Source organism: Inhella proteolytica, from assembly GCF_016093275.1.
Taxonomy (GTDB): Bacteria; Pseudomonadota; Gammaproteobacteria; order Burkholderiales; family Burkholderiaceae_C; genus Inhella; species Inhella proteolytica.
Genome location: NZ_JAEDAK010000007.1, coordinates 108,884 through 224,226 on the forward strand (window position 1 = coordinate 108,884; position 115,343 = coordinate 224,226).

General features: G+C 69.0%; 93 protein-coding genes and 2 tRNA genes (1 of these 95 cut by a window edge). 66 read left to right on the plus strand and 29 right to left on the minus strand.

Annotated features, from left to right (window positions below; all coding sequences use genetic code 11):
- Positions 1-207 precede the first annotated feature (207 nt).
- Both I7X39_RS11800 and I7X39_RS11805 read right to left on the minus strand, forming a co-directional pair.
- A complete protein-coding gene (locus tag I7X39_RS11800; protein ID WP_198111358.1) occupies positions 208-978 on the minus strand; it encodes an oxygen-binding di-iron domain-containing protein in 771 nt (256 codons plus the stop codon).
- 81 nt (positions 979-1,059) lie between these two features.
- Positions 1,060-2,598: a methyl-accepting chemotaxis protein gene (locus tag I7X39_RS11805; RefSeq protein WP_198111359.1), complete on the minus strand. Its 1,539-nt coding sequence runs from the start codon at positions 2,596-2,598 to the stop codon at positions 1,060-1,062.
- A gap of 145 nt (positions 2,599-2,743) precedes the next feature.
- On the opposite strand from I7X39_RS11805, the gene I7X39_RS11810 reads away from it, so the two are divergent.
- Positions 2,744-4,876 carry a prolyl oligopeptidase family serine peptidase gene (locus I7X39_RS11810; RefSeq protein WP_198111360.1) on the plus strand — a complete coding sequence of 711 codons (2,133 nt, stop codon included), beginning with the start codon at positions 2,744-2,746 and terminating at the stop codon, positions 4,874-4,876.
- Positions 4,876-5,544 (plus strand): CatA-like O-acetyltransferase, encoded by a 669-nt coding sequence (locus I7X39_RS11815; RefSeq protein ID WP_198111361.1) that lies wholly within the window; start codon positions 4,876-4,878, stop codon positions 5,542-5,544. The genes I7X39_RS11810 and I7X39_RS11815 overlap by 1 nt, the downstream gene beginning before the upstream one ends.
- Here the strand turns inward: I7X39_RS11815 and fabG are convergent, their stop codons facing one another.
- A complete protein-coding gene (fabG, locus tag I7X39_RS11820; protein WP_198111362.1) occupies positions 5,545-6,288 on the minus strand; it encodes a 3-oxoacyl-ACP reductase FabG in 744 nt (247 codons plus the stop codon). It abuts the gene before it with no gap.
- Positions 6,285-6,869, minus strand: coding sequence for a YqiA/YcfP family alpha/beta fold hydrolase (locus tag I7X39_RS11825; RefSeq protein ID WP_198111363.1), 585 nt, complete (start codon positions 6,867-6,869; stop codon positions 6,285-6,287). Before I7X39_RS11825 ends, fabG begins: the two co-directional genes overlap by 4 nt.
- Positions 6,870-7,040: 171 nt before the next feature.
- Here I7X39_RS11825 and I7X39_RS11830 point away from each other — a divergent pair, with 171 nt between their 5' ends.
- The gene (locus tag I7X39_RS11830; protein WP_198111364.1) at positions 7,041-9,719 is read left to right on the plus strand and encodes a zinc-dependent metalloprotease; all 2,679 of its coding nucleotides are present in this window, start codon (positions 7,041-7,043) and stop codon (positions 9,717-9,719) included.
- A gap of 93 nt (positions 9,720-9,812) precedes the next feature.
- Here I7X39_RS11830 and mpl read toward each other — a convergent pair whose 3' ends face one another.
- Genes mpl through thiD form a run of 3 tightly spaced genes read right to left on the minus strand, consistent with a single transcriptional unit; the run spans position 9,813 to position 13,477 of the window.
- Positions 9,813-11,174: a UDP-N-acetylmuramate:L-alanyl-gamma-D-glutamyl-meso-diaminopimelate ligase gene (gene mpl / locus I7X39_RS11835; protein WP_198111365.1), complete on the minus strand. Its 1,362-nt coding sequence runs from the start codon at positions 11,172-11,174 to the stop codon at positions 9,813-9,815.
- A 44-nt stretch (positions 11,175-11,218) separates the two neighbouring features.
- Positions 11,219-12,505 carry a glutamate-1-semialdehyde 2,1-aminomutase gene (hemL, locus tag I7X39_RS11840; protein WP_198111366.1) on the minus strand — a complete coding sequence of 429 codons (1,287 nt, stop codon included), beginning with the start codon at positions 12,503-12,505 and terminating at the stop codon, positions 11,219-11,221.
- A 51-nt stretch (positions 12,506-12,556) separates the two neighbouring features.
- Positions 12,557-13,477 (minus strand): bifunctional hydroxymethylpyrimidine kinase/phosphomethylpyrimidine kinase, encoded by a 921-nt coding sequence (gene thiD, locus I7X39_RS11845; protein WP_198111367.1) that lies wholly within the window; start codon positions 13,475-13,477, stop codon positions 12,557-12,559.
- Between the two features lie 216 nt (positions 13,478-13,693).
- On the opposite strand from thiD, the gene I7X39_RS11850 reads away from it, so the two are divergent.
- The 14 genes from I7X39_RS11850 to I7X39_RS11915 all read left to right on the plus strand — a co-directional run bounded on the left by I7X39_RS11850 (position 13,694) and on the right by I7X39_RS11915 (position 35,897).
- Positions 13,694-13,846: a rubredoxin gene (locus I7X39_RS11850; protein ID WP_198111467.1), complete on the plus strand. Its 153-nt coding sequence runs from the start codon at positions 13,694-13,696 to the stop codon at positions 13,844-13,846.
- 35 nt (positions 13,847-13,881) lie between these two features.
- Complete coding sequence (locus I7X39_RS11855) at positions 13,882-14,265, plus strand: response regulator (RefSeq protein WP_198111368.1); 384 nt, start codon at positions 13,882-13,884, stop codon at positions 14,263-14,265.
- An 11-nt stretch (positions 14,266-14,276) separates the two neighbouring features.
- On the plus strand, positions 14,277-14,642 hold the full coding sequence (locus I7X39_RS11860; protein ID WP_232351904.1) for a response regulator: 366 nt from the start codon (positions 14,277-14,279) through the stop codon (positions 14,640-14,642).
- A 55-nt stretch (positions 14,643-14,697) separates the two neighbouring features.
- Complete coding sequence (locus I7X39_RS11865; protein ID WP_198111369.1) at positions 14,698-15,213, plus strand: chemotaxis protein CheW; 516 nt, start codon at positions 14,698-14,700, stop codon at positions 15,211-15,213.
- Between the two features lie 53 nt (positions 15,214-15,266).
- Positions 15,267-17,537, plus strand: coding sequence for a methyl-accepting chemotaxis protein (locus I7X39_RS11870; RefSeq protein ID WP_375140780.1), 2,271 nt, complete (start codon positions 15,267-15,269; stop codon positions 17,535-17,537).
- Positions 17,538-17,549: 12 nt separating this feature from the next.
- Positions 17,550-24,230 carry a FimL-related protein gene (locus I7X39_RS11875; protein ID WP_198111370.1) on the plus strand — a complete coding sequence of 2,227 codons (6,681 nt, stop codon included), beginning with the start codon at positions 17,550-17,552 and terminating at the stop codon, positions 24,228-24,230.
- A 44-nt stretch (positions 24,231-24,274) separates the two neighbouring features.
- On the plus strand, positions 24,275-25,309 hold the full coding sequence (locus I7X39_RS11880; RefSeq protein WP_198111371.1) for a GGDEF domain-containing protein: 1,035 nt from the start codon (positions 24,275-24,277) through the stop codon (positions 25,307-25,309).
- A gap of 132 nt (positions 25,310-25,441) precedes the next feature.
- Entirely contained in the window at positions 25,442-26,170 is a 729-nt protein-coding gene (locus I7X39_RS11885) for a TetR/AcrR family transcriptional regulator (protein ID WP_198111372.1), read from the plus strand.
- Complete coding sequence (locus I7X39_RS11890; RefSeq protein ID WP_198111373.1) at positions 26,167-27,552, plus strand: efflux transporter outer membrane subunit; 1,386 nt, start codon at positions 26,167-26,169, stop codon at positions 27,550-27,552. Before I7X39_RS11885 ends, I7X39_RS11890 begins: the two co-directional genes overlap by 4 nt.
- 9 nt (positions 27,553-27,561) lie before the next feature.
- A complete protein-coding gene (locus tag I7X39_RS11895) occupies positions 27,562-28,644 on the plus strand; it encodes an efflux RND transporter periplasmic adaptor subunit (protein ID WP_198111374.1) in 1,083 nt (360 codons plus the stop codon).
- Positions 28,645-31,734 carry an efflux RND transporter permease subunit gene (locus I7X39_RS11900; protein WP_198111375.1) on the plus strand — a complete coding sequence of 1,030 codons (3,090 nt, stop codon included), beginning with the start codon at positions 28,645-28,647 and terminating at the stop codon, positions 31,732-31,734.
- A gap of 1 nt (position 31,735) precedes the next feature.
- Entirely contained in the window at positions 31,736-32,701 is a 966-nt protein-coding gene (locus tag I7X39_RS11905) for an alpha/beta hydrolase family protein (protein WP_198111376.1), read from the plus strand.
- Positions 32,702-32,710: 9 nt separating this feature from the next.
- Complete coding sequence (locus I7X39_RS11910) at positions 32,711-33,193, plus strand: GNAT family N-acetyltransferase (protein WP_198111377.1); 483 nt, start codon at positions 32,711-32,713, stop codon at positions 33,191-33,193.
- A gap of 28 nt (positions 33,194-33,221) precedes the next feature.
- Positions 33,222-35,897, plus strand: a complete 2,676-nt coding sequence (locus I7X39_RS11915; protein WP_198111378.1) for a winged helix-turn-helix domain-containing protein — start codon at positions 33,222-33,224, stop codon at positions 35,895-35,897.
- Here I7X39_RS11915 and I7X39_RS11920 read toward each other — a convergent pair whose 3' ends face one another.
- A complete protein-coding gene (locus I7X39_RS11920) occupies positions 35,898-37,865 on the minus strand; it encodes a transporter-like protein (RefSeq protein WP_198111379.1) in 1,968 nt (655 codons plus the stop codon).
- Between the two features lie 167 nt (positions 37,866-38,032).
- Between I7X39_RS11920 and I7X39_RS11925 the strand changes: the two genes are divergently transcribed.
- Together I7X39_RS11925 and I7X39_RS11930 are read left to right on the plus strand one after the other, a co-directional pair.
- Entirely contained in the window at positions 38,033-40,687 is a 2,655-nt protein-coding gene (locus I7X39_RS11925; RefSeq protein WP_198111380.1) for a phosphocholine-specific phospholipase C, read from the plus strand.
- Complete coding sequence (locus I7X39_RS11930; protein WP_198111381.1) at positions 40,672-41,301, plus strand: PEP-CTERM sorting domain-containing protein; 630 nt, start codon at positions 40,672-40,674, stop codon at positions 41,299-41,301. The genes I7X39_RS11925 and I7X39_RS11930 overlap by 16 nt, the downstream gene beginning before the upstream one ends.
- 230 nt (positions 41,302-41,531) lie before the next feature.
- On the opposite strand, the gene I7X39_RS11935 is transcribed toward I7X39_RS11930, so the two are convergent.
- The 7 genes from I7X39_RS11935 to I7X39_RS11965 all read right to left on the minus strand — a co-directional run bounded on the left by I7X39_RS11935 (position 41,532) and on the right by I7X39_RS11965 (position 50,400).
- On the minus strand, positions 41,532-42,095 hold the full coding sequence (locus tag I7X39_RS11935; protein ID WP_198111382.1) for a hypothetical protein: 564 nt from the start codon (positions 42,093-42,095) through the stop codon (positions 41,532-41,534).
- A 154-nt stretch (positions 42,096-42,249) separates the two neighbouring features.
- A complete protein-coding gene (locus tag I7X39_RS11940; protein WP_198111383.1) occupies positions 42,250-43,032 on the minus strand; it encodes an OmpA family protein in 783 nt (260 codons plus the stop codon).
- Between the two features lie 4 nt (positions 43,033-43,036).
- Complete coding sequence (gene tagF, locus I7X39_RS11945; RefSeq protein WP_198111384.1) at positions 43,037-44,032, minus strand: type VI secretion system-associated protein TagF; 996 nt, start codon at positions 44,030-44,032, stop codon at positions 43,037-43,039.
- Complete coding sequence (gene tssM, locus I7X39_RS11950) at positions 44,029-47,856, minus strand: type VI secretion system membrane subunit TssM (protein ID WP_198111385.1); 3,828 nt, start codon at positions 47,854-47,856, stop codon at positions 44,029-44,031. The genes tagF and tssM overlap by 4 nt, the downstream gene beginning before the upstream one ends.
- 16 nt (positions 47,857-47,872) lie before the next feature.
- A complete protein-coding gene (locus I7X39_RS11955) occupies positions 47,873-49,279 on the minus strand; it encodes a hypothetical protein (protein WP_198111386.1) in 1,407 nt (468 codons plus the stop codon).
- Complete coding sequence (locus I7X39_RS11960) at positions 49,279-49,545, minus strand: PAAR domain-containing protein (RefSeq protein WP_198111387.1); 267 nt, start codon at positions 49,543-49,545, stop codon at positions 49,279-49,281. Before I7X39_RS11960 ends, I7X39_RS11955 begins: the two co-directional genes overlap by 1 nt.
- A gap of 12 nt (positions 49,546-49,557) precedes the next feature.
- Entirely contained in the window at positions 49,558-50,400 is an 843-nt protein-coding gene (locus tag I7X39_RS11965) for a M15 family metallopeptidase (RefSeq protein ID WP_375140781.1), read from the minus strand.
- Between the two features lie 684 nt (positions 50,401-51,084).
- Between I7X39_RS11965 and I7X39_RS11970 the strand changes: the two genes are divergently transcribed.
- Entirely contained in the window at positions 51,085-51,504 is a 420-nt protein-coding gene (locus tag I7X39_RS11970; protein ID WP_198111389.1) for a hypothetical protein, read from the plus strand.
- A 392-nt stretch (positions 51,505-51,896) separates the two neighbouring features.
- On the opposite strand, the gene I7X39_RS11975 is transcribed toward I7X39_RS11970, so the two are convergent.
- On the minus strand, positions 51,897-52,682 hold the full coding sequence (locus I7X39_RS11975; protein WP_198111390.1) for a PP2C family protein-serine/threonine phosphatase: 786 nt from the start codon (positions 52,680-52,682) through the stop codon (positions 51,897-51,899).
- A gap of 85 nt (positions 52,683-52,767) precedes the next feature.
- On the minus strand, positions 52,768-53,559 hold the full coding sequence (locus I7X39_RS11980) for an outer membrane protein assembly factor BamD (RefSeq protein ID WP_198111391.1): 792 nt from the start codon (positions 53,557-53,559) through the stop codon (positions 52,768-52,770).
- 149 nt (positions 53,560-53,708) lie between these two features.
- Here I7X39_RS11980 and I7X39_RS11985 point away from each other — a divergent pair, with 149 nt between their 5' ends.
- From I7X39_RS11985 to I7X39_RS12080, 20 genes are all read left to right on the plus strand, one after another.
- Positions 53,709-54,683: an RluA family pseudouridine synthase gene (locus tag I7X39_RS11985; RefSeq protein ID WP_232351905.1), complete on the plus strand. Its 975-nt coding sequence runs from the start codon at positions 53,709-53,711 to the stop codon at positions 54,681-54,683.
- 178 nt (positions 54,684-54,861) lie between these two features.
- Positions 54,862-55,611: an SMC-Scp complex subunit ScpB gene (scpB, locus tag I7X39_RS11990; protein WP_232351906.1), complete on the plus strand. Its 750-nt coding sequence runs from the start codon at positions 54,862-54,864 to the stop codon at positions 55,609-55,611.
- A complete protein-coding gene (gene rluB / locus I7X39_RS11995) occupies positions 55,608-57,377 on the plus strand; it encodes a 23S rRNA pseudouridine(2605) synthase RluB (protein WP_198111392.1) in 1,770 nt (589 codons plus the stop codon). Before scpB ends, rluB begins: the two co-directional genes overlap by 4 nt.
- 112 nt (positions 57,378-57,489) lie before the next feature.
- Positions 57,490-57,915, plus strand: a complete 426-nt coding sequence (ndk, locus tag I7X39_RS12000; RefSeq protein WP_198111393.1) for a nucleoside-diphosphate kinase — start codon at positions 57,490-57,492, stop codon at positions 57,913-57,915.
- A gap of 5 nt (positions 57,916-57,920) precedes the next feature.
- On the plus strand, positions 57,921-59,045 hold the full coding sequence (rlmN, locus tag I7X39_RS12005) for a dual-specificity RNA methyltransferase RlmN (protein WP_198111394.1): 1,125 nt from the start codon (positions 57,921-57,923) through the stop codon (positions 59,043-59,045).
- Between the two features lie 35 nt (positions 59,046-59,080).
- The gene (gene pilW, locus I7X39_RS12010; RefSeq protein WP_198111395.1) at positions 59,081-59,848 is read left to right on the plus strand and encodes a type IV pilus biogenesis/stability protein PilW; all 768 of its coding nucleotides are present in this window, start codon (positions 59,081-59,083) and stop codon (positions 59,846-59,848) included.
- A complete protein-coding gene (locus I7X39_RS12015; RefSeq protein WP_198111396.1) occupies positions 59,845-60,777 on the plus strand; it encodes a helix-turn-helix domain-containing protein in 933 nt (310 codons plus the stop codon). The genes pilW and I7X39_RS12015 overlap by 4 nt, the downstream gene beginning before the upstream one ends.
- 5 nt (positions 60,778-60,782) lie before the next feature.
- On the plus strand, positions 60,783-62,057 hold the full coding sequence (gene ispG / locus I7X39_RS12020) for a flavodoxin-dependent (E)-4-hydroxy-3-methylbut-2-enyl-diphosphate synthase (protein ID WP_198111397.1): 1,275 nt from the start codon (positions 60,783-60,785) through the stop codon (positions 62,055-62,057).
- On the plus strand, positions 62,054-63,352 hold the full coding sequence (gene hisS / locus I7X39_RS12025) for a histidine--tRNA ligase (RefSeq protein WP_198111398.1): 1,299 nt from the start codon (positions 62,054-62,056) through the stop codon (positions 63,350-63,352). Before ispG ends, hisS begins: the two co-directional genes overlap by 4 nt.
- Positions 63,353-63,391: 39 nt before the next feature.
- Positions 63,392-64,057, plus strand: coding sequence for a YfgM family protein (locus I7X39_RS12030; RefSeq protein WP_198111399.1), 666 nt, complete (start codon positions 63,392-63,394; stop codon positions 64,055-64,057).
- A complete protein-coding gene (gene bamB / locus I7X39_RS12035) occupies positions 64,054-65,178 on the plus strand; it encodes an outer membrane protein assembly factor BamB (protein WP_198111400.1) in 1,125 nt (374 codons plus the stop codon). The genes I7X39_RS12030 and bamB overlap by 4 nt, the downstream gene beginning before the upstream one ends.
- A 7-nt stretch (positions 65,179-65,185) precedes the next feature.
- Complete coding sequence (gene der, locus I7X39_RS12040; protein ID WP_198111401.1) at positions 65,186-66,520, plus strand: ribosome biogenesis GTPase Der; 1,335 nt, start codon at positions 65,186-65,188, stop codon at positions 66,518-66,520.
- Between the two features lie 77 nt (positions 66,521-66,597).
- A complete protein-coding gene (hfq, locus tag I7X39_RS12045; protein WP_198111402.1) occupies positions 66,598-66,834 on the plus strand; it encodes an RNA chaperone Hfq in 237 nt (78 codons plus the stop codon).
- A gap of 43 nt (positions 66,835-66,877) precedes the next feature.
- Positions 66,878-68,080, plus strand: coding sequence for a GTPase HflX (gene hflX, locus I7X39_RS12050; RefSeq protein WP_232351907.1), 1,203 nt, complete (start codon positions 66,878-66,880; stop codon positions 68,078-68,080).
- An 18-nt stretch (positions 68,081-68,098) separates the two neighbouring features.
- On the plus strand, positions 68,099-69,331 hold the full coding sequence (hflK, locus tag I7X39_RS12055; protein ID WP_198111403.1) for an FtsH protease activity modulator HflK: 1,233 nt from the start codon (positions 68,099-68,101) through the stop codon (positions 69,329-69,331).
- A gap of 18 nt (positions 69,332-69,349) precedes the next feature.
- Positions 69,350-70,243, plus strand: coding sequence for a protease modulator HflC (gene hflC, locus I7X39_RS12060; protein WP_198111404.1), 894 nt, complete (start codon positions 69,350-69,352; stop codon positions 70,241-70,243).
- A 4-nt stretch (positions 70,244-70,247) separates the two neighbouring features.
- Positions 70,248-70,433: a DUF2065 domain-containing protein gene (locus I7X39_RS12065; protein WP_198111405.1), complete on the plus strand. Its 186-nt coding sequence runs from the start codon at positions 70,248-70,250 to the stop codon at positions 70,431-70,433.
- 55 nt (positions 70,434-70,488) lie between these two features.
- Entirely contained in the window at positions 70,489-71,646 is a 1,158-nt protein-coding gene (locus tag I7X39_RS12070) for an ATP phosphoribosyltransferase regulatory subunit (protein ID WP_198111406.1), read from the plus strand.
- Positions 71,647-71,703: 57 nt separating this feature from the next.
- A complete protein-coding gene (locus I7X39_RS12075; protein ID WP_198111407.1) occupies positions 71,704-73,041 on the plus strand; it encodes an adenylosuccinate synthase in 1,338 nt (445 codons plus the stop codon).
- Positions 73,042-73,099: 58 nt separating this feature from the next.
- The gene (locus I7X39_RS12080; RefSeq protein ID WP_198111408.1) at positions 73,100-73,621 is read left to right on the plus strand and encodes a phosphoribosyltransferase; all 522 of its coding nucleotides are present in this window, start codon (positions 73,100-73,102) and stop codon (positions 73,619-73,621) included.
- A 113-nt stretch (positions 73,622-73,734) separates the two neighbouring features.
- Here the strand turns inward: I7X39_RS12080 and I7X39_RS12085 are convergent.
- A tRNA-Leu gene (locus I7X39_RS12085) sits at positions 73,735-73,819 on the minus strand.
- A gap of 200 nt (positions 73,820-74,019) precedes the next feature.
- Positions 74,020-74,104, minus strand: a tRNA-Leu gene (locus tag I7X39_RS12090).
- A 52-nt stretch (positions 74,105-74,156) separates the two neighbouring features.
- Between I7X39_RS12090 and rnr the strand changes: the two genes are divergently transcribed.
- Complete coding sequence (gene rnr / locus I7X39_RS12095; RefSeq protein WP_198111409.1) at positions 74,157-76,340, plus strand: ribonuclease R; 2,184 nt, start codon at positions 74,157-74,159, stop codon at positions 76,338-76,340.
- A 3-nt stretch (positions 76,341-76,343) separates the two neighbouring features.
- On the opposite strand, the gene I7X39_RS12100 is transcribed toward rnr, so the two are convergent.
- On the minus strand, positions 76,344-77,834 hold the full coding sequence (locus tag I7X39_RS12100) for an NAD(P)H-hydrate dehydratase (protein ID WP_198111410.1): 1,491 nt from the start codon (positions 77,832-77,834) through the stop codon (positions 76,344-76,346).
- A 164-nt stretch (positions 77,835-77,998) separates the two neighbouring features.
- Between I7X39_RS12100 and rpsB the strand changes: the two genes are divergently transcribed.
- The 15 genes from rpsB to I7X39_RS12175 all read left to right on the plus strand — a co-directional run bounded on the left by rpsB (position 77,999) and on the right by I7X39_RS12175 (position 91,616).
- Positions 77,999-78,742, plus strand: coding sequence for a 30S ribosomal protein S2 (gene rpsB, locus I7X39_RS12105; RefSeq protein ID WP_198111411.1), 744 nt, complete (start codon positions 77,999-78,001; stop codon positions 78,740-78,742).
- Positions 78,743-78,812: 70 nt separating this feature from the next.
- Positions 78,813-79,709, plus strand: a complete 897-nt coding sequence (tsf, locus tag I7X39_RS12110) for a translation elongation factor Ts (RefSeq protein ID WP_198111412.1) — start codon at positions 78,813-78,815, stop codon at positions 79,707-79,709.
- 75 nt (positions 79,710-79,784) lie between these two features.
- The gene (pyrH, locus tag I7X39_RS12115; RefSeq protein ID WP_198111413.1) at positions 79,785-80,495 is read left to right on the plus strand and encodes a UMP kinase; all 711 of its coding nucleotides are present in this window, start codon (positions 79,785-79,787) and stop codon (positions 80,493-80,495) included.
- A gap of 18 nt (positions 80,496-80,513) precedes the next feature.
- Positions 80,514-81,074, plus strand: a complete 561-nt coding sequence (gene frr, locus I7X39_RS12120) for a ribosome recycling factor (protein ID WP_198111414.1) — start codon at positions 80,514-80,516, stop codon at positions 81,072-81,074.
- Complete coding sequence (gene uppS / locus I7X39_RS12125) at positions 81,074-81,799, plus strand: polyprenyl diphosphate synthase (RefSeq protein ID WP_232351908.1); 726 nt, start codon at positions 81,074-81,076, stop codon at positions 81,797-81,799. Before frr ends, uppS begins: the two co-directional genes overlap by 1 nt.
- Complete coding sequence (locus tag I7X39_RS12130) at positions 81,793-82,626, plus strand: phosphatidate cytidylyltransferase (protein WP_198111415.1); 834 nt, start codon at positions 81,793-81,795, stop codon at positions 82,624-82,626. Before uppS ends, I7X39_RS12130 begins: the two co-directional genes overlap by 7 nt.
- A 7-nt stretch (positions 82,627-82,633) precedes the next feature.
- On the plus strand, positions 82,634-83,818 hold the full coding sequence (locus I7X39_RS12135) for a 1-deoxy-D-xylulose-5-phosphate reductoisomerase (protein WP_198111416.1): 1,185 nt from the start codon (positions 82,634-82,636) through the stop codon (positions 83,816-83,818).
- A gap of 146 nt (positions 83,819-83,964) precedes the next feature.
- Positions 83,965-86,277, plus strand: a complete 2,313-nt coding sequence (gene bamA, locus I7X39_RS12140; protein ID WP_198111417.1) for an outer membrane protein assembly factor BamA — start codon at positions 83,965-83,967, stop codon at positions 86,275-86,277.
- 8 nt (positions 86,278-86,285) lie between these two features.
- On the plus strand, positions 86,286-86,786 hold the full coding sequence (locus tag I7X39_RS12145; protein ID WP_374432770.1) for an OmpH/Skp family outer membrane protein: 501 nt from the start codon (positions 86,286-86,288) through the stop codon (positions 86,784-86,786).
- A 2-nt stretch (positions 86,787-86,788) separates the two neighbouring features.
- On the plus strand, positions 86,789-87,829 hold the full coding sequence (gene lpxD / locus I7X39_RS12150) for a UDP-3-O-(3-hydroxymyristoyl)glucosamine N-acyltransferase (protein ID WP_198111419.1): 1,041 nt from the start codon (positions 86,789-86,791) through the stop codon (positions 87,827-87,829).
- 1 nt (position 87,830) lies between these two features.
- Positions 87,831-88,268: a 3-hydroxyacyl-ACP dehydratase FabZ gene (gene fabZ / locus I7X39_RS12155; RefSeq protein ID WP_198111420.1), complete on the plus strand. Its 438-nt coding sequence runs from the start codon at positions 87,831-87,833 to the stop codon at positions 88,266-88,268.
- A gap of 25 nt (positions 88,269-88,293) precedes the next feature.
- Positions 88,294-89,076, plus strand: coding sequence for an acyl-ACP--UDP-N-acetylglucosamine O-acyltransferase (lpxA, locus tag I7X39_RS12160; RefSeq protein ID WP_198111421.1), 783 nt, complete (start codon positions 88,294-88,296; stop codon positions 89,074-89,076).
- Positions 89,076-90,215: a lipid-A-disaccharide synthase gene (gene lpxB / locus I7X39_RS12165; protein ID WP_198111422.1), complete on the plus strand. Its 1,140-nt coding sequence runs from the start codon at positions 89,076-89,078 to the stop codon at positions 90,213-90,215. The genes lpxA and lpxB overlap by 1 nt, the downstream gene beginning before the upstream one ends.
- 52 nt (positions 90,216-90,267) lie before the next feature.
- Complete coding sequence (gene rnhB, locus I7X39_RS12170; protein WP_198111474.1) at positions 90,268-90,831, plus strand: ribonuclease HII; 564 nt, start codon at positions 90,268-90,270, stop codon at positions 90,829-90,831.
- The gene (locus I7X39_RS12175; RefSeq protein WP_198111423.1) at positions 90,828-91,616 is read left to right on the plus strand and encodes a TrmH family RNA methyltransferase; all 789 of its coding nucleotides are present in this window, start codon (positions 90,828-90,830) and stop codon (positions 91,614-91,616) included. Before rnhB ends, I7X39_RS12175 begins: the two co-directional genes overlap by 4 nt.
- On the opposite strand, the gene I7X39_RS12180 is transcribed toward I7X39_RS12175, so the two are convergent.
- Positions 91,601-94,294: an ATP-binding protein gene (locus tag I7X39_RS12180; protein ID WP_198111424.1), complete on the minus strand. Its 2,694-nt coding sequence runs from the start codon at positions 94,292-94,294 to the stop codon at positions 91,601-91,603. The genes I7X39_RS12175 and I7X39_RS12180 overlap by 16 nt on opposite strands.
- A gap of 47 nt (positions 94,295-94,341) precedes the next feature.
- Positions 94,342-95,163, minus strand: a complete 822-nt coding sequence (ppsR, locus tag I7X39_RS12185) for a posphoenolpyruvate synthetase regulatory kinase/phosphorylase PpsR (protein ID WP_198111425.1) — start codon at positions 95,161-95,163, stop codon at positions 94,342-94,344.
- Between the two features lie 182 nt (positions 95,164-95,345).
- Between ppsR and ppsA the strand changes: the two genes are divergently transcribed.
- The 10 genes from ppsA (at position 95,346) to I7X39_RS12230 (ending at position 107,708) form a co-directional block, all read left to right on the plus strand.
- Entirely contained in the window at positions 95,346-97,745 is a 2,400-nt protein-coding gene (gene ppsA, locus I7X39_RS12190) for a phosphoenolpyruvate synthase (protein ID WP_198111426.1), read from the plus strand.
- Positions 97,746-97,852: 107 nt separating this feature from the next.
- Entirely contained in the window at positions 97,853-98,218 is a 366-nt protein-coding gene (gene rpsF / locus I7X39_RS12195; protein ID WP_198111427.1) for a 30S ribosomal protein S6, read from the plus strand.
- 76 nt (positions 98,219-98,294) lie between these two features.
- The gene (gene priB / locus I7X39_RS12200) at positions 98,295-98,585 is read left to right on the plus strand and encodes a primosomal replication protein N (protein ID WP_232351909.1); all 291 of its coding nucleotides are present in this window, start codon (positions 98,295-98,297) and stop codon (positions 98,583-98,585) included.
- 30 nt (positions 98,586-98,615) lie between these two features.
- Entirely contained in the window at positions 98,616-98,906 is a 291-nt protein-coding gene (gene rpsR, locus I7X39_RS12205) for a 30S ribosomal protein S18 (RefSeq protein WP_198111429.1), read from the plus strand.
- A gap of 12 nt (positions 98,907-98,918) precedes the next feature.
- Positions 98,919-99,371, plus strand: coding sequence for a 50S ribosomal protein L9 (rplI, locus tag I7X39_RS12210; protein WP_198111430.1), 453 nt, complete (start codon positions 98,919-98,921; stop codon positions 99,369-99,371).
- Positions 99,372-99,528: 157 nt separating this feature from the next.
- Positions 99,529-100,950, plus strand: coding sequence for a replicative DNA helicase (gene dnaB, locus I7X39_RS12215; RefSeq protein ID WP_198111431.1), 1,422 nt, complete (start codon positions 99,529-99,531; stop codon positions 100,948-100,950).
- Between the two features lie 155 nt (positions 100,951-101,105).
- Positions 101,106-102,035 carry a translesion DNA synthesis-associated protein ImuA gene (gene imuA / locus I7X39_RS12220; RefSeq protein WP_198111432.1) on the plus strand — a complete coding sequence of 310 codons (930 nt, stop codon included), beginning with the start codon at positions 101,106-101,108 and terminating at the stop codon, positions 102,033-102,035.
- A 3-nt stretch (positions 102,036-102,038) separates the two neighbouring features.
- The gene (locus tag I7X39_RS23255; RefSeq protein WP_232351910.1) at positions 102,039-103,358 is read left to right on the plus strand and encodes a DNA polymerase Y subunit UmuC family protein; all 1,320 of its coding nucleotides are present in this window, start codon (positions 102,039-102,041) and stop codon (positions 103,356-103,358) included.
- Positions 103,355-106,600: an error-prone DNA polymerase gene (locus I7X39_RS12225; protein WP_310739913.1), complete on the plus strand. Its 3,246-nt coding sequence runs from the start codon at positions 103,355-103,357 to the stop codon at positions 106,598-106,600. The genes I7X39_RS23255 and I7X39_RS12225 overlap by 4 nt, the downstream gene beginning before the upstream one ends.
- A 10-nt stretch (positions 106,601-106,610) precedes the next feature.
- Entirely contained in the window at positions 106,611-107,708 is a 1,098-nt protein-coding gene (locus I7X39_RS12230) for a PA0069 family radical SAM protein (protein WP_198111434.1), read from the plus strand.
- On the opposite strand, the gene I7X39_RS12235 is transcribed toward I7X39_RS12230, so the two are convergent.
- From I7X39_RS12235 to I7X39_RS12265, 7 genes are all read right to left on the minus strand, one after another.
- Positions 107,705-109,321, minus strand: a complete 1,617-nt coding sequence (locus tag I7X39_RS12235) for a response regulator (RefSeq protein WP_198111435.1) — start codon at positions 109,319-109,321, stop codon at positions 107,705-107,707. The two genes, I7X39_RS12230 and I7X39_RS12235, sit on opposite strands and share 4 nt — an antisense overlap.
- A 120-nt stretch (positions 109,322-109,441) precedes the next feature.
- On the minus strand, positions 109,442-110,596 hold the full coding sequence (gene dnaJ, locus I7X39_RS12240) for a molecular chaperone DnaJ (RefSeq protein WP_198111436.1): 1,155 nt from the start codon (positions 110,594-110,596) through the stop codon (positions 109,442-109,444).
- 65 nt (positions 110,597-110,661) lie between these two features.
- Complete coding sequence (dnaK, locus tag I7X39_RS12245; RefSeq protein WP_198111437.1) at positions 110,662-112,632, minus strand: molecular chaperone DnaK; 1,971 nt, start codon at positions 112,630-112,632, stop codon at positions 110,662-110,664.
- An 83-nt stretch (positions 112,633-112,715) separates the two neighbouring features.
- The gene (grpE, locus tag I7X39_RS12250) at positions 112,716-113,246 is read right to left on the minus strand and encodes a nucleotide exchange factor GrpE (protein ID WP_198111438.1); all 531 of its coding nucleotides are present in this window, start codon (positions 113,244-113,246) and stop codon (positions 112,716-112,718) included.
- Positions 113,247-113,378: 132 nt separating this feature from the next.
- Positions 113,379-113,792 carry an Hsp15 family ribosome-associated heat shock protein gene (locus I7X39_RS12255; protein WP_198111439.1) on the minus strand — a complete coding sequence of 138 codons (414 nt, stop codon included), beginning with the start codon at positions 113,790-113,792 and terminating at the stop codon, positions 113,379-113,381.
- On the minus strand, positions 113,792-114,874 hold the full coding sequence (gene hemH, locus I7X39_RS12260) for a ferrochelatase (RefSeq protein ID WP_198111440.1): 1,083 nt from the start codon (positions 114,872-114,874) through the stop codon (positions 113,792-113,794). Before hemH ends, I7X39_RS12255 begins: the two co-directional genes overlap by 1 nt.
- Positions 114,874-115,343 carry the 3' portion of an adenylate/guanylate cyclase domain-containing protein gene (locus I7X39_RS12265; RefSeq protein WP_198111441.1) on the minus strand. It continues 481 nt past the right edge of the window, so 470 of the gene's 951 nt are visible here — the last part of the coding sequence; its start codon lies beyond the right edge, outside the window; its stop codon occupies positions 114,874-114,876. Before I7X39_RS12265 ends, hemH begins: the two co-directional genes overlap by 1 nt.

Sequence of the window (115,343 nt, forward strand, 5' to 3'; positions counted from 1 at the left end):
CATGCCGATCACCCGGGCAAGGTCCACGCCCGGTGCCCACTTGGCAATGCGATCGCGCGCGAGGCCTGGAACCCCAGCGAGCAGCTGCGCGTGATCCTGCTGTTCGAAATCTGGCGCCCCGAGCTCAGCCCGCTGGAGCGCGAGCTCGTGAACGAAGTCTTCATGGCCATTGGCGGCCAGCAGGGCGAGGAGCGCCTGTAGCGCCGTTCAGGGGAGCTGGTACTGCGCGCTGCCCATCAGGTCGATGCCGCAGGACAGCTCGCGCACCCAGTCGATGAACTGCTGCACCGCCGGGCCCTCCAGCGGCGCGCCGTGCTGGGGCACGATCAGGTCGATGGGCAGCTGGCTGACCATGTCCGCCCACAGCCGAAGCACCTTGTTCGAGACCATGTAGCGCCGGTGGAAGGCTTCCATGTGGCGCAGCTGCGGGCCGAGCTCGCGCACGCGCTGCGTCGGGTCCACCGCGCCGCCCAGTGAGGCCCCCAGATCTCCCGAGAACAGGATGCGGCTGACCGGGTCGTAGAAGTGGAAATTGCCCTCGGCGTGCAGGAAGTGGGCGGGCAGGGCCCAGAGCTCGAAGGCGTCGTCGCCCTGGCCCAGTCGCAGCCGTGCGCCGGCATCGTCCAGCCCCTGGATGCGCCCGCGTGTCTTGCCCGGCTTGCAGAAGTGCGGCGCAAAGCGCTCCCACAGGCGCGAGATGTAGACGGTGGCCTCGGTGGCCGTCAGCCAGCGGTCAAGCGAGGCAATGATGTCCGGGTCGGCATGCGAGGCCAGGATGGCCGCAAGCCGCTGGGGCGGGAAGTGCTCGGCCATGCCGAGGAAGAGCTCGTTGTAGGCCAGATTGCCGCCGGGATCCAGGATGGCCCCGGTGCCGCCATTGACCAGCAGGAACTGGTTGGACTGCACGCCCTCGCTGCCGCTGAGCTCGGAAAACATCAGGCACTGGTGCCTGCCCTGCTTGAAAAGAATCGTCGCCAAATTGACCTCCGGAACCGCGGAACACTGTAGGCAGGCGCGCGTCCGGAGGTGTTGATGGCCGTCAAGCGGCCGCGCCGGGCTTCAGGCGTTGCCGCGCCGCAGGCGGAAGGCCGAGACGGTCTCCACCAGCTGCCGCGCCTGCACCCGCAGGCTCTCGGCGGCGGCGGCGCCTTCTTCCACCAGGGCGGCGTTCTGCTGCGTCACCTGGTCCATCTGGCTGATGGCCTGGTCGATCTGTGCCACGCCCAGACTCTGCTCCTGGCTGGCGCTGCTGATCTCGCCAACGATGTCGGTGACGCGGCGAATGGCGGTGACCACCTCGCCCATGGTGCCGCCGGCCTGGCCCACCAACTGCGAGCCCTGTTCGACGCGCTCCACGCTGGTGCCGATCAGGGCCTTGATTTCCTTCGCCGCTTCGGCGCTGCGGCCGGCCAGGGCGCGCACCTCGCTGGCCACCACGGCAAAGCCGCGGCCCTGCTCGCCGGCTCGTGCGGCTTCCACCGCGGCGTTCAGGGCGAGGATGTTGGTCTGGAACGCAATGCCGTCGATCACGCCAATGATGTCGGCGATCCGCTTGCTGCTCTCGTCGATGCCGCGCATGGTCTGGATCACCTGCTCCACCACATGGCCGGCCTGAACGGCCACCTGCGAGGCGCCCTGGGCCAGCTGCGTCGCCTGGCGGGCGCTCTCGGCCGTGAGCTGCACCGTGCTGGTGAGTTCTTCCATTGAGGAAGCGGTTTCCTCCAGGCTGGCGGCCTGGCGCTCGGTGCGGTGGCTCAGGTCCTGGTTGCCGCTGGCGATCTGCGTGCTGGCGCCAGCCACCGACTCCGAGGAGTCGCGCACGGTGGCCACCACCTCGGCCAGTTTGTGCCCCATGTCCTGCAAGGCCCGCATCAGCTCGGCCAGCTCGTCGTCGCCGCGGGTGTCGATGTCGGCACTCAGATCACCCCCCGCCACGGTCTGGGCCACGCTGACGGCCTTTTGCAGCGGCCGGGTGATGGACCGGCTCAGCGCCAGGCCTGCCCAGATGCCGACGGCACTGGCCACCGCCATGAGGATCAGGCTGATCTGGGTGGCGCGCCGGCCCGCGGCGGCGGCCGCGTTGGCGGCTTCCTGGCTGTCGGCCTGAATCTTCCTGCCCACCTCGGTGATCAGCTTGGCAGGCTCACGGTCCATGCCCTGCACCGCCTTGTCGCCAGCGGTGTGGTCATGGTCGGCGGCCTTGAATTGCTCGAAGGCACTGCGGTACTTCTGGCCCATGGTGGCATGGGCCTGGGCAAAGCGCTGGACGAGATCCTTGGCCTCACCCGCCGGCAGGCGATCCACGAGCTGCTTTGCCCGCTCGGCCACTTCCGTCTCTTCCTTGCGAAAGGCGCTCCAGTACTTGTCGAGCTGCTTCGGGTCCTTGCCGCGCAGCAGGGTGTTCTTCCATTCCTGCACCTGGGTCTTGAAGCCGCTGGCCATGGCGGCGGCCAGGCGCTCGTTCTCGGTATGCGCCTGCACCTCGGTGGTGAAGGTGCTCACGGCGCTGTTGAGCTGGTAGATGCCCAGCAGCGCGGCAACAAAGACCAGGGCCAGCACGGCCGCCACAACCAGCGGGAGCTTGCGTTTCAGTTTCATGGTGGAGACCCAGGCGGGAGGGGGAGACGGATGAGAAGGGAGCCGCCGAGCCTTGTCAATGGATCCAAAGTGGGAGGGGGTTTGCACGGGTCCGCCGGGGCTTCCTACACTGCCCGGCTTTGACATTGCACCGGCGCCACCGACCATGAACCGTTCGACTCTCCTGGCCCTGAGCTTGCTGGCCACGGCCGCACAGGCCCTGGCTTCCGCCTACCCCGAGACCCCCGTGAAGCCGGTCCGCGACCGCTACCACGGCGTCACCGTGACCGACCCCTACCGCTGGATGGAGGACATGGCCTCGCCCCAGTTCCAGGCCTGGCTGAAGGCGCAGTCCGAATTCACCGCGGTGGGCCTGAAGACGCTGCCAGGCCGCCAGGCCCTGCGCGAGCGCCTGGGGCAATTGGCCGATGCCGGCGTCATCACCGGGGGCTACACCCCGTCGGCGGGCCAGGTGCTCTACCTCAAGCGCGAGCCCGGCCAGAACCAGCGCCGCCTGTGGCTGCGCCAGGGTGTGGACGGGGTGGAGCGCCAGCTGCTCGACCCCCTGGCCGTGCCGGGCATGCCGGGCAAGCACTCGATCGATTTCTACAGCCCCTCGCCCGACGGCAAGCGGGTGGCGCTGGGCCTCTCGGCGGGCGGCAGCGAGAACAGCACCCTGGTGGTGATGGATGTGGCCAGCGGCGAGCTTCTGTCTGAACGCATCGCCCACGCCGGCCTCAACCAGTACGGCGTGTCCTGGCTGGCGGACGGCAGCGGCTTCTTCTACAACCGCCACCCGGCCGAGGAGCGCTACAACAAGAGCGCCGTCTACTTCCACCGCCTGGGCAGCACGGAGGCCGACCGCCTGGTGTTCGGCTGGGGCGCTCCGAAGAGCAAGTGGCAGATCGCCGACCTGCCTTATGTGGTTGTGAGCAAGCAGTCCAAGTGGGCGCTCGCCGAGGTGCTGCACGGCGACGCCGTGGACCGCAGCTACTACGCCGCGCCCCTGGAGGCGGTGCTGAAGGACGGCGCTGCAGCGCCCTGGAAGCGCGTCATCGGCCCCAAGGACCGGGTGACCAAGGCCGCGCTGGATGGCGACCGCCTGGTGGCGCTCAGCCAGGCCAAGGACCCACGCCGAGAACTGCTGGCCTACCCGGTGGCGGGCGGCGCGGCGCAAACCCTGCTGCCGGCCAGCAGCCAGGTGCTGCTGGAGTTTGACAAGGGCGAGGGTGAGCTGCTGGTGCGCGGCCTGGATGCCGGTGTAAGCCGCCTGACGCGCGTGCCGCTGAAGGAAGGTGCGCAGCCCGAACGCCTGCTGCTGCCCTTTGACGGCACGGTGCGCGAGATGGCCGCGCTGGACGGCGGCGAGTGGCTGGTGCGCCTGGAGGGCTGGACCCAGCCGGCGCAGACCCTGGTGCTCAAGCCCGGCAGCATGCCGCGCGCCGTCAACCTGCAGCCCCCCAGCGGGCTGGACGTGACCGGCATCAGCGCCGAGCGCGTGATGGTCAAGAGCCACGACGGCGTCGAGGTGCCGCTGTCCATCATCAGCCCCAAGGGCGCGATGGTGGCGCGGCCCACCATCCTGACGGGCTACGGCGCCTACGGCATCGTGATGGAGCCGGGCTTCCGCGCCAGCCGCCTGGCCTGGGCCGAGCAGGGCGGGCGCTTCGCCGTCTGCCATGTGCGCGGTGGCGGCGAGCTGGGTGAGGCCTGGCACCAGGGCGCGCACATCGTCAACAAGCAGAACACGGTGAGCGACTTCATCGCCTGCGCGCAGTACCTGATCGACAAGGGCTACACCAGCCCGGAGCTGCTGGCCGGCACGGGAGGCTCGGCCGGTGGCATCACCATCGGCGGCGCCATCAACCAGGCGCCGCAGCTGTTCGCCGCGGCCCAGGCCGCGGTGGGGGTGAGCGACATGCTGCGCATGGAGCTGACGCCCAACGGCGCGCCCAACATCGCCGAGTTCGGCACGGTCAAGAACCCGCAGCACTTCAAGGCCATGTATGCGCTCAGCCCCTATCACCGCGTCAAGGATGGTCAGGCCTACCCGGCCGTGATCGTCACCACCGGCGCCAACGACCCCCGCGTGGACGCCTGGATGCCGAGCAAGTTCGCGGCCCGCCTGCAGGCCGCCACCGCCAAGAACGCGAACGCCAAGCCCGTGTGGCTGCGCGTGGACTACGAGGCCGGCCACGGCATGGGTTCGTCGATCAGCTCGCAGCTGGACGAGCAGGCCGATGTGTGGAGCTTCTTCCTGTGGCAGTTCGGCCACCCGGCCTACCAGCCGGCGAAGTGATGGTCACGCCCGTTGTCATCGACCCGGGCGCCGGCCCGCGCGCCCAGGCCCATGCCTTTTACCGCGCGGCCAAGCAGCCGCGCTGGGGCTTCACTACTCGCTTGGACGTGGGGCCGCTGCGGCGCGCGGTGCGCATCTGGCAGGAAGACTGCCCGGACCTGACGCCCATGCTGGCCTACCACCATGCGTTGCTGCAGGCCACGCTGGCGGTGCCGGCGCTGCGGCAGCGCCTCACGCCCGAGGGGGGGGCGGTGGAGTGGCCGAGTCTGGACGCTTCCATCACCTTGGTGCGTGACGACGACAGCTTTGCCATCGCCTATCTGCCTTGGGCGCCGAAGTTGCGCGACTTCGTGGCGCCGGCGCGCGCTGCCATGGCGGCGGCGCGCCAGCCCGGCACCGACTGGGGCCTGGGCCAGGCGCACCGCGGCTGCCTCTACACGACCACGCTGCCGTGGCTTGATTTCACCCACTTCGAGCACGCGCACACGGCGGCCTTCGATGAGGGCACGCCGCGTGTCGCCTTCGGGCGCTTCTGCCCGGTGGACGACACGCGCACCGAGATGGCCTTCAACCTGGAGATCCACCACGCGCTGGTGGACGGCGTGCATGCCGGCCACCTGGTGCAGGCGCTCGAGGCGCTGCTGGCCGAGCCCGGCCAGCTCTGGTGACTACATCGAGAGGCCGCCGCTGACTTCCAGCACCGTGCCGGTGATGTAGGCGGCTTCGTCGCTGGCCAGGAAGGCGTAGGCGTTGGCGATGTCTTCGGGCGCGCCCAGGCGCTGCAGGGGCACGGCGGCGGTCATCTTCTCGGTCACCTTGGCCGGCACGGCCGCCGTCATCGGCGTGGCGATGAAGCCCGGTGCCACCGCGTTCACGCGGATGCCGCGCGGCCCGAACTCGCGCGCCCAGGTCTTGGTCATGCCGATCACGCCGGCCTTGGCGGCGGCGTAATTGGTCTGACCGAAATTGCCGTGCAGGCCCACCACCGAGCTGGTGTTGACGATCGCACCGCGGCCGGCGGCCAGCATCGGCTGCAGCGCGGCCTGGGCGCCATGGAAGACGCCGCGCAGATTGACGTCGATGACGGCGTCGAATTGCTCCACGCCCATGTGCTCGAAGCGCGCATCGCGCGTGATGCCGGCGTTGTTGATGAGGATGTCCAGGCGCTGCCAGCGTGCCAGCGCCGCCGCAACGGCGGCATCCCAGGCGCTGCGCTCGGCCACGCTGCCGGGCTGGGCGATGACGTCGGCGCCCTGTGCGGCACAGCCCTCGGCCACACGGGCCAGGCTCTCCGCGTGCAGGTCCAGCAGCACCAGGCGGGCGCCTTGCGCGGCAAACAGCAAGGCCGTGGCTTCGCCAATGCCCTGGGCGGCGCCGGAGATCAGGGCGACGCGGTCGGTGAATCGCTTCATGGGGATTGCAGGTGTCGGGTCAGTTCGGGGAGCCAGCGCTCGAAGTCGCTGAGGGCATGGTCGGAGGCCGAGAGCAGCAGCACCCGCCCCAGGCCGTAGCGCGCCAGCATCTCACGCCAATCCAGCAGTTCGTCGCCCTTGGCCAACAGGGCAAACCAGCGGGTGGGTTGGGGCAGGGTGTCGGGCCGCAGGGCGCGCAATTCGTCCACGTACTCGGGCTGGAAGTAGAAGGCCTCTTCCGGGCGATGCCAGTAGCGCTGCTCGCCGATGTAGGCGGCCAGATCGCGCGCCGGGTCCACGGCGGGGTTGAGCAGGCCGACCCGCCACTGCGCCCGCCGTGCGGCCAGCGCGGCGGCATAGAAGCCGCCCAGCGAGCTGCCCACCACGGCCGCGCCCTGGGCCGGCCAGGCTGCGGTGAGCTGTTCGATCAGAGCGAAGGCCGCGCGCGGTGAGGGGGGCAGGGCCGGGGCCAGGAAGTGCAGGCCGGCTTGCTCAGCCGCCCATTGCGCCATGCGCTGGGCCTTGGCGGATTGCGGGCTGGAGCGAAAGCCGTGCAGGTACAGCAGGTGGGTGAGGATCATGACCAACCGCAGTGTAGGCAGGCAGAAATTACGCTTTGGCCCTGCGCGCGGAACATGACCATCCGCACTGCGGGTTGCCCGCCTTGACGCTCACGGGTGCCGCTGGGACAGTGCCGCGCTTTTGGCCCCCGCCGACCGGGTGGGGCCGCTATGACCAAGGACACCCCCTCGATGAACACCAAGCTGAAGTCCGCCCCGCGTTGGGCTCTTTCGGCCCTGAGCCTGGCGCTGCTGAGCCTGGGCCAAGCCCAGGCGCAGACCCCGCCGGCCACGCCCAATGGCGGTGCCTCCGCTCCGGCCGCCGCCGCGCCCCGCCCCCCGGCGGACCCGACCGCGCTCAAGCCCTTCGCCGAGATCTCCAAGGACTTCAAGAGCCAGGAAGGCCTGTTCAGCATCTGGAAGAAGGACGAGAAGGTCCTGCTCGAAATCCCGCGCGCGATGCTGAACAAGCCCTTCTTGTTCACCGTCAACATCGCCAACTCGATCGGCGAGCGCGGCATGTATGCCAGCCAAATGGGCCCGGACACCATGGCCGAGTTCCGCCTGGTGGGCCGTCAGCTGCAGCTGATCGCCGTCAACAACAAGTTCCGCGCCAAGGGCGAGGGCAAGGAGTCGGTGGCGCAGGCCTTCTCGCCCAGCCTGATTGGCGCCACCAGCGTGGCCAGCGCCGACCACCCCGAGCGCAAGAGCTTCCTGGTGGATGCCAGCTTCCTGCTGTCCGACATCCCCGGCTACAGCACGCGCCTGGAATACGCCTATCGCCTGCCTTACAGCCTGGACAAGTCCAACTCCAGCTTCGCCGCCACGCGCGCCGAAGCCCAGCTGGCCACGCTGACCGGCCGCATGCACTTCGCCACCGCGCGCATCCCGGCTCCGCCGCTGATGCCCACGCCGGTGCCCATGCCCACGCCGCCGCAGTCCGTGCCGGATCCGCGCAGCTTCTTCGTGGACTACGTCTACAACTTCCGCGCCCTGCCGGATGAGCCCGCCGCGACGCGCCCCATCGACCCGCGCCTGGGTCACTTCATGGAGTCCTACGTCGATCTGGACTCGGATGTGAACCCGAACAACCGGGTGCACCTGCTGAACCGCTGGCGCCTGGAGAAGCAGGACCCGAGCGCCGCCCTGAGCGAGCCCAAGCAGCCGATCGTCTACTGGATGGACAAGAACATCCCGGCGCGCTACCGCAAGGCCGTCGAGGCCGGCATCCTGGAGTGGAACAAGGCCTTCGAGAAGATCGGCTTCAAGAACGCCGTGGTGGCCAAGCAGCAGCCTGACGACGCCAACTGGGACAACATGGACGCCACCCATGCGTCCATCCGCTGGTTCGTCGGCGCCGATGTCGGCTTCGCCATCGGCCCCAGCCACACCGACCCGCGCACCGGCGAAATCCTCGATGCCGACATCGGCATGAGCGATGTGTTCGCCCGCGGTTCGCGCCGCTTCCTGGTGGAAGACGTGCTGACGCAGGGTCAGTCGAGCGAAAGCAAGCTGGCCGCGCTGACCCAGGGCTGGAAGGAAGGCAACCGCTTTGCCGCGCAGTGCAACTACGCGCACGAGGCCAGCGCCGAGATGAACTTCGCGATGGACATCCTCGAGGCCCGCGGCGACATCGCCCCGGACAGCCCCGAGGCCGAGGCCTTCGTGAACTCGGTCATCAAGGACGTCATCATGCACGAGGTGGGTCACACCCTCGGCCTGAAGCACAACTTCAAGGCCTCGACGGTGGTGACGCGCGCCCAGCTGCAGGACAAGGCCTTCACCGAAGCCAACGGCATCTCCGCCTCGGTGATGGACTACAACGCCTACAACGTGCCGTTGAAGGGCGAGAAGACCGGTTCCTTCAACAACACCACCCTGGGCCCTTACGACTACTGGGCGATCGAGTACGCCTACAAGCCGATCGACCCGGCCGCCGAAAAGGCCGAGCTGGCCAAGATCGCCTCGCGCTCGACCGAGCCGCAGCTGATCTACGCCGATGACATGGACGCCGGTGTGGGCGGCCCGTACGACGGCATGGACCCGCTGGCCAACCGTTTCGACCTGGGCGACGACCCGCTGGCCTACTTCACCAAGCGCCTGGCCCTGAGCAAGGAGCTGTGGGACCGCGTGCAGGAGCGCGGCTTCAAGCCGGGCGACGACCCGCTGCGCGCCCGCCGCGTGCTGCTCTCGGGCTTCCAGCAACTGGGCCGGGGCGCCGAGTCGGCAGCCAAGTACGTGGGCGGCATGACGGCCCTGCGTGACCTGCCCGGCACCACCGGTCGTCCGGCCTTCCAGCCGATCGCACCCGCCAAGCAGCGCGAGGCCCTGAAGTCGCTCACCAGCGGCCTGTTCAGCGCCGACAGCTTCCGCTTCAAGCCCGAGTTCATCAGCAACCTGCGCGTGGACTACAACGAATGGGATCGCGGCGGCCTGGCTGATATCGGTGGCGCCGTGGCGCGCCTGCAGCTCGGCGCACTCGACCGCCTGATGAGCCCGGCCACCGCCAAGCGCCTGCTCGACCTGCCCGGCTACCTGGCCGAGAAGGACCGCAAGGGCGCCATCAGCCTGGCCGAGGTCTACGGCAGCATCCAGGGCGCCGTGTGGAGCGAGCTCAAGACGGGTGCCGAGATCGAGCGCCTGCGCCGCAATCTGCAGCGCGAGCACCTGAAGCGCCTGACCACGCTGCTGACCAAGGGCGGCCCGCTGCCGGCCGACGCCCTGGCCCTGGTGCGCTGGCATGCCACGCAGCTGCAGGCCGACCTGAAGGCCGCGTCCGCCAAGGGCGGCTCCGTCGAGACCCGCGCCCATGTGGCCGAGTCCCTGTCGGCGCTGACCGAAGCGCTGCGCGCGTCGATGTCGCGCGTCTGATCGCGTGAAAGCCCCGCGTGAGCGGGGACGCCAAAACAAAGGGCCGGCATTGCCGGCCCTTTTTCATTGGGGTGCGTGATCAGTGCGCGGCCATCAGGCCCTGGCGGCCAAGCATTGCAGGAGTTTGTCGTGAATGCCGCCAAAGCCCCCGTTGCTCATGCACAGCAGGTGGTCGCCCGGCCGTGCTACCTTGAGCACCTGGCGCACCAGGCTGTCGATGTCCTCGGCCACCAGCGCCTTGTCACCCAGCGGAGCCAGGGCGGCACGCGCGTCCCAGCTCAGCCCACCCTGGTGGCAGAAACTTTGGTCGGCCTCCTCCAGCGCCCAGGGCAGTTGCGCCTTCATGGTGCCCAGCTTCATGGTGTTCGAGCGCGGCTCGAAGATCGCCAGCAGGCGCTCGTTCGGGGCGATGCGCCGGCGCAGGCCCTCCACGGTGGTGCGGATGGCCGTCGGGTGGTGGGCGAAGTCGTCGTAGACCTTGATGCCGCCCACCTCGCCGCGCAGTTCCATGCGCCGGCGCACGCCCTCGAAGCGGCTCAATGCCGCCGCGGCGGCCTCGGGCGCCACGCCCAGGTGCTCGGCCGCGGCAATGGCGGCCAGGGCATTGAGCTGGTTGTGCTCGCCCGACTGGTTCCACTCCACGCGCGCCACGCGCAGGCTGCCGCGCAGCACGTCGAAGGCATGGGGCTCGCCGCGGGCCCGCAGCATGCCGGGCTCTTCCTTGCGCGCGCCGAAGTGCTGCACGCTGCTCCAGCAGCCGCGGGTCAGCACACGCTGTAGCGCTTCCTCGCGCGCGTTGACGATCAGCTTTCCGGATGCCGGCACGGTGCGCACCAGGTGGTGGAACTGGGTCTCGATGGCGGCCAGGTCCGGGAAGATGTCGGCGTGGTCGTACTCGAGGTTGTTGAGGATGGCCGTGCGCGGCCGGTAATGCACGAACTTGCTGCGCTTGTCGAAGAAGGCCGAGTCGTACTCGTCCGCTTCAATCACGAAGGCCTTGCCTTCGCCCAGGCGAGCACTGGTGGGGAAGTTCTGCGGCACGCCGCCAATCAGATAACCCGGCTGCAGGCCGGCGGCCTCCAGGATCCAGGTCAGCATGGCGGTCGTCGTGGTTTTGCCATGCGTGCCGGCCACGGCCAGCACATGGCGGCCCTGGAGCACATGCTCCTGCAGCCATTGCGGGCCGCTGGTGTAGGGCAGGCCGGCGTCGAGGATGGCTTCCATCAGCGGGTTGCCGCGGCTGACCACATTGCCGACGACGTACAGATCGGGCTTGAGTTCGAGCTGGTCGGGCGACCAGCCCTCGATGAGCTCGATGCCCAGCTGCTGCAGCTGGGTGCTCATCGGCGGGTAGACATTGGCGTCGCAGCCGGTGACCTTGTGGCCGGCCTCGCGCGCCAGCGCGGCCAGGCCACCCATGAAGGTGCCGCAGATGCCGAGGATGTGCAGATGCATGGGAACAGCCGGGGCGGCGTGCGCCCCGGTCTCTCAGGAAGGGCTCAGGACCAGGCGTGGGCCGCGGCGGCCAGCGTGGCGTCGATGTCGGCCACGCTGTGCGCGGCGCTGACGAAGCCGGCCTCGTAGAGGGCCGGCGCGAAGTACACGCCCTGGTCCAGCATGGCGTGGAAGAAGCGGTTGAAGGCCGGGCCGTCGGTGGTCATCACGACCTGGTAGTTCTGCGGCAGCTCGGGCAGCAGGAAGAAGCCGAACATGCCGCCCTCGCAGTCGGCGCTGAAGGCGATCTTCTTCTCAGCGGCCAGGGTCTTGAGGCCGTCGACGAGCCGGCGCGTCTTGCCGGCCAGCGTCTCGTAGAAGCCGGGCTGGCAGATTTCGTGCAAGGTGGCCAAGCCGCAAGCCGTGGCCACCGGGTTGCCTGAGAGCGTGCCGGCCTGGTAGACGCCGCCCAGCGGCGCCAGCTTGGCCATCACGTCGCGGCGGCCACCGAAAGCCGCCAGCGGCATGCCGCCGCCGATGACCTTGCCCAGCACCGTCAGGTCGGGCGCGAAGCCGGGGATCTGCTGCGCGTAGAGCGACTGCGCGCCGCCCAGCGCCACGCGGAAGCCGGTCATCACCTCGTCCAGGATCAGCAGGGCACCGTGCTGAGTGCAGAGCTCGCGCAGGCGCTTCATGAAAGGCACCGAGGCGCGCACGAAGTTCATGTTGCCGGCGATCGGTTCGATGATGACGGTCGCCAGTTCGGCGCCGTGGCGCTGGAAGGCGAGCTCCAGCGCTTCGACATCGTTGTAGGGCAGCACCAGGGTGTGCTGCGCCACCTCGGCCGGCACGCCGGCGCTGGTGGGGTTGCCGAAGGTGGCCAGGCCCGAGCCGGCCTTGACGAGCAGGCTGTCCGCATGGCCGTGGTAGCAGCCCTCGAACTTGATCATCAGGCTGCGGCCGGTGAAGCCGCGCGCCAGGCGGATGGCGCTCATCGCGGCCTCGGTGCCGGAGCTGACCAGGCGCACCTGCTCGATCGAGGGCAGCAGGGCGATGATGGCCTCGGCCAGTTCAATCTCGCGCTCGGTGGGGGCGCCGTAGCTGAAACCTTCCAGCACCGCGCGCTGCACCGCCTCGACCACTTTGGGGTGGCCGTGGCCAAGGATCATCGGGCCCCAGGAGCCGATGTAGTCGATGTAGCGCTGGTCGTTCGCGTCCCAGAAGTACGCACCCTCGGCGCGGCGCACGAAGCGTGGCGTGCCGCCCACGGCACGGAAGGCGCGCACGGGGGAATTCACACCGCCCGGGATCACGGCGGCGGCGCGGTCAAACAGTTCTTGGTTCTTGTCCATATCGGGTTCCGGTTCGGCGGAAGGCAAAGGCGGCCCGTGGGCCGCCGGGTTTCAGTGCATCCGCCGCGGGGGCGCCTGATTCGCTGGCGTGTCCTCGGGCGTCTCGGCCTCGGCTTCGCCTTCCTCTGGCACGGGCAGGGCCCAGAAGAAGCGATCCGGAATGACCTGGCCCATGCCGGGCTGGAAGCCGGCGTCGAGCGCCTGGTCCAGGAAGGCCAAGGCCTCGCCCACCGCCTCGTGCAGCTCGACGCCCACCGCGAGCAAGGCGGCCAGCGCGGCCGAGAGGGTGTCGCCGGCGCCGATGAAGCTGGCCTCGAAGCGCTCGAACTTCTCGCCGGTGATGGGGCCCTGCGGGCCCGCCAGCACGTTGTCGACGAACTGGTTAGGCAGGCTGATGCCCGTCACCAGCACATGGGCGGCGCCCAGCTTGTGGGCCGCGTTGGCCAGTTCGCGCGGCGAGGCCGGGCGGCTGCCATCCCAGTCGGGCAACAGAAATTCGGTCAGCACGGCGTGTGCGCCCACCAGCACCAGGGTCTGCGGCAGCACCAGTTCGCGCAAGGCATCGTGGTAGCTGCTCTGCTGTTCGTCATCCAACCAGGGCGTGCTGCCCAGGTAGGTGACCAGCGGCAGCTCGGGGTAGTCGGAGAGGATCTCGGCCACCGCGGAAACGGTCTCGGCGCTGCCCAGGTAGCCGACCTTCCAGGCGCCGATGGTGATGTCCTCCAGCACCGAGCGGGCCTGCTCGGCCACCAGTTCATCGTCCAGCGCGTGGTGCTCGAAGACGTCGGCGGTGTCGCGCACCAGCACGCCGGTCACGACCGGCAACGCGTGCGCACCCATGGCGGCGATGGCGGCGTTGTCCGCGCCCAGGCCGGCGGCGCCGGTCGGCTCGCTGGCATTGAAGCTCAGCACGCAGGGGGGCGCGGCGTCCTCGTCCGGGTTGGCTTCGGGCGACTCAGGATTTGGGTTCATGGTGTGGGAGGAGGGCGCCCAGATGGACCATCCGCGCACGCGCTGTAGCCGCTTTGAGCGGGCGCGTACCCTCGGGCGTTCCCCAGGGGGACCACCCCGATGGCCCCTAGAGGAGCGTGACTAGAATGAATCGATTGTAGTTAGCCCCTTTTCGAGGGGCGATGACGTAGAGGACTTGACTTGAACACGAGCGTGAATACCGAGCTTTGCACCTGGATGTGTCTGATCTGCGGCTGGATCTATGACGAGGCCGAGGGCGATCCCGAGCATGGCATTCCCGCCGGTACCCGCTGGGCCGACGTGGACCTGAACTGGACCTGTCCGGAATGCGGGGCGCGCAAGGAAGACTTCGAAATGGTGCGCATCTAAGCCAGGTACACGGCGCCAACCCTAGGGGGATACCCATGTCGGCAGAAACTCCGCTCAAGGTGCTGGTCATCGACGACAGCAACACCATCCGCCGCAGTGCGGAAATTTTCCTCAAGCAGGGCGGTCATTCGGTGGTCTTGGCCGAAGACGGCTTCGATGCGCTGGCGAAACTCAGCGACTTCAAACCGGACCTGGTGTTCTGCGACATCCTGATGCCCCGACTCGACGGCTACCAGACCTGCGCCATCATCAAGCGCAATGCCGAGTACTCTGACGTGCCCGTCATCATGCTGTCCAGCAAGGATGGCCTGTTCGACAAGGCGCGGGGCCGGATGGTGGGTTCGCAGGACTACCTGACCAAGCCCTTCACCAAGGATCAGCTGCTGCAAGCTGTGCAGCAGCATCAGAACCGCCCATAAGAAGCGCCATCATGAGCATCAAGAACATCCTGCTGGTCGACGATTCGAAGACCGAGTTGCACCACCTCAGCGACATGCTGACCAAGCGCGGCTACAAGGTGCGCACCGCCGAGAACGGCGAAGAGGCCTTCAAGCGGCTGGAAGAAGAGGTGCCCGACCTGATCCTGATGGACGTGGTGATGCCCGGCCAGAACGGCTTCCAGCTGACCCGCGCCATCACCCGCGACGAGCGCTACGCCAAGGTGCCGGTGATCATGTGCACCAGCAAGAACCAGGAAACCGACCGGGTCTGGGGGCTGCGCCAAGGCGCCAAGGACTACGTCGTCAAGCCGGTGCAGGCCGAAGAGCTGATCGGCAAGATCAAGGCGCTGGGCTGATGACCGCTCCGCGCGCTCCCCGGCTGTCCCGCCGCCCGCTTGATGGAGAGCGGGCATGAGCAACAAGCAGGCGCTGAGAGACTTTCAGGCGCGCCTGGCGCAGCGCCTGCAGGCGGTGCGCGAGCAGACGCAGACGGCGCGTTGGCTGGCGGTGGATTGCGCTGGGCTGGGCTTGCTGCTGCCGCTGCAGCACGCGGCCGAGATCTTCGCCCCCGTGCCCGTCACCACCGTGCCCTACACCCAGCCCTGGATGATCGGGGTCGCCAATCTGCGCGGCGGGTTGCACACCATCGTGGATCTGGCCCAGTTTCTGGGTCTGCGCGAGGGCCGCGCCGAGACGCAGGGCGGGCGCCTGGTGGCCTTCAACCCCGAGCTGAACATCAACTGCGCACTGCTGGTCGACAAACTGCTCGGCCTGCGTGGTGAAGAGCAGCTCGCTCCCGCGCAAGGCGCCGGCACGCGCCCGCATTTCGCCAGTGACCAGCGCGTCGACGACAAGGGCCGGGTCTGGCAGGTGCTCGACCTGGACGCCTTGGCGCGCTTCCAACCCTTTCTGGACATCGTGGTCTGACCCCCGGATCCCGCTTTCCCAATACCACCGTTTTCACGCAGAACGAGGCAACGATGAGCCTGCTGGACAAGATGAAGTCTTCGAACGACCGCGGCACCGACAGCACGCAGGCGGACGCACCCGACAGCGTGTATGAAACCGTTCACCTCGACAGCCAGACACACGACGCCCCGTCCAGCACGCTGGCGCCGGCCGACAGCGCGATGAGCGGCTTCGCCGAGACGGGCGCGAGCCAGACCACCCAGTACAGCACCATGGAGCCTCTGAGCCAGGCCGCGCCGCAGCGCCGTCTGCGCGGGCAGAACCTGTTCACCGGCCTGGTGGCGGCGGGTCTGGTCGGCACCCTGGTCGGGGTGTTCTCGAACATCTATCTGGCCGGCAAGAACTCTGACCAGGTGCGCGAAACCGGTCTGGCCCTGATGCAGTCGCAGCGTCTGGCCAAGGCGGTGTCGACCGCCATGGTGGGCACGCCGACCTCCTTCGCCGAGCTGCGCGAGTCGCTCGACAAGCTGGCCAGCGTGACGCGCAATCTGCACACCGGCGATGGCGGCCCGCTGTCGCGCGCGCCGTCGTCGGTGCGTGAGCAGCTGGACCCGCTGCTGCCCATGGTGGACCGCGCCGAGAAGAACGTGAAGGTGGTGCTGGGCACGGAAAAGGTGCTGACCGAGGTGGGTACCTCGCTGCGCACCATCAACCGCCAGTCTTCCGATCTGCTGGAGTCGGCCGAGGCTGTCAACTCGCTGGAGCTGCAGTCCGGCGCCTCGCCGGTGGAAATCGCCGCTTCGGGCCAGCTGGTGATGTTGACCCAGCGCATCGGCAAGAGCGCCGGTGAATTCCTGACGCAGGAGGGCGTGAGTCCCGAGGCGGTGTTCCTGCTCGGCCAGGATCTGAATGCCTTCCGTGAAATCACCCAGGGCCTGCTGAGCGGCTCCAAGGAACTGAACCTGCCGCCGGCGCGCGACCCGCAGCTGCGCGAGAAGCTCAAGACCCTGCTCACCCAGTTCGAGGCCACCGATCAGCAGGCCAAGGCCGTGCTGACTAACCTGACCGGCCTGGTGGCGGCGCGTGAAGCGGCCAACTCCATCCTGAAGGACTCTGAGCCGCTGCGCAAAGGCATGGAGCAGGTCGTGGATGGCCTGAACCAAGCCGGTGGCCTGGCCTGGTGGCAGGCCGTCCTGCTGGCGGGCTCGCTGGCGGCACTGGTCTACGGTGCGGTCGGTTTCCTGCGCCTCTACATCGCCGGCCAGCAGCGCCGCGCCCAGCTCGCTGAAGAGCAGCGTCGCCAAGCCCAGGCCCAGGAGCTGGAGGCCAAGCGCGTCAACGACGCCAACCAGGCCGCCATTCTTCGCCTGATGAACGAGCTGGCCGCGGTGGCCGACGGCGACTTGACGCAACAGGCCACGGTGACGGAGGACATCACCGGCGCCATCGCCGACTCGGTGAACTACACCGTGGAAGAGCTGCGCAACCTGGTGTCGCAGGTGCAAGGCACGGCCATCCGCGTGACCGAGACCACGCAGCAGGTCGACCAGACCTCGACCGAGCTGCTGGCGGCCTCGACCGAACAGCTGCACGAGATTCGCGCCACCGGTGACGCGGTGCTGCAGATGGCCGGCCGAATCAACGAGGTGTCCACCGAGGCCCAGAACGTCGCCCAAGTGGCCCGCCACTCGCGCGAAGCCGCCGAGCAGGGTCTGCAGGCGATGCAGAACAACCGCGAGGGTATGAACGCCATTCGCGATCAGATCCAGGAAACCTCGAAGCGCATCAAACGCCTGGGTGAGTCGTCGCAGGAGATTGGCGAGATCACGGAACTGATCTCGGACATTACCGAACAGACGAACGTGCTGGCCCTGAACGCTGCCATCCAGGCCGCCTCCGCCGGTGAAGCCGGTCGCGGCTTCTCGGTGGTGGCGGAAGAAGTGCAGCGCCTGGCCGAACGCTCGGCCGACGCCACGCGCCGCATTGCGGCCCTGGTGAAGGCGATTCAGACCGACACCCAGGACGCCGTGGCCGCCATGGAGCGCTCGACCGCCGGGGTGGTGCAAGGTACGCGCCTGTCAGACGCTGCCGGTCAGGCGCTGGAGGAGATCGACTCGGTGGCCCGTCGCCTGAACGACATGGTGGCCGGCATCTCGAACCGCGCGCTGGAAGAAGCGGCCTCGGCCAACGAGGTGGCGTCCAATATCCAGCACATCTTTGCGGTGACCGAGCAGACCTCGGAGGGCACGCGCTCGACCGCCAAGATGGTGCATGAACTGTCCCGTTCCGCCGAAGCCCTGAAGGGCTCGGTGGCCCGATTCAAGGTCGGCAACGCCGCCTAAGGCCTTCGGCGCATGATCTCTCCCTCCGACCAGGAAAACCGTGACTCCGCCGACCTGACGCCACTGGCCTGGGTTCAGGAGGAGATCCGGCGCACGCTCGAGGGCGTGCACAAGAGCCTGCGCCGCACGCTGCGTGAATTTGATCTGCGCAGTGCCACCGGCCAGGTCGATGCCAACCAGCTCGGCACCGGCCTTGGGGCCGTGGCGCAGCAACTGCACCAGGTGGCCGGCGTGCTGCGCATGGTGGGCCAGCCCGAGGCTGCCCACTTGGCGGTGGCAAACGAGGGCCTGGTGCGGCGCATGGCCGATCAGGTGCGCGTGGGCGCGGCCGAGGTCGAAGCCATCGAGCGCGCCGATTTCGCGCTGCTCACCTACATCGTGCGCCGCTTGGGTGCGAACCCGGCCTCGCCGCTGGGCCTGTTCCCGTCCTATCGGCGGGTCCAGGAACTGGCGCAGGCCGAGCGCGTGCATCCGGCCGATTTCTGGTCGGCCAATTTCGAGTGGAAGACCCTGCCGCCGCCGCAGATGAGCCAGCCCGTGCCGGCGCTGGACGCGCTGCGCACGGCATTCGAGACTGCGCTTCTGCGGCAGATGCGCCAGACCACGCCCGTGCATGCGGCGCAATTGGCCGAGTTGTGCATCGGTCTGGCGGCGGCGCTGGCAAGTGAACCGCAAGCCAGCTTCTGGCAGTTGGCGGCGGCCCACTTCGAGGCCCAGGCACTTGGGCAGGTAGACACCGACGCCTATGTGAAGCGGCTGGGTTCGCGCCTGCTGGCGCAACTGCGCAGCCATCTGCAGGGCCACCCTCAGCCGGCGGATCGCCTGGTGCAGGACCTGCTGTTCTATTGCGCCCAGAGTGGCGACCCGCCCGAGGGCCGGGCACCGCACCTGCAAGCGGTGCGGGCGGCCTACGGCCTGGATGGCGCGCTCAGCGGCGACTACCGCGACGAGAGCCTGGGCAAGATCGACCCGGCACTGGTGCTGCAGGCGCAGAAGCGCGTGCTGGCGGCCAAGGAGGCCTGGGGCGCTGCGGCCGAGGGCGAAACCGCCCGCGCCGCCAGCATGGATGAAGCGTTTGCCAGCCTGGGCGAATCGCTGCAGCAGATGGTGCCCGGCGCCGAGGTGCTGGTGCAGACCCTGCAGCGCGCCGCGGTGCTCACGCTGCGTTCCGGGCAGCGCCCGCCCGCGGCGTTGGCCATGGAAATGGCCACCGCATTGCTGTATCTCGAAGCCATCTTTGATGACGGCGTGTTCGACTCGCCCGAACAGGCCCAGCGGGTCCAGCGCGTGGCCCAACGTGTGCAGGCGGCTGCGTCCGGCCAGGCCGAGGATTCGCTCGAGCCCTGGATGGAAGACCTGTTCCGACGCGTGGCGGACCGCCAGACCCTGGGCAGCGTGGTGCATGAGCTGCGCCACAGCCTTACCGAGGTCGAGCGCCAGGTCGACGAATACTTCCGCGACCCGAGCCGGCGCGAGCAGCTGATCCCTGTGCCCAGCCAGTTGCAGGCCATGCGCGGCGTGTTCACCGTGCTCGGCCTGGATCAGGCCGGCATCACCTGCGTGCGCATGCGCGACGAGGTGGATCGCCTGTGCAACACCGAGGTCGACCCCAGCCTGCCCGGGCCGCGTGCGATCTTCGAACGCCTGGCCACCAACCTGGGTCAGCTCGGTTTCCTGATCGACATGCTGAGCGTGCAGGCCCCGCTGGCCAAGTCGATGTTCCGCTTCGACGATGCCAGCGGCGAGCTCAAGGCGCTGGTGGAGCGGGAACGGCACGAGCTGCCGGTGGCGCTGCCCAGCTTGGTGGAGCAGGCCCGTGAGGCCATGGCCAGCGAAGACCCGCAAGCCAAACGCGAGGCGCTGGAGCAGGTGGCCTTGCAGGCGGCCGCCGCCGATCAGCCCGCGCTGGCGAGTGCCGCCAAGGAAGCCGCTGCTGCGTTGCAGGCGCCCAGCCTCGACTTCGGATCGCTGGAACTGCCCAGCCTGGACCTGGAGCCCAGCGCTCCCGCTGCGGACGAGGCCCCTGCCAGCACCGCGTTGGAGGCCCTGGAAGCCCTGGTGGCGCCGCCAGCGGCTCCGGAGCCCGCGCCCAGTGCTGCCTTGCCGGAAACCGAAGAAGCCCTCGATCAGGAAATGCTCGAGATCTTCCTGGAGGAGGCCGCCGAGGTGGCCGAGACCGCGCGTGCGGCCTTGGCGCAGCTGGCCGACGACCCGGCCAATAAGGTCGAGCTGACGACGGTCCGTCGCAGCTTCCACACCCTGAAGGGCAGCTCACGCATGGTGGGCCTCAACGAGTTCGGCGAGGCGGCCTGGGCTTGCGAGCAACTCTTCAATGACTGGTTGGCGGACGGCAAGCCCGCCAGCGAACGCCTGCTGGCCTTCAGCGCCGATGCGCTGGAAGAGCTGTGCGCCTGGCGCGATGATGTGGCGGCGCAAGGCCGCAGCACCCGTCGCGCGCAGAGCCTGCGCGAGCGCGCCGATGCCCTGCGCCTGGGCAAGCCGATGCCTGCCGCCGCCGCGCCGGTGGCCCCAAGCTTCGTCAGCACCGAACCGACGCTGGACAGCGTGGCGGCCGAGCCGGTGCCGCCGCTGACGCCCGAGCTCCAGCTGGACTTCGAGTCCACGGCCCCGCTGCCCGAGCCTACGGAAGCCACGCCGCTGGAAGGCACCGAGACCGAGACCCTCACACTCGACTTCAGCCTGGAAGAGGCCCCCGCCGAGTTGGGCCTGAGCGATGCCGAGGTCGAGCCGATCGCCGCCCCGGCGCTCGAAGCTCTGCCCGAGCCGGAGGTCGAGACCCTCGAGTTGGGTGCCGACGACTTGCTGCTGGGTACGCCCGCCCCCGCCGAACCCCAGGCCGAGCCTTTGCCCGTGCCGGAGATGGTGGAGCTGCCGGCCGACGAGGCGGGCTTCGAATTGGATCTGAGCCTGCCCACACCGGCCGAGCCGCAACCAGCGGAAGCCCTGCCGGCGCTTGAGCTCAAGCTGGATCTGGGCGAGCCTGAGCTGCAGAGCCTGGCCGAGCCCGATGCCGCTCCCGAGCCGGCCCCGCAGGCCGAGGCGCCGCTGGAGCTGAGCTTCGGAACGGCGGGCGCGGAAGCGATCGAGCCCACGCATGCGGCAGAGGCCTCTGCCGACGCTGTCCTGCCTGACTTGGCCGCCGAAGCGGCCACCTTGGACCTGCGCGTTGCCGAGCTGCAGGCTCAAACCGGAAACGAGCAGAAACACGAGCTCGACCTGTCGGGTGACCAGCCGACGCTGGATCTGCGCGATGACATGCGCACCCTGGACCTGAGCGCCGACATGCCGACGCTGGACCTGAGTGCGGATGTGCCGACTCTGGACCTCAGTGCCGACATGCCGACGCTGGATCTGTCCGCGCCCAGCGCACTGGACGCCGAGGCGCTCGCGCCGACGCTGGATCTGCGCATGCCGGCGGACGAGCCCCTGATCCAGGCGGCGATGGAGGCCGTGCACGCGGGCGAGCCGCCAGCCGCGGCGCCCGAGCTAACCGAACTGCCGGTCGGCTGGCCGACCGAGCTGCCGATCGAAACCGTGCAGCTGGCGGACGCCATGGCGGACGAGCCGCCCGTGCCTTCGGTTCAGGCCGAGCCCGAGCCGCTGCCAAACGTCGAGCCCGCGGCGGAGGCTGTTGCTGAGCCCGAAGTGGCGGAGGACGAGGAACGCCAGATCGGTTCGCTGCGCGTTTCGCGCGCCCTGTTCGATATCTTCGTGGGCGAGGCCGACCAGCAGTCCGGCCGCCTGGTGCTGGAGCTCGCCGAGTGGGCGGCCCAGCCGGACGAGGCGCCGCCCGCGAACACCGAGGTCTATGCGCACGCCCTGGCGGGCAATGCCGCGACGGTGGGATTCGAGGCGCTGTCCGTGCTGGCGCGTGCGCTGGAGCATGCGCTGGGCCGCGCGCAGCGCGCCCGGGCCTTCGACGCCGAGGTGGCGGCGCTGTTCCGCCGTGCAGCGGAAGAAATTGCGCACCTGCTGCATCAGTTCGCCGCCGGCTTCCTGCGTGAGCCCGCGCCTGAACTGGTGCCGGCCCTGCAGGCCTACCAGCCCGAAATGCGCGACGAGCCCGACACCGGGCTGGGTGCGCTGGGTGAGCCCAGCGAACCGGCGCCCTTGCTCGACCACTCGCCGGTGGAGCATGCCCCGGTGCTGTCGGCCCGGGCCGATGATGCCGAGTACCTGAGCGGCGAGCCCGACCAGATCGACGACGAGCTCTGGGAAATCTTCGAGGAAGAGGCCAGCGACCTGCTGCATCAGCTGCACGCACGTCTGCGTGACTGGACCGGCCACGCCCAGGATGACGCCCGTGGCGACGCCTGCATGCGCACGCTGCACACCTTCAAGGGCGGTGCGCGCCTGGCGGGTGCGATGCGCCTGGGTGAACTGGCGCACCGCCTGGAATCGGCGGTCGAGGGCCTGATGGGCCGCGGTAATCGTGCGGCTGCCGACCTGCTGCCCCTGCAGGATCGGGGCGACGAGCTGGAAGTCGAATTCGAACGCCTGCGCCTGGCCTTCCGCCAGCCCAAGCCCGCCCCCGTGCCGACGCCGGCTCCGGTGGCGGCGCCGGTGGCTGCCCCTGCGGCCGAGCTCGATCTGCTGCTCGAAGAGCATCTGGTCGACGTGGAGCTGGAGCCGCCCCCACTGGCCGAGCCCGAACCGGTGGCGCCGCCGCCGATTCCGCTGGCCGAGCGCGAGCTGCCGCCTCTGCCCGAACCCGAGCCCGAATTCATCGTCGGCCCGGAGGCCGTGAACTGGGACCGTTTTGCCGGTCTGGGGGCCCGCGAGATCTCCAGCGCCGATGCCGCGCCGCTGGTCAGTGGCCAGGCCATGGTGCGCGTGCGCTCCAGCCTGCTGGATCGTCTGGCCGCGCAGGCTGGCGAAGTCTCGATCCGCCGTGCGCGGATGGAGAACGAGCTGACGCAGATGAAGACGGCGCTGCTCGAACTGGACGACAACCTGGAGCGTCTGCGCACCCAGCTGCGCGAGCTGGAGGTGCAGGCCGAGGCGCAGATCAGTTCGCGCCAGGAACAGGCCAAGGCCCTGGGCTCGGACTTCGACCCGCTCGAATTCGACCGCTACACGCGCTTCCAGGAAGTGACGCGCATGCTGGCCGAATCGGTCAACGACGTGGCCACGGTGCAGCGCTCGCTGCAGCGCAACGTCGCGCAAGGTGAAGACGAACTGGCCGCCCAGTCGCGCCTGACGCGTGAGCTGCAGGACGATCTGCTGCGTAGCCGGATGGTGGAGTTTGATTCGCTCGCCGAGCGCCTGCACCGCGTGGTGCGCCAAGCGGCGCGCGAGGGCGGCAAGCAGGTGCAGCTGGAAGTGCAGGGCGGCGGCATCGAGCTGGACCGCGGCGTGCTGGAGCGTCTGATCGGCGCCTTCGAGCATCTGCTGCGCAACAGCGTGGCGCATGGCATCGAGCAGCCGGCCGAGCGCGAGAAGGCCGGCAAGGGGCCGATGGGCACCATCCGCATCAAGCTCTCGCAAGAGGGCAACCAGGTGCTGATCGCCTTTAGCGACGACGGTGCCGGCCTGAACCTGGCCCGCATCCGCGAGAAGGCGGCCAAGCTGGGCCTGCTGCCCGAGGGTCGCGAGGCCACCGATCACGAGCTCATGCAGCTGATCTATGCGCCGGGCTTCTCCACCGCCGGTCAGGTGACCGAGCTGGCCGGCCGCGGTGTGGGCATGGACGTGGTGCGCGCCGAGGTCAACACCCTGGGCGGCTATGTGCTGACCCGCAGCCAAGCTGGCAAGGGTGCCGAGTTCGATCTGCGGGTGCCGCTCACCACCGCCCTGACGCAGGTAGTGCTGCTGCGCTGCGGTGAAGTCGAGGTGGCGGTGCCTGCCAGCTTGGTCGACTCCGTGCTACGCCTGCCCAACTCGCAGCTGGAAAAGGCCTATGCCGAAGGGCATCTGACCGCCGGCATGCGCGGCCAGGAGATGCAGGTTCCGATCTACTGGATGGGTGGCCTGCTCTCGCACAACGACCACCCGCAGCTGCATGGCAAGCATGCCGCCGTGGTGCTGGTGCATTCCGGCCCGGACCGCATCGCCATTCACGTGGACGAGGTGGTCGGCAACCAGGAAGTGGTGGTCAAGAACCTCGGCCCGCAGCTCATCCATGTGCCGGGCCTGGCGGGCATCAGCCTGCTGGCCAGCGGCTCGGTGGCGCTGATCTACAACCCGGTGGCCCTGGCCGAGCGCTACGGTGCGCAGGCCAATGCGCGCGCCCATGCGGGCGGTGCGCCGGTCATTGCACCGGTCGCGGCTGCCGAAGTGCTGGCGCCTCTCATCCTGGTGGTGGACGACTCGCTCACGGTGCGCCGCGTCAGCCAGCGCTTCCTGGAGCGCGAGGGCTACCGCGTGCAACTGGCCAAGGACGGCCTGGATGCGATGGAGCAATTGGCGCGCGAAGATCTGCCCGATCTGGTGCTCTCCGACATCGAGATGCCGCGCATGGACGGCTTCGACCTGGTGCGCAACCTGCGTGCCGACGAGCGCCTGCGCAAGCTACCGGTGGTGATGATCACCTCGCGGATCGCGGCCAAGCATCGCGAGTACGCCGAGGCGCTGGGCGTGCAGGGCTACCTGGGCAAGCCCTATGACGAGGAAGTGCTGAAGGGTCTGATCCGTCAGTACACTGGTTCGAAGGCGGCTGCGGTCGCGGTCTGAGCGGAAAGGGGGCAGGGCGCAGCACCTGCCCCCGCCAACAGGGCATGACGAAGGTCGTTGAACAACTCGCGGAGTTGACGGGCTACAAGGACCGTGACGTCATGGACGTCACGTTGGTCGTGGCCTTGCGCGACCTCCTCAATCCGCTGTGCGTGAGCATCTATCGCGCCGTCGGCACGCCGCCCGACCTGCGTTGGATGTCGCGCGCGCACCTGGGCTATGGCGAGCTGGTGCCCACCGCCGATTCCTTGGCGGGTGATCTCTCCAGTCTGCCGCCGCTTGATCAGTACCCGGCGCGTCTGTCGTGCCTGCAGCGCCGCGAGCTGCGCGAATCGGCCAGCCGCTCCGAATTCACCTGCCACTTCCCGCTGCTCTCCGAGCACGATGGTGACGGCGTGCTCGAAGTGGTCACCCGCACCCGTCTGAGCCCGGCCGAGCAGCGCACCGTCAGTGCCATCCTGCGCGTGTTCCACAACTTCCAGGGTCTGCTGGACTACTCGGAACGCGACTCGCTCACCGGCCTGCTGAACCGCAAGACCTTCGACGCGAGCTTCCTCAAGCTGCTGGGCGAAGCCCCGGCGATGCCGAGTGCCGTGGCGGTGGGCGACCGCCGCCACGATGTGCACGCCACCTACTGGCTCGGCGTCATCGACATTGACCACTTCAAGCGCGTGAACGACGGCTTCGGCCATCTGATCGGCGACGAGGTGCTGCTGCTGCTCTCGCGCCTGATGCGCACCTGCTTCCGCTATCACGACCGGCTCTACCGCTTTGGCGGGGAGGAGTTCGTGGTGCTGATCCGCTGCGAACTGGGCGACGACGCCCAGCTGGTGTTCGAGCGCCTGCGCCAGCAATGCGAGGCCTTCAACTTCCCGCAGGTCGGGCATGTGACGCTGTCGATCGGCTACACCCGTATCCGTAACCCCGACACCCCTACCGCCTGCTTCGACCGCGCGGACAAGGCGGTCTATTTCGCCAAGCACCATGGTCGCAACCAGGTGCATGGCTACGAGCAGCTGCTCACCGCCGGGCATGTGCAGGAAGAGACCGAAAAGGCAAGCGACGTCGAGCTGTTCTAGGCTCGCACCCGTACTGCTTCTCGAAGGCCGGGCACCCTCCGGCCTTTTTCATTTCTGCCCGTCCTCCCTCATTCGGCGGAGTTTGGAAATAAATCAAGCAAGCGCTTGAATGGTTTGCTAGCATGCGCCGCCATGCCGAAAACCCTTAGTCCCCACGCCCCCGCCGACAAGAGTCCGGGGCGGCCGCGCCAGGCCCAGGAGCAGGGCGCGCGCGAGCGCCTGCTGGATGCCGCCTCGGTGCTGTTCGCCGAACAGGGCTTCGCCGAAACCTCCACGCGCGAAATCTGCACCGCGGCCGGCCTGAACCCGGGCGCCATCCACTACCACTTCGGCGACAAGGACGGGCTTTATCGCGCCGTGCTGGCGCGCCCGCTGGAAGTCATGAGCGCCCAGCACGAAGGCTTTGCCGATCCGGCGCTGAGCCTGCGCGAAGGGCTGGGGCGCTTCTTCGGCAGCTTCTTGAGCGAAGCCGCCGAGGAGCTGGAGCTGCGCCTGCACCTGCGCGAGCTGCTCAAGCCCAGCGCCGTCTATGCCGAGACGATCCAGGCGTACATCGGCCCCAACCAGCGTGCGCTTTCCGAATTGCTGGCGCGCCACATCGGCGTGGCGCCCGACGACGAGACCGTGCTGCAGCTCGGCTACGGCCTGGTGGCGATGGCCCAGGACTACTGCCTCTCGCGCGCCTTCATGCAACTGCTGACGCCGGGCTACCTGGCGGACCCGCAGGCGTTCGAGCGCATCCGCGAGCGCCTGCTCGACTGGGCCGAGGTGCTGGTGGCGCACGAGCGTGCGCGCCATGCCGCCCGGCCCCGGGCGAGCGCGCCGAAAAAGAAGACCTCCGTACCCAAGACGACCCGATGAAATCCGCTTCCCAACTGGGCGCGCTGGCCGCGGCCCTGCTGCTGTCGGCCTGTGCCGTGGCGCCGCCGATGCAGGACCCCAAGCCGCCGCTGCCCGCGCAGTGGCTGGCCCCTTTGCCCCATGGCGGCCAGGCCGCCAGCCTGGTGGACTGGTGGCAGGCCTTTGGTGATGCCCAGCTGCTCGCCCTGCAGGCCCAGGCGCAGCAGCGCAACCCGCAGCTGGCGCAGGCGCTGGCGCGCTTGAGCCAGGCACGCGCCCAGCGCGAGGCGGCCGGGGCGCTGCTGGCGCCCCAGCTCAGCGCCCAGGCCAGCGCCCAGCGCGCCAAGAGCCTGCCGAGCTTCCAGGCCATGGGCAGTGGCGTGGCGCAGCTGCAGGCCAGCTGGGAGATGGATCTGTTCGGCGCCCAGCGCGCGCAGGCCCAGGCCGGCCAGGCCCTGGCCGAGGCGGCGCAGGCGCAGTGGCATGAGGCGCGCGTCAGCCTGGCGGCCGAGGTGGCCCAGGCCTACCTGAGCTACCGGCAGGCGCAGATCGCCGCTGGCCTGGCCGCGCAGGATCTGGAAGCCGCCGAGCGCATCGAACGCGCCGCCGCCCAAGCCGCCGAGCGGGGCCTGGTGGCACCGGCGCAGGCGGCCGAGGCGCGGGTGCAGCTTTCCGAGGCGCAGGTCATGGCGGCCACGCAGCGGGCGCTGCCGGGGCTGTGGCTGCAATCCCTGGCCGTGCTGGTGGCGGACGACGCTGCCGCGCTGGCCCAGCGCCTGGGCGAGGCCGCCTTGCCGCAGGCACCGCAATTCCCCGTGCCCGGCGTGCCCGCCTCCGTGCTGGCGCAGCGGCCGGACTTGCGCAGCGCGCACCAGCAATGGCTGGCCGCCGTGTTCGAGCAGCACAGCGCCGAGGCGCAGCGCTACCCGCAGCTCAGCTGGGGCGCGCTGCTGGGCGAAGGCCGGCTGCGCCTGGACGGGCAGACGCTCAAGGGCAGCTTGTGGTCCATCGCGCCCAGCCTGAACCTGCCGCTCTTCGATGGCGGGCTGCGCAAGGCGCAAAGCGCCGCGGCCGCGGCGCGCGAGCAGGAGGCACGCGCCGTGCTGGAGGCGCGCTGGCGCCAGGCCGTGGCCGAGGTGGAGGAGGCCCTGCTCACGGTGCAGAAGAGCGAGACCCAGGTGGCCGCCGTGCAGGCCGCAATCTCGCAATGGCAGCGCCTGGACGCGGTGGCCGAGCAGCGTGCGCGCGCCGGGTTGATCAGCGGCCTGGAGCGCGCGCAGGCCGCGCGCCAGTTCATCGCCGCCAAGCAGGGCGCCTACGAACTGGCCCTGGCGCGCTCCGACGCCTGGATCGCCCTGTACCGCCGCCTCGGGGGCGGTTGGTCGCAAGAACAAGATTCCTGAAAGCCCGACATGAAGACTTATGCCCTTGCGCTGGCGCTGCTGGCCACTCTTTCCCTGAACGCCCAGGCCCAGCAGGCGGCCCAAGCCGCCCAGCCGGCCCCGGCCGGCGCGCCCAAGCCGGCACTGAACGTCAAGCTGGTGGCCGCGCAGAGCCAGAACTGGCCGCAAACACTTTCAGCCACTGGCAACCTCGCCGCCTGGCAGGAGGTGGCGGTGGGCAGCGAGACCGGCGGGCTGCGCCTGGTCAAGGTGGAAGCCCAGGTGGGCGATGCGGTGAAGAAGGGCCAGCTGCTGGCCCAACTGGCCAGCGAGACCCTGGAGGCTGAGCTGGCCGCCACGCGTGCCGGCCTGCGTGAGGCCGAGGTGGCGGCGCGCGACGCCGCGGCGCAGGCCGCGCGCGTGCAGGCCCTGGCCGGGGGCGATGCGGTGTCGGCCCAGCAGGTGGAGCAGCTGCAGGCCGCCGCGGCCGCGGCCGCGGCGCGCTTGGAATCGCTGAAGGCGCAGCTGCGTGCGGCCGAGGTGCGGCTCTCGCACACCCGCGTGCTGGCGCCGGACGACGGCGTGATCGCCGCCCGCGAGGCCCTGCCGGGGGCCCTGGCCCAGCCGGGGCAGGAGCTGTTCCGGCTGATCCGCCAGGGCCGGCTGGAATGGCGGGCCGAGGTGCCGGCGCCTGAGCTGGCGCAGCTCAAGCCGGGCCAGGCCGTGACGCTGACGCCGGTGGGTGGTTCCGCCCTGGAAGGCCGGGTGCGCGTGGTGGCGCCCAAGGTGGACCCCGCCACCCGCAACGGCCTGGTCTATGTGGACCTGCTCAAGCCCGGCGCGGCGCGTGCCGGCATGTTTGCGCGTGGCGAGTTCCAGTTGCAGAGCGGTGCGGTGATCGCGCTACCGCAGAGCGCTGTGCTGCTGCGCAACGGCTTTGCCTATGTGTTCCAGATCGACAAGGAGATGCGCGTGCGCCAGCGCAAGGTGGAGCTGGGCCGGCGTGTGGGCGAGGCCGTTGAAGTGCGCAGTGGGGTCAAGGCCGGCGATCTGGTGGTCGCGCAGGGCCTGGGCTTCCTGGCCGACGGCGACCTCGTCAAGGTGGTGAAGTAAATGCTGAACGTCTCGTCCTGGTCGATCCGCAAGCCGGTTCCATCCATCCTGCTCTTCATCATGCTCACGGTGGCCGGCCTGCTGGCCTTCCGGGCGATGAAGATCCAGAACTTCCCCGACATCGACCTGCCCACCGTCATCGTCACCGCCCAGCTGCCCGGCGCCGCGCCGGCGCAGATGGAGACCGAGGTGGCGCGCAAGATCGAGAACAGCATCGCCTCCATCCAAGGCCTGAAGCACACATACACCAAGGTGTACGACGGCGTGGCCACGGTGGCGGCCGAGTTCCGGCTGGAGAAGACCACCCAGGAGGCGATGGACGATGTGCGCGATGCGGTGGCGCGCGTGCGCTCCGACCTGCCGGCCGAGCTGCGCGATCCGGTGATCAGCAAGATGGACCTGAGCGGCACGCCGGTGCTGGTCTACACCCTGGCCTCGGAGCGGCGCGACGAAGAGGCGCTGTCCTGGTTCATCGACAACGAGCTCAGCAAGAAGCTGCTGTCGGTGCGCGGCGTGGGCGCGGTGGGCAGCGTGGGGGGCGTGAAGCGTGAGCTCAAGGTGGAGCTGAACCCCGAGCGCATGCTGGCCCTGGGTGTGAGCGCGGCCGAGGTGTCGCGCCGGCTCAAGGAGGTGCAGCAGGAGGCCCCGGCCGGGCGCTCGACCATCGGTGGCATCGAGCAGTCGCTGCGCGCCATCGCCACCGTGCAGAGTGCCCAGGAGCTGGCGGCGCTGGAGATCCCGCTGATGGACGGCCGGCGCGTGCGCCTGGACCAGGTGGCCACGGTGATGGATGGCATCGCCGAGCGCCGCTCGGCCGCACGCGTGAACGGCAAGCCGGTGGTGGCCTTTGAAGTGACGCGCGCCCGCGGCGCCGGCGAGGTGGAGGTGATGCACGGCGTGCGCGCCGCGCTGGAGGAATTGAAGGCGGCGCACCCCGACCTGGTCGTCACCGAGGCCTTCAACTTCGTCGACCCGGTGGTGGAGAACTACGAGGGCTCGATGAGCCTGCTGATCGAGGGCGCGCTGCTGGCGGTGCTGGTGGTGTGGCTGTTCCTGCGCGACGGCCGCGCCACCTTTGTGTCGGCCGTGGCCCTGCCGCTGTCGGCCATCCCGACCTTTCTGCTGATGCACTGGATGGGCTTCACGATCAACATCGTGACCCTGCTCTCGCTCTCGCTCGTCATCGGCATCCTGGTGGATGACGCCATCGTCGAGATCGAGAACATCATGCGCCACCTGACCATGGGCAAGACGCCCTTCCAGGCGGCGATGGAGGCGGCCGACGAGATCGGCATGGCGGTGATCGCCACCACCTTCACGCTGATCGCCGTGTTCCTGCCCACCGCCTTCATGAGCGGCGTGCCCGGCAAGTTCTTTGTGCAGTTCGGCTGGACGGCGGCTCTGGCGGTGTTCTTCTCGCTGGTGGTGGCGCGCATGCTCACGCCCATGATGGCGGCCTACATCCTGAAGAAACCCAGCAAGCCGCACCCCGAGCCCTTCTGGATGCCGATGTACCTGCGCTGGGCCAAGTGGTGCCTGCAGCACCGCGGCAAGACCCTGGCGGCCATGCTGGCCTTCGGCGTGGCCAGCTGCGCGCCGCTGTTCATGGGTGCCATTCCGGGCGCCTTCATTCCGCCCGACGATTTGTCGCAGACCCAGGTCTACCTGCAGCTCGAACCGGGCAGCCGGCTGGAGCAGACGGTGGAGCTGGCCGAGGCCGCTCGTCAGCGCGTGGCCGCGAACCCGCATGTGAAGCTGATCTACACCGCCATCGGCGGCGGCGCTGCTGGCTCCGACCCCTTCCAGGGCAGCGGCGCCCCCGAGGTGCGCAAGGCCACGCTGACGATCAACCTGACCAAGCGCCAGGACCGCCCCGGCGTGACCAAGCAGATGATCGAGAAGGACCTGCGCGAGCGCCTCTCCGACCTGACCGGCGCGCGCATCAATGTGGGCTTCGGCGGCTCGGCCGAGAAGTACATCCTGGTGCTGAGCGGCGACGACGGCGACGCCCTGCTGGCCCATGCCACCCAGGTGGAGCAGCAGCTGCGCACGCTCAAGGGCATCGGCCAGGTCACCAGCAGCTCCAGCCTGCAGCGCCCCGAGCTGGTGCTGCGGCCCGACTCGGCGCGCGCCGCCGACCTGGGTGTCAGCACCGCGGCGATTGCCGACACCTTGCGTATCGCCACCGCGGGGGACTATGACCAGCTGCTGCCCAAGCTGAATCTGGCCGAGCGCCAGGTGCCGGTGGTGGTGAAGCTGCCCGATGGTGCCCGCGCGGACCTGGCCCTGATCAAGCAGCTCACCGTGCCCGGCAGCAAGGGGCCGGTGGCGCTGCAGCAGGTGGCCGAGCTGGAGCTTGGCAGCGGCCCGGCGCAGATCGACCGCTTCGACCGTTCGCGCAACGTGAACTTCGAAATCGAGCTCAACGGCCGGGCCCTGGGCGAGGTGGCGGCCGAGGCCGATCTGCTCCCGGCGCTGAAGAACCTGCCCGCCGGCATCACCAAGACGGTGACGGGCGACGCCGAGGCCTTTGCCGAGCTATCGCAAAGCTTCCTGCTCGCCATGGGCACCGGCGTGGCCTGCATCTACATCGTGCTGGTGCTGCTGTTCCACGCCTGGGTGCAGCCGCTCACCATCCTGGTGGCCCTGGTGCTGTCCATCCCCGGCGCCATCCTGGCGCTGTTCGTCACCGGCACCGATCTGTCGATGCCGGCCATGATCGGCATGATCATGCTGATGGGCATCGCGACGAAGAACTCGATCCTGCTGATCGAGTACGCCATCGTTGCGCGTGACGAGCGCGGGCTCACGCGCCTGGAGGCCCTGCTCGACGCCTGCCACAAGCGCGCCCGCCCGATCGTGATGACCACCCTGGCCATGGGCGCGGGCATGCTGCCCATCGCCCTGGGCTTCGGCACCGACCCGAGCTTCCGCGCGCCCATGGCCATCGTCGTCATCGGCGGCTTGATCACCTCGACCTTTCTGTCCTTGCTGATCGTGCCGGTCGTCTACACCTGGGTGGACGACATGGTCGAGTGGTTCATGCGCCGGGTGCGCCGCAAGGCGCCGGCACCCGCTTTGGAGGCTTGAGATGAAACGCCGCGTCCTTCTGATGGCCGGTGCCAGCGGCCTGCTGGCCTGCGGCGCGCTGCGCGCCCGTGAAGAACCGGCGCCGCAGGAGGCGCTGGCGCCACCGGCCTGGCGCTACGAAGAGTTCGAGTGGCAGGACGCGGCGCGCCAGCGCGAGGTGCCAGTGCGCCTGTACCTGCCGGCCCAAGCGCCCGCCGGCCCGCTGCCCCTGGTGCTGTTCTCGCACGGCATCGGCGGTTCGCGGCGCGGCTACTCGTACATCGGCCAGCATCTGGCCAGCCAGGGCTTCGCCAGCCTGCACGTGCAGCATGTGGGCAGCGACCGCAAGCTCTGGGGCGGCAACCTGCTGCAGCTGGCCTGGCGCCTGCAGGCGGCGGCGCGCAGCGAGGAGGCGCGTGCCCGCGCGCACGACCTGCGCTTCGCGCTCGACCAGCTGCTGGCCCAGCAGCCCGGCCTGGTGGACGCCAGCCGCATCGCCGTGGCCGGCCACTCCTACGGCGCCAACACCAGCCTGCTGGTGGCGGGAGCCGCCATTCCGGGCGAGCCCGAGCCCCTGGCCGACCCGCGGGTGCGCGCGGCGGTCTTCATCTCGGCGCCGCCGCTGCACGGCGTCAGCCAGCCCGAGCGCGCGCTGGCCGCCATCCGCGTGCCCAGCCTGCACATCACCGCCACGGATGACGTGATCCAGGTGCCCGGCTACCACAGCACCGCGGCCGAGCGCATTGCGCTGTTCCAGGCCACCGGCAGCGCGCTCAAGCGCCTGGTGGTGTTCCAGGGCGGCTCGCACTCGGTGTTCACCGACCGCAGCGGCACCGGCGGCGTGCTGGCCAACCCGCGCATCAAGCAGGCCACCAAGGAAGTGGTGGCCGAGTTCCTGCACGGCGTGCTCGACCTGGGCACCGTGGACCATCTGCACAGCTGGTCGCAACGCCATCAATCTCTGCTTGCCCACTGGGCCGCTGCCTAACACCCCACGATGTCCTTCTCCATCCGCCCCGCCGCTCCCGCCGACGTGCCCGACATCGTCGGCCTGATCCGTGAACTGGCCGAGTTCGAGCAACTGACCCACCTGGTGCAGACCTCGCCCGAGCGCCTGCACGAGCACCTGTTCGGCACCCGCCCGGTGGTGGAGGCCGTGGTGGCCGAGGCCGGGGGCGCGGTGGTGGGCTTTGCGCTGTTCTTCACCAACTACTCCACCTTCCTCTCGCTGCCCGGCCTCTACCTGGAAGACCTGTACGTGCAGCCCGCCCAGCGCGGCAGCGGCCTGGGCCAGGCGCTCTTGCGGCATCTGGCACAGATTGCCGTGCAGCGCGGCTATGGCCGCTTCGAGTGGAGCGTGCTGGACTGGAACGTCAACGCCATTCGCTTCTACGAGCGCATGGGCGCCACGGTGATGCCGGACTGGCGCATTTGCCGGGTAACGGGCGAGGCCTTGCAGGCCCTGGGTCGAAAGGCCTGACGAGCTTCGTTACAGAATGCCGGCCACCATGAGTCTGGCCACCGTTCCTGCCGAGATCGCGATCACCAAGATCCAGGCGCCCAAGCCGCGCAGCAGCGGCTTCCTGGCGCGTGCGCGGATCGAGGAGCGCCTGGGCCAGGCGCTGCTGCGCCAGCGCCTGGTGCTCGTCACCGCACCGGCTGGCTATGGCAAGACCTCGGTGCTGGCGCACCAGCTGGGTGAACTGCCCGCCGGCGTGGCCCATGCCTGGGTGGCGCTGGAGGAGGGCGACGACCTGCAGCGCCTGCTCGAAGCCCTGGTGGCCGCGCTGGAGCCCTACGACCCGCCCTGGCGCACCGCGCCCGAGGCCCTGGCCACCACCGCCACCCAGCCGGGCCGGCGCGCGGCCGTGGTGAGCGAGCTGGTGAACGCGCTCGATGCCTGCGAGGTGTCGCATGGCGTGATCGTGCTGGACGACCTGCACCGCGTCAGCGACCCCGAGGCGCTGGAGTTCCTGAAGCTGATGGTGGAGCGCCTGCCTACGCGCTGGACCCTGGCCGTGGGCACCCGCACCGAGCCGCCGCTGGCCCTGCCGCGCCTGCGCGCGCTGGGCGAGCTGGCCGAGTTCCGCCAGCTGGACCTGGCCTTCGGCCGCAGCGAGGTGGCGGCCCTGGTGCGCCTGCTCGGCCTGCCCGAGGAACGCGCCGAGGCCCTGTGGGAACGCACCCAGGGCTGGCCGGTGGGCCTGCGCCTGGCGCTGAACGCCTGGCAGGACGTGGCCCCCGGCACGCAGCGCCTGCCGCCCATCAACCGCCATGTGTTCGACTACCTGGCCGCCGAGGTGCTGGACCGCCTGCCCGAGCACCTGCGCCGCTTCTTGCTGCGCTGCTCGGTGCTCACCGAACTGGACCCCAAGCGCTGCGCCGCGCTCAGCGGCGAGCCGCGCTCGGCCGAGCTGCTGGAGGAGATCGAGCGCCTGGGTCTGTTCGCCACCGCCATCGACGGCGAGGACGGCGGGCTCAGTGCCCCGCTGACCCTGCGCCTGCACGACCTCTTCCGCGCCGCGCTGCTGCACCGCCTGGAGCGCGAGCACCCCGAGGAACTGCCCGGCCTCTTGAAGACCGCCGCCGCGCATGAAAGCGACCCGGCGCGCAGCGTGCCCCTGCTGGTGCGCGCAGGCGAGCTGCATGGTGCGGCCGAGCTCCTGCTGGCGCAGGGCCACCGCCTGCTCACGCTGGGCGCCGGCGCGCTGGTGGACCGGCTGCTCGGCCTCTTCCCGCCCGACTTCCAGCAGCGCTGCCCCGATTGGCTGCGCATGCAGGGACTGGCGGCCTGGAACCGCTGGGATTGGCCCGCCATGCTGGCGGCGATGCAGCAGGCCGAAGCCGCCGCCGCCGGCGACCCGCTGCGCCAGGCGGTGGCGCGCGTCTACCAGGTCATCGCCACGCTTTCGCTGGACCGCCTGGAACCCCCTGAGCAGCATCTGCAGGGCTTTGACGAGGCCGCACTGCCGCTCAATGCGCGCGTGGTGTTCCTCTTCACCCAGGCCTGGTACGCGCTGCAGACCGGCCGGCTCGGCGACGTGGGGCCGCTGCTGCACCGCATGGTGGACCTGCTGGAGCAGACCGATGCACACGAGGTCTGGTACCAGGTGCTGCCGGTGCCGCGCTTCGTCGGCCTGCCGGGCCAGCCCGGCCTGGGCCATGCCAACGGTGCGCTGCAGCGCTACGCCGAGGGCCTGCTGCGCATCGCGGCCGATGCCCCGACGCCGCTGCGCGGCATCGCCGTGGTGCAGCAGGGCTGGCTGCTGCTCTGGGCTGGCCGTCTGGACGACGCCGAGGCCGCGCTGGCGCGTGCCCGTGCCGACGCCCACTGGGCCGGCGAACCGGTGACGGTGCGCGTGCCGCTCAAGGCCCTGACGGCCCTGCTGCGCACTGCCCAGGGCCGTGGCGACGAGGCGCTCGAAGAGGTGCGCCAGCGCGTCACCGATCTGCCGCGCTCCGGCGGGCTGAACACACGCTGGACCGCGCTCTTTCTGTGGGGCCGCGTGGCCGTGGCCTTCGGCCGCCTGGATGAATGGCAGGCCTGCCGCGAACAGTTGGACCGGGTGCGTGCCGCCCTGGCCTACGAACCCCTGCTGGGCCGGGCGGTGCCCGCGCTCGAAGCCTGCGTGATGGGCCAGCGCGCCGCCGAGGTGCCGGCCTGGCAGGCCCTGCTGGAGCAGGAGGAATCCATCGACATCATGGGCCTGGCCGTGGAAGCGCGGCTGCGCCTGGCCGAGGCCCTGCTGGCCCTGGGCCGACGCGCCGAAGCCGCCGAGGCCCTGCTGCCGCTGCCGGCGCGCATCGCCCGCCAGGGCGGGCCCGGTGGCGCGCTGCTGGCGCGCAGCGCGCTGCGCCGCGTGGCCGAGCAGGCCTGGGGCGATCTGCTGCCGGCCGACTTGCAGGCCCAGCTGCGCCGCTGCGCCGGCCTGGGGGCGCTGCCCCTGGCCGAGCCGCCCAGCCCGCTCAAGCCCGTGCCCGCAGCGGACATCTCGGCCGCGGGCCTGACGGCGCGCGAACTCGAAATCCTGGAGCGCCTGGCCGCGGGCGAGAGCAACAAGGTCATCGCCCGGGTGTTCGAGCTCAGCCCCTTCACCGTCAAGCGCCACGTCGCCAACATCCTGGAGAAGCTGGGCGTGCAGTCGCGCGGGCAGGCGGCGGACTGGTTCCGCCGCCGCGCCTGATCAGTCGGCGTTCGCCCCCGCCTGCGGCGGCAGCACGAAGCTCAGCGGCGCGCGGCGCAGGCGCGCGCGCAAGGCCTGCGCAATGCGCCGGCGCTCATGCAGGCGGATGCCGCGCGAGCGCAGCGCCACGCGGAAGGCCAGCCAGAAGCTCACGCCCACGTTCAGCGCGCCGATGCCTGCCACCGTGACCACGCAGGACCAGAAGGCGGGCTCGTGCAGCAGGCCGGCCCCCAGGGTGCCCAGGGCCGCGGCCAGCTGGCCGGTGGAAAGCGTCACATGGCGCACGTCCAGCCCCAGGCCGAAGAAGCCGAGCACCACCGGCACCAGGCCGAGCAGAAAGCCCAGCGAGATGTTGGCGGCCAGGCCCGAGATGTTGCCCCGCCACCAGCGCGCCCAGCGCTGCGCGCGCTCCGGCCCCAGCAGGGCCTGCAGGCGCGGGTTCCAACGCAGCGCGCTGTCCAGCCGGTGCAGCACGAAGGCGTTCTCGGCCCAGCCGGCGATCAGTGAGCTGCCGAACAGCAGCACGCCGGTGAAGGCGGCGAACAGCAGGCTGGGGCCGAGCAGGCTCAGGCTGTCCAGCACGTAGCGGGCCTTGGCGGCGTCGATCACCGGTGCCTGGCCCAGGCCCTGCAGCAGCAGCTGCAGGCCCAGCACCAGTGGCCCGCACACCGCCACGTTGCCGACGATGCCGGCCACCTGCGAGCGGATCAGCGCCGCCACGCGGTCCACGAATCCTTCCACCGCCTGCGTCACCTCGGCCTCGTCGCGCAGGCCGCGCAGCGCGGTCAGGCTGTCGGCCAGGGCCGGGGCCGTCATGGCGGGCTGCTTGGTGGCCACCGTCCAGTGCAGCAGCATCACCAGCACGAAGCTGACGGCGTAGTTCAGCCCGGCCGCAAAGCCGCCCCAGAAGGGGCTGAGCGCCAGCGCCATGAGCGCGAACTTCAGCACCGTGGTGCCGGCAATCACCAGGCCGCCGCCGGCGGCGCGGCGCAGCATGTCGAAGTACTCGGTGCGGCTGCGGGTGATGTAGTGCTCGCCGGTCTCGGCGCTGCGCTCGGCGATCTGGCGCGCCAGCAGCTGGAAGTGCTGGCCCAGCAGCGGGCGGATGCCGCGCTGCGCGCCGCCCAGTTCGATCAGGCGCAGCAACAGGGGCAGGGCGGGGCCACCCAGGGCCAGGTTCAGCAGGGCCTCCAGGCGCTCCAGCCGGCCGTCCAGCTGGTCCAGCGTGAACACCAGGTCGATCGACACGCCATGGCTTTCCAGGTGCGTGAGCACGCTGGCCGCGGCGCGGCGGCAGGCGTCCAGCAGGGCGCGCAGGTAGGCGGCGTGCTGCAGGGCCTCGGCCTTGGCGCCTTGCTCCAGCGCCTGGGCCAGCTGGGCCACCGTCAGCGGCAGCTGGCGAAAGGGCTGCGCCTGGCGCAGGGCCGGATCCATGCGGCCGCGCAGCTCTGCGTCCTGGCCTTCGGCCGCCGCCTCGTTGGCCAGCAGGGCCAGGGCATCGAGCGCCTGGGCGCGGGCGGGGAAGGCCAGCAGCTCGGCCAGGCGGGCTTCGAGCGGTTTGTCCAGCGTGGCCAGCCAGGCGGCGTCGGCGGGGCGGAAGGCCAGCTCGAACAGGGCACCGAGCTGGTCGGTGTCGGGCGTGCCGGGCAGCCAGCGCAGCGCGGCGCGGCGGCGCAGCTCGCGCAGCAGCGAGAGGCGGCGCGCCAGCCCGTATTCGGCCAGCAGGCTGCCGCCGTCGGATTCGCTCCACAGCAGCGCCAGCAGGGCCTGCACGCGCGCGCGCAGTGCGGGTTCGTCGTCCAGGCGCTGCAGCAGCTGCTGCAGGCGCAGCACGGCCATCTCGGCGCCCTCGTGGCGGCCCGGGCGCAACCAGGCAATCAGCTGCACCAGGGCCAGCTGGCGCTCGGCGCGCACGGCCGCCGGGTCCAGCCGGGCCAGCAGGGTGTTCAGGGTGGGCAGGGCTTGCATGGGGGCGCACCTTAACGGCAATCGCGCGCGCTCGCCCTGTGCCGCTTCCTTCGGCGCGGCGGCCGAATGCGGCACAGCCTTGCCGCGCTTCACGCGACCGTCACACCGGCTTCCAACACTGCGCGCGCCTTCCACCCCCAGGCCGCTCGCAGCGGCCGCGCACGCCCATGAATTCACCGCATTCGCGCCGCCGCTTCCTGGCCGCCGGCGCCGCCCTTGGCAGCAGCACGCTGGCGCAGACCCTTCAGCGCGCCCTGGCCGTGCCAGCCGCGCGCCGCAGCGGCACGCTGGCCGACATCGGCCACATCGTCTTCCTGATGCAGGAGAACCGCAGCTTCGACCACTACTTCGGCACCCTGGCCGGCGTGCGCGGCTTCAACGACCCGCGCGCCATCCGCCTGCCCTCGGCCAAACCCGTGTGGCACCAACCCCATGGGGCCGCCGAGGTGCTGCCCTACCACTTCGATGCGCGCGGCACGAACGCGCTGCGCATCGGCCTGAACCACAGTTGGAAGGGCAGCGAGGCCACCTGGAAGGACTGGGCCGCCTGGCCGGCGCAGAAGGGCCCACGCTGCATGGGCTTCTTCGACCGTCAGGACCTGCCCTTCTATTACGCGCTGGCCGATGCCTTCACCGTCTGCGACGCCTACCACTGCTCGGTCTTCGGCCCCACCGACCCGAACCGCCTCTACGCGCTGAGCGGCCACGCCGGCGGCGTGCTCACCGGCATCTCCGACAGCCGGCTCTACAACGTCCACAACGGCATCTACAACGCCGACATCGTCAACGACCACCCCAGCGCCCCCGGCATCGCCTGGAGCAGCTACGCCGAGCAGCTGCAAGCCCTGGGCGTGAGCTGGAAGGTCTACCAGGAGTGGGACAACTACGGCGACAACTACCTGCAGTACTTCCAGCGCTTCCGTGTGGACGCGCAGGGCCGCCGCCTGACACCCGATTCGCCCTACTACCGCCAGGGCCGCGCATTGGCCCCCGGCTCCACCGCGGCCAATGCGCCCGGCACCAGCGGCCAGTGGCTGATCGACGACTTCCGTGCCGACCTGCGCGCCGGCCGCCTGCCCGCCGTCAGCTGGATCTGCGCCCCCACCGAGTACTGCGAGCACCCCGCCGAGACCCCGAACGCCGGCGAGCACTTCACCGCCCGCCTGCTGGCTGCGCTGGCCGAGCACCCCGACACCTGGGCCCGCACCGTGCTCGTGCTCAGCTACGACGAGAACGACGGCTTCTTCGACCACCGCCCGCCGCCCATGGCACCGCGCGATGCAGCCCAAGGCCGCAGCAGCTACCCGAACAGCGGCGAGCTTGACCCGGGCCGCGAACCCATCGGCCTGGGCCCGCGCGTGCCGGCCCTGGTGCTTTCGCCCTGGAGCAAGGGCGGGCGCGTCAACTCCGAGCTGTTCGACCACACGTCGCAGATCCGCCTGCTCGAAGAGTGGCTCACGCAAGGCCTGGGCCTGCCGCGCGCGGCCGTGCAATGCCCGCACATCAGCCCCTGGCGCCGCGCGGTGTGTGGCGACCTGACCAGCACCCTGAACCTGAGCCAGCCCGACGCGCAATGGCCGCAGCAGCTGCCGCGCAGCGCCGTCTACTTCAAGGGCTGGGGCACGGCCGATGCGCTGCCGCCCGCCATCCAGACCCTGCCCAGCCAGGAACGCGCGGCCCGCCCGCGCCCGGCCTGCGCCTTGCCCTACCGCGTGGCGGTGGAGGGCGCCATCCAAGGCGATGCCCCGCAGTTCGCGCTCGACTTCGTCAACAGCGGCACGGCCGCCGCTGCCTTCATCGTCTACAGCGGCCTGCGCGGCGACGGCCCCTGGCACTACAGCGTCGCTCCCGGGCAGCGCATCGCCCAGGAAGTCTGGAACTGGACCGGCGGCGAGTACCACCTGGCCGTGCAAGGCCCGAACGGCTTTGCGCGCGAGTTCTGGGGCCGCCTGGGTGCGGGCATGCTGCGCGTGGAGGCAAGCCTCATTGAGCAGCCGCAGGCGCAAGGCGTGCAGCTGCTGCTGCGCAACGGCGGCGGCAGCACCCAGCGCCTGCAACTGCGCGACTTGGCCTACGGCGACCGCAGCGTGCAGACGATCGAGCTCGCCCCCGGCCAGCAGCGCCTGCTGGCGCGCAGCCTGCTGGCCAGCCAGGGCTGGTATGACCTCGGCCTGCGCCTGGAGGGCGACCCGCGCTGGTGGCGGCGCCTCAGCGGCCATCTGGAAGGTGCCGGCCTGGATCACAGCGACCCCGTCCTCAGCGGCCTGGCCCAGGCCGAACCCTCGCCCTGGCCCGCCCCCGCCAGCGGCCCCGCGCCGGTGCAGTTCGCCGCCTCCACGGCGCTGACGCGCGTGGGCGACAGCGTGCAGCTGAGCTGGCGCGAGCTGCCCGCCGGCCGCACGCATTGGCTGGGCGTCTACCGCAAGGGCCAGACCCCGGGCGTGCAGGGCGCGCTGAAGTGGAACTACGTTGCCGCCCCGGCCGGCAGCCAGGCCCTGAGCGGCCTGGGGGAGGGCGAGTACTTCATTGGCCTCTTTCTGAACGACGGCTACGCCCCCGCCGCCGCCTACCTGCCCCTGCGCGTGCTGCGCCGCGGCGACCTCAACGGCGACGCCCGCATTGACGCCACCGACCGCGAAGCCCAGCGCGCCGCCCTGGGCAGCTGCGCCGGCCAGCCGCGCTACCAGCCGCTCGCCGACTTCGACGGCGACGCTTGCATCACCCAGGCCGACTACCGCGCCTGGTACGAGATCTTTGCCAAGGAAGCCCAGCCATGTACCCCATCGCCCGCACGCTGCTGGCACCCTTGCTGGTGCTGCTGATCCAGTTGGCCACCCCCGCCACGGCCGCCCCCACGCTGCGCCTGCAAGGCCCTGAGTCGTTGTTACCTGGCCAGAATTTCTCGCTGCAGCTCCGGCTCGACCAGCCTTTTGACGGCCTGCCGCCCGGCGACGCGCTGCTGTTCTTTGGCCTGCAGCTGCAGCTCAACGGCCTGCACCTCCTCGGCTTCGAGCCCGCACCCGGCTGGAGCGACGACAGCCCCTGGCTGGGGCCTGATGTGATCGCTGCCTCGCGCTTTCCTGGTCTGGTCGATTTCGGTCAGTCGAGCGAGGTGTTGGGGTGGCTGCGCTTCGAGGTGCTGCAGCCGGGGGCCGTGGTGGTGGATCTGGCCGCTGCGGCGGGGGAGCTCAGCTTGGGCCTGGGGTATTGGCACGGTGGGAGCTTGGCGGCGGGGGCGCGGTGGGAAGGGGTGGCTGTTCCGGAACCCGGTGGGGTGGGGTTGCTGTGCTTCGCGCTCTTGGCTGCTTGGTTGGGGACGAGGCGTCGAGCGGGGTTGATGGCGCGCTGCGTGACAGCCCGTGGGGTCTTCAACCCCACACCCCGACCCGCATTTCTTTGTCTTGCCAAAGAAACGCGGGGCAAAGAATGGCGCTGAATGCACGCAGCCGGCCTCGGGCCGGCTGCGACTGCACGGCTGGCTCACATGGCTCCCACACCCCTCCTGGGACTGCGAAAACCTGCCCGCTAAGCTGGCCGGAGTACCGGCCGACTAGACCACCGCAAACCATCGCGGGCTCTCTGCGATGAATGAACCCCCAACGAGCGCCGAGCCGGCCATTGCGCTGGTTGGGGGTCTGTTCTTCGGAGCGCCGAGGGCGGAAAACCTCAGCGAGATTCAGAAGCTCCGTTCTTCATCCTGGCGAGCATGTCGATGAAGACAAGTTGTCGTTCTCCGTCGACATCTTTGCTCCTCGTTCCAATTGGGTAATCGACGAGATTCACGCGCCGGACCGTCCAACCTTCTCTGCGCGACGGGTCATCTCCGCTTGCGACCACCTCCATCGCCCCACGCCATATTCCAACCATTGCAAGATCAGGCAGGACGCTCTTGCAGCGAGTCTGGAAATCAGGGAATCGATCGAATCTGACGTTTCTGTATTCGTCGAGCAGAACAAAGTACTTCGTGCCGATCTTGAGGCCAGGTGCAAATCCAAACTCGATGAGCTGGCCTGCGGTTGCGTTCTTTGTGCCCTCGAGAACACGTCCCTTGTATCGCGCTCCACAAGTGTCAGCGCCTGCTGCGACGACTCGTCCGTCGAGGATCTCAACAACGCCGACGACGCTGGAGACGGCAAATAGCTCTCGTAACGAAATTGAAGTTTCGCGAGAGGCAACCGCGCTTGCCGCGATGACTAACGCCAGCAGCGCTCCCAGGATTCGATGGGTCATATGGCCAGATCTGCCGGAACTGTGGCTACACCTTACTCGACGAAAAGCCTAGCCGAGACCACTCGATCACGAGCGGTCCCTCCGTGCAAGAAAGCGGGCACCTGGCTTCATTCAAAAGGCTGCGGTCCCATGAAGCCTTCGCGGTCCCGCCCCTTCAGGCCAACACGCGGAACTCAATCCTTCGATTCCGCGCCTTCCCCGCCGCACTGCCGTTGTCCGCCACCGGCCGGTCCGGCCCCGCGCCGTCCGTGACGATGCTGGCCGCTGGGATGCCGCGCTCCACCAGGTAGCGCTTGACGGCCTCGGCGCGGGCCTTGGAGAGCGCCATATTGGCCTCGCGCGCGCCGTCGCTGTCGGTGTGGCCCACCACCTCGAAGCGGCGGCCGTCGAACTGCTTGAGCAGGGGCAGCAGCTGGTCCAGCACCTGGGTGCCGGTGGCGGTGAGCTGGTCGCGGGCGGGCTCGAACTCGACGATGCGGTTGGCGAGCGCGGCGTCCAGCTGGGCCTGGCCGGGGCTGTCCACGCGCAGGCCGGCGCGCAGCTGGTAGCTCGGGTTGGCCAGCTGGCCCTGCAGGCTGGCGGGGATGCTGGCCACCAGGGCCTGGCTGCCCACCTGGCCGTTCAGCTCCACCACCGAGCCGCGAACCTTGAGCTCGCCCTGGCTGACCTGCTTGAGCTCGGGCTGCATCAGCTTGACGACCTGCTGCGTCCAGTTCGGCGGGGCGGCGAGCTTGCCCACACCAAGCTGGTCGACCACGCGCTCGGGGCCGTAGAGCTCGCGGGCGCGGGCCAGGATGGCGGCGCGGCTGGCTTCGTCGGGCACCACGCCGCTGACGATGACGGGCTTCTGGGCCGGCGCGGGTGCAGGGGTTTGGGCGAAGGCGGGCGCGGCACTTAGCAGCAGGGCGGCGCTCAGCAGGCGAAGGGAAAGGTTCATGGCGTCACTCACCGAGGAAGGCCTCGCGGAAAGTCTGGGTAGCCTGGCGCAGCGACAGGCCCTGCTGCTGCAGGTAGCTGGCGAGCTTGCGCACGGCGTAGTCCTGCTCGGCCAGGGCATCGGCCCAGTCGGGGTCGAGCAGGTCCACGAAGGGGCCGCTGTCGGGCTCCGGCACCTGGCCCAGATGCGCGGCCAGCGCCGTGGCGCTGCCACCGGCGAAGCCCAGGGCCAGCCAGGGGGCGGCGTCCTGTGGCCAGAGCAGCAGCAGCTCGAAATTGGCACGGCGCAGGAAGCCGGACACCAGATCCAGCCACCAGCTGGCCATGAAGGGGGCGTAGAGCGGGTCGGCCGGCAGGGGCAGGCGCAGGCCGCGTTCCAGCCGGGCGCTGCCGCTGGCGGGCACGGGCTGCAGCAGCAGGCCCAGGCCCAGCACCACGCGCGCCAGGTCCACCTCCGGGTGGGCGCGCGCCAGCAGGGCCTGTGCGCTGCCGATGGTCTGCAGGTCAAGGAAGTCGGTCAGGGCGGCGTCGTAGGCGCTGGGCTGCAGGTTCAGGTCCACGCGCTGCTGTGCCGCCTCGCCCAGCAGGGTGGTGGCGTCCGCCGCGCCTTGGGCGCGGCGCGCCAGCTGCTCGGCCTGGCTCCACAGCCGGTTCAGGGCGAGCGGCGCGCGGCCGATGAAGTGGCCGGGTGCCTCGGCCTCGAAGCTGCTGGCCACCAGGAAGGGGAAGCGCCGGCCTGAACCATCTTGCGAAGGCCGGATGTGCCCGGCCACGACCTGGCGCTGCTGCGGCCCGAGCACGGCGAAGTGCAGGGGCGCGGCGCCGTCGTACAGGCCCTTCCAGTGCGCGTTCGGCACCAGCAGTTCGAGCGCACCGCTGAGCCAGCGGTCAAAGCTCTGCACCAGGGCGGGCTGCTGGGCGCTGCGCACGAAGTCGCCCCGGCTGGGCAGCTTGCCGAAGAAGAGCAGGGGCGCGCTGGCCTCGTTCAGCACCGCGCTCACAGCTTGGCTCCCGTGGCGGTGGCAGCGGCGGCCGTGGCGGTGGCGGCACTGCCCGTCGCACTGTCCACGCCCACCACCAGGGGCGGCAGCTTCAGGCCCTTGAGCCCGCTGCCGGCGCTGGCGGTCTGGGTGGCCTGGGCGGCGGCGCCGGGTGCGCGCACGATGCGCAGCTGGATGCTGACGCTGTGCTCGCCCTGGCTCCAGCTCATCTCGTTGATGTCGCCGGGCAGGCGGCGCGTCTTGGCCAGGCTGAACATGCGGTCCAGGCCATAAGCGCCCATGACGTTGACGAACTCGACCGTGCGGCCGTCCACCGTGATGCCGCTCAGGCGCACGCCGGGCTGGCCGGCGGGGTTGGGCCAGACGAAGTCCGTCCACTGCGCCGCGCCGTTGCGGTAGCGCAGCTGCTGGCCGTCGATGCTGAGCGTGTACTCCAGCAGGCCCGGCGCGCCCTGGGGCTGCACCTGGAAGGCGTACTGCGCACTGGCAGCGGCCGGCGCGGTGCTGGCGGTTGGCGCAGCGGCGGCGCCGTCGAGCGGCGCGATCCAGCGGCCGTAGCCCTCCAAGAAGGCCGGGCGCAGGCGCAGGCCGATGTCGGCCCAGGTGCGCGCCTCGATGCTGTCGCCGCGGCGCACCACCATGGTTCCCAGGGTGTCATTGCCGAACTTGGCGATCGCGCCCTCGGGGCCGAAGAGCTTGGCGATCTCGGCACTGCCGGCCTCGACGCGCGAGGCGGTGTCGAACGGGTACTTGCCAGCCAGGGTGCGCTGGAAGGGCCCGTAGACCTCGGCCTCCCAGCGGCGGTTCAGCTCGGTCTCGGCGGCGGGCACGGAGACGGCGTAGGCCTGCATCAGCGGGCGCACCAGCAGCGGGCGCAGGGTGCTGCGCTGGCTGGGGCTCAGGCCCAGCATCATCTGCTCGTCCACGAAGCGCAGGGCCTCGGCCAGCTCCGAGTTGCCGGCTTCCAGCGTGCCGCTCATCAGGTTGCGCGCACCGGGGCCGGGGTTGCCCTCGTTGGCGATGGTGTTGAAGCGGCTGCGCAGCTTGGCGAGCGCGGCGAAGTAGCCCTTGACCAGTGGCGGCCCGCTGTCCTTGGCCAGCATCAGGCGCGGCAGGGCGGCGAACTCGCGACCGATCGGGCCCATCGGCACTTCCTTGTTGCCGCCGCTGATGTTGACGTCCACCTCCACGCGCGAGGGCGCCATGCGCAGCACCGACTGCTTGAACCAGGCGATCACGCCGCCCTGGGTGCGCTTGAGCCGGTCGTTGAGGATGCTGGGGTTGTCCCAGCTGGTCTGGTCCAGCAGGGCTTCGAGCACCAGCTTGAGCGGCGAGTCGCTGGCGTCGCCCAGGCGGTTCAGGTGCTTGACGGCGTCGCCGAAGTCCTGGAACTCGGCCACCGTCACACCCTGCACGAAGCGCTGCCACTCCTTGACGTACTCGGTCTTGTAGAGCTCGGTGAGCGCGGCGCGGATCTGCTCGGGGCTGCCCTCGAGCGAGAGGTCGTCCTTGGCGGCGACGTTGAGCACCCAATCGACGCGCTGCAGCTCGGTGGTGGCGGCCTGCTTGATGGCGGGCTGCACATAGTCTTCCCAGGCCTGGCGCGTGAAGCTGCCCGGAATGGCATAGCTGCCGGCCACCGAGGGCAGGCTGCCCGCCTCGGTGGGGCGGCCGGCTTCGGTGAGGATGCGCGCCACCGTCATCGGCGCAAAGCGGGTGGCGGCGCGGGCCTTGATCTCGGCGTACACGCGGTCGCGCGCCGGCATGCCGCGCATCACCTTGCGCAGGTTCTCGCGCGTCTGGTCCACCAGGGCCAGATTGGTGTCCAGCACCGGGAAGGCCGGGTCCTGCAGATGGGCCAGGCTGAAGGCGAGCAGGCGTTCGGCGCTGCGCACCAGCTGGTCGCGCGGCAGGCTGCCGCGGTTCTCGTCCAGCCAGCCGCGCCAGAAGCGGGTGATCTGATCGGTCAGGTGGGCCGGCTCCATGCGGCTGCGCTCGGCCAGCATCAGGTAGGTCTTGAGGGCGTTGTAGGCCTCGCCCGCGTGCGTGGGCGAGGCATCGGTGTAGCGGCTCGGCGCACCGGGGGCGGATTCGCTGGCGGCCACGCCGGAGTCGGGCGTGCGCGTCAGCGGGCTCAAGTTGGCGGCCTGCTGGTTGACCTCGGTGAGGTAGCCCTCCACCGCCTGCGCCACCGGCTGCAGCATCAGCTGGCGGATGCCGGCGAAGTATTCGGCGCGCAGCTTGCGTTCGATGGCCTCGCCCTGGTAGAGGCCGAAGCCCAGGCCGAGCGGGCGGTCGTCGTGCAGGCGCTCCAACTCCTCGATGCGCTGCTGCAGCACCTCCAGCGCCTCCAGGCGCGCGCCCAGGTCCACGCGCTCGGCCTGCAGGGCTACGACCTTGCGCAGATCGGCCTCCACGCCATCCAGCAGCTGGCGGTTGCCCAACGCCGACCAGGCCCACATCCCCAGCAGCAACGCCAGCGCCGCCACGCCGGCCGCGAAGGCGGCGGTGCGCAGGCGCAGCTTGCCGCGGCTGGCGTACTGGCGCACCAGGTTGCGGTCCGCAAACACCACCTTGCTGAAGAGCTCGCGCAGGAAGTAGCCAGCCTCGGACAGCACCACCGCGCTCCCCTGCGCGCCGCGCGCCTGCAGGCCGAAGGCCTTGGCCACCTCGGCGCTGGCGGGCGACTGCGCGCTGCCTTCCTGCACCGAGCTGGTGAAGTAGAAGCCGCGGAACACCGGCTTGAACTGGAAGGGGTTGTCCTCGAACAGGGTGGCCACGAAGCTGCGCAGCGCGGGCTTCAGCGCCGCGAATTCGAGCGGGAAGCTCAGCACGCCGGTGGGCAGGGCCTGGCCGCGCTGCAGGCTCATGCGCGCCAGCGTCAGCTCGCGCAGGCCCTCTTGCAGTTCATCGAAGTGGCGCTCGAAGTGGCCCACCGCGTCCTCGCCGCTCTCGGCCTTGTAGGGCAGGGTGGCGCCCCAGATCTTGTCGCGCTCGGCGGCGTCGCGGTCGGCGAAGAACTCGACGAAACCGGCCACCAGATCGACCTTGGTGAACACCAGGTAGACCGGGGCGAACACCTCAAGCGATTCGGTCAGCTCCTGCACGCGCTGGCGCAGGCTCTTGGCGAGTTGGATGGCGGCGTCGGGCGTGCTGCCCGAGAGCTCGGCCACCGAGACGGCGATCAGGATGCCGTTGATGGGGGCCAGCGGCCGTGCGCGCTTGAGCAGGCGCAGGAAGCCCAGCCACTCGCTGCGGTCTTCCTCGTGCACCGAGTAGCGGCCGGCGGTGTCGAGCAGGATGCCCTCGCTGGTGAAGAACCAGTCGCAGTTGCGCGTGCCGCCGATGCCCTGCACCGCGCTGCCGGCCTGGTCGGCGAAGGGGAAGTTCAGGCCGCTCTTCAGCACCGCCGTGCTTTTGCCGGCCGCGGGGTTGCCGATGATCATGTACCAGGGCAGCTCGTACAGCGCGGCCTTGCCCACGCTCTGGCCGAGCTTGCTGGTCTTGATGGTCTTGACGGCAGCGTCCATGCGCCCGCGCAGGGCCTGCAGCGAGGCCTTGTCGCGTTCGCCGGCCGCTTTGGCAGCGGCCTCGGCCTCGGCGTCCAGCCCCTGCTCCAGGCGGCGCGCCGCGCGCACGGCGCGGGCCTTCTGCAGCGCCCACCACAGGCCATAGCCCAGCAGCACCGCCAGCAGGGCCAGCAACGCCCAGATCAGCCCCAGACGCAGCATGTCCGCGCCCAGGAAGAGGAAGGTGGCCAGCGCGATCAGACCCAGCACGCTGAGCGTGCGCAGGTCGAACAAGAAGCGGAAGAAGAGTTTCATGGCGGGGTGACTTCGTTCAGGCGGGTGCGCCGCGGCGCACCAGCAGGCCCAGGCGGGCCTGCAGATCGTTCAGGCCCAGGATCAGGCTGGGCCGGTGTTCCTCGTCGGCCGCGGCGCGCTGCGCGGCCAGGGCTACGGCGGCGACGCTGCCCACGCTGCCCAGGTGCCCGCAGGCGGCACCGAGCAGTTGCATGTCCTCGATCGGGTCGAGCGGCAGCTTGTGCGCCAGCACGGCGCCGAAGAGCTCGGTATTGCGCGGGCCGTGGCGGTCGGCGTCGCACACCAGGCTGCCCAGCGCTTCCGCGCCGCAGCGGCCCAGCGCCAGGGTCTGGGCCAGCACGGCCTCCAGCACCTGGTGGCCGACCTTGCCGGGGGCTTCGATGGATTTGTCGCGCTGCGCCAGCACCGGGCGGTGCAGATGGGGCAGGGGAGGCTCGTCGCCGAGGGCGGGCCAGTCCGCCGGGCCCAGCACCAGCACGGCCGCGCCCTCCCCGGGCATCAGACCCTTGGGCTGGCGCTCGGCATCGAACAGCCGGCCCTCGGCCTCCCAGCGCTCCACCAGGTCTTCAGCCAGATGGCTGTGTGCGGCCACCAGCACCAGCAGGTCGGGGCTGCGTTCGCGTTGCAGCAGGGTGAGCAGCCGGTCGGCGCCCTGCCAGATCGCCTGGGCCGGTTCGGCCGCGGCGGGCAGGGGCTCGATGCGCAAGCGCTCCAGGGACAGGCCGGTGGCCTCGGCCAGCTGCTGCTGCACCCATTGCGCCACGGCCTCGCTCTCGCGCGCCGTGCAGCCGGTCTGCAGCAGCAGGCGCAGGCTGGGGGCGGGCTCCTGCGTCCACGCGGCCAGGGCCTGATGGATGTCGTCGGCGCTGCGCTGCAGCGGCTCCAGCAACGCGGCCAGGGCGCGGCGCGTAGCCGTGCTGAGCTCGCGGTCGGCGTCCGGCCAGCTGGCTTCCAGCGCGCTCGGGTCAAGATCGGCCATGCGGGCGGCCAGGATGGGCAGGCCGCGCGCGCCGCGCAGTTCGCTGTCCACGCCCGGCGCGGCCTTGCCGCTTTGCAGTGCGTCCTGCACCTCGCTGGCGCTGCTGCCGGCGCTCAGGCGCAGCTGGGCGCTCAGCACCGGGTGGGCGCGCTCGCGCGCCTGTTCCTCGGCACTGCGGGTCGGTGGGGCGGCCGCTGCCGCGGCGGGTTCGGCCGCGGCGGCGGCCTTTTCGGCGGCCAGTCCGGGCAGCAGCACCGCCTGCCAGGCCCAACGCAGCAGCAGCAGGCCGGCAAACAGCATCAGCGGCAGCACCAGCAGGTAGAGCAGGGCCTCGCCGGTGCTGGGCTGGTGGCCCTGGGCGTCCCAGCGCCACAGCATCAAGAGGCTGCTGCCGCACAGCAGCAGCACCAGCAGGGCCAGGGCCTTGAGCAGCTTGCCGCCCATCAGTCCACGCTCGGGCTCTGGCGCATCAGCAGGGTGGCGCCGCAGGTGGTCTTGTCACCGTGCCGGGCGGCCGGCTTGCCGTCAATGATGCAGCTCGGGTCGCCGGTGGCGATGACCGCGCCGCCATGGCCGGGGATGGGGCAGGGCACGGCGTCGCCGATGCGCGAGATCGGGATGCCGTAGTGAAAGGTCGTGGGCGCACCCTCGACGACGGTGCCGCCGTGGTCGGTCCTGCAGCCGATGATGATGAATGGGCGCTTCTTCATGGTTTCTCCCTCTCAATGCGTGTGTGCGTGCCCGGCCTCGCGCCGCAGCACGCCGGGGCGGCGCAGCTCCACATGGCCGTAGTCCTTCAGGCTGCGCCAGCCACCGCCCCAGGTCAGGCCGACCGATTCGGCGGCTGCGCCGAGCATCTGGTAGCCCTGCATCGCGTAGGGCTCGCGCTCACTGATGACGATGCGGCCCTCGCGCAGGAAAGCCACGTCAGCGGCCAGGCCATGCTGGTGGTAGCTCTCGAAGGCGCCGGCCTGCGTGACCTGCGGCCCCAGGGCCTGCAGCGCGGCCTGGCGTTCGGGGCTGCGGTAGCCCTCGATCAGCACCGCCTCGTAGCCGTGGCGCTCCTTCAGGATCTGGAACACCACCAGCAGACGCTGGCGGAACTCGGCGTCCAGCAGTGCCCACTCGCGGTTCGCGCTGCGCACCAGGGGGCGCGCCTGCTCCAGCTCGCGCTGCAGGAAGAGCTCGGGTGGCAGGGTCGGGGGGGGCACCAGCTGCTCGCCCATCAGCAGCGCGGCGATGCGCTCATCTCGCGGCCGCTCCAGGCGGTGGTCGTAGGTGTCGGCCGGCAGCCGCAGGCGCAGCAGCCCGAGGGCGGCGGGCACCAGCAGCAGCACCAGCAACGCCAGTCCGATCGGCCAGGCGTGGCGGCGCACGAAGCCCAGCCAGTGCACTCCCCGGGCGCCGGCTTTGTGGCTCAATGACTGAGCCACTTGGGCTTGGCGCCACTGCCAGCTGCGCAGACGCGAGTGCCCGCGCGCGAGCCCGCGCCACGTGGCCGCACGAGCGCCCGGCACGAGCAGCAGCAGGGCCAGCGCGCACGCGGCCAGCAGATACAAAAACAAGCCAACAATTACACCCAGAAGCATGGGCAGAAACAGGTGAAAAACGGGCTGATGGTGGGCCGCTCGATGAGCGCTGAATGCGCTGCGTTTTCATAGGAGAAAACGCGGTTCTTCGAGCCCATTTCGGTGCTCAAAAACAAGCTGCGCGGCGATGCGATCAGTGTGCCGTCTCATGGCCTGCGCAGCACCCCTTGCCGAGGGGGGCAAAGCGGGCGTGAAACACGCGGCCAGGCCCTAGACTTTTTCACGTTCCTGCGCCCGCGCGCCGGGCCCGCCGGAACCCTTGGCGGGCCGGTGCTTGCCTGATCCGCACCTCATCAAGCCATGCCAAGCAATGCATCCGTGTTCCCCAAGTCGAGCTCGCGCCCGAGTCTGCTGGCCCGTGCCGGGCAGGGGGCGGATCCTGCTGATGCGGAACCCAGTGGCTTTGGCCTGAGCATCCTGAGCGCCGCGCGGGAGGACCAACGTCCGGAGACTGCCACGCGCGCTGGTCGGGCCGTTTTCCATGGGAGAAATCGGCGCGCCAACGGGCTCTGGTTGCTGGGCACCGGCCTCGTGGCCCTGGCCTTGATCGGCTTGTCGCAGTGGCGGCCGTCTGCGCCGTCCACGCCATCGGTTGCCCCGAATCCCAGCGTGTCAGCGTTGCCAGCGCCTGTGCCGGCGCGCACCGTTGTGGCTCAGTCGGTGAGTCAGTCCCAGCCGTCGGTGGCGCCACCGCCTGCGACGGCCAGCGCGGCGGTGGAGGTGGTGCCGGGCGAAGCGCTGCGCGCATTGCCCGTGGCTCGGCCGGCCGCGCCGGCCAAGCCGAGCAAGCCGGTGGCCAAGGATCCGGATGCCGAGTTGGTGGCGGCGGTCATGGCTCACAGCGACCTGGCGCGCCGCCCAGCCGCTCCCAAGCCCCTGAGCGATGTGCAGCGCTTCCAATTCGCCATGGAGCTACGGCGCTGCAAGGGTTTGCCGAACCAGACCACCCAGGACGCCTGCGTGGTGGCGGCCTGCGAGGCCAAGGCTTACTGGGGCCGTACGCGCAGCTGCCCTTTGCCGCCCGAACCCAGGCCGCAGCGCGCCGGTACGGGCGCGGCGGGTTCAGCGAACCAGGGTTGAGATTGCGGCGCCGCCCGAGGCCGGGCGTGCCGCCGCAGGGGTCTAGGGCCTGTTCACACTACGCGAAGCCACCGCGTTGCCATCCAGAAGAGGCGCCAACGAGGCGCGAAATGAAGCCGGGGTAGGCCTTGCAGGCCGCGCTGGGCCAGAGGCCCAGCTCTGTGTGAGGCAGTTCGGGCCCTCAGGGCCCAAACTGTCCACACACCGCCCCGGCGAGGCTTCGCAACGAAGTGGGCGCCTCTTTCTGGTGGCAACCCGAAGGGAATGATGCTGTCCGGCCGCCACGCGTCGTTGCAGCGCTCGCCCAGACGCGAGTCTGGGCGTCGCACTGCGCCTAGCCTGGCGGCCGGGCAGCCCCATTCGCGGGGCTGCCCGCGCAGTGTGAATAGGCCCTAGCTGGACGCCTCGATCTTCACGATCGCGATCGACAGGTTGTCGCCACTGCCTTGCGCGCGCTGGCGGGCCTTGTTGATCAGCAACTCGGCTGCTTCCCGCGGCGGCAGGCTGTGCATCACCGTGCCGAGCTCGCGGTTGTTGAAGTAGTGCCAGAGGCCGTCGCTGCAGCACATCAGCACGTCGCCGGCCTGCAGGTCGTGGATGGCGCTCTCGACCGGTTCCGGATCCTGCACCGTGCCGAGGCAGGCAGTGAGCAGATTGGACTGCGGGTGGCTGGCAGCGTCGGCCTCGGTCAGCGTGCCCTCATTGATGAGCTTCTGCACATAGGACTGGTCGAGCGTGCGGCGCATCAGCGTGGGGCCACGGAAGTGATAGATGCGCGAGTCGCCGGTGTGCAGCCAGAAGCACTGCTTGTCGGGTGTGACCATGAAGGCCGCCAGCGTGCTGTGCGGCTCTTCCTCGGCGGACAGCGCCGTCAGTTTGATCATCAGGTGCGCTTCCGAGCACAGCTGGCGCAGCAGCTCGGCCGGGTCTTCATCGCCGGGCGAATGACGCTCGAACAACTGCTGGGCGGTGAGCAACACCTGGTCAGCGGCCTTGCGGCCACCACTCTTGCCCCCCATGCCATCGGCCACGACGCCGAGCACGCAGCCCGGCACGCGCGGGTGCACGAGCACGGCCACCTGGTCTTGCTGGTAGAGGCGATCGCCCCGGTGCAGGCCGGTGGCTGCTACCAGACGGTGGCTGGGCTTGGGTGGCTTCGCGGCGCGTTGAATTGCCATGCCGCGATCCTAGAGGCCTTCGGGGGCGATCTGGCGTCTGGGCATGGATACGCGGGGCAGGGGTTTCAGGGGTGGCGCGCGGCGCTCACCAGAGACGCCACCAGGGCTTGTCCTGGCGGCCGCCATCGGCCAGGTACTTGCTCTGCGGGAAGTTCTTGCGCAGCACCCGCAGGGCGTCGTCGCGCAGTTGAGGCAACTGCAGGCGGTCGTAGCTCTGCGCCTGGATGGACAAGGCCTCTTCGACGGCCGGGGCGTATTGGTACTCTGTCACCGCCGTCTGGGCACGGCTGGCCGCGGCCACATAGGCGCCGCGCACGAAATAGTAGCGCGCCACATGCACTTCGTGCTGGGCCAGGGTGTTGGTGATGAAGTCGATGCGGGTGCGCGCGTCGGCCGCGTAGCGCGAGCTGGGGTACTTCTCGATCAGCTCGCGAAAGCTCTGCAGCGCGTCGCGTGAAGCCTGTTGGTCGCGCTCGGAGACGTCCTGGTTGGCAAGGCGCCCGAACAGGCCGAGATCCTCGTTGAAGTTGACCAGGCCCTTGAGGTAGAGCGCGTAATCGGCGCCAGCCGAGGAGGGGTGCAACTTCAGGAAGCGATCCAGCGTGGCCAGGGCCTGGGCCTTTTCGCCACTGCGATGCTGCGCCCAGGCCATTTCGAGCATGGCCTGCTGCGCCATCAGCGTGCCGGCGGCTCGCCCCTCAATGCGCTCAAGCAGCTTGATGGCACGCTCGTAGGCGCCTGTCGAAAGCTCGTCCTTGGCCTCTGCATACAATTTGTCCAGACTGGCCTGCGAGTTCGGATCGTCCTTCGGGGTGTTGCTGCAGGCAGCCAGCACAGCCAGCGCAAGCAGGCTGCCGATGCGACCGATGTGGTGCATCCAGGGGCCTTGCGGGCCATGAACAGGCGCTTCGACGGCGCGCGATGCGCGGCGCTGCAGGGCAGCGCGAGAACTCGAGACGGGCATTGACAAGCCGACGATTCGGCCACTGAGAGAGGGGTGCGGGAATTATAGGAAGCGCAGAAGCCTTGCCTGGAGACGAGGACGAGCTTGAAGAAGCCGCACCCGAAGCGGTCCAGGATTGGAGCGGCGAGATCCTGCCGCAGTGGGCGGGCTGGCGCTTGGATCGGGCCCTGGTGGCGCTGTATCCGGGCTATTCGCGCTCGCACCTGCAGAGCCTGGTGGAAGAAGGGCGTGTCGGGCTGGACGGCGCCCCTTGCCCGCAGGCGGCGCGCAAGCTGCGCCTGGGCCAGCGCCTGCAAGTGCAGTGGCGTGCGCCACAACACGAGGTGCCGTTCGCGCCCGAAGCGCTGCCCATCGACATCCTGTTCGAGGACGCCCATCTGCTGATCTTGAACAAGCCGGCGGGCTGGGTGGTGCATCCGGCGGCCGGCAATTGGAGCGGCACGCTGCTGAACGCTCTGCTCGCCCACCATGAGGCGGCTCGCCTGCTGCCGCGGGCTGGCATCGTGCACCGGCTCGACAAGGACACCTCCGGCTTGATGGTGGTGGCCAAGAGCGTGGCCACCTACCACGCGCTGGTGGCCCAGCTGGCTGCGCGCGAGGTGGGGCGCGAGTACATGGCGCTGTGCCATGGTCGCGTTGAGCAAGCCTTCAGCGTGGACGCCCCGATCGGCCGCGACCCGCGCAGCCGGGTGCGCATGGCCGTGGTGTCGGACGGCAAGCCGGCGCGCACGGATTTCACGCCCTTGGCGGTTGGCGCGGCCTCCAGCTTGCTGCACTGCCGGCTGCACAGCGGGCGCACGCACCAGATCCGGGTGCATGCGGCGTCGCGGGGGTTGCCCCTGGTGGGTGATGCCCTTTATGGCGGGCGGGAGCTGGCGGGCATGCAGCGCCAGGCGCTGCACGCGGCCCGTCTGCGCCTGCAGCATCCCGTGCGCGGTGTTGCGTTGAGTTGGTCGGTGGCGCCGCCGGCGGACTTTCTGGCCGCTGCGAGCGCGCTGGTGGGGTGGTCTGGCGGCGGGTTGTCGGAGGGCCTTTAGAATCAGCGCAATACCTGCGCGGCGTGGATCGCGCAGGCCGCGGGGCCAGGCGCCCTGCCGGAGGCGCCGCGGCAGATCGGCGGCGCTCCAGATCGGATGCCAGCGGCGTCCAGCGCGGGAAGCCAAGCTTCCCATGTGTAAGCAGGGCACCGAGGGTGCCAGCCTGAACCAGAGGTCCATGGAGATTCAAGCAGCGGAGGCGAAGTCCATCCTGGAAGCGGCGTTGCTGTGCGCGCTGCAGCCCATGCCTTTGAAGGACATGCAGGTCCTGCTGGGTGACGGGGTGGATGCCGATGCCGTGCGGGCCCTGCTGGTCGAGCTGCAGGGAGATTGGTCCCATCGCGGGCTGGAATTGGTGCAGCTGGCGGGTGGCTGGCGCTTTCAGACGCGGCTGCAGCTGCGTTCTCACCTGGAGCGACTGCACCCCGAGAAGCCGCAGCGCTACTCGCGTGCCGCGATGGAAACTCTGGCGGTGATTGCCTACCGCCAGCCGGTCACGCGCGGCGACATCGAGGACATCCGCGGGGTGGTGGTGAGCTCGCAGATCGTGCGCCAGCTGGAAGAGCGTGGCTGGATCGAGAGCATCGGCCACCGTGAGGCGCCGGGGCGGCCCGCCCTCTATGCCACCACGCGGCAGTTTCTTGAGGACCTCGGCTTGCGGTCCCTTTCGGACTTGCCGACGCTGGACGCCATGCTGGCCACCGGCCTGACGCCGGAACAGGCCAGCCTGCTGCCCGAGACCGAAGCGGCCGGTACGCCGGCCGATGAGATGAGCCCGCAGGCTGAAGCTGCGGACGAGATGGGCGAAGGCCCGAACCCGGCGACGGATGCTTCAGCGAACGTTGCCGCCCCAGTGCCTGAAGCCCCGGCTGCGGCCGAGTCCCCCGAATGGCTTCCCCAAGAAGACCCCGAAGCGAGCGCACCATGAGCGACGAGCAAAACCCAGTCCCGAACCCTGACGTGGCCGCCGAGGCGCCGGCCAAGCCGGCCCGCAAGCGCACTCCGCGGGCCAAGCCGGCCGCAACCGAAGTGGCCGCGGCACCCGAGCTGACGGCCGAGGCGGCCACCGAGGCCTCCGCAGAGGAGGCCGTGCCCAAGGCCCGTGCCCCGCGTCGCCGCAAGCCGGCGGTGGCGGCCGAAGCGGCCCCTGCGCTGGAGACGGGCGAAGCCCAGGCGCAGCCAACGCCAGCGGCCGAGCTTGCCGCGGAGCCGGCACCGGAGGCCGCTGCGGCGGCGCAGACCCGGGAAGCCAGTGAGCCCCGCGAAGCTCGTGGCCCACGTGAGGCTCGTGGTCCGCGTGAAGCCCGCGGGCCGCGCGAAGCGCGCGAGCCCCGTGAGGATCGTGAGCCTCGCGAAGCCCGTGACGAACCGTCCGCGCCCAGCCTGGTGCTGCAGGACGAGCAGGTCGAGGCCGCGCTGTCCGAGCGCCTGAATGCCCTGCTGGCCGAAGGCGACGCTGCACCCGAGCCGGATGCTGCCGAACTGGCGCCCGCCGAAGCGGAAAAGCGTGTGCTCGCCGCGGAGGCCGATGCACCCAAGCTGCAAAAGGTGCTGGCGCAGTCCGGCGTCGGCTCGCGGCGCGACATCGAGGCCTGGATTGCCGAGGGCAAGATCGAGGTCAATGGCGAGCCGGCCCATATCGGCCAGCGCATCTCCTGGGGCGACCGGGTGAGCGTCAACGGCAAGCCGGTCAGGATCCGCATCCAGCCGCCGCTGCCGCGGGTGCTGGCCTATCACAAGCCGGTGGGCGAGATCGTCACCTTCAATGACCCCGAGGGCCGCCCCACGGTGTTCCGCTCCCTGCCCAAGCTGCAGATGGGCAAGTGGCTGTCGGTCGGCCGCCTGGACATCAACACCGAAGGCCTGCTGCTGTTCACCAACTCCGGCGACCTGGCCAACCAGCTGATGCATCCGCGCTTCGGTGTGGAGCGCGAATACGCGGTGCGTGTGCTTGGCCAGCTCGACGACGAGGCCAAGGCGCAGCTGCTGGAGGGGGTCGAGGTCGACGGGCAGACGGCCGCCTTCAAGAGCATCGAAAGTGCGGGCGGCGAGGGCGCCAACCGCTGGTACCGCGTCGTCATCACCGAAGGGCGCAACCGCGAGGTGCGCAAGCTGTTCGACGCTGTGGGTCTGACGGTCAGCCGCCTGATTCGCGTGCGCTACGGCAGTGTGGTGCTGCCCCTGGGGCTGAAGCGTGGCGTCTGGGTGGAGCTGAACGGCTTCGACGTCAAGTCCATTCGCCGGCTGGCCCAGCCCGGTGGCGGCGAGGAGCGCCGCCCTGACGGCGGCCGCGGCGGTCCGCGGGCTGACAAGGGCAAGGGTCCGCGCGAGAACCCTCGTGGCGAGCGCCCGCCGCGTGCCGAGGCTCCCTTTGCCGAGCGTCCGCCGCGCGCCGAGCCGCGCCAACGTGCCGAGGACGACGACGACTACATGCCGCGCGACATCAACCCCTTGGAGCAAACCTTCGACCGCCGCTTCGCCAAGAGCAAGCGCGGCTTCCCGCAGGGGTTTGGCCATGGTGGCAGCGCGCCCGATCACGGCCAGGCCCCGCGCGGCCGCGGGCCGGGTGGTGAGCCCGACCCGATGCGCACTTCGGTCGGCTACATCGGTGCCGACAGCTTCCATCGTCGCAGTGGCGGCGGTGGCGGTGGGGGTGGCAAGGGCGGTGGCGGCGGTGGTAAGCGCCGTCGCTGAGTGAAGGCTTCCGTTCGACCTGCTCGCGCGCCGCGCCGGCAGGTGACGGAGGCCATGGCCCTGCACCTACAATCGCGGGCTTTGCCGAATTGCCAGTAAAAGGAGAAACCCCATGGCCATCGAACGTACCCTGTCCATCATCAAGCCCGACGCCGTTGCCAAGAACGTCATCGGTCAAATCCTGGCCCGCTTTGAAGGCGCCGGCCTGAAGATCGTTGCCGCCAAGATGGTGCACCTGTCGCGCGCCGAGGCCGAGGCCTTCTACGCCGTGCACAAGGCGCGCCCCTTCTTCAACGATCTGGTGAACTTCATGATCTCCGGCCCGGTGATGATCCAGGTGCTGGAAGGTGAAGGCGCGATCCTGAAGAACCGTGACCTGATGGGCGCCACCGACCCGAAGAAGGCCGAGAAGGGCACCATCCGCGCCGACTTCGCCGACAGCATCGACGCCAATGCCGTGCATGGCTCCGACGCCGCCGAAACCGCTGCCGTGGAAGTGGGCTTCTTCTTCCCGGGCATGAACGTCTACAACCGCTGATGGCCATGACGGCAACCAATCTGCTCGGGTTCGACCTGGAGGGCTTGGTTGCCTATTGCGAAGGGCTGGGCGAAAAGCGCTTCCGCGCCGTCCAGCTCTTTCGCTGGATTCACCAGCGCGGGGTCGCCGACTTCGCGCTGATGAGCGATCTGGCCAAGTCCCTGCGGGACAAGCTGGCCCAGAGCGCCGAAGTCAGCGCGCTGCGCGTGCTCTCCGAGCAGCGCTCGGCCGACGGCACCATCAAGTGGTTGTTCGACGTCGGCAATGGCGACGCGGTCGAGTCCGTCTACATCCCCGAAGACGACCGCGCCACGCTGTGCATCTCCTCGCAGGCCGGCTGTGCGGTCGGCTGCCGCTTCTGCTCCACCGGTCACCAGGGCTTCAGTCGCAACCTCAGCACGGCCGAGATCGTGGCGCAGCTTTGGTTTGTCGAGCACCTGCTGCGCGGCGAGGGCAAGGCGCGCGACCAGAGCGGCCGCGTCATCAGCAACATCGTCATGATGGGCATGGGCGAGCCGTTGCAGAACTACGCGGCCCTGGTGCCGGCGCTACGCACCTTCCTGGACGACCATGGCTATGGCCTGTCGCGCCGCCGCGTGACGGTGTCCACCTCCGGCGTCGTGCCGATGATCGACCGCCTGCGCGAGGATTGCCCGGTGGCGCTGGCGGTGTCGCTGCACGCCCCCGACGACGCGCTGCGCGACCAGCTCGTGCCGCTGAACAAGAAGTACCCGATTGCCGAGCTCCTGCAGTCCTGCCAGCGCTATCTGGAAGCCGCGCCGCGCGACTTCATCACCTTCGAGTACTGCATGCTCGACGGTGTGAACGATGCGCCCGAGCAGGCCGAACAGCTGGTCAAGCTGCTCAAGGGCGAGGTGCCCTGCAAGCTCAACCTGATCCCGTTCAATCCCTTCCCGGCCTCCGGCCTGAAGCGCAGCCCGCGGGAACGCGTGCTGGCTTTTGCCGAGGTGCTGATCCGGGCCGGCATCGTGACCACGGTGCGCAAGACCCGGGGGGATGACATCGACGCGGCCTGTGGCCAGCTCGCCGGTGAGGTGCAGGACCGCACCCGTGCCGAGCAGCGCATGACGCGCGCCCCGGTGGTGGTGCACCGCCGGCCCAGCTCTTGAAGAATCGCGATCCCAGTCCACTGCGAAGGCTGCCCATGCTGCGTGTGCTTCTAGCTGCCAGTTGTCTGACCGTTCTAGCCGCCTGCGCCCAGCAGCAGGCTCCGCGCGAACCGCGCACCGAAGTGGATGCCAACGAGGTGGAACGCCGCGCGGCGATGCGCATCGAACTGGCCGGCGGCTACCTGGCGCGTGGCCAGTACAACGTCGCGCTGGACGAGGTCAAGCAGGCCTTGGCGCTGCGCCCGGACACCCGCGAAGGCCTGAACCTGCGCGCGCTGATCCTGGCCGCCATGGGCGAGACGGGCGCCGCCGAGGAAGGCTTCCGTCGCATCCTCATCCTTTACCCGAACGACCCCGACACCCTGCACAACATGGCTTGGATGGCCTGCCAGCAGCGGCAATGGGAACAGGCCTTCAGCCGCTTTGACGAGGCGCTCAAGCAGACCAGCTACCGCGCGCCTGCGCGCAGCTGGCTGGCCAAGGGCGTGTGCGAGCTGCGCGCCGAGCGCCTGGAGGCGGGCGAGCGCAGCCTGATGCGGGCCTTCGAGCTCGACCCAGGCAACCCGAACATCAACTTCACGCTGGCCGACCTGCTGCTTCGCACCAACCAGCTCGAGCGGGCGCGCTTCTACGCGGCACGGGTGAACGCCAGTGCCGCCAATGCGCAAAGTCTCTGGCTGGCTGCGCGCATTGAGCAGCGCCTCGGCAACCGGCCAGGCACCGCCGAGTGGGGACAGCGCCTGTTGCGCGAGTACCCGCAAGCCGCGGAAGCCCAGCTGTACCGCGACGGACGCTTCGAATGAGCGAGCAATACGCTGCTGCCGGCGCCGGCGCGCGGCTTGCTGCGGCCCGCAAGGCGCGTGGGCTGAGCCTGGCCAGCCTGGCGGCCCAGTTGAAGGTCTCCGAGGCACGGCTGGCCGCGCTGGAGGCTGAGCGCTGGTCCGAACTGCCCGACGGACCGTACGCCCGAGGCCTGGCCACTTCGTTCTGCCGGGCATTGGGCCTGGACCCCAAGGATGTGCTGCAACTGATGCCTGACGCCGCGCCGGTGGCCCTGGAGAAGGTGGCCGAGGGCATCAACCGCCCCTTGCAGCTGCATCCGCGCCAGCGCCTGCAGGCGTCCGGCCCCTTGCTCTTGCTGCTGATGCTGCTGCTCGCCGTGGCGGCCGGGGTGGCCCTCTGGCCGCAAGGGCGTAGCCTGCCGTGGTCCTTCTCCACCCAGACGGCCGAGGCTGATGCCGAGCCGGTCCGGATGGTTGAAGCGCCGTCGGTTCCGCTGCCTGTCAGTACGCCCGCAAGTGCTAGCACTGCAGCCGTGCCGCTGCCCCGCCCGTCCAGCGCAGTGGCGTCGGCGGCCTCCGCGGCGGCCGCGGTTGCGTCGACGGCTTCGGTACCCGCCGCAGCGGCCCCACCCAGTTCCGCACTGCTTCCCCAGGCGGCGCCGGCGGTGCTTGCGCAAGGCGTCGGTCCGGCGCCCGCCACGGCCGCTGAAGCGGCCTTGCTGACCGTGGTGGCGCGCGAAGAAACCTGGGTCAGCATTTCCGACGCCCGAGGCGCCAGCCTGGTGGCCCGCGTGCTGACGGCGGGCGAGCGCGTGCAGCTGGAGGCGCCGGCGGCGCCGCTGCGCGTCGTGCTGGGCAATGCGCCCGGCGCCGAATTGAACTGGCGCGGCCAGAGCCAGGACCTGGCGCCCTTCCACGCCGTGCGCGTGGCCCGCCTGACCTTGAACTGAGCGCCATGAATTTGCAGCAGCCTTCCGGGGCCATCCTCGGCCTTCCCATTCCTGCCCGGCGCAGCCTGCAGGCGCGCGTGCGCTGGGGCGAGCGCGTGGTGACCATCGGCGGCGACGCCCCGGTGCGCATCCAGTCCATGACGAACACCGACACGGTGGACGTCATCGGCACCGCCATCCAGGTCAAGGAGCTGGCCATCGCCGGTTCGGAGCTGGTGCGCATCACCGTCAACACGCCCGAAGCCGCCGAGGCCGTGCCGCACATCCGCGAGCAGCTCGACCGCATGGGCATCGACGTGCCCTTGGTGGGCGATTTCCACTACAACGGCCACCGCCTGCTGAGCGAATTCCCCGCCATGGCGGCGGCCTTGAGCAAGTACCGCATCAACCCCGGCAATGTCGGCAAGGGCGACAAGAAGGACCGCCAGTTCGCGCAGATGATCGAGGCCGCGCTGCAGCACGACAAGGTGGTGCGCATCGGCGTGAACTGGGGCAGCCTGGACCAGGAACTGCTGGCCGGCCTGATGGACGAGAACGCCCAGCGTGCCCAGCCCTGGGAGGCCAGTTCGGTGATGTACCAGGCGCTGATCGATTCGGCGCTCCAGTCGGCCGCCTATGCGGTGGAGCTGGGCATGGACCCCGGCCAGGTCATCATCAGCTGCAAGGTCAGCGGCGTGCAGGATCTGATCACCGTCTACCGCGAGCTCAACCGCCGCACCCGCCACCCGCTGCATCTGGGCCTGACCGAGGCCGGTATGGCCACCAAGGGCACGGTGGCGTCCACGGCAGCGCTGTCGGTGCTGCTGCAGGAAGGCATTGGCGACACCATTCGAGTGAGCCTCACGCCACAGCCGGGCGAGGCGCGCACGCAGGAAGTGGTGGTGGCCTCCGAGATCCTGCAGGCCCTGGGCCTGCGCACCTTCAACCCGAGCGTCACCGCCTGCCCGGGCTGTGGCCGCACCACCAGCACCACCTTCCAGGAGCTGGCCAAGCAGATCGACGACTTCCTGCGCGAGCAGATGCCGGTCTGGCGCGCGCGCTACCCCGGGGTGGAGAACCTCAAGGTCGCGGTGATGGGCTGCATCGTCAACGGCCCGGGCGAGAGCAAGCATGCCGACATCGGCATCAGCCTGCCCGGCACGGGCGAGGCGCCAGCTGCGCCCGTCTTCATCGACGGCGAGAAGGCACTCACCCTGCGCGGCGAGGGCATCGCGCGCGAATTCCAGACCCTGGTCGAGAACTACATCGAGCGCCGCTTCGGCGCCACCGCATCCGCATGACTGAACAGAAAAAGCCCGAGCCCCTGAAGGGCGTCAAGGGCATGAACGACACCTTTGCGCCCGCGTCCGGCCATTGGGAGTGGCTGGAGGCGCAGATGCGCGAGCTGCTGCGTCTGTATGGCTATCGCAATGTGCGCACGCCCATCGTCGAGCCTACGGCCCTGTTCGTGCGCGGGATCGGTGAGGTCACCGACATCGTCGAGAAGGAGATGTACACCTTCACCGACAAGCTCAATGGCGACGAACTGGCGCTGCGCCCGGAGATCACCGCCGGCCTGGTGCGTGCGGTGATCGAGCACAACGCCCTGTACGACGGCCCCTTGCGCATGTGGTCCATCGGCCCGGTGTTCCGCCACGAGCGTCCGCAGAAGGGCCGCTACCGCCAGTTCCATCAGCTCGATGTGGAGGCCATGGGCTTCGCCGGGCCGGATGTGGATGCCGAGCTGATCCTGCTCAGCCGGGCGCTGTGGCAGCGCCTGGGCCTGAAGGTGGGTGAGGACATTCATCTGGAGCTCAACAGCCTGGGCGAACCGGCCGAGCGTGCCGCCCATCGCGCGGCGCTGATCGCCTACCTGGAACAGCACCAGGAGCTGCTGGACGAGGACGCGCGCCGCCGCCTGCACACCAACCCTTTGCGGGTGCTGGACACCAAGAACCCTGCCATGCAGGCCCTGGTGGAGGCCGCGCCCAAGCTGCTGGATTTCCTCGGCCCCGAATCGCTGGCGCACCTGAACGCCGTGCGCGCGGCGCTGGACACCGCCGGCCTGGCCTACGCCATCAACCCGCGCCTGGTGCGCGGCCTGGACTACTACAACCGCACGGTGTTCGAGTGGGTCACGCCGCACCTGGGCAGCCAGGCCACCGTGTGTGGCGGCGGCCGCTACGACGGCCTGATTGCCCAGCTCGGCGGCAAGGGCGCGCCGGCGGTCGGTTTCGGCCTCGGCATGGAGCGCCTGCTGCTGTTGCTTGAAGCCCTGAACCTGCTGCCGGGCGAAGACGCGCCCGATGCCTACGCCGTGCTGCCCGACGCTGCCGCGCTGCCCCAGGTGCTGCCGGTCCTGGAGGCGCTGCGGGCCGCCGGGCTGGCAGTGCAGATGCACGCCGGGGGCGGCAGCATGAAATCGCAGTTCAAACGCGCCAACGGCAGCGGGGCCCGCTACGCCCTGGTGTTCGGTGGGGATGAGCTGGCGCGCGGCGAAGTGGCCATCAAGCCCCTGCGCGACGAAGGCGCCGCCCAGTTCAGCCGTGCCTTGGGTCAGGCTGCCCAATGGGCGTCCGAGCTCCGGACCGCATAATCCCGCCGCTTTTTCCGCCCGACTTCACCGCGACCCGCCATGGCCACGCTCGACCTCCAAGAACAAGAACAACTCGACAACCTCAAGGCCTTCTGGCAGCGCTGGGGCAACCTCATCACCACCCTGGTCACGCTGGCCCTGCTCGCCTTTGCGGGCTGGAACGGCTGGACTTGGTGGCAGCGTGAGCAGGGCCTGAAGGCCAGCCTGCTGTACGACGAGGTCGAGCGCGCTGCCGAAGCCAAGGACGTCGACAAGACCCTGCGCATGTGGCAGCAGATGAAGGATCAGATGCCGCGTGCCACCTTCACGGCCCATGCGGCGCTGCTGACGGCCCAGGTGGCCTTCGACGGTGGCAAGGCCGATGCCGCCCTGGGCGCGCTGGAGTGGGCGGCCGAGCAGGCCAAGCCCCAGGCCTTGCAAGAACTGGCGCTGCTGCGACTGGCCGCCGTGCATCTGGAAGCCAAGCGCTTTGCGCCGGCCGAAGCCGCGCTGGCGCGTATCCAGTCCACGGCCTACGCCGGCCTCGTGGCCGACAAGCGCGGCGATCTGGCTCAGCTCCAGGGTCAGGCCGACAAGGCGCGCGAGCACTACCAAACCGCCTTCCTGGCCCTGCCCAAGGAACAGCCCTACCGGCAACTCGTCGAGGCCAAGCTGACCGCCCTGGGCGTGGACACCAGCAGCCTGACGGCCAAGGAAACCAAGTGAAGCCGACTTCTCGCGCCCTGTTGGCGTTGCCTCTCAGCCTGGCGCTGGGGGCCTGTTCCCTGTTCGGCAGCGATGCCCCGAAGCCCACGCCCCTGCAGGCGGTCAGCCCGAGCCTGGCCGGACGCGTGGTGTGGAGTGCGCGCATCGGCGATGTCGATTTCCCCCTGCAGGTGGCGGCCACGGCCGAGCGCTTCGTCGTGGCCGACAGCGGCGGCCGTGTGCTGGCCTTGCGCGCCCAGGATGGCGCCGAAGTCTGGCGCGGCGATGCCGGCGCCAAGTTGATGGCGGGCGTGGGTAGCGATGGCCGCTGGGCGGCTGTCGTCACGCGCGACCAGGACCTGGTGGTGCTGGATGCCGGCCGCGAAATCTGGCGCAAGCGCCTGGCCGCGCCGGTGCACACCGCGCCCCTGGTGGCCGGCGAGCGCGTCTTCGTGCAGAGCGTGGATCGCGCCGTTCAGGCCTTCGACGTGCTGGACGGTCATCGTCTGTGGGAGCTGCGCCGCCCGGGCGATGCACTGCTGCTGGCCCAGCCCGGCGGCCTGGCCGCCTTCAAGGACACCCTGGTGGTGGGGCAGGGCGCCCGACTGGCGGGGGTAGACCCGCTGCGCGGCATCCTGCGCTGGGAGGCCAATGTGGCCAGCCCGCGCGGCACCAATGAGGTCGAGCGCCTGGCCGATGTGGTCGGGCCGCTGGCCCGCACCGGCGACTTCCTGTGCGCCCGCGCCTTCCAGTCGGCGGTGGGCTGCATCAATGCCCAGCGCGGCAGCCTGGTGTGGAGCCGCCCGAGTGCCGGCGCCAAGGGCGTGACGGCGGACAGCAAGGCCGTGATCGGCTTTGATGCCGTGGACCGGCTGACGGCCTGGCGCACCGAGAACGGTGAAACCCTGTGGAGCAACGAGGAGTACCAGCACCGCCAGCTGAGCGCTCCGCTGCTCAGCGGCACGAGCCTGGTGTTTGGCGACCTGGAAGGCCAGGTGCACTTCTTGGCGCGGGACACCGGCAAGATCCAGCTGCGCGTGCCGACGGGCGGTAGCCCCATCGCCGCCGGCCTGGTGCAATCCGGCACGACCCTGCTGGCAGTGGCGCGCAACGGCGGCGTGCACGCCCTGCGCCTCGAATAAGGCTCAGATGAAACCCGTCATCGCCCTGGTGGGGCGCCCCAATGTGGGCAAGTCCACGCTGTTCAACCGCTGCACCAAGAGCCGCGATGCGATCGTGGCCGACTATGCCGGCTTGACGCGCGACCGCCATTACGGTGACGGCCGCATCGGCCGGCGCGAGTTCATCGTCATCGACACCGGTGGCTTCGAGCCCACGGCCGAGACCGGCATCGTCAAGGAAATGGCCAAGCAGACTCGTCAGGCCGTGGCCGAGGCGGATGCCGTCATCTTCGTCACCGACGTGCGTGCCGGCATCTCGGCCCAGGACCATGACATCGCGTCCTACCTGCGCACCTCCGGCAAGAAGGTGCTGCTGGCGGTGAACAAAGCCGAGGGCATGAAGGATGCACCGGCGCTGGCGGAGTTCTACGAACTCGGCATCGGCGAGCCCATCCCCATCTCCGCCGCGCATGGCCAGGGCATCCGCAGCCTGCTGGAGGCCGCGCTCGAAGGCTTTGAGGAGCCGCCCGAGGAAGACGAGGCCGAGCAGGGCGACAAGCCTATTCGCTTGGCCGTCGCCGGCCGTCCGAATGTCGGCAAGAGCACCCTGATCAATGCCTGGCTCGGCGAAGAGCGCCTGGTGGCCTTCGACATGCCGGGCACGACGCGCGACGCCATCAGCGTGCCCTTCGAGCGCGACGGCCGCAAGTTCGAACTGATCGACACCGCCGGCCTGCGCCGCAAGGGCAAGGTGTTCGAGGCGATCGAGAAGTTCTCGGTCGTCAAGACCCTGCAGGCGATCGCGGACGCCAATGTGGTGCTGCTGCTGGTCGACGCGACCCAGGGGGTGTCCGACCAGGACGCCCACATCGCCGGCTACATCCTCGAATCGGGCCGTGCGGTAGTCATCGCCATCAACAAATGGGATGCGATCGACAGCTACCAGCGTCAGATGCTGGAGCGTTCGATCGAGGCGCGTCTGTCCTTCCTGAAGTTCGCGCCGCTGGTGCACATCTCGGCGCTGAAGCGGCAGGGCCTGGGACCGCTTTGGAAGGCGCTGGCCGAGGCCCACTCGTCGGCTTTCAAGAAGCTCAGCACCCCGGTGCTGACGCGCCTGATCCACGAGGCCGTGCAGCACCAGCAGCCGCAACGCGTGGGCGCCTTCCGACCCAAGCTGCGCTATGCGCACCAGGGCGGCATGAACCCGCCGATCGTCGTCGTACATGGAAACTCGCTGGAGCATGTCAGCGATTCGTACAAGCGCTATCTCGAGGGCCGCATCCGCACCCATTACGGGCTGACCGGCACGCCGATGCGCATCGAAATGCGCTCGGGCAGCAACCCCTTCGACAACGAATCTTGACCCTGTCGAGCGGGCAGGGCTGGGGCCTGTGTTAAGGTGCCGCGGCACTGCCCACCACAACCAACACGGAGCATATCGTGAGCAATAAAGGCCAACTGCTGCAGGATCCCTTTCTGAACCTGCTGCGCAAGGAACATGTGCCGGTGTCGATCTACCTCGTCAACGGCATCAAGCTGCAGGGCCAAATCGAATCCTTCGACCAGTACGTGGTGCTGCTGCGCAACACGGTGACCCAGATGGTCTACAAGCACGCCATCTCCACCGTGGTTCCCGGTCGCGCGGTGAACTTCCACCCCAGCGACGCCGGCGCCTGAGCCGCGCGCTGAACTCCGCGGGCCCGCGCCCGCGGCGCATCCTTTGAACGACACCTTCATCGCCGACCCAGCCCGTGTGGTGCTGGTCGGTGTCGACTTCGGGCGTGACCCCGACTTCGACGACAGCCTGGACGAACTGGCCTTGCTGGCCGGAACCGCCGGGGATCAGGCCGTGGCGCGTGTGGTCGCCCGCCGCAAGGCGCCCGACGCCGCCCTCTTCGTGGGCAGCGGCAAGGCCGACGAAATCAAGGCCCTGGTGCTGGGCGAGCGCGCCGAAGCGGTGCTGTTCGACCAGGCCCTCTCGCCCATCCAGCAGCGCAACCTCGAAAACCACCTCGGCGTCCCGGTCTCGGATCGCACCGCCCTGATTCTGGAAATCTTTGCCCAACGGGCCCGCAGCCACGAGGGCAAATTGCAGGTCGAGTTGGCCCAGCTCCAGTACCTGGCCACGCGGCTGGTGCGGCGCTGGTCCCACCTGGAGCGTCAGCGCGGCGGCATTGGCGCGCGCGGCGGCCCGGGCGAGCGCCAGATGGAACTGGACCGCCGCATGATCGACGAGCGCATCAAGCAACTGAAGCTGCGCCTGAAGAAGGTCGAACGCCAACGCAACACGCAGCGCAAGGCGCGCGCGCGAGGCGGGCAACTGCGCGTCTCGCTGGTGGGCTACACCAATGCCGGCAAGTCCACGCTGTTCAATGCCCTGACCAAGGCCGGCAGCTATGCCGCGGATCAGTTGTTCGCGACGCTGGACACCACCACGCGGGCGCTCTACCTCGGTGGAGACAACGGCGGCGCGCTGCTGTCCGATACCGTGGGCTTCATCCGCGACCTGCCGCACAAGCTCGTGGAGGCCTTCAAGGCCACGCTGCAGGAAGCCGCCGATGCCCACCTGCTGCTGCATGTGATTGACTGCGCCTCGCCCAAGCTGCTGGAGCAGTGGGCCGAAGTTGAACGCGTGCTGAGCGAGATCGATTGCGCCGACACACCCCAGATCGTGGTGTTCAACAAGCTGGATCGCCTGCCCGACGTGGCGCGGCCGCGTCGCCTGGTGGATCAGGTGCAGCGGCCCGACGGCAGCCGCGTCTTGCGGGTATTCGTCAGCGCCTACAGTGGCGAGGGACTGCCGGAATTGCGTGCAGCCCTGGCCGCCGTGGCGCGTGGCGAGGATGCCGCCCAAACCTTGAGTTTGGACGCGCAGCCCCCAGCTCTGATTGACACTGCGGTCCTGCCCCTTCCGCACCCCTGAATACCAACCGGTGATTGCATGACGGACCGTCTCTACGAGCCCGCCCCCCACCTCCTGGCCCGCCTGCAGCGCACGCTGCGGGGGGTGTTCGCCCAGCAGGAAGGCCCCCCCGATTTGGATGAACTGTGGCGCGATTTCAAGCGCAAGCTGGGCAATCTGCTGCCTGGTGGTGGCGGCAATGGCCCGCGCCGGCCGGATGCCCCGCCGCCAGATGCGCGTGCCGCGGGGGCGGGCATCGGCCTGATCCTGGGCGTCGTGGCGCTGGGCTGGCTGGGCAGCGGCTTCTTCATCGTGCAGGAAGGGCAGCAGGCCGTCATCACCTCGTTCGGCAAGTACGACAAGACGGTGGAGGCAGGCTTCCAGTGGCGTCTGCCCTATCCCTTCCAGGCGCACGAAACGCTGAGCGTGACTCAGTTGCGCTCGGTTGAGGTGGGGCGCAACAGCGTGGGTTCGGCCACCGGCCTGCGTGACTCTTCCATGCTGACGCAGGACGAGAACATCGTCGACATCCGCTTCACGGTGCAATACCGGCTGAAGGATGCACGCGAGTTCCTGTTCGAGAACCACAAGCCTGACGAAGCGGTGCAACTCGCGGCCGAGTCGGCCGTGCGTGAGATCGTCGGTCGCTCCAACATGGATTCGGTGCTCTATGAGCAGCGCGATGCGATTGCGAATGACCTGGCCAAGTCGGTACAGGCGCAGCTCGACCGCCTGAAGGCGGGCATCCTGGTGGTGAGCGTGAACATGGGCAGCGTGCAGGCGCCCGAACAGGTGCAGGCGGCCTTCGACGACGCCTTCAAGGCCGGCGCGGACCGCGAGCGCGAGAAGAACCTGGGCGAGGCCTACGCCAACGACGTCATCCCCAAGGCCAAGGGTACGGCCGCCCGACTGATGCAGGAGGCCGAGGCCTATCGGGCACGTGTCGTCGCCGTGGCGGAGGGCGATGCGCAACGCTTTCGTGCCGTGCTGGCCGAGTACCAGAAAGCGCCCGGCGTCACGCGGGACCGCCTCTACATCGACACCATGCAGCAGGTTTACGCCAACGTCAGCAAGGTAATGGTGGACGCGCGCACGGGCTCCAACCTGCTCTACCTGCCGCTCGACAAGCTGCTGGGCTCGCCGCAGCCGGCGGCGACCGTCGCGGCGCCGCAGGCGGTGACCCTGCCGCCCGCTACCGACAGCAGCCAGACCGTGAACATCGATGTGCGCTCGCGCGACGGCCAGCGCTCGCGCGACCGTGAAGGTCGCTGAGTCGGCCAAGGACACGCCATGAACCGAATCATTTCCGTGCTGTTTGGTGCCCTGGTGGCCCTGCTGGTTGCGAGCTCCACCTTGTTCATCGTGGATCAGCGCCAGTTCGCCGTCGTCTATGCCCTGGGTGAAATCAAGGAAGTCGTCACCGAACCGGGCTTGAAGTTCAAGCTGCCGCCGCCTTTCCAGAACGTGGTCTACATGGACCGACGCATCCAGACGCTGGACAGCCCGGTCTTCCCGCCGATCTTCACGGCCGAGAAGAAGAGCTTGGTGATCGACTGGATGGTGAAGTGGCGCATCCGGGATGCCAAGCAGTTCATCCGCAACAGCGGTGCCAGCTTGTCTCAACTGGAGGCCCGCTTGAGCCCGATCGTGCAGGCCGCCCTGAACGAAGAGGTCACCAAGCGCACTGTGCGAGCCGTGCTGTCGACCGAACGCGAGGGCGTGATGCGTGATGTCGCCAAGCGCCTGGAGGCCGACATCAAGCCCTTTGGCATCGAGATCGTCGATGTGCGCATCAAGCGAGTGGATTTCGCTGCCGGCATCACCGAATCCGTCTACCGCCGCATGGAGGCCGAACGCAAGCGCGTGGCCAATGAACTGCGCGCGACCGGCAGTGCCGAGGCAGAGAAGATCAAGGCCGATGCCGACCGCCAGCGCGAAGTCATCGTCGCCGAGGCCTACCGCGATGCGCAGAGCATCAAGGGCGAGGGCGATGCCAAGGCCTCGGCGCTGTATGCCGAAGCCTTTGGGCGCGACCCGCAGTTCGCGCAGTTCTACCGCCAGCTCGAGGCCTATCGCAAGAGCTTCCAGAACAAAAGCGACGTGATGGTGGTCGACCCCTCGTCGGAGTTCTTCAAGGCGATGCGCAACGGCGGACCGACGTCGGCTGCGCCGGCGCGCAAGTAGCCGGATGTGGGAGGTTCTGGGTCTGGCCTTGGGCCTGACCCTGATCCTGGAAGGCCTGTTGCCCCTGCTGAGCCCGGGGCAGTGGCGCGCCATGTTCACGCGCCTGACACAACTGCAAGACGGCCAGTTGCGTTTTGTCGGTCTGTGCAGTGTGGGCCTGGGCCTGCTGACTCTGCTGCTGTTGAGCTGAGCCTTCTGCGGGTGGACCCGTAGAATGCCGTTTTTAACCCCCCGGCGTTTTTTGCATGAGTTCAGCATGGCTGCTCCCTGAGCACCTGGCCGATGTCTTGCCCGCCCAGGCGCGTCGTATCGAAGAGCTGCGGCGCCAATTGCTGGACCTGGCGCGCAGCTATGGCTGTGAATTGGTGGTTCCGCCGCTGCTGGAGCACCTGGATTCGCTGCTCAGCGGTCACGGACAGGCGCAGGATCTGCGCACCTTCAAGCTGGTGGACCAGCTCTCAGGCCGTTCCCTGGGCGTGCGGGCGGACATGACCCCGCAGGTGGCGCGTATCGACGCCCACCTGCTGAACCGCAAGGGCGTGACCCGCCTGTGCTACTGCGGCTCGGTGGTGCATACCCGGCCCAGCAGCCCGCTGGCATCGCGCGAGCCTCTGCAGTTCGGGGTCGAGGTGTACGGCCATGCCGGGCTGGAGGCCGACCTCGAAGTGATCGAGCTGGCCCTCGACGCGCTCGAAACGGCCGGCCTGGGATTGCCGCTGCTCGACCTCGGGGACGCGCGCCCGCTGCAGGCGCTGCTGGCTGGTGTGCCGCAGTCTCAGCAAGAGGCCATCCGGGTGGCCATGAGCGTGCGCGATCCGGTGGCGCTGCAGGCCGCCAGTGCCGCCTTGCCTTCCGAACAGGCGCAAGCCTTGCGGCAATTGCTGGAGCTGGATGGTGGGCCGGAAGTGCTGGCGCTGGCGCGCCGCACCTTGCCCGACAGCCCGCAACTGCGTGCCGCGCTGGCGGATCTGGAGTGGTTGATCGACCACTTGCAGCGCACGCATCCGAGCCTGCGCATCAGCCTGGACCTGGCCGCGCTGGTGGGCAATGACTACTACACCGGGGTCTGCTTCAGTGCCTTCGTGGACGGCCAGCCCCAGGCCTTGGCGCGTGGGGGGCGGTATGACGAGGTGGGCGCTGCCTTCGGCCGCCGCCGTCCTGCCGCGGGCTTCAGCTTGGACCTGAAGGCGCTGGTCCAGGCCGTGCCTGCCGGCGAACTGCGTGCAGCGATCCGGGCGCCCTGGGGCGAGGAGGCCGCGCTGCGCCAGACCGTCCGCAGGTTGCGGCAAGAAGGTGAAACCGTGGTCTGTGTACTGCCGGGCCACGAGGACGAGGGCGAGGAATACGCTTGCGACCGCGAACTGGTGTTGCAAGACGGTCAGTGGTCTGTGCGGTCGCTCTGAGCGGCCATTCCAGGCGATCCAAGTTGCGCGGGCCACCTGCCCGCATGGGAAACAGCAATGAATGCAAGCAAGTCGGTGACCGGGCGTCACGTGGTAGTGGTCGGCACCCAGTGGGGTGACGAGGGCAAGGGCAAGGTGGTCGACTGGATGACCGACCATGCCCAGGGCGTGGTGCGCTTCCAGGGCGGCCACAACGCCGGCCACACTCTGGTCATCAAGGGGGTGAAGACCGCGCTGCAGCTGATCCCTTCGGGCGTGATGCGCGACGGCGTGGTCTGCTACATCGGCAATGGCGTGGTGGTCGATCCGACCCACCTGCTGTCCGAGATCCAGCGCCTGGAAGCTGCTGGCGTGGAGGTTCGTTCGCGGCTGCGCATCAGCGAAAACTGCCCCATGATCCTGCCCTTCCATGTGGCGGTGGACAAGGCGCGCGAAGCCCTGCGGGAAAGCAGTGGCAGCGGCAAGATCGGCACCACGGGCAAGGGCATCGGCCCGTCCTACGAGGACAAGGTGGCGCGCCGCGCGCTGCGCCTGCAAGACCTCAAGCATCCCGAGCGCTTCGCCAAGAAGCTGCGCGAGCTGCTGGAACTGCACAACACCATGCTGGTGGGGCATCTGAAGGCCGAAGCGCTGGCCTTCGAGCCCATCTACGAGCAGGCCATGGCACTCGCCGGCCAAGTCACTCCGCTGCTGGCGGACGTCGGCTATCAGCTCCATCAAGCCCATCTGCGCGGCGACAACCTGTTGTTCGAAGGTGCCCAGGGGACGCTGCTGGACATCGACCACGGCACCTACCCCTATGTCACCTCCAGCAACTGCGTGGCAGGCAACGCGGCCGCTGGCGCTGGGGTGGGGCCCCAAATGTTGCAGTACATGTTGGGCATCACCAAGGCCTATGCCACCCGCGTGGGCAGTGGCCCGTTCCCTACCGAGTTGGAGTGGGAGAAAGAGGGCACGGTGGGTCACCATTTGTCCGTCGTCGGCCAGGAGCGTGGCACCGTGACGGGGCGTGCTCGCCGCTGCGGCTGGCTGGATGCCGCAGCGCTCAAGCGCTCGATGATCATCAACGGCATCACGGGCCTGTGCCTGACCAAGCTGGACGTGCTGGACGGCCTGAACGAGGTCAAGATGGCCGTGGGCTACAAGCTCAATGGACAAACCACCGACATCCTGCCGCTGGATCCGGATGAGATTGCCGCCTGTGAGCCGATCTACGAGAGCTTCCCGGGCTGGACCGAAACGACCTTCGGAGCCACCGCTTGGGATGCATTGCCGGCCAACGCGCGTGCCTACCTGCGTCGCATCGAAGAGGTGATCGGCGTGCCGATCGCGATGGTGTCCACCGGCCCGGATCGCGAGCACACCATCGTGCTGCAGCATCCGTACAAGGCCTGAGGCGCCCGGCCGGGCGCCCGTCAGAATCCCCCAACCCTTTGGCACCGAAAGGCCTTCCATGCTGACCGATGACGGCAAGCACCTCTACGTTTCCTGGGACGAGTACCACCTGCTGGTGGAAAAGCTGGCGCTGAAAGTGCACGCGTCGGGCTGGGAGTTCGACCAGATTCTTTGTCTGGCGCGTGGCGGCCTGCGCCCGGGCGATGTGCTGTCGCGCGTGTTCGACAAGCCGCTGGGCATCATGTCCACCAGTTCGTATCGCGCCGAAGGCGGCACGATCCAGGGCCGCCTGGACATCGCCAAGTACATCACCATGCCCAAAGGTGAACTGGCCGGGCGGGTCCTGCTCGTCGACGATCTGGCCGACTCGGGCGTGACGCTGAATGCCGTGGTGGAGCGGCTGCGTGCGACGCCCGCGATTACCGAACTGCGCTCTGCGGTCATCTGGGTGAAAGGGGTGTCGACCTATACGCCCGACTACTACGTCGAGATGCTCGAGACCAGCCCCTGGATCCATCAGCCTTTCGAGGAGTACGACAACCTCCGCCCCGAAGCGCTGAAGCGCAAGCTGTCCATCTGAGGACAACGAACGGGCCCTGCGGGGCCCGTGATTCTTTGTGGCGCCAATGGCCTGAGCGCATATTCGTCGGCCCAAAGCAAAAGGCCAGCGCTTTCGCGCTGGCCTTTTCTGTTTGGTGCCCAGGAGAGGACTCGAACCTCCACGGAGTTACCCGCTAGTACCTGAAACTAGTGCGTCTACCAATTCCGCCACCTGGGCTTCGCTGCAATCAATCAACTGCAGGAAAGACAGTGACTATAGCATCAAAATCTTGGAATGCAACACCCCGTGGATGGATTCGCATCCCGCGTCGGCACGCCATTGGTTGGGGCGCTCACATTGTGTGCGCCGGCCCGGAATGAAAGGGAAAACGCGGGACAAAGAAAAAGGCCAGCGCTTTCGCGCTGGCCTTTAGCATTTGGTGCCCAAGAGAGGACTCGAACCTCCACGGAGTTACCCGCTAGTACCTGAAACTAGTGCGTCTACCAATTTCGCCACCTGGGCTTCGCTACAGTCGGGTGACTGCAGGAAAGACAAGGACTATACCATCAAAAAAATGAAACTCACAAGTGCCGCCGAGACTCCGGTTGCACCCGGCCTGCTGCAAGAGGTCAGCGGCATTCTTCAAGGACATCGGGATGGGCACGGTTTCGTGCTTCTGCAAGGTCAGGGGCCCGATCTCTACATCCCCTCCAATGAGATGCGTGCCGCGCTCCATGGCGATGAGGTGCGCGCGCGGGTGGTGCGCATCGACAAGCGCGGTCGCCCTGAGGGACGCATCCTGGAGATCCTGAATCGGCGCAGCCGCCCCCTCATCGGCCGCCTGCTGCTGGAGTCTGGCGTGTGGCTGGTGGCCCCCGAAGACAAACGGCTCAGTCAGGACATCCTGATTCCCAAGTCTGGAACCGCGCAGGCGCGTCCTGGCCAAGTGGTGGCGGTGGAATTGACCGAGCCGCCGACCCTGTACGCGCAGCCGGTCGGGCGCATCACCGAAGTGCTGGGTGATATCGACGATCCCGGCCTGGAGATCGAGATCGCGGTGCGCAAGTACGAGGTGCCCCATGTGTTCTCGGCGGAGACGCTGGCGCAGGCGGGCAAGCTGCCTGAAAAGCTTCGCGCCGCGGATCTGAAGGGGCGGGTGGACCTGCGCGACGTGGCCCTGGTGACCATTGACGGTGAGGACGCGCGCGATTTCGATGATGCGGTGTACTGCGAGCCGCATGGCCGCAAGGGCGGCTGGCGCTTGCTGGTGGCGATTGCGGATGTGAGCCACTACGTCAAGCCCGGGGAGGCGCTGGATGGCGACGCCTTCGAGCGGGCCACCTCGGTCTATTTCCCGCGACGCGTCATTCCGATGCTGCCGGAGAAGCTCTCCAACGGACTGTGTTCTCTGAACCCTGAGGTCGAGCGGCTCTCGCTGGTGTGCGACATGATCATCAGCGCCGAGGGCGAGACCGAGGCTTATCAGTTCTACCCGGCGGTCATTTGCTCGCATGCCCGTTTCACCTACACCGAGGTGGCGGCGATCCTGGCCAACACGCGTGGGCCCGAGGCTCAGCGCCGCGACGAACTGGTACCGCATCTGCTGCATCTGCATGGCGCCTACAAGGCCTTGCTAGGAGCTCGGGCCCGGCGTGGTGCGGTTGATTTCGATACGCCGGAGACGCAGATCATTTGCGACGAGAACGGTCGCATCGAGCGCATCGTGCCGCGCACTCGCAATGAGGCGCACCGGCTCATCGAAGAGGCGATGCTGGCTGCCAATGTGTGTGCGGCGCAGTTCATCGAGCAGGCTGAGCACCCGGCGCTCTTCCGGGTACACGAAGGCCCGACCGAGGAAAAGCGGCAGACCCTGATGGCGGCCCTGCGCTCGCTCGGCATCCAGGCGAACCTGCCCGAAAAGCTCAAGCCGGCAGATCTGCAGTCGCTGGCGCAGGCGACGCGTGAACGGCCGGATGCTCCCCAGGTCCACATGCTGTTGCTGCGCTCGATGCAGCAGGCGCTCTACACGCCCTACAACAACGGCCACTTCGGCCTCGCGTACGCGGCGTATACCCACTTCACCAGTCCGATCCGGCGCTACCCGGACTTGCTGGTGCACCGGGTCATCAAGTCCCTGCTTGCTGGCAAGCGTTATACGCTGTCCGGAGGCACTGCACGGGGTCGCCAGGCACAGGCGGCAGCACTCGGCGCGTGGGAGCAGATCGGCTTGCACTGCAGTGCCAATGAGCGTCGGGCGGATGAAGCGTCGCGCGATGTCGAAGCCTGGCTCAAATGCCGCTACATGCGGGACCGCCTGGGCGAGGACTATCTGGGTCAGGTGACCTCAGTCGCCCCCTTCGGCGTGTTCGTGCAGTTGGAAAACCTGTTTGTCGAGGGGCTGGTGCATGTGACCGAGCTCGGCGGCGAGTATTTCCGCTTCGACGAGGCGCGCCAGGAGCTGCGTGGCGAGCGCACCGGCATTCGCTACGGTTTGGGGGCGCGCCTGCATGTGCAGGTGAGCCGGGTGGATCTTGACGGGCGCCGCATCGAGTTCAGGCTGTTCCAGCAGGCCGAGGGCAAGCCCAGCGGCAAGGGCCGGGCGCGTGACCCAGCCGAGCCCACGGCGGTGCAGCGGCTCAAGGAGGTCGAGCAGGAGTCGCGTGCGCTCAAGCGTGCGCGCACGGAGCGCGCCACACCTGCGGAAGGGCGCAAGGCGGCGCCCGGCGCACGCAAGGCGGCACGCAAGAGCCGTCGCTGAGCCTCAGGGGTGCAGCTGGTGCATGCGCTGCACCAGCTGGCTGGCTGGCAAGGGGGCGCTGCCCAGGGGGAGTTGGTCAGCGGCGAGCCCATGCCAGACGGCGGCCAGTGCCGCCAGGCGCTGCGGGTCGGCCGAGGGTGCCTGCGCCCACAGGCCGCCCAGCCAGCCGGCAAGCACGTCGCCAGTGCCTGCGCTCGCCAGTGCGCCATGTCCCGTGGTGTTGATCAGCGGCCGCTGACCAGGGCTGGCAGCGACGGTGCCAGAACCCTTGAGAAGGACCGTGCAGTTCAGCTCTTGTGCCAACGCCTGGGCGCAGCGCAGGCGGTCGGCCTGCACCTCTGCCACCGCGGTTTGAAGCAGGCGCGCAGCCTCTAGGGGGTGAGGGGTCAGGATGGTGCGGGCGCCTCGGCCGGCGCGCTGCTGCAATCGGGCGCGCAGGCTGGCATCGGCAGCCAGACTGTTGAGGGCGTCGGCGTCGAGCACCAGATGCTGGTTGCGCTCCAGCAGTTCGGCTAGGCGGTCCGCTTGGCCCTCGCCCCAGCCGCAGCCCGCTACAAGGCAGCTGCCTACGGGCGGACCTTCCGCGGGCAGGGCTCGCAAGATCAGTTCGGGCTGGAGGCTGTCCGCTTCGAGGCGGCCATCGAGATAGACCCGTCCCGCGCCCGCATGCAAGCCGGCGCGTGCGGCCAGCAAGGCGGCACCTGGCATGGCGCCGCCAAGCACCCAGAGGTCGCCTTGGCGGCCCTTGTGCGTGGCGTGGCTGGATTGCGCGCGTGGCGAGAGGGCGCGCCAGCTGGCGAGCAACGCGCTGCTAGCCAGTTCGGCCACGGCAGGTTCGCCGCCGAAGGATGCGCCCAGCTCATCCAGCCAGACGCGCCCGGCAAGCGCACGCCCAGCGCCGGTGAAGAGGCCGGGCTTGGCGCTCAGGAAGGTCAGGGTGTCCGTGCACGCGGCGGCGCCCCAATCGCGCCCGGTGTCGGCTTCCAGGCCGCTTGGCAGGTCAAGCGCCAGCTTTCGGGCCGGGTGCTGGCCCAGCGCGCGCAGGCAATGCGCCAACTCGCCGGCAGGGGCCGAGCGCAGGCCGATGCCCAACAGGGCGTCCAGTACCAGCTCTGCCTGAGCGGATGGCTGCGGCTCGTTGGAGATGGGCACGCCCGCGGCGCGGGCGCGCGCCATGGCGGCGCGGTGGTCCGATGTGCGGCTTTCGCCGCCGAGGGCATGGGCGGTTACCGCCACACCCCAGCGGTGCAGGTGCCAGGCGGCTACCCAGCCGTCGCCACCGTTGTTGCCAGGCCCGCAGAGCACCGACACCTGTTGCGCGCCCGGGCAGAGTGCCCGCGCCAGGCGGGCGGCCGAAAGGCCGGCGCGCTCCATCAGCAAGGAAGGCTGGGGGCCGGGCGCCGCCGCGCGCGCCTCCAGCCGGCGTGTGGCCGCGGCGTCGAAGGCGAGGAGGGTTCCGCCCAGGGGCAGCAGCGCACGCGGAGGCTTGTTCATGAATGCGGCTATACTCTTTGGGTTTTGCGCGGCACGCCGCTGCGTCAAGACGTCCTCAACCTCGTGGTATTCGCGGTAATTCGCGAGCCGGGCACCGAATGGTGCCACCACCCTTGCGGGTCGGTGGTCTAGCCCGGCTTCAGACCCAACCTTCGGAGACTCTCATGTCCGTCACCATGCGTGAAATGCTGGAAGCCGGTGTCCATTTCGGCCACCAAACCCGCTTCTGGAACCCCAAGATGGCCCCGTACATCTACGGCCATCGCAATAAGATTCACATCATCAACCTGGAAAAGAGCCTGCCGGCCTTCCAGGAAGCGCTGAAGTTCGTGCGCCAGCTGTCGGCCAAGCGCGGCAACATCCTGTTCGTCGGCACCAAGCGCCAGGCCCGCGAGATCGTCGCCCTGGAAGCCCAGCGCGCCGGCATGCCCTTCGTCGAGCAGCGTTGGCTCGGCGGCATGCTGACCAACTTCAAGACCGTCAAGGGTTCGCTGAAGAAGCTCAAGGACATGCAGGCGGCCAAGGAAGCCGGCACCGAGTCGAAGATCAAGAAGGAAGCCTTGATGTTCGATCGCGAGATCGCCAAGCTGGAAAAGAACATCGGCGGCATCCAGGACATGGGCGCTCTGCCTGATGCCCTGTTCGTCATCGACGTGGGCTACCACAAGATCGCCGTGGCCGAGGCCAAGAAGCTGGGCATCCCCGTGATCGCCGTGGTGGACACCAACCACTCGCCCGAAGGCATCGACTACGTCATCCCCGGCAACGACGACTCGGCCAAGGCCGTCGCCCTGTATGCCAAGGCCATGGCAGACGCCGTGCTGGAAGGCAAGGCCAACGCCGGCAACGAGCTGGTCCAGGCTGTGACCACCGGCGACGAGTTCGTCGAGGTCAGCGAAGGCAACTAAGCCTCGCCCCAACGCTTTTCCGAAGGGGGCTTTCAGGCCCCCTTTGTCCAACTGAATTCTGGAGAGATTGATGGCTGCTATCACCGCAAGCATGGTCGCCGAGCTGCGCGCCCGCACCGACGCCCCGATGATGGAATGCAAGAAGGCCCTGACCGAGGCCGACGGCGATCTGGCCCGTGCGGAAGAAATCCTGCGCGTCAAGCTGGGCAACAAGGCTGGCAAGGCCGCCTCGCGCGTGACTGCCGAGGGCGTGATTGCCGCCGCCGTGAAGGGTGATGTCGGTGCGCTGATTGAGATCAACTGCGAAACCGACTTCGTCAGCAAGAACGACGCCTTCCTGGCCTTCACCAATGCGCTGGCCGCCCTGGTGGTCGAGCACAACCCGGCCGACGTGGCGGCCCTGTCGGCCCTGCCGCTGAGCCAGGAAGGCTTCGGCCCGACGGTGGAAGACGTGCGCAAGGGCCTGATCGGCAAGATCGGCGAGAACATGTCGATCCGTCGCTTCCAGCGCTACGCCGGCGCCGGCAAGCTGGCCCACTATCTGCACGGCACCCGCATCGGCGTGCTGGTGGCCTTTGACGGCGACGAGACCGCCGCCAAGGATGTCGCCATGCACGTCGCCGCCATGAAGCCGGTGGCGCTGAGCAGCGCCGATGTGCCTGCCGAACTGATCGAGAAAGAGCGCAAGATCGCCACCGAAAAGGCTGCCGAGTCGGGCAAGCCGGCCGAGATCGTCGCCAAGATGGTGGAAGGCTCGGTGCAAAAGTACCTGAAGGAAGTCAGTCTGCTGGATCAAGTCTTCGTCAAGGCCGCCGATGGCAAGCAGTCGGTCGGCGCCATGCTGAAGGACAAGGCCACCAGCCTGAAGAGCTTCACCCTCTACGTGGTGGGTGAGGGCATCGAGAAGAAGGTTGACGACTTCGCTGCTGAAGTGGCAGCCCAGGTGGCTGCCGCCAAGGGCCAGTAAGCCGATCCTGCCTTCCTTGCAAAGGGCGCCTGCGGGCGCCCTTTAAACTGGTGAATCCCCTCGAAATTGACCGTCATGGCAGCCCACAAACGCATCCTGCTCAAGCTCTCCGGTGAAGCCCTGATGGGCGACGATGCCTACGGCATCAACCGCGCCACCATCGTGCGCATCGTGCGCGAGATCCAGGAGGTCACCCAGCTGGGCACCGAGGTGGCGGTGGTGATCGGCGGCGGCAACATCTTCCGTGGCGTGGCGGGCGGCTCGGTGGGTATGGACCGCGCTACGGCCGATTACATGGGCATGCTGGCCACGGTGATGAACGCCCTGGCCCTGGCCGACACCATGCGCCAGGAAGGCATGACGGCCCGTGTGATGTCCGCCATCGGCATTGAGCAGGTGGTCGAGCCCTATGTGCGGCCCAAGGCCCTGCAGTACCTTGAAGAGGGCAAGGTGGTGGTGTTCGGCGCCGGCACGGGCAACCCCTTCTTCACCACCGACACCGCTGCTGCGCTGCGCGGTGCCGAGATCGGTGCCGAGATCATGCTCAAGGCCACCAAGGTGGACGGCGTCTACACCGCCGACCCGAAGAAAGATCCGAGCGCGACCCGCTACACCCGCCTCAGTTTTGACGAGGCCATCACCAAGAACCTGCAGGTGCTGGACGCCACGGCCTTTGCGCTGTGCCGCGACCAGAAGCTGCCGATCCGTGTGTTCAGCATCTTCAAGCCGGGTGCTCTCAAGTCCGTGGTGATGGGCCACGACGAAGGCACCCTGGTCCACGTTTGAGTCCAACGAGAGTTCCCCATGAGCACCGCTGACATCAAGAAGAGCGCCGAAGCCAAGATGGCCAAGTCCATCGAGGCCTTCAAGACCGAATTGCAGAAGATCCGCACCGGCCGTGCCCACCCGGGCATCCTGGACCAGGTGCATGTCGACTACTACGGCTCGATGGTGCCGATCTCGCAGGTGGCCAATGTGTCGCTGCTGGATGCCCGCACCATCAGCGTGCAGCCCTGGGAAAAGCCCATGGCGGCCAAGATCGAGAAGGCCATCCGCGAGTCGGACCTGGGCCTGAACCCGAGCAGCCAGGGCGATCTGATCCGCGTGCCGATGCCGCCGCTGTCGGAGGAGCGCCGCAAAGATCTGGTGAAGGTGACCAAGGGCACCGGCGAAGACGCCAAGGTGGCCGTGCGCAACGTGCGCCGTGATGCCAACGAGCATGCCAAGAAGCTGCTCAAGGACAAGGCCATCACCGAGGACGAAGAGCGCCGTCTGCTCGACGAGATGCAGAAGCTCACTGACAAGACCGTGGCCGAGATCGACAAGCTGCTCGCTGCCAAGGAAGCCGAGATCCTGGCTGTCTGATGGGTGCCGCACTGGCGGCCGCCATGCCGCGTCACATCGCCATCGTGATGGACGGCAACGGCCGCTGGGCGAAGAAGCGCTTCCTGCCGCGCTTCTTCGGCCACAAGGCCGGCGTCGATGCCTTGGTCCGCATCATCCAGGCCTGCATCGACCGCCAGGTCGAGCAGCTCACCGTCTTCGCGTTTTCTTCCGAGAACTGGAAGCGGCCGACCGATGAGGTCAGCGGCCTGATGGGCCTGGTGCTGGCGGCGGTGAGCCGCTACCTCGTGCGGGTGGGCTCGATGGGGGTACAGATCCGCATCATTGGCGACCGCGACGCCATCCCCGACAAGCTGCGCAAGGCCTGGGCAGACGCCGAGGCTGCGACCGCACACAACAACAAGCTGGTGCTCAACGTCGCCTTCAACTACGGCGGTCGCTGGGACATCGTGCAGGCCTGCCGAAAGGCGATCGCCGCCGGCCTCAAGCCGGAAGAGCTGACCGAAGCGCAGTTGGATCGATTCATGGCGATGGCTCATGCGCCCGACCCCGATCTCTTCATTCGCACCGGGGGCGAGCTGCGCATCAGCAACTTCCTGCTGTGGCAGTCGGCGTACACCGAGTTCGTGTTCTCCAACTGCCTGTGGCCAGACTTCAATGAAGCGGAACTGGACGCGGCGATCCGTTCGTTCCAGGAACGCGACCGGCGCTTTGGCGGCGTCAAGCTGGAGGCCCAGCCATGCTGAAGCAGCGCGTGATCACCGCCCTGGTGCTGCTGGCCATCCTGCTGCCCGCACTTTGGGCGCCGGTAGCCTGGCCCTTCATGCTCTTCGTGTTGCTGGCCATCAGTGCGGCGGCTTGGGAATGGGCGCGGCTCAATGGCTGTGAAGGCGCTCGTGCCTGGCTCTTGGGTGGCTTGGTGCTGCTCGGTTTCGGGGCACTGCTGCAGCAGCAGCCGGCCTTGCCCGCCACGGTTTGGATCGTCGCCCTGGCGAGCTGGTGCCTGGGTGGCAGCCTGGCCCTGCGGGGTGCGGCGCCTGGCTGGTCGCGCTGGCCGCAGCCGCTGCGGCTGGCGCTGGGGCCTTTGCTGTTGCTGCCGGCGGGTCTGGCCTTGCTGGCCTGGAAAGGGCAGGGGCTGAATGCGCTGCTGTCCACGCTCTGTCTGGTTTGGGCTGCAGACATCGCGGCCTACTTTGGCGGTCGTCGCTTCGGGCGCCGCAAGCTGGCGCCAGCCATCAGCCCGGGCAAGAGCTGGGAAGGCGTGTGGAGCGGCTTTGTTGGCGTGCTGCTCTTGGCCTTGCTTTGGGTGCTGGTGATCGACCGCCAAGCCTGGGTGGATGGCCCGAGCTTGTTCGGCCAGTTGGTCGGTCGCCATGGTTGGCCGCTGGCCGGCCTGGCGCTGGCCTTGCTGACGGCGCTGAGCGTAGTTGGCGATCTGTTCGAGTCTCTGGTCAAGCGGGCGGCGGGTGCCAAGGACAGCAGTCAGCTCCTGCCCGGCCACGGTGGGGTCCTGGACCGCATCGATGCCCTGCTGCCCGTACTGCCAGCTGCGCTGGCGTTGACGACGCTCTGAGTTCCCCATGAAGCAACGATTGCGCGTCTGCGTGCTGGGCTCGACCGGCTCCATTGGCGCCAACACGCTGGACGTGATCGCGCGCCACCCGGAGCGCTTCGAGGCCGTGGCCCTGACTGCGCACAGCAGGGCGGACGAGCTCTTTCAGCAATGCCTCCGCCACCGCCCCCGCTGGGCCTGCCTGCCCGACCCGGCCGCTGCGCTGGACCTGCAGCGCCGCCTGCGCGAAGCCGGCCTGAGCACCGAAGTGCTGCAGGGTCCGGCGGCGCTGGAGCAACTGGCGGCGCACCCTGAGGTGGATGCCGTGATGGCCGCCATCGTGGGGGCGGCCGGGCTGTCGCCTTGCCTGGCGGCTGCGCGGGCCGGCAAACGCCTGATGCTGGCCAACAAGGAAGCCTTGGTGGTGGGCGGTGCCTTCTTCATGCGGGCCGTGCAGGCCGGTGGTGCCACGCTGCTGCCGGTCGACTCCGAGCACTCGGCCATCTTCCAGTGTCTGCCCGAGGCGCGCGCTCGCTGGCCCGAGGTCATCGACCATCTGGTGCTGACGGCCTCCGGCGGCCCCTTCCGGCAACGCGATCCGGACAGCCTGCACGCCGTCACGCCCGACGAGGCGTGCGCGCACCCGAACTGGATCATGGGGCGCAAGATTTCGGTCGATTCGGCCAGCATGATGAACAAGGGCCTGGAGCTGATCGAGGCGCGCTGGCTCTTCGACCTGCCGCCCGAGCGCCTCAAGGTGCTGATCCACCCGCAGAGCATCGTGCACTCCATGGTGGTGTGCCGCGATCAATCCGTGCTGGCGCAGCTCGGCACGCCCGACATGCGCGTGCCGATCGCCTATGCGCTGTCCTTCCCCGAGCGCATCGAATCGGGCGCGGCGCCCTTGAACCTGCTGGACTTTGCCGCCCTGCAATTCGAGGCCCCCGATTTGCGCCGCTTCCCGGCGCTGGCCCTGGCCTGGCAGGCCCTGCGCGGACCTGAAGGTAGTACGGCGGTGCTGAACGCCGCCAACGAGGTGGCCGTGGCCTCCTTCCTGGCGGGCAGCCTGCGGTTCACCGGCATCTCCGAGTTGGTGGCGCGCTGCCTGGAGCAGGTGCTGCCCGCGGCCGATGAGGTCGGCAGCGTGGCCGGCCTCTTGGAGCTGGACGCGCGCACCCGCGCCAAGGCCCAAGAGCTCCTGGGCAAGCCCTGACCGTCAGATATCATGCCCCGCACTTTCCCGAGGGCTGCGCGGGCGCACTGTCTGGTGCGCTGCGAGTCGCCTGAAGGCGACCCTGGTGCGTTGGCCTCCCCTGCCACGTACCGCCCCTCCCACCGGTTCCCTGATTCCCCTGCTGCATGGCCGCTTTCGAACGTTCGCGCTCGCGCATTCACTCGTCCCTGCTGACCCTGGTGCTGTGCGGCGCCGTCCATCTGCCCAGTTGGGCGGTGGAGCCGTTCAAGCTGCGTGACATCCGCGTCGAGGGCCTGCAGCGCACCGACCCGGGCACCGTCTTCGCCAGCCTGCCCTTCCGCATCGGCGACACCTACAACGACGAGAAGGGCGTGGCGGCCTTGCGTGCGCTGTTCGCCACCGGTCTCTACAAGGACGTGCGCATCCAGATCGACGGCGACGCCGTGGTGGTGCTGATCGAAGAGCGCCCCATCATTGCCGACGTCAGCTTTGTCGGGCTGAAGGAGTTCGACAAGGAAGCTCTGACCAAGTCTCTGAAGGACGTGGGCATCGGCGAAGGCCGTCCCTTCGACCGCGCACTGGCCGACCGCGCCGAGCAGGAGCTCAAGCGTCAGTACCTGACCAAGAGCTTCTACGGCGCCGAGGTGACGACCACCATCACCCCGATCGAACGCAACCGCGTCAATGTGGCGTTCTCGGTGGTGGAAGGCGAACCCGCCAAGATCGCCGACATCCGCATCCTGGGCAGCAAGGCTTTTTCCGAATCGACCCTGCTCGGCCTGCTGGAGCAGACCAGCTCGGGCTGGCTGACCTGGTACACCAAGACCGACCGCTACTCGCGCGCCAAGCTAAACGCCGACCTGGAGACGCTGCGCTCGCACTACCAGAACCGCGGCTACCTGGAGTTCAACGTCGAGTCGACCCAGGTCACGATCTCGCCGGACAAGCAGCGCATCGCCATTGCCGTGACCGTCAGCGAAGGCCAGGCCTACACCGTGGCGGCCGTCAAGATGGAAGGCGATTACCTGGGCCAGGAAGAGAATTTCCGCCAGCTGATCGCCATCAAACCGGGTGAGGCCTACCAGGGCGAGGCGGTGGCTCGCACCACGCGCGCCTTCAGCGATTACTACGGCAGCTTCGGCTACGCCTTCCCGCGCGTGGAGCCGCGTCAGGATATCGACCGAGCCACCGGCTTGGTCACCATCACCCTGGTGGCCTCGCCCGAGCGGCGTGCCTATGTGCGGCGCATCCAGGTCGCCGGCAACAACAAGACGCGCGACGAGGTGATCCGCCGCGAGTTCCGCCAGTTCGAGGGCGCCTGGTACGACGGCCAGCGCATCAAGGCCTCGCGCGACCGCGTTGATCGTCTGGGCTTCTTCGAATCGGTCGAGATCGATACGGTTGAAGTGCCGGGAGCGCCCGATCAGGTCGACGTGGTGCTCACCGTCAAGGAGCGTTCGACCGGCAACATCACCTTCGGCGCGGGCTACTCCAGCCAGACCAAGGTGACGCTGACCGGCTCGGTGCGCCAGGACAACTTCCTGGGTTCCGGCCGCTCGGTGGAGATGGAGCTGAACACCTCCAGCCTGGGCCGCGCGGTGGTGCTGGGCATGGCGGATCCCTACTCGACCGAAGACGGCGTCTCGCGCCGGGTCGACTTGTTCTACCGCACCTCCAAGCCGCTGAGCAATCTGGGCGAGGTGTACGAATTCGCCTCGCAAGGTGGCCGCCTGACCTACGGCGTGCCGATCGCCGAGTTCGATTCGGTGTTCTTCGGCCTAGGCTATGAGCGCACCAAGATCACCGAAACCCAGGGTGTGCCGAACAACATCTTCAAGTACGCGCAAGCCTTCGGCTCGTCCAGCATTGCGGTGCCGCTGACGATCGGCTGGGCCAATGACAGCCGCGACAACCTGCTCTCGCCGATTGCCGGCTCGTTCAAGCGCGTCAACCTGGAAATCAGCCCGATTGGCGACGCGCGCTACGGCCGCCTGAACCTGCAGTACCAGCGCTTCTTCCCGCTCGGCAACAAGTTCACGCTGATGGTGAACGGTGAGCTGGGCGCCGGCGACGCCCTGGGCGGGCGCCTGTACCCGGTGTTCAAGACCTTCTACGCCGGCGGCCTGGGTTCCGTGCGCGCCTTTGAAGGCGGCTCGCTCGGCCCGGTGGACAACACGGGCGCGCGCAGCGGCGGCAATCTGAAGGTGAACTTCAACACCGAGCTGTACATCCCGGTGCCGGGTTCAGGCAAGGATCGCACCTTCCGCCTGTTTGCATTTGCCGACGCCGGCAATGTGTGGAACACCGAAAGCAAGTACGAGAAAGTCGGCTTCGATTCGATGCGTGCGTCGGCGGGTATTGGCCTGTCCTGGATGTCTCCGGTCGGCCCCCTACGTCTGAGCTGGGGCAAGCCCTTCCGCTCGCAGCCCCAAGATAGAATCGAACGCTTCCAATTCCAGATCGGGAACTCTTTCTGATGATCGCCATGAGTCTGCGTGCATTGACCCTGGCTGCGCTTGCTGCGCTGCCCCTGAGCAGCGTGTCGGCGCAAGAGCTGAAGATCGGTTTCGTCAATAGCGAGCGCGTGGTGCGCGAGTCGAATCTGGCCAAGGCTGCGCAGGCCAAGCTGGAGGCTGAATTCGGCAAGCGCGAGAAGGAATTGAAGGACGCGGCAGCCAAGCTGCAGGCGGCAGGCGAAAAGTTCGAGAAGGATCAGGCCCTGCTGACGGAAGCCGAGAAGGGCCGCCGCCAACGCGAGCTGATCGAGAGCGACCGTGACCTGCAGCGCAAGCGCCGCGAGTTCCAGGAAGACGCGCAGCAGCGCCGCAATGAAGAATTGCAAGTCGTGGTCGAGCGCGCGAACCGCGTCATCAAGCAGATCTTCGAGCAGGAAAAGTTCGACCTCATCGTGCAGGACGCCATCCATGCGAGCGCCCGCATCGACATCACCAAGCGCGTGATCGACGCGCTCAACGCGCAGAAGTAAGCGTGCGTGGCGGCAGCACGGTTCGACTCGGGGAGCTGGTCGAGGCGCTCGGCGGCGAACTGATCGGACCGGCGGATCTGCCGCTTCAGGGTCTGGCCAGCTTGGCCTCGGCGCAGATCCAGCACATCGGATTCGTCACCGGCGCCCGCCATGCCGAGGCCATGCGCGCCAGCCATGCCGGTGCGCTGATCGTGCCCCCCGAGCTGGCCGAAGAAGCCGCGCAGCAGGCGGCACTGATCGTCAGTCCCAACCCCTATCTCTATTACGCCCGGCTCAGTCAGTGGTGGGTCGCGCGCCTGCGCGCACCCGCGGCAGGGGTTCACGCCCAGGCGGTGGTGCACCCCAGCGCCGTGCTGGGTGAAGGGGTGGAGGTGGGGGCCCTGGCTTTCGTCGGAGCCGGCGCCGTGCTTGGCGCGGGCGCCCGCATCGCTCCGCATGCCGTCATCGAGGCCGGTGCCCGCATCGGGCCGGGCACGCACATTGGTGCCCATGTGGTCATTGGCGCCGACTGCGAGCTCGGCGCGCGCTGCATCGTGCATGGCGGCACCGTCATCGGCGCCGATGGCTTCGGCTTCGCGCCCGAGCAGGGGCGCTGGATCAAGATCGAGCAGCTTGGGCGCGTGCGCATCGGCGATGACGTCGAGATCGGTGCCAATTGCACGATCGACCGCGGCGCCCTGGACGACACCGTGGTCGAAGAGGGCGTCAAGCTCGACAACCTGATTCACATCGCCCACAACGTGCATGTGGGTGCGCATACGGCCATGGCGGGCTGCGCCGCGGTCGCCGGCAGTACCCGCATCGGGCGCCATTGCACGATCGGCGGGGACGCGAAGATCGTCGGCCACCTCACGCTGGCCGACCATGTGCACATCTCGGCCTGCACGGTGGTCACGCGCTCGATCCAAAAGCCCGGCACCTACACCGGCATATTCCCGATGGACGACAACGCGTCCTGGGAAAAGAACGCCGCCTCGCTGCGCCAGCTCTACAAGCTGCGCGAGCGGGTGCGTGCGCTGGAACAACAGCAGAAGAAGAACTGACATGGACATCCACGAGATCCTCAAGCGCCTGCCGCACCGCTATCCCATCCTTCTGGTCGATCGTGTGGTCGAACTGGACAAGGGCAAGCGCATCCGCGCGCTGAAGAACGTCTCGATCAACGAGCCGCATTTCCTCGGCCACTTTCCGCACCGGCCGGTGATGCCGGGCGTGATGATCCTGGAGGCCATGGCCCAGGCCGCCACGCTGCTGTGCGTGGCCAGCGAGGACGTGGTGCTGGATGAAAAGTCGGTCGTGTACTTCGCCGGCATCGACGGCGCGCGCTTCAAGCGCCCGGTCGAGCCGGGGGACCAGCTGATCCTGGATGTGACGCTGGACCGCGCCAAGGCCGGCATCTACAAGTTCACCGGCAAAGCCTATGTGGGCGAGGAGCTGGCTGCGGAAGCCCAGCTCATGAGCACCATGCGCCGGATTGCCTGAACCTGGCTTCAAGGACGCCGCCCGCATGAGCTCCATCCACCCGACTGCCATCGTGGACCCCGCCGCCCAGCTGGACGAGGGCGTCACGGTTGGCCCTTACGCCATCATCGGCCCCGCGGTGAAGATCGGCGCGGGCACCGTGGTGGGTTCGCATTGCGTGATCGAGGGCCGCACCACCATCGGTCGCGACAACCGCTTCTACTCGCACAGCTCCATCGGCTGCATGCCGCAGGACATGAGCCATCGCGGCGAACTGACCGAGCTGGTCATCGGCGACCGCAACACCGTGTTCCAGTACTGCACCTTCAGCACCGGCACGCACAAGGAGCAGGGCCTCACGCGGGTCGGTTCCGACAACTGGATCATGGCCTACGTGCATCTGGCGCATGACGTGGTGCTGGGCAACCACTGCGTGCTGGCCAACAACGCCACGCTCGCCGGCCACGTGCATGTGGGCGATTGGGCGGTGATCGGGGGGCTCACCGGCGTGCACCAGTTCGTGCACATCGGGGCCCACGCCATGATCGGGTTCCAGGCGCATGTGTCGCAGGACGTCGTGCCCTACATGACCGTGGACGGCAACCCGCTGGCGGTGCGCGCCGTGAACCTGACGGGCCTGAAGCGCCGCGACTTCACGCCGGCGCGCATCACGGCCATTCGCCAGATGCACAAGCTGCTGTTCCGCCAGTCCTTGACGCTGGAACAGGCCCGTAGCGAGATCGAGGCGCTGAAGGGCCAGGGCGGTGACGAGGATGTGCAGCTGATGCTGGACTTCCTGGCCGGGTCCAAGCGAGGCCTGGTGCGCTGATGCCCTTGCAGCGCCTGGGTCTCGTCGCCGGCGAGGCGTCGGGCGATCTGATCGGTGCCAGCCTGGTGCGCGCTTTGCGCGGCCGCTGGCCGCAGCTGCAGGCCGCCGGCATTGCCGGCCCGCGCCTGCAGGCCGAAGGGGTGCAGGCCTGGTGGCCATCCGAACGGCTGTCGGTCTTTGGCTATGTGGATGCGCTCAAGCGCCTGCCCGAGTTGCTGTGGATTCGCCGCCGTGCGGGCTCGCGCTGGCTGGCTGAGCGCCCGGAGCTCTTCGTCGGCATCGACGCGCCGGACTTCAACTTCGGTCTCGAAAAGCGCCTGCGCGCCGGTGGCATCAAGACGGTGCATTACGTCTGCCCTTCGATCTGGGCCTGGCGTCCGGAGCGCGTGGACACCATCCGCGCAGCCGCCGATCATGTGTTGTGTCTCTTTCCCTTTGAACCCGAGATCCTGCACCACGCCGGCATTGCGGCCAGCTTTGTCGGCCATCCGCTCACCGAACTCATCCCACCCGAGCCGCCCCGTGCAAGTGCGCGCCTGGCGTTGAGCCTGTCCGAGGGTGCGCGGGTGCTGGCCCTGCTGCCCGGCAGTCGCCAGAGCGAGGTCGAACTGATCGGCCCTGCCATGCTGCGGGCCGCCGCCATCCTCAAGCATCGCGACCCTGCCCTGCAGGTGCTGCTCCCCATGGCACCCGGTCGGAGGGCTCAAATCGAAGCCCTGCGCGCGGCCGTGGCACCTGAGCTGGACCTGCGCCTGTTGGATGGCCAGGCCCATGCGCTGCTGGCTGCCGCCGATTGCGCCCTGGTGGCCAGTGGCACTGCCACGCTGGAGGCCGCGCTGCTGCAATGCCCGCAGGTGGTCGCCTACCGCGTCAGTCCGGCCAACTTCCGGCGCATGAAGGGCAAGCAGTTGCAGCCCTGGGTGGGCCTGCCCAACATCCTGGCGCGCGACTTCCTGGTGCCCGAGCGCCTGCAGGACGACTGCCAACCCGAGCTGCTGGCCGCTGCCGCCCAGGCCTGGCTGGACGACCCGGCCGCCAGCGCGCGCCTGCGCGAACGCTGCCGCGCCCTCTACGACTCCCTGCAGGCCGACACGGCCACGCTCTGCTGTGACGCGATTGCGCAAACCCTCGGTCGCTGAAGTGGCGCCCTACACGCCAGACCTGTTCGGGCCGGCGCCGGAGGCGGCGCTGATGGCCGGGGTGGACGAAGCCGGCCGCGGCCCGCTGGCCGGTCCCGTGGTGGCCGCCGCCGTCATCCTGGACCCCGACCACCCGATCGAAGGCCTGGCCGATTCCAAGGTGCTGACGGCGCGCAGGCGCGAGCGCCTGGCCGAGGCCATCCGCGCCCATGCGCTGTGCGTCTCGGTGGCCGAGGCCTCGGTGGAGGAGATCGACCGCCTGAACATCCTGCAGGCCACCCTGCTGGCCATGCAGCGCGCGGTGCGCGGCCTGCGCCTCAAGCCCGGCCTGGTGTGGGTGGACGGCAACCGCGCGCCGGTGCTGGAGCAGCCGGTGCGCACCATCGTCAAGGGCGATGCCTTGGTGCCGGCGATCTCGGCGGCCTCCATCCTGGCCAAGGTGCAGCGCGATGCCTGGTGCTTGCAGGTGCACGAGCAGCACCCCGAATACGGTTTCGCCGGCCACAAGGGCTACCCCACGGCCGAGCACCTCGAAGTGCTGCGCCGCCTGGGGCCGGGCCCTTGGCACCGGCGCAGCTTTGCCCCAGTCCGTGAAGCCCTGGGAGTGTTGCGATGAGCAGCCCACAAGTCCTGCGCATCGATTCCAGCGCCAACCCCACGCTCAAGCGCCTGCGCGAGCTGGCGCGCGAGAGCACGGCCTATCGCGAACAGGGCCAGCTTTGGCTGGACGGCGACCACCTGCTGCGCGCTGCGCTGGCGCGTGGCCTGCAGCCCACCCAGGTGCTGGTCACTGAAGAGGCCATGCACCAGCGCCCCGAGTGGCGCGAGTTGGCCCTGCAGGCGCCGCGTGTGCTGGTGGTGCCGGCCAAGCTGTTCGAGTCGGTCAGCGGGCTGCCCTCCAGCACGCAGATCGGCGCCACGCTGGCCTGGGCCGGCCGCGCGCCCGTCCTGACCGATGTGCCAAGCGTGGTGCTGGACCGGCTGCAGGACGCCGGCAACGTCGGCACCATCCTGCGCAGCGCGGTGGCGCTGGGCGTGCGCCAGGTGCTGGCGCTCAAGGGCTGCGCGGCCCTGGGCTCGCCCAAGGTGCTGCGCGCCGGCATGGGCGCGCATTTCGGTCTGCACTGGGTCGAAGGTCTGGCCGAAGCGGATCTGGACGCGCTGCGCCTGCCGCTGCTGGCCACCAGCTCGCATGCCGAGCACGAGCTGCATCGCATCGCGCTGCCGCAGCCCTGCGCCTGGGTGTTCGGGCATGAAGGGCAGGGCGTGTCCGAGGCCCTGCTGGCGCGCTGCCAGGCCACGGTGCGCATCCCGCAGCCGGGCGGCGAGGAATCGCTCAACGTCGCCGCGGCGGCGGCCATCTGCCTGTACGAGAGCTTGCGCCGTCAGCTCATCAGCTGATCGCCATCCGGCCCGGCCAAGGGCAGGCTGAGTAGGAAGTGGCAGCCCTGGCCGGGCTGGCTCTGCACCTGCAACTCGCCCCCCAGCAGCACGCGCGCGCGGTGAAGGGCCACCGAAAGGCCCAGGCCGCTGCCACCCTGGCCGAAGCGGGTGGAGTAAAAGGGGTCGAACACACGCTCCGGCGGTTCGACCGCGATGCCACGGCCGTTGTCGATCCAGTCGATGCGGTAGTGCCCGCCCTCGATGGTGCCGCGCACCTCCAGCCGCGCCGCGGCGGCGTGCACCAGCACGTTGTCCAGCAGGGCGCGCAGCACCTCCAGCAAGGCGTGGCGGCGGCTCAGCAGGCCCGGTGCGGGCTGCAACCGGGTCTCGACCACCAAGCCGGCCTGCTTCAGCGGGCCTTGCTGGCTGCGCAGCAGCCCCTGGCAAAGCTCCGCAGGGTCCAGGGCCTCGGGGGGCTCGCTTTCGGGCTGGCTGGCCAGGCCCTTGAAGTCCTCCACCAGCAGGGCCGCGCGCTGCAGCGCGCGCTCCACCAGGTCCATGCCGTGGGCCAGGTCCGCGCAGCCGCTTTGCAGCAGGCTGCGCTTGGGCGCGAGGCTGTCCACCTGCGCCAGCAGGGCCTTCAACTGCGCCTGCATGGCGCTCAGCACCAGCAGGCAATTGCCCAGCGGGGTGTTCAGCTCATGCGCCACACCGGCCACCAGGCTGCCCAGCGCGGCCTGGCGGCGCCGTTCCGCCAGTTCGTGCTGCAGGGCAGACACCTGTTCGTAGGCACGGCAGTTCTCCAGCGCGATGGCCAGGTAGGCGGCCAGGTTCAGCACCAGCTGCTGCTCCGGGGGGCCGTAGGCGCTGCGCGCCTGCGCCTGCAGGCTGAGCACGCCCACCACGCGGCCCTGCCAGCGCAGGGGCGCGAACAGCAGGCTGTGCGTGGCGGGCACGCCGGGGATGCGGCTGGCCGATTGCTCGCCCTCCAGGCACAACAGCCGGTCCTCGCGCGCGCAGCGCGCCGAGAGCGCATGCGGATCGTCCAAGGGGATCGGGGCCAGCTTCAGGGCGTGACCGTCCTCGTGGCCGTAGAGCAGTTCCAACTGCTCGCCGCGGCGCTGGAACAGCATCATTACGTTGACCGGCAGCAGGCCGCGCAGCTCGCGTTCCAGCAGCGGGAACAGCGCGGCGGGCTGCAGGCGCGCTGTCAGGCCGCGGCCGATCTGCGCCAGCTGCTCCAAGGTGTGCAGGTTGTGCTCGGCGGCGGCGGCGCGCTGTGCGGCCGCCTCGCCCATGCGCCGCAGGGCTTCGTTCTCTTGCCGCGTGTGCTGCAGCTCCTGCTGTGTTTGCAGCACCTGCAGGCGTTGCTCACAGGCGCTGGTCAGCTCGGTGCGTTCGCGCTCGGCGGCTTGGCGCTCACATTGCAGCGCGGCGGCGAGCTGCCCCAACTGTTCGTGGGCCAGGGCCAGGCCGCGCAGCAGCTCCACCGGGGCTTCTGCGCCGGGGATCCGCTGCAACCGCGCGCGCAATGGCTCCAGCAGGGCCAGCGCGGCTGCGGGGGCGCCGGCTTCCAGCTCGATGCGGGCCTCTTGCAATAGCAGGTCCTGTTCCTGCTTGCCATAGCCCCCGGCGCGGGCCAGCTGCAGGCCCTGGTGCAGCAGTTCACGCGCCCGCTGCTGCTGCCCGGCGGCCAGTGCGCAGGCGCTCAGGCCCTCCAGGGCTTCGGCCTGGGTGTCGATGAAGCGGGCGCGCTGAGCGCCCTCGAGCAGGGCTTCGAACTGCGCCCGCGCGGCGTCCCAGCGCCCCTGCGCGGCCTCCAGACGCCCGAGGCTCCAGCGCGTCTGCTGCATCGCGCGGGACAGCGGGCGCAGCTGCAGGTCCTTGATGAGGTTCTCGAACACCTGGCGGGCGGCGTCGGTCTGCTGCTGCCGCAGCAGCGCGGCACCGAGTTCGTAACGGCAGGCAGCGCTGCGCAGGGTCCAGCCGGGTGCGGCCAGGTCCAGACCACGCTGCGCCCACTCGGCCGCGCCGCCCAGGTCGCCCAGGGCGGCAAAGCTATGCGCCAGCAGGGCGCACAGGGCCACGGCGCGGTAGCGCATGCCGTAGTCCAGCGCGGCCTCGTAGGAGTGCAGCAGCCCTTGGGCCGCGCGCAATGAATCCCCCGAGTGCACCGCCATCAAGGCCTGCACCATGGCCAGCAGGGCCGCCACGGCGTCCGAGCGATCGGGCCGCACCTGCCCGAATAGGCTGCGGCAGCGCGCCAGATCGCGCGAGGCGCAACGGGCGGCCAGTTCCAGTCGGGCCAGATCGGCCTGCTCGGACGCGTTCAGTTCTTCAAAGCGCCCGATCAGGCCTTCCAGCAGCGCCTCGACCGCCCCTTCCTCGCCGCGTGCCCAGGCCAGCTGTACCTGTACCCAACCGCACATGGCCTGGGCCAGGGGCAACTCCAGGCGTTCGAAGGCATCCGCTGCGGCCTGCAGCAGGGCCTGCGCGGGCTCGAAGTCTTCGGCGCACGCGGCGCTTTCGGCCTGTGCCAGTTGCTCCCAGGCGCGCGCCAAGGAGCCTGGGAGGGCGGCAAACAGCTGGGCGGAGCGCTCGGGTTCAAGCTGACGCAGCGCCCAGGCCAGCGCCAACGGGTCGCCAGGCTGACGGGCGAGGTGCTCGCGCTCGCTTGCCGCATAGAAGGGCCGCATGGCGCGAGCCTACGCCCGTGCCGTGGCCTTGCAAATGGCTGTGTGTTTCAGTACACGAGCCGGTCGGGCCGGATGTCCCGCAGGATGGTGGTGGCGATTTCTTCGATCGACTTGTGCGTGCTTGAGAGCCAGGCGATGCCCTCGCGCTTCATCATCGATTCGGCCTCGGCCACCTCGTAGCGGCAGTTGCCGAAGTCGGCGTACTTGCTGCCGGGGCGGCGTTCGTTGCGGATCTGGCTCAGGCGGTCGGGGTCGATCGTCAGGCCGAAGCACTTGCTCTTGTGCACTTTCAGGGCCTCGGGCAGGCGGCCGCGCTCGAAGTCCTCGGGGATGAGCGGGTAGTTGGCGGCCTTGATGCCGTGCTGCATGGCCAGGTACAGCGAGGTGGGCGTCTTGCCCGAGCGCGAGACGCCGACCAGGATGACGTCGGCGGTGTCCAGGTTGCGGGCCGACTGGCCGTCGTCGTGCGCGAGCGAGAAGTTGATGGCCTCGATGCGGTCCTGGTACTCCTGGCTCTTGGCGGCGTCGCCAAAGCGGCCGACGCGGTGGCTGCTCTTGAGCGCGAACTCCTCTTCCAGCGGGGCGATGAACATGCCGAACATGTCCAGCACCATGGCCTGGCACTGTTCACGCACCAGCGCCAGCACCTCGCGGTTCACCAGGGTGGCGAAGACGATGGCACGCGGCGCGCCCGATTCGGCGATGGCATTGATCTCGTGCACCACCTCGCGGGCTTTTTCCGCGGTGTCGATGAAGGGGCGGCGCACATGGCGGGGCTTGACGGCGAACTGGGCCAGGATGGAGTTGCCGAAGGTTTCGGCGGTGATCCCGGTGCCGTCCGAGAGAAAGTACACGGTGCGGTCGGCCATGGCGAAGCTTGGTTACGCGGGATTCCGATGGTAGGGGCAGGCCGTCTCCCTAGAATCTCGCCCATTGCGTTCGCCGCCAGATTGCCCGTGTTCCGCTGCCTCCCCCAGAACCAGAACATGACGCGTGGCAGCGTGTCGGCCCTGCGGCAACCCCGGTTTTTTCACCATCGAGGAGTTGTTCCATGTCTGCACGCTTTGAGCCGACCGCCCTGGTCGTCCCGTTCGAGCACTTAAGAAACGAAGACGTCGAAGTCGTCGGCGGCAAGAACGCCAGCCTGGGGGAGATGATTTCCCAGCTGGCCGAGAGCGGGGTGCGGGTGCCGGGCGGCTTTGCCACCACGGCGCAGGCCTTTCGCGAGTTCCTGCAGGCCGGCGGCCTGGATGCGCGCATCCACGCCAAGCTGGACGCGCTGAATGCCGACGATGTGCGCGCCCTGGCCGAGGCCGGCGCCGAGATCCGCGGCTGGGTCATGAACCAGCCCTTCCCGCCGGCGCTGGAAGACGCCATCCGCACCAGCTACGCGGCCCTGGCCGCCGGCAGCCCGGACGCCAGCTTCGCCGTGCGCAGCTCGGCCACGGCTGAAGACCTGCCCGACGCCAGCTTTGCAGGTCAGCAGGAAACCTTCCTGAACGTGCACGGCATCGAGGACATCCTGTACAAGGTGCGCGAGGTCTTCGCCTCGCTCTACAACGACCGCGCCATCAGCTACCGCGTGCACAAGGGCTTTGTGCACAGCCATGTGGCGCTGTCGGCCGGCATCCAGCGCATGGTGCGCTCGGACCTGGGTTCTTCAGGCGTGATGTTCACCATCGACACCGAGTCCGGCTTCAAGGACGTGGTCTTCATCACCAGCAGCTACGGCCTGGGCGAGACCGTGGTGCAGGGCGCGGTGAACCCGGACGAGTTCTACGTCTTCAAGCCGGCGCTGGCCAAGGGGCAGCTGCCCATCATCCGTCGCAACCTGGGCAGCAAGCTGATCCGCATGGGCTTCGCCACGCCGCAGGAGCGTGCCGAATCCGGCAAGCTCGTGAAGACCGAAGACGTGGCAGTGGAGCTGCGCAACCGCTACTCACTGAACGACGCCGACGTGGTCGAGCTGGCCCAGTACGCGGTGATCATCGAGAAGCACTACGGCCGCCCGATGGACATCGAGTGGGGCAAGGACGGCGAGGACGGCAAGCTCTACATCCTGCAGGCCCGCCCTGAGACAGTGAAGAGCCAGAGCCAGGTGGAGCACCGCTACCGCCTGAAGGCCGGCAAGGACAGCGTAGTGCTGGTGGAAGGGCGGGCGATTGGCCAGAAGGTCGGCACCGGCCCGGTGCGACTGGTGGAAAGCACCGCCGAGATGGAGCGCGTGCAGCCCGGCGATGTGCTGGTGACCGACATGACCGACCCGAACTGGGAGCCGGTGATGAAGCGCGCCAGCGCCATCGTTACCAACCGCGGTGGTCGCACCTGCCACGCGGCCATCATTGCGCGCGAACTGGGCATCCCCGCCGTGGTGGGCTGCCACGACGCAACCGAGAAGCTCAAGGACGGCCAGCTCGTGACCGTGGCCTGCTCGGAAGGCGATACCGGTTTCGTGTACGAGGGCCTGATCGAGGCCGAGGTCACCGAGGTGCAGCAGCAGGAACTGCCCTACTGCCCGGTCAAGATCATGATGAACGTCGGCAACCCGCAGCTGGCCTTCAACTTCGCGCAGATGCCCTCGGGCGGCGTGGGCCTGGCGCGGCTGGAATTCATCATCAACAACAACATCGGCGTTCACCCCAAGGCCATCCTCGACTACCCGGCGATTGATGCCGACCTGAAGAAGGCCGTCGAGTCGGTCGCGCGCGGCCACGCCAGCCCGCGCGCTTTCTATGTGGACAAGCTCGCCGAGGGCATTGCCACCATCGCCGCCGCCTTCTACCCGCGCCCGGTGATCGTGCGTCTGTCCGACTTCAAGAGCAACGAGTACCGCAAGCTGATCGGCGGCTCGCGCTACGAACCGGACGAAGAGAACCCCATGCTGGGCTTCCGCGGCGCCAGCCGCTACATCAGCGGCGAGTTCTCGGACGCCTTCGCGATGGAATGCGAGGCCCTCAAGCGGGTGCGCACCGAGATGGGCCTGAGCAACGTCGAGATCATGGTGCCCTTCGTGCGCACAGTGAAGCAGGCCGAGCGCGTGGTGGGCATGCTGGCCGAGCGCGGCCTGAAGCGCGGGGTGGACGGCCTGCGCGTCATCATGATGTGCGAGGTGCCCAGCAACGCCATCCTGGCCGACCAGTTCCTGGAGCATTTCGACGGCATGTCGATCGGCTCCAACGACCTGACCCAGCTGACCCTGGGCCTGGACCGCGACTCCGGCCTGGAGCAGCTGGCGGGCGACTTCGACGAGCGCGACCCGGCCGTGCGCAGCCTGATCAGCCGCGCCATCAACGCCTGCCGCGCCACCGGCAAGTACATCGGCATCTGCGGCCAGGGCCCCAGCGACCACCCGGACTTTGCCGACTGGCTGGCGGCCGAGGGCATCACCTCGATCTCGCTGAACCCCGATACCGTGGTCGAGACCTGGACCCGTCTGGCGGGCGTGAAGTAAGTCCGGCGGGCAGCCGCCTCAAGCCCGTTATACTCGCGGGCTTTCCCTTGCCTTGGGCGTCCGACGCCGCTCAAGGCTTCCATTCCTGGAATCCACAAGGAGTTCTCATGCGTCACTATGAAATCGTGCTGCTGATCCACCCGGATCAGAGCGAACAGGTTCCGGCCATGCTGGAGCGTTACAAGGGCATCGTCACCGCCGCCGGCGGCAAGGTGCACCGCGTCGAGGACTGGGGCCGCCGCCAGCTGGCCTACATGATCCAGAAGCTTGCCAAGGCCCACTATGTGTGCCTGAACATCGAGACCAGCAAGGACGTGCTGAACGAGCTCGAGACCGGCTTCCGCTACAACGACGCCGTGCTGCGCCACATGACCATCAAGAAGGACAAGGCCGAAACGACCCCGTCCGTCATGATGAAGGCCGTCGAGCGCGAGGAATCGCGCAAGGCCAATCAAGAGGCCGCTGCCGCCTAATTGGCGCTGACGCTTTCGGAGGACAAGACTGCAAACCCCTGCATTGCCTGCTGAGGCCTCGGTCAACGAACTGACCTTGAGTGCCCGGTGGGTGGAGCGAGCGGCGTTGCGCTACACACCGGCTGGTTTGCCGGCCCTGGATCTGACCCTCGAGCACTGCGGCGAAGCCGTGGAAGCGGGCAAGCCCCGCAAGGTCGAGATGCGTATCCGGGCCGTCGCCATCGGGCCACTGGCCCAGCAACTGCTGGGTCTGCCGAGCGAAAGCCCGGCCCTGTGGAGCGGCTTTCTGGCCGCGGCGCGCAACGGCAAGGGGGTGGTGTTCCACATCACCGGTGTGAGCCCCGCAGCAAGTCCGACGAGCACCTGATCAACACAGTACGAATCAACGAGGTCCATCATGGCCATTTCTCGAGGCAAGGGTCGCTTCTCCAAGGACAAGAAGCCCAAGCGCAACCAACAATCCCTGCTGTTCCGCCGCAAGCGCTTCTGCCGCTTCACCGTCGCCGGTGTCGAGCAGATCGACTACAAGGACGTGGACACCCTGCGTGATTTCATTGCCGAAAACGGCAAGATCACCCCGGCCCGTCTGACCGGCACCCGCGCGATCTATCAGCGTCAGCTGACCACCGCCATCAAGCGTGCGCGCGTTCTGGCCCTGCTGCCGTACACCGACCAGCACAAGGCCTAAGGAGTACCGACCATGCAAATCATCCTGCTGGAAAAAGTGGCCAACCTGGGCAACCTGGGCGAGATCGTCAAGGTCAAGGACGGCTACGCCCGCAACTTCCTGATCCCGACCAAGCAGGCGCGCCGCGCCACCGAGGCCGCGATCAAGGAATTCGAAGCCAAGCGCGCCGAGCTGGAAAAGGTCGCCGCCGAGAAGCTGGCCGCTGCCCAGGCTCTGGGCGAGAAGCTGACCGGCAAGACCATCACCGTGACCCAGAAGGCCGGTGTGGACGGCCGTCTGTTCGGCTCGGTCACCAACGCCGACATCGCCGACGCCATCAAGGCCCAAGGTATGGATGTGGTCAAGGGCATGGTTCGCCTGCCCAACGGCCCGCTGAAGCACACCGGCGAGTTCGCGCTGCAGATCGCTCTGCACTCGGACGTGGTGGCTGACATCCACGTGCACGTGGTCGCTGCCGCCGAGTAATCGCGCGCCGCACGCTGTGCCGCAAGGCCGGGCCCGCAAGGGTGCCGGCCTTGTTTTATTTCGGCCCGGAGTTTTCCCGCGCAACCCACCGCTCACGCACCGTTTGCCCACAGCCTTGTCCACAGAGGCGTTGGGCCGGCGCTCCTATCATCGACCGATGTCCGCAGACACCCGATTTGCCCCCGCGCTGGCGCGCGAAGACGACCTGGCCCGCCTGCGCGTGCCCCCGCACTCGATCGAGGCCGAGCAATCGGTGCTGGGCGGTCTGCTGATCGACAACAGTGCCTGGGATCGCGCGGCCGATCTGGTGGCCGAGGGCGATTTCTATCGCCTGGAACACAAGCTGATCTTTGCCTCGATTGGCCGCCTGATCACCGCCGGCAAGCCCGCCGACGTGATCACGGTCAACGAAGACCTGGGGATGCAGGGCAAGGCCGAGGACTGCGGCGGCCTGGCCTACCTGAACGCGTTGGCGCAGGCCGTGCCCAGCGCGGCGAACCTGCGCCGCTACGCGGAAATCGTGCGCGAGCGCGCGGTGCTGCGCAAGCTGGTGACGGCCAGCGACGAGATCGCCTCGGCCGCGCTGGCACCGCAGGGGCGCACCGTCACCAGCATCCTGGACGACGCGGAAAGCAAGATCCTGCGCATCGGCGAAGAAGGCAACCGCAGCGGCCAGGGCTTCCATCGCATGGACAAGCTGATGGTCGAGCTGATGGAGCGCGTCAACGAACTGGCCGAGAACGGCGCCAACGACGTGACGGGCGTGCGCACCGGCTTTTACGACCTGGACCGCATGACGGCCGGCCTGCAGCCGGGCGACATGATCGTGCTGGCGGCGCGTCCCTCAATGGGCAAGACCGCCTTTGCGCTCAACATCGGCGAACACGTGGCGGTCAACGAGGGCCTGCCGGTGCTGGTGTTCTCGATGGAAATGGGCGCGGCGCAGTTGGCGCTGCGTCTCGTGGGTTCGATCGGCCGGGTGGACCAGAGCCATCTGCGCACCGGCCGTCTGCAGGACGATGAGTGGGGTCGCATGATGGAAGCGGTGGAGCGCCTGGGCCGCTCGCCGATGTTCATCGACGAAAGCCCCGGCCTTTCGCCGTCCGAGGTGCGCGCCCGCGCGCGCCGCCAGGCGCGTGAGTGCGGTCAGCTCGGTTTGATCATCATCGACTACCTGCAGCTGATGACGGGCGAGGGCGGCGGCAGCGAGGAAAACCGCGCCACCGTGCTGGGCGAGATCTCGCGCGGCATGAAGGCCCTGGCCAAGGAGCTGCGCTGTCCGGTGATCGCGCTCTCGCAGCTCAACCGCTCGGTCGAGCAGCGCCCCGACAAGCGTCCCATGATGAGTGACCTGCGCGAATCCGGCGCCATCGAGCAGGATGCCGACATCATCATGTTCATCTACCGCGACGAGTACTACACCAAGGAAGAGTGCAAGGAGCCCGGCGTGGCGGAGATCATCATCGCCAAGCAGCGTAACGGCCCGGTGGGCACGGTGAAGCTCGGCTTCCAGCGCATGCACACCAAGTTCGAGAACCTGGCGCCGGACTACCAAGGTGGCGGCGGCGCGGAATACTGACGCTTCGCGGCATTCCCTTGCAAGGCCAGCCTTTCGGCTGGCCTTTTGCTTTCTGGGGCTTGGAGGGGTCGGCCAGGCGCGCTAGAGTACTGTACATAAACACAGTATTCGGATGAATTTCCGGATGCGCTGTGCCGTCCTTGCCCGCGCCTGCCGTGACCCTCGCCCCGCCCCTGCTCGACCTGTTTGGTGAACCGCTGCGCCTGCCCACGCGGCGCGAGCGCCAGCGCGTGGCCACGCGGCGCTCCGGCCCGGCGCCGCGCGCTCCAGGCGTGCCCCGGACGCTACCGCTGCCCTTGCTGCCGCTGCTGCGGCCCCAGCCTGAGCTGCCCGCGCCCGAGCCGCCCGCCGAACCGCCGGGCAGCCCCGCGCTGCCACCCACGCTGGCGGCCTTGCTGGAACGCCACCCCGGCCTGTGGCGCGGCCAGGCCCTGGGGCGCGGCCCGGCGCGCTGCTGGCCCAGTGGCCATGCGCTGCTGGATGCCGAACTGCCCGGCGGCGGCTGGCCCAGCCGGGGCCTGACCGAGCTGCTGATCGGCCCCCAGCCCGGCCATGTGGAATGGCGCCTGCTGGCCCCCGCCCTGCCACGTCTGCTGCAGGGCGGGCGGCGCTTGCTGCTGATTGACCCGCCCCATGAGCCCCACCCCCAGGGCTTGGCCGCCTGGGGGCTGGGCGTGGGGGACTGCCTGTGGGTGCAGGCGCGCGAACCCGCCCAGCGCCAATGGGCGCTGGAGCAGGCCCTGCGCGCCGATGCCGATGAGCTCGGCGCCATCCTGGCCTGGCTGCAGGCGCCGCGCCCGGCGGCGCTGCGCCGCCTGCAAACCCTGGCGGCCGCCTGCCGGGCGCCGGTATTCATCTGCCACGCGGCGGCCGGGGCGGCGCTGCACTCGGCCGCACCGCTGCGCCTGCGCGTGCTGCCGGGGCCGCATTGGGCGCAGCTGCGTGTGGAACTGCTCAAGCGCCGCGGCCCGCCGCTGGACGAGCCCCTGTGGCTGCACGCGCCGCCGCCCACGCTGCGGGCGGTGCTGCCCATTCCCCAGCCCCTCGCCGCGGTGCGGGCGCGCCAGCTGGAAGCGGCGGGGTGACGCATGCTGTGGCTGGCCTTGCGGCGTGCCGCCGGCCCCTGGCCGGAGGCGCTGGTGTGGTGGGCCCTGCAGTTCACGCCCCGGGTGGCGCGGCTGGAGGAGGCCCTGGTGCTGGAACTGGCGGCCAGCCTGCGCTTGTTCGGTGGGCGTGCGCACCTGCAGCAGCGTCTGCTGGCCGAGCTGCAAGACCTGGTGGGGGTGGGCCAAGCCAGCCTGGCCTGGGCACCGAACAGCCGCGCGGCCCTGCTGCTGGCGCGTGCGGCCACGCCGGGCGAACTGGCGGAGGCCGCGGCCGGCAACCTGGCTGCGCAACTGGACGCCCTGCCGCTGAGCGTGCTGGGCAGCGCCCAGGAGCACCTGCCGCTGCTGCATGGCCTGGGCTGCCGCCGCCTGGGCGATCTGCGCCGCCTGCCGCGCGCGGCGCTGGTTCGGCGCGTGGGGGTGGCCCCGCTGCGCGAGCTGGATGCCGCGCTGGGGCAGGGCGCCGAGGCGCATGACTGGTGTCAGGCTCCCGAGCACTTCGAGGCCAAGCGCGAGCTGCCGCAGCGCTGCGAACAGGCCCAGGCCTTGCTGCAGGCAGCCGAGCCCCTGCTGCAGGCGGCCTGCTTGTGGTTATCGGCCCGCCATGCCGGCGCGGCCGAGCTGCAGTTCGGCTGGCAGTTCGACGCCATGCGTGCGCGCGATCTGGGGCCAGGCGGCCAGATCCGGCTGGCCGCCAGCGCCCCGCACCGGCGCCTGCGCAGCTGGCAGCGCCTGCTGGCCGAGCACCTGCAGCGCCTGAGCCTGCCCGCGCCGGTCAGCGACCTGTGGCTGCGCATCGAACACGCCGAACCTCTGGCGGAAGCCAGCGCGAGCCTGCTGAGCGCCGGTGCCGAGGCCCAGCGCGCCGATGGCGAGAGCCTGGATGAGCTGCTGGCGCGTCTTTCGGTGCGCCTGGGCAAGGAACAGGTGCGCCAGGCCCGCCCGGTGTCTGACCATCGCCCCGAATGCCAGCAGCGCTGGCAGCCCTGGCAGGACGCGCCCCGCCCATCCGCTGCCCAGAACCGCCCCGAAGCCCCAGCGCAATGGCCGCAGCCCAGCTGGCTGCTGAACCCGCCCCAGCCCCTGCGCGCGCTGGGCGAGCAGCCGCTCTACCAGGGCCCGCTGACCCTGCTGGCCGGGCCGCAGCGCATCGAGGCCGGCTGGTGGGATACCGAGGCCCCGGCCTGCAGCCGCGACTACTACCTGGCCCACAGCGCGCGTGCCGGCCTGCTCTGGCTGTTCCGCGAGCGCCGTGCGGCACGCGGCGAAGCGGCCTGGTTCCTGCATGGGATGTTTGCGTGAGCACCGTCCACCCGCCGCAGGCGGCCTTGCAGGTGCTGAGCAATTTCAGCTTCCTGATCGGCGCCTCCCACCCCGAGGAGCTGGTGCAGCAGGCCCAGGCCCTGGGCCTGGGCGCCTTGGCGATCACCGACGACTGCAGCCTGGCCGGCGCGGTGCGCGCGCATCTGGCGGCCCAGGCCGCGGGCTTGAAGCTCTTGATCGGCGCGCGCTTCGATGTGCAGCGCAACGCGGCCCTCACCGCGCGGGCGGCGCCCGATGCCCAGCTGCGCGGCCTGGATGCCGGGCTGGAGTTGCCCGCGCCGGACAGCGGCCCGCTGTTCCGCCTGATCCTGCTGGCCACCGACCGCGAGGCCTACGGCAACCTCAGCCAGTTCATCACCGACCTGCGCTGCAGCGCGCCCAAGGGCAGCTACCGGCTGGACTGGCGCGGCATCCAGCCGCAGCACCTGGGCGGCCTGCTGGCCATCGCCCTGCCCAGCCGGCGCGCGCGCGATGCCGAGCTGCTGGGCATCGGCCGCTGGCTGCTCAAGCACTTCAGCGGCCGCGCCTGGCTGGGCGTGGACCTGCCGCAGCAGCTGGACGACGCGCGCTGGTGCCAGCGCCTGCGCTGGCTGGCCGAGCAGACCGCCTTGCCCCTGGTGGCGGCGCCGTGGGTAGCGATGCACCGCGCCCAGCGCAAGCCCCTGCAGGATGTGATGACGGCGATCCGCCTGCGCACCCCTTTGCGCGAATGCGGTCAACGCCTGGAGCCCAATGCGGCTGCGCACCTGCGCCGGCTGGGCGCCCCCTATGCGGCGGAATGGATCGCCCAGACCCTGGTGGTGGCCGCGCGCTGCACGTTCAGCCTGGACGAGATCCGCTACGAGTACCCCGACGAGGTGGTGCCGCCCGGCCTGACGCCGCAGGCCCATCTGGCGGCACTGACCTGGGCCGGCGCGGCGCGGCGCTGGCCGGCCGGCGTGCCCGCGGGCGTGCGCGCACAGCTCGACAAGGAGCTGCAGCTGATCCATCAGCTGAAGTACGAGCACTACTTCCTGACCGTGGCCGACATCGTCGACTTCGCGCGCGGCCGCGGCATCCTTTGCCAGGGGCGGGGCTCGGCGGCCAATAGCGCGGTCTGCTTTTGCCTGGGCATCACCGAAGTGGACCCTGCGCGCGGCAACACCCTGCTGGAACGCTTCATCAGCGCCGAGCGCGACGAGCCGCCCGACATCGACGTCGACTTCGAGCACCAGCGCCGCGAGGAAGTCATCCAGTACCTCTACGCCAAGTACGGGCGGCGCCGCGCCGGGCTCACGGCCGTGGTCACCCGCTACCGGCCGCGTTCGGCCATTCGCGATGTGGGCAAGGCCCTGGGCCTGGCGCCCGAGCAGGTGGAGCGCATTGCCAAGGAACACCAGTGGTGGGACGAGGCGCTGCAGCCCGTCGCCCCCGAAGGCATCGACCCGCAGGACCGCCGCCTGCAGCTGCTGTTCCAGCTGGCGGGTGAGCTCATCGACATGCCGCGCCACCTCAGCCAGCATGTTGGCGGCTTCGTGCTCACCAAGGGCCTGCTCTCGCGTCTGGTGCCGATCGAGAACGCCGCCATGGTGAACCGCACCGTCATCCAGTGGGAGAAGAACGACCTTGAGGCCCTGGGACTGATGAAGGTGGACGTGCTGGCCCTGGGCATGCTGAGCTGCCTGCGCCGCGCGCTGGACTTGCTGAGCTGGCAGCGTGGCACCCGCATGCGCCTGCAAGACATCCCGCCCGAAGACCCGGCCACCTACGCCATGCTCTGCCGTGCCGATTCGGTGGGCGTGTTCCAGGTGGAAAGCCGCGCCCAGATGGCCATGCTGCCGCGCCTGCAGCCGCGCCGTTTCTACGACCTGGTGGTGCAGGTGGCCATCGTGCGGCCCGGGCCCATCCAGGGCGGCATGGTGCACCCCTACCTGAAGCGCCGCCAGGGCCTGGAGGCGCCGGACTACCCGAGCGAGGCGCTCAAGCCCGCGCTGGAGCGCACGCTGGGCGTGCCGATCTTCCAGGAGCAGGTGATGCAGGTGGCCATGATCGCCGCCGGCTTCACCGGCGGCGAGGCCGACCAGCTGCGCCGCGGCATGGCGGCCTGGACGCGCCATGGCGACCTCTCGCCCTTCCGCCAGCGCCTCTTCGACGGCATGCGCGAGCGCGGCTACCCGCAAGCCTTCGCCGAGCGCATCTACCAGCAGATCCAGGGCTTTGCCGAGTACGGCTTCCCTGAGAGCCATGCCGCCAGCTTCGCGCTGCTCACCTACGCCAGCAGCTGGATCAAGCGCCACCACCCGGCGGTGTTCCTGGTGGCCCTACTGAACAGCCAGCCCCTGGGCTTCTACACCCCCAGCCAGCTGGTGCAGGACGCCGCGCGCCATGGCATCGAGCTGCGCCCGCCATGCGTGAACGCGAGCTTCTGGGAAAGCACGCTGGAAGAGGGCGCGGTGCGCCTGGGCCTGCACCTAGTGCGCGACCTGCGCGAAGCCGCCGCGCGCGCCCTGCTGGCCGCACGCGAAGGGGAGGGCAGCCCGCGCACCCAGGCCACGCCGCCGGGCGAGCCCGACGACCCCTGGGCCCGCGGCCCCTACGCCCCGCCCGACCCGCGCCGCCGCCCCTTTGCCAGCGCCGAGGAACTGGCTCGGCGCGCCCGCCTGGAGCGCTCCGACCTGCAGGCCCTGGCCGCCGCCGATGCCCTGGCCGACCTGGCCGGCCAGCGCCGCCAGCAGCGCTGGGACGCCGCCGCCCTGGCCAAGCTGCCCAGCTTGCTGCAGGACGCACCGATCTTTGAAGCCCCGCTGCAGCTGCCCGCCGCACCCCAGGGCGAGGAGGTGCTGTGGGACTACCACGCCCTGGGCCTGACCCTGCGCCAGCACCCCATGGCCTTGCTGCGCAGCGCCTTGCAGGGCCTGGGCTATGCCGATGGCGCGGCCTTGCAGGCCCTGCCCAACCGCCGCCTGGCGCGCGCGGCCGGCATCGTCACCAACCGCCAGCAGCCCGGCACGGCCAAGGGCGTCACCTTCCTGAGCCTGGAGGACGAGCACGGCTCGGTGCAGGTCATCGTCTGGAAGAAGGTGCGCCTGCAGTTCCGTGCCGAACTGCTGCACGCGCGCCTGCTGGGCGTGTGGGGCATCTGGCAGCGCGAGGCCGGCGTCTGCCACCTGATCGCCCACCGCCTGGTGGATCTGAGCCCCTGGCTCGGCCGTCTGCCCACGCGCAGCCGTGATTTCCATTGAGGTACAGCCCATGAGCGACAGCGACTGGAAACCCCTTCAAGCCCCCGCCAGCCTGAAAGGCCGCGGCGCCGCCACGGCGATGCCACACCGCTTCGAGCGTCTGGACCGCCAGGCCGAAGACGACGGCTGGCCGCAGGACGACGAGGAAGGCGCCCCGGCGCCCCCGCGCACCGAAATTCGCGAGGAGCCAGCGCGCCGCATCCTCTCGCGCAACGACTCGCCCGACATCGGCTTCGAGCTCTCCATCAACCCCTACCGTGGCTGCGAACACGGCTGCATCTATTGCTACGCGCGGCCCACGCACAGCTACCTGAACCTCTCGCCGGGCCTGGACTTCGAGACCCGCCTCGTCGCCAAGGCCAACGCGGCCCAGGCCTTGCGCGAAGAACTCTCTGCCCCCGGCTACCGGCCGCTGCGCCTGTGCCTGGGTGCGGCCACCGACTGCTACCAGCCCGCCGAGCGCAAGCTGCGCATCACGCGCGGCGTGATCGAGGTGCTGGCCGAATGCCACCACCCCTTCTCCATCATCACCAAGGGGGCGGGCATCGAGCGCGACCTCGACCTGCTGGCCCCGCTGGCGGCCCAGCGCCTGTTCTGCGCCTACATCAGCCTCACCACCCTGGACCCCGAGCTGGCCCGTGTGCTGGAGCCGCGCGCCGCCAGCCCGGCACGGCGCCTGCAGTTGATCGAGCGCCTCACGGCGGTGGGCATCCCGGTCGGCGTCAGCGTCTCGCCCACCGTTCCCTTCATCAACGAGCCCGAGCTGGAACAGGTGCTGGCCGCCGCCCAGGCGGCCGGTGCGCAGCGGGCCTTCTCCATCCCCTTGCGCCTGCCCTGGGAGCTGAGCGAGCTGTTCCAGGACTGGCTGCAGCGCCACTACCCCGGCCGCGCCGCGCGCGTGATGGCGCGCGTGCGCGAGATGCGTGGGGGCAAGGACAACGAAGCCCGCTTTGGCAGCCGCATGACGGGCGAGGGCGTCTGGGCCGAACTGCTGCGCCAGCGCTTCATCAAGGCCTGCGCCCGGCTGGGGCTGGGGCGCCAGCGCTTCGATTACGACTTCAGCCGCTTCCGCCCGCCGGGGCCGGCAGGGCAGGGCGAACTGTTCTAGCCGCGCAGCGCCACGCCGCCGGCTTGGCGCGCCCGGCCGACGCTGGCGCCCAGAGGCTTGACCCAACGGTCCTGCAGCTCACCGATGCGCAGCTCCATCGTGGCGGCCGCTTCGATCTTTTCTTCGTGGCGCTTGAGCACCGACATCGCCATGTCGATCAGCTTGGAATTGCGGGTCTGGTCGCCCTGCTGGATCAGCAACTCCACCGAGCCGGTGGCATTGCCGCGCAAGGCCTGCTTCATCGCCGTCTCGGCGATCTCGAACACCTTGGCGTGGCAGTCCTTCAGGGTCTGGACGGTGGCCTCGTGCCCGTCGGCCATCGAGACCAGGACCTCGGTGCTGGCCTTGGAATTGCAGTAGCGCATGCCCAGGCGCTGGAACATCTCGTTCATCTCTTCCAGGCGCAGATCGGCCGCGGCCAGGCGCACCCAGACGGCGATCACCAGGCTGGCCGCCTCGTGGTCGGCGTGCGGCTGGTCCAGCTCGGCAGCCAGGCGGCGCGCAGCGGTCAGGGCGTCGGCGCTGCGCTTTTCCAGCATCGCCAGCAAGGCCTGGATGGCGGTCTGCAGGCGCAGCAGGCGCGGCGAATCGGGCACGCGCTCGATTTGCCGGTGCAGCGAATCCAGGGTGTGCTTGATGCCCTTGCTGTCGCGCTTGTCGTAGCGCATCAGGGCCACCAGCACCAGGGTGTACATGTCGAAGAGCTTCGAGCGCAGGCCCGAGGCGATGGTCCGCTCCAGGATCTTGAGTGCCTCGTTGCGCTCGCCGGCGTAGAAGGACAGGGTGCCCGAGCGCTGCATGCGCAGCAGGCAGCCCGGTGTCAGCTCGGCGGCGGTGCGGTAGGTGGCCAGGGCGGCGGAAATCTCGCCCTGCTCCATGTGGATGCGGCCCAGCACGTCGTAGCTGTCGGCGTGGTCGGGCATCTCGCCGATCAGGTTCTCCAGCGTGCGGCGGGCCTGCGCCAGATTGCCGGACGCAAATTCGGAGCGCGCCACGCCGAGCTTGGCCCAGGGCACGGTCTTGGCCGCGATGATGGCCTCGTACAGGGTCTTGGCCTCGTCGGGCCGGCGCAGGCGCAGCAGCAGCTCGGCGCCGATACGCGCGGCAAACAGCCAGAACTCCTGGCGCTTGTGAAAGCGCTCCAGGCAGAGCTCGGCGGCGAGGTCGAAGTTCTGGGCCTCGATGGCCTCGAAGATGCCCTTGAGCACGCGCTTGCGGTGGCGTGCCGACTGCACCCGCTCGGCCAGCGCCGTGAGCGTGTAGGGCTTGATCAGATAGCCGTCCAGCGCGGCTTCGGCGGCCTCGGCCACCTTGGAGTAGGTGGCCTCGGCGGTCACCATCATGAAGACGGTGGAGTAGGGCAGCAGCTGCTCGCGGCGCAACTCGTCCAGCAGGTCCTGGCCCGATTCGTCGTGACCCTCGAAGTGGTAATCGCAGATCACCAGATCGAAGGGGGCGTTCTCCAGCACGATGCGGGCGTCCTTGACGCGTGTGACCGCCCGCACATACCCCACGCCGATCTCACGCAACTGGGCGGTGATCAGGCTGCGGGCGTTGGCGTTGCTGTCGATCACCAAGGCGTTGGCCTTGTGGATCGTGCTGTCGATTTGCATGCCGATAAACGAAAAGGGAGGCGAAAGCCTCCCGATTCTTCGTCCTAAATGCCACTGAACTTGAGAGGGCAAGCCCGTTGGGTGTTGCCCGAATGCTTCATTTTCAGCGACTTAGCGCACTTATTTAAACAAATCTTTGACTCGGTCGGCCCAACTCTTGGTGCTCGGGGAGTGGCGTTCGCCGCCCTCTCGGAAGCTCTTGTCCAACTCCTTGAGCAGCTTGCGCTGGTGCTCGGTCAGCTTCACCGGGGTCTCCACCGAGATGTGACAGTACAGATCGCCGGGGTAGCTGGAGCGCAGGCCCTTGATGCCCTTGCCCTTCAGGCGGAAGGTCTTGCCATGCTGGGTGCCCTCGGGCAGTTCGATCTCGGCCTTGCCGCCCAGCGTCGGCACTTCCGTGCTGCCGCCCAGGGCCGCGGTGGTCAGTGGCACCGGCACCGTGCAGTGCAGGTCGTCGCCATCGCGCTCGAAGATCTCGTGCTGCTTCTGGTGGATCTCGATGTACAGATCGCCCGGCGGGCCGCCGTTGACGCCCGGTTCGCCATTGCCGGCCGAGCGGATGCGCATGCCCTCGCTGATGCCGGCCGGAATCTTGACTTCCAGGGTCTTGGTCTTCTTGAGCTTGCCCGCGCCATGGCAGGCGCCGCAGGGGTCGGGAATGATCTTGCCGCTGCCGTGGCAGTGCGGGCAGGTCTGCTGGATCGAGAAGAAGCCCTGGCGCATGTGCACCGTGCCGCTGCCGTTGCAGTGGCCGCAGGTCTTGGCGCTGGTGCCGGGCTTGGCGCCCGTGCCATTGCAGGTGCCGCAGCTCTCCCAGGTGGGAATGCGGATCTGCGTGTCGTGGCCGTTGGCCGCTTCTTCGAGCGTGATCTCCAGCGAATAGGACAGATCCGCACCGCGGTAAACACGCTGGCCCCCGCCCCCGCCCCCGCCCCCGCGGCGGCCGGCCGCCCCGCCGAAGATGTCGTTGAACATGTCGCCGAAGGCGTCGGCAAAGCCGCCAAAGCCTTCAGGGCCGCCGCGCCCGCCGCCCATGTTCGGGTCCACGCCGGCGTGGCCGTACTGGTCGTAGGCGGCCCGCTTTTGCGGGTCGGAGAGCATCTCGTAGGCCTCCTTGGCCTCCTTGAACTTCTCCTCGGCCTTCTTGGCGTCCTCACCCTGATTGCGGTCCGGGTGGTACTTCATGGCCAGCTTGCGGTAGGCCTTCTTGATGGCGTCGTCGTCAGCGTTCTTGGCGACGCCGAGTACTTCGTAGAAATCGCGCTTGGTGGCCATGGTGTTCTTGAGAAATCAAAAAGCCCGGGCGGCATGCCCGGGCTGGTCTGAGGCCCGGGCAGGGCTTACTTGTTGTCCTTGACTTCCTTGAACTCGGCATCCACGACGTTGTCGTCGGCCGGCTTGGCTTGCGCGCCTCCCGCCGAGTGAGGTTGCTGGGCCTGCTGGAAATCGGCGCCCGGGGCCGCACCCGCCGCGCCTTGGGCCGCCTGGGCCTGCTCGTAGACCTTCTCGCCCAGCTTCTGGCTGGCCTTCATCAGGGCTTCGGTCTTGGCTTCGATGGCGGCCTTGTCCTCGCTGTCCTTCAAGGTGTCTTCCAACTCCTTGATGGCGGCCTCGATCTTGGTCTTCTCGTCGGCTTCCAGCTTGTCGCCGAACTCGCTCAGGCTCTTCTTCACCGAGTGCACCATGGCGTCGCCCTGGTTCTTGGCCTGCACCAGTTCGAGCTTCTTCTTGTCCTCGGCGGCGTTGAGCTCGGCGTCCTTGACCATCTTCTCGATCTCGGCCTCGCTCAGGCCCGAGTTCGCCTTGATGGTGATCTTGTTTTCCTTGCCGGTGCCCTTGTCCTTGGCGCTGACGTGCAGGATGCCGTTGGCGTCGATGTCGAAGGTGACCTCGATCTGCGGCACGCCGCGCGGTGCGGCCGGAATGCCTTCGAGGTTGAACTCACCCAGGCTCTTGTTGGCCTGCGCCATCTCGCGCTCGCCCTGGTAGACCTTGATCGTCACGGCCGGCTGGTTGTCGTCGGCGGTCGAGAAGGTCTGCGCGAACTTGGTCGGGATGGTCGTGTTCTTCTTGATCATCTTCGTCATCACGCCGCCCAGGGTCTCGATGCCCAGGCTCAGCGGGGTGACGTCCAGCAGCAGCACGTCCTTGCGGTCGCCGCTCAGGACCGAGCCCTGGATGGCGGCACCGACGGCCACGGCCTCGTCGGGGTTGACGTCCTTGCGCGGCTCCTTGCCGAAGAAGGCCTTCACGGCTTCCTGGACCTTGGGCATGCGGGTCATGCCGCCCACCAGGATGATGTCGTCGATCTCACCGACCTTCACGCCGGCGTCCTTGATGGCGACGCGGCAAGGCTCGATGGTGCGCTCGATCAGCTCGTCCACCAGGGCTTCCAGCTTGGCGCGGGTCAGTTTGATGTTCAGGTGCTTCGGGCCCGAGGCATCGGCGGTGATGTAAGGCAGGTTGACGTCGGTCGAGGCGGCCGAGCTCAGCTCGATCTTGGCCTTCTCGGCAGCTTCCTTCAGGCGCTGCAGGGCCAGCACGTCCTTGGTCAGGTCGACGCCTTGTTCCTTTTTGAACTCGGTGACGATGTAGTCAATGATGCGCTGGTCGAAGTCTTCGCCGCCCAGGAAGGTGTCGCCGTTGGTGCTCAGCACCTCGAACTGCTTCTCGCCATCGACATCGGCGATCTCGATGATCGAGATGTCGAAGGTGCCGCCGCCCAGGTCATAGACAGCGATCTTGCGGTCGCCCTTGCTGGCCTTGTCCAGGCCGAAGGCCAGGGCCGCGGCGGTGGGCTCGTTGATGATGCGCTTGACTTCCAGGCCGGCAATGCGGCCGGCGTCCTTGGTGGCCTGGCGCTGGCTGTCGTTGAAGTAGGCCGGCACCGTGATCACGGCTTCGGTCACTTCCTCGCCGAGGAAGTCCTCGGCGGTCTTCTTCATCTTGCGCAGCACTTCGGCGCTGACCTGCGGCGGGGCCATCTTCTTGCCGCGCACTTCCACCCAGGCGTCGCCGTTGTCGGCGGCAGCGATGGTGTAGGGCATCAGGTCGATGTCCTTCTGCACTTCCTTCTCGGTGAACTTGCGGCCGATCAGGCGCTTTACCGCGTACAGGGTGTTCTTGGGGTTGGTGACGGCCTGGCGCTTGGCCGGGGCGCCGACCAACACCTCGCCGTCCTCCATGTAGGCAATGATGGACGGGGTGGTGCGCGCACCCTCCGCGTTCTCGATGACGCGGGTGGTGGTGCCGTCCAGGATGGCCACACAGCTGTTGGTGGTGCCGAGGTCAATGCCGATGATCTTGCCCATGAAGGTGCTCCTTGAATGCTTTGAGGGAATGCGGTGTATCTGGGTGCGCTGTGGGGGCTTTCAAGACCCCGCAGCCAGCAGGTTCATTTGGGTGCGGCCACCGTCACCAGGGCCGGACGCAGTACGCGGTCGGCAATCAGGTAGCCCTTTTGCAGCACAGCCACTATGGTGTTGGGTTCCTGCTGAACGTCGGCAGGCAGAGGCACCATGGAGATGGCCTGGTGCTGGTGCGGGTCGAACTTGGCAGCGGCGGGCGGGTTGATCTCGACCACCTTGTTGCGCTCCAGCGCCTGCACCAGTTGGCGGCGAGTGGCATGCGTGCCCTCCAGCAGCTGCTCATTGCTGGCGTTGGGCAGCCCGATGGCGGCCTCCAGGCTGTCCAGCACCGGCAGCATGGCCTCGGCAAAGCCCTCGACGGCGTACTTGCGCGCCTTGGAGCTCTCCTCTTCAGCTCGGCGGCGGATGTTCTCGGCCTCGGCCTTGGCGCGCAGATAGGCGTCGCTCATCTCGGCCAGCCGGGCCTTGAGGCTGTCAATCTCGGCCGCGGGGTCCTGCAGTGCGGCCTGCGGTTCCTGGTTCAGGTCCTGCTCGGGGGTCGGCATCTCGGGGTTCATGGTGTCGTCGCAAAAAAACGAAGGCCCACACTGAGAGGGCCGAACGGGGTTCTGGCGCACACCTGGGGCTGGCGGGCCGGAATTCAAGGGGGCAGATTTTCGCTCAGGGAAAGTCCGGGGCCAGGGCCGGCGCTACTCCCGATCGAGCTCCACGCTCCAGCGGTCCCAGTCCTGCAGCGCCCGGCGGTCCTTCTTGGTGGGGCGGCCTTGCTCGATGGCACTGGCGGGTTCGGGGCTGAGCCGGCGTCGCTCGGCCGCGGCGGCGGCGTCGCGCAGGCTTTGCTCGGTGTCGCGGTAGAGGGCCTGCGCCACCGGGGCGGGACCGCGGGTCATTGAAAGTCCCAGGATCTCCACCTCACGCCGCCAGCCGGGCTGGGTCAGGCCGATGCGATCGCCCGGTCGCACATCGCGCCCAGGCTTGGCCGCCTGGCCATTCACGTCCACGCGATTCTTTTCGACGGCCTCGACGGCCAGGGCGCGCGTCTTGAAGAAGCGCGCCGCCCAGAGCCATTTGTCCAGGCGCATGCTGGCGGGCGCGTCGGCCATCAGCGCGGCGCCCCCAGTGCCAGGGCGCGTTCGCGCTGCGCCGCCAGGGCGGCGGCATCAGGCAGTTCGCGGGTCGGCCAGCCTTGCAGATGCTGCTCGGCCAGGGTGCCCAGGGCGCGCATGCCGGCCTCGCTGCTGTTGAGGCAGGGGATGTAGCGCAGCTGCCCGCCCCCGGCGGCCTTGAAGGTCTCGGCGCCTTCCATGGCGATCTCCTCCAGCGTCTCCAGGCAATCGGCTGCAAAGCCGGGGCAGATCACATCCACCGCCTCGTGCTTGGCGCGGCCTAGTTCGGTGAGCACATGCTCGGTGCTGGGTCCCAGCCATTTGGCGCGGCCGAAGCGGCTCTGGAACGCCACCTGCCAGCTGCCTTTGGGCAGTTGCATGGCCTCGGCCAGCAGGCGCGCGGTCTTGTGGCAATGGCAGAAATAGGGGTCGCCCAGGTGCAAGGTGCGCTCGGGCATGCCGTGAAAGCTCATCACCAGCGGGGCATGCGGGCCGCCCTCACGCTGCCAATGCGCGCGTACCTGGGTTGCCAGGGCCTCGATGTAGGCAGGGTGGTCGTGGTACTGGTTGATGACGCGCAGCTCGGGCTGCCAGCGCTGCGCCTGCAGCCACTCGTTGACCTTGTCCATCACGCTGGCGCTGGTGGCGGCGCAGTACTGCGGGTAGGCATTGAAGACGAGGATGCGCTGGGCGCCCGCGGCGCGCAGGGCATCGAGCTGGCTGGCAATGCTGGGGTTGCCGTAGCGCATGGCCCAGCGCACCAGCACCTTGTGCTCGCGCTCGCCCAGCCAGCCCTGCAGCAGCTTGGCTTGGGCCTCGGTGTGGACCTTGAGCGGCGCGCCTTCCTTCATCCAGACGCTGGCGTACTTGGCCGCACTCTTGGCCGGCCGGGTGCGCAAGATGATGCCGTGCAGGATCAGCCACCAGACCGGCCGCGGGATCTCGACCACGCGGGGGTCGGAGAGAAATTCCGCCAGGTAGCGGCGCACGGCACCGGTCTCGGGCGCATCGGGGCTGCCTAGATTGCACAGCAGCAGGCCGACCGCCGGCGGGCGGCCATGGTCATGAGAAACGGACATCAGCGGAGGTGGGGCAGGGTATCGGCGAAGTGCAGCACTTCGAAGCGCACGACCGGGGCATCCAGCTCAGCGGGCGAACTGCCCAAACCGATCGAGCCCGAGCCATGCAGCGTGCAGGAGTTGCGGCGCAGCGGCAGCACTTCGCCACTGGTGCCAAAGCGCACATAGCTGCCGTTGAAGCTCAGGTCCGTCAGCGTGTAGCTGCCGGCGTGCCAGTCAATGCGTGCATGGGAGCGGCTGACGCGGGCATCGGTGATGCAGAAGGCCGCCTCGGTGCTGCGGCCCAGCACGATGGGCAACTGCTCGATGTCGAAAACCCGCTCGTTGTCCAGCCAGGTCAGGCGGATGCCATCGGGTGCGGGCGGCGAGAAGGCGGCGTCGCCAAACTGGGTGGCGGCCCCATCGGTATCGCGCACCGGAGCGTCCAGCACGTGGACATGCACAGGCTCGACCCGGCCGCGCACCTTGA

Coding starts and splice junctions, on each gene's coding strand:
- rlmN (WP_198111394.1), top strand. CDS start 57,921: ATGACGGCAACCAATCTGCTCGGGTTCGACCTGGAGGGCTTGGTTGCC.
- I7X39_RS12235 (WP_198111435.1), bottom strand. CDS start 109,321: ATGCAAATCGACAGCACGATCCACAAGGCCAACGCCTTGGTGATCGAC.
- I7X39_RS12130 (WP_198111415.1), top strand. CDS start 81,793: ATGCTGAAGCAGCGCGTGATCACCGCCCTGGTGCTGCTGGCCATCCTG.
- I7X39_RS12030 (WP_198111399.1), top strand. CDS start 63,392: ATGGCCACGCTCGACCTCCAAGAACAAGAACAACTCGACAACCTCAAG.
- I7X39_RS11895 (WP_198111374.1), top strand. CDS start 27,562: ATGAAGACTTATGCCCTTGCGCTGGCGCTGCTGGCCACTCTTTCCCTG.
- pyrH (WP_198111413.1), top strand. CDS start 79,785: ATGGCAGCCCACAAACGCATCCTGCTCAAGCTCTCCGGTGAAGCCCTG.
- I7X39_RS12175 (WP_198111423.1), top strand. CDS start 90,828: ATGAGCAGCCCACAAGTCCTGCGCATCGATTCCAGCGCCAACCCCACG.
- I7X39_RS12255 (WP_198111439.1), bottom strand. CDS start 113,792: ATGGCCGACGCGCCCGCCAGCATGCGCCTGGACAAATGGCTCTGGGCG.
- dnaJ (WP_198111436.1), bottom strand. CDS start 110,596: ATGGCCACCAAGCGCGATTTCTACGAAGTACTCGGCGTCGCCAAGAAC.
- ndk (WP_198111393.1), top strand. CDS start 57,490: ATGGCCATCGAACGTACCCTGTCCATCATCAAGCCCGACGCCGTTGCC.
- ppsA (WP_198111426.1), top strand. CDS start 95,346: ATGTCTGCACGCTTTGAGCCGACCGCCCTGGTCGTCCCGTTCGAGCAC.
- ppsR (WP_198111425.1), bottom strand. CDS start 95,163: ATGGCCGACCGCACCGTGTACTTTCTCTCGGACGGCACCGGGATCACC.
- bamA (WP_198111417.1), top strand. CDS start 83,965: ATGGCCGCTTTCGAACGTTCGCGCTCGCGCATTCACTCGTCCCTGCTG.
- mpl (WP_198111365.1), bottom strand. CDS start 11,174: ATGCATCTGCACATCCTCGGCATCTGCGGCACCTTCATGGGTGGCCTG.
- I7X39_RS11920 (WP_198111379.1), bottom strand. CDS start 37,865: ATGCAAGCCCTGCCCACCCTGAACACCCTGCTGGCCCGGCTGGACCCG.
- rpsF (WP_198111427.1), top strand. CDS start 97,853: ATGCGTCACTATGAAATCGTGCTGCTGATCCACCCGGATCAGAGCGAA.
- hisS (WP_198111398.1), top strand. CDS start 62,054: ATGACTGAACAGAAAAAGCCCGAGCCCCTGAAGGGCGTCAAGGGCATG.
- I7X39_RS11870 (WP_375140780.1), top strand. CDS start 15,267: ATGAGCCTGCTGGACAAGATGAAGTCTTCGAACGACCGCGGCACCGAC.
- tssM (WP_198111385.1), bottom strand. CDS start 47,856: ATGAAACTCTTCTTCCGCTTCTTGTTCGACCTGCGCACGCTCAGCGTG.
- thiD (WP_198111367.1), bottom strand. CDS start 13,477: ATGAACCCAAATCCTGAGTCGCCCGAAGCCAACCCGGACGAGGACGCC.
- uppS (WP_232351908.1), top strand. CDS start 81,074: ATGGGTGCCGCACTGGCGGCCGCCATGCCGCGTCACATCGCCATCGTG.
- fabZ (WP_198111420.1), top strand. CDS start 87,831: ATGGACATCCACGAGATCCTCAAGCGCCTGCCGCACCGCTATCCCATC.
- I7X39_RS11830 (WP_198111364.1), top strand. CDS start 7,041: ATGAACACCAAGCTGAAGTCCGCCCCGCGTTGGGCTCTTTCGGCCCTG.
- rluB (WP_198111392.1), top strand. CDS start 55,608: ATGAGCGACGAGCAAAACCCAGTCCCGAACCCTGACGTGGCCGCCGAG.
- I7X39_RS11890 (WP_198111373.1), top strand. CDS start 26,167: ATGAAATCCGCTTCCCAACTGGGCGCGCTGGCCGCGGCCCTGCTGCTG.
- I7X39_RS11925 (WP_198111380.1), top strand. CDS start 38,033: ATGAATTCACCGCATTCGCGCCGCCGCTTCCTGGCCGCCGGCGCCGCC.
- I7X39_RS11915 (WP_198111378.1), top strand. CDS start 33,222: ATGAGTCTGGCCACCGTTCCTGCCGAGATCGCGATCACCAAGATCCAG.
- rpsB (WP_198111411.1), top strand. CDS start 77,999: ATGTCCGTCACCATGCGTGAAATGCTGGAAGCCGGTGTCCATTTCGGC.
- hemL (WP_198111366.1), bottom strand. CDS start 12,505: ATGGACAAGAACCAAGAACTGTTTGACCGCGCCGCCGCCGTGATCCCG.
- I7X39_RS11960 (WP_198111387.1), bottom strand. CDS start 49,545: ATGAAGAAGCGCCCATTCATCATCATCGGCTGCAGGACCGACCACGGC.
- I7X39_RS11940 (WP_198111383.1), bottom strand. CDS start 43,032: ATGAACCTTTCCCTTCGCCTGCTGAGCGCCGCCCTGCTGCTAAGTGCC.
- I7X39_RS12135 (WP_198111416.1), top strand. CDS start 82,634: ATGAAGCAACGATTGCGCGTCTGCGTGCTGGGCTCGACCGGCTCCATT.
- I7X39_RS11975 (WP_198111390.1), bottom strand. CDS start 52,682: ATGGCAATTCAACGCGCCGCGAAGCCACCCAAGCCCAGCCACCGTCTG.
- I7X39_RS12015 (WP_198111396.1), top strand. CDS start 59,845: ATGAGCGAGCAATACGCTGCTGCCGGCGCCGGCGCGCGGCTTGCTGCG.
- I7X39_RS11875 (WP_198111370.1), top strand. CDS start 17,550: ATGATCTCTCCCTCCGACCAGGAAAACCGTGACTCCGCCGACCTGACG.
- I7X39_RS11860 (WP_232351904.1), top strand. CDS start 14,277: ATGAGCATCAAGAACATCCTGCTGGTCGACGATTCGAAGACCGAGTTG.
- I7X39_RS12080 (WP_198111408.1), top strand. CDS start 73,100: ATGCTGACCGATGACGGCAAGCACCTCTACGTTTCCTGGGACGAGTAC.
- I7X39_RS12070 (WP_198111406.1), top strand. CDS start 70,489: ATGAGTTCAGCATGGCTGCTCCCTGAGCACCTGGCCGATGTCTTGCCC.
- dnaB (WP_198111431.1), top strand. CDS start 99,529: ATGTCCGCAGACACCCGATTTGCCCCCGCGCTGGCGCGCGAAGACGAC.
- hemH (WP_198111440.1), bottom strand. CDS start 114,874: ATGTCCGTTTCTCATGACCATGGCCGCCCGCCGGCGGTCGGCCTGCTG.
- I7X39_RS11885 (WP_198111372.1), top strand. CDS start 25,442: ATGCCGAAAACCCTTAGTCCCCACGCCCCCGCCGACAAGAGTCCGGGG.
- pilW (WP_198111395.1), top strand. CDS start 59,081: ATGCTGCGTGTGCTTCTAGCTGCCAGTTGTCTGACCGTTCTAGCCGCC.
- I7X39_RS11865 (WP_198111369.1), top strand. CDS start 14,698: ATGAGCAACAAGCAGGCGCTGAGAGACTTTCAGGCGCGCCTGGCGCAG.
- rpsR (WP_198111429.1), top strand. CDS start 98,616: ATGGCCATTTCTCGAGGCAAGGGTCGCTTCTCCAAGGACAAGAAGCCC.
- ispG (WP_198111397.1), top strand. CDS start 60,783: ATGAATTTGCAGCAGCCTTCCGGGGCCATCCTCGGCCTTCCCATTCCT.
- I7X39_RS12230 (WP_198111434.1), top strand. CDS start 106,611: ATGAGCGACAGCGACTGGAAACCCCTTCAAGCCCCCGCCAGCCTGAAA.
- der (WP_198111401.1), top strand. CDS start 65,186: ATGAAACCCGTCATCGCCCTGGTGGGGCGCCCCAATGTGGGCAAGTCC.
- I7X39_RS11825 (WP_198111363.1), bottom strand. CDS start 6,869: ATGATCCTCACCCACCTGCTGTACCTGCACGGCTTTCGCTCCAGCCCG.
- frr (WP_198111414.1), top strand. CDS start 80,514: ATGAGCACCGCTGACATCAAGAAGAGCGCCGAAGCCAAGATGGCCAAG.
- tsf (WP_198111412.1), top strand. CDS start 78,813: ATGGCTGCTATCACCGCAAGCATGGTCGCCGAGCTGCGCGCCCGCACC.
- I7X39_RS11935 (WP_198111382.1), bottom strand. CDS start 42,095: ATGACCCATCGAATCCTGGGAGCGCTGCTGGCGTTAGTCATCGCGGCA.
- rplI (WP_198111430.1), top strand. CDS start 98,919: ATGCAAATCATCCTGCTGGAAAAAGTGGCCAACCTGGGCAACCTGGGC.
- hflK (WP_198111403.1), top strand. CDS start 68,099: ATGACGGACCGTCTCTACGAGCCCGCCCCCCACCTCCTGGCCCGCCTG.
- I7X39_RS11905 (WP_198111376.1), top strand. CDS start 31,736: ATGAAACGCCGCGTCCTTCTGATGGCCGGTGCCAGCGGCCTGCTGGCC.
- I7X39_RS11955 (WP_198111386.1), bottom strand. CDS start 49,279: ATGGGCGGCAAGCTGCTCAAGGCCCTGGCCCTGCTGGTGCTGCTGCTG.
- lpxA (WP_198111421.1), top strand. CDS start 88,294: ATGAGCTCCATCCACCCGACTGCCATCGTGGACCCCGCCGCCCAGCTG.
- I7X39_RS11815 (WP_198111361.1), top strand. CDS start 4,876: ATGGTCACGCCCGTTGTCATCGACCCGGGCGCCGGCCCGCGCGCCCAG.
- I7X39_RS11855 (WP_198111368.1), top strand. CDS start 13,882: ATGTCGGCAGAAACTCCGCTCAAGGTGCTGGTCATCGACGACAGCAAC.
- lpxB (WP_198111422.1), top strand. CDS start 89,076: ATGCCCTTGCAGCGCCTGGGTCTCGTCGCCGGCGAGGCGTCGGGCGAT.
- I7X39_RS12075 (WP_198111407.1), top strand. CDS start 71,704: ATGAATGCAAGCAAGTCGGTGACCGGGCGTCACGTGGTAGTGGTCGGC.
- grpE (WP_198111438.1), bottom strand. CDS start 113,246: ATGAACCCCGAGATGCCGACCCCCGAGCAGGACCTGAACCAGGAACCG.
- I7X39_RS12180 (WP_198111424.1), bottom strand. CDS start 94,294: ATGCGGCCCTTCTATGCGGCAAGCGAGCGCGAGCACCTCGCCCGTCAG.
- I7X39_RS11805 (WP_198111359.1), bottom strand. CDS start 2,598: ATGAAACTGAAACGCAAGCTCCCGCTGGTTGTGGCGGCCGTGCTGGCC.
- I7X39_RS11850 (WP_198111467.1), top strand. CDS start 13,694: ATGTGTCTGATCTGCGGCTGGATCTATGACGAGGCCGAGGGCGATCCC.
- I7X39_RS11810 (WP_198111360.1), top strand. CDS start 2,744: ATGAACCGTTCGACTCTCCTGGCCCTGAGCTTGCTGGCCACGGCCGCA.
- scpB (WP_232351906.1), top strand. CDS start 54,862: ATGGAGATTCAAGCAGCGGAGGCGAAGTCCATCCTGGAAGCGGCGTTG.
- rnhB (WP_198111474.1), top strand. CDS start 90,268: ATGGCCGGGGTGGACGAAGCCGGCCGCGGCCCGCTGGCCGGTCCCGTG.
- I7X39_RS11910 (WP_198111377.1), top strand. CDS start 32,711: ATGTCCTTCTCCATCCGCCCCGCCGCTCCCGCCGACGTGCCCGACATC.
- dnaK (WP_198111437.1), bottom strand. CDS start 112,632: ATGGGCAAGATCATCGGCATTGACCTCGGCACCACCAACAGCTGTGTG.
- I7X39_RS12100 (WP_198111410.1), bottom strand. CDS start 77,834: ATGAACAAGCCTCCGCGTGCGCTGCTGCCCCTGGGCGGAACCCTCCTC.
- rnr (WP_198111409.1), top strand. CDS start 74,157: ATGAAACTCACAAGTGCCGCCGAGACTCCGGTTGCACCCGGCCTGCTG.
- I7X39_RS12145 (WP_374432770.1), top strand. CDS start 86,286: ATGAGTCTGCGTGCATTGACCCTGGCTGCGCTTGCTGCGCTGCCCCTG.
- fabG (WP_198111362.1), bottom strand. CDS start 6,288: ATGAAGCGATTCACCGACCGCGTCGCCCTGATCTCCGGCGCCGCCCAG.
- I7X39_RS11980 (WP_198111391.1), bottom strand. CDS start 53,559: ATGCACCACATCGGTCGCATCGGCAGCCTGCTTGCGCTGGCTGTGCTG.
- I7X39_RS11880 (WP_198111371.1), top strand. CDS start 24,275: ATGACGAAGGTCGTTGAACAACTCGCGGAGTTGACGGGCTACAAGGAC.
- I7X39_RS11900 (WP_198111375.1), top strand. CDS start 28,645: ATGCTGAACGTCTCGTCCTGGTCGATCCGCAAGCCGGTTCCATCCATC.
- I7X39_RS12065 (WP_198111405.1), top strand. CDS start 70,248: ATGTGGGAGGTTCTGGGTCTGGCCTTGGGCCTGACCCTGATCCTGGAA.
- hflC (WP_198111404.1), top strand. CDS start 69,350: ATGAACCGAATCATTTCCGTGCTGTTTGGTGCCCTGGTGGCCCTGCTG.
- I7X39_RS23255 (WP_232351910.1), top strand. CDS start 102,039: ATGCTGTGGCTGGCCTTGCGGCGTGCCGCCGGCCCCTGGCCGGAGGCG.